The 115,343-nt window shown below is 59.8% G+C and carries 99 protein-coding genes, 1 other RNA gene and 1 riboswitch (1 of these 101 running past the window's edge); of the genes, 56 read left to right on the top strand and 44 right to left on the bottom strand.

Translation table 11 applies throughout. From position 1 onward, the window contains the following. From LG31_RS0119340 to LG31_RS0119330, 3 genes are all read right to left on the bottom strand, one after another. A protein-coding gene (locus LG31_RS0119340) for a cobalamin biosynthesis protein CobD/CbiB (RefSeq protein ID WP_033116035.1) crosses the window boundary here: on the bottom strand, positions 1-715 show its 5' portion. 248 nt of this gene lie to the left of the window's left edge; 715 of the gene's 963 nt are visible here — the first part of the coding sequence; it begins with the start codon at positions 713-715; its stop codon lies off the left edge, out of view. Further along, positions 712-1,404 (bottom strand): 5'-methylthioadenosine/S-adenosylhomocysteine nucleosidase, encoded by a 693-nt coding sequence (gene mtnN, locus LG31_RS0119335; protein WP_033116034.1) that lies wholly within the window; start codon positions 1,402-1,404, stop codon positions 712-714. The genes LG31_RS0119340 and mtnN overlap by 4 nt, the downstream gene beginning before the upstream one ends. A gap of 168 nt (positions 1,405-1,572) precedes the next feature. Next, a complete protein-coding gene (locus LG31_RS0119330) occupies positions 1,573-2,505 on the bottom strand; it encodes a ZIP family metal transporter (protein ID WP_019446013.1) in 933 nt (310 codons plus the stop codon). A gap of 387 nt (positions 2,506-2,892) precedes the next feature. On the opposite strand from LG31_RS0119330, the gene LG31_RS0119325 reads away from it, so the two are divergent. Then, the gene (locus tag LG31_RS0119325; protein ID WP_033116033.1) at positions 2,893-4,524 is read left to right on the top strand and encodes a methyl-accepting chemotaxis protein; all 1,632 of its coding nucleotides are present in this window, start codon (positions 2,893-2,895) and stop codon (positions 4,522-4,524) included. 407 nt (positions 4,525-4,931) lie between these two features. Here the strand turns inward: LG31_RS0119325 and suhB are convergent, their stop codons facing one another. Then, complete coding sequence (gene suhB, locus LG31_RS0119315; protein WP_021230872.1) at positions 4,932-5,735, bottom strand: inositol-1-monophosphatase; 804 nt, start codon at positions 5,733-5,735, stop codon at positions 4,932-4,934. Between the two features lie 199 nt (positions 5,736-5,934). Here suhB and LG31_RS0119310 point away from each other — a divergent pair, with 199 nt between their 5' ends. The 3 genes from LG31_RS0119310 (at position 5,935) to emrD (ending at position 8,658) form a co-directional block, all read left to right on the top strand. Beyond that, the gene (locus LG31_RS0119310) at positions 5,935-6,390 is read left to right on the top strand and encodes a hypothetical protein (protein ID WP_033116031.1); all 456 of its coding nucleotides are present in this window, start codon (positions 5,935-5,937) and stop codon (positions 6,388-6,390) included. Between the two features lie 148 nt (positions 6,391-6,538). Next, positions 6,539-7,201, top strand: a complete 663-nt coding sequence (locus LG31_RS0119305) for a glutathione S-transferase family protein (protein WP_033116030.1) — start codon at positions 6,539-6,541, stop codon at positions 7,199-7,201. A gap of 260 nt (positions 7,202-7,461) precedes the next feature. Then, complete coding sequence (emrD, locus tag LG31_RS0119300; RefSeq protein ID WP_005333920.1) at positions 7,462-8,658, top strand: multidrug efflux MFS transporter EmrD; 1,197 nt, start codon at positions 7,462-7,464, stop codon at positions 8,656-8,658. A gap of 84 nt (positions 8,659-8,742) precedes the next feature. Here the strand turns inward: emrD and LG31_RS0119295 are convergent, their stop codons facing one another. Then, positions 8,743-9,651, bottom strand: a complete 909-nt coding sequence (locus LG31_RS0119295; RefSeq protein WP_033116029.1) for a LysR family transcriptional regulator — start codon at positions 9,649-9,651, stop codon at positions 8,743-8,745. A gap of 161 nt (positions 9,652-9,812) precedes the next feature. Here LG31_RS0119295 and fdhD point away from each other — a divergent pair, with 161 nt between their 5' ends. Next, entirely contained in the window at positions 9,813-10,610 is a 798-nt protein-coding gene (fdhD, locus tag LG31_RS0119290) for a formate dehydrogenase accessory sulfurtransferase FdhD (RefSeq protein ID WP_033116028.1), read from the top strand. Continuing rightward, positions 10,597-12,888: an FdhF/YdeP family oxidoreductase gene (locus tag LG31_RS0119285; RefSeq protein ID WP_033116027.1), complete on the top strand. Its 2,292-nt coding sequence runs from the start codon at positions 10,597-10,599 to the stop codon at positions 12,886-12,888. Before fdhD ends, LG31_RS0119285 begins: the two co-directional genes overlap by 14 nt. A gap of 173 nt (positions 12,889-13,061) precedes the next feature. Here LG31_RS0119285 and ssrS read toward each other — a convergent pair. Both ssrS and zapA read right to left on the bottom strand, forming a co-directional pair. Further along, a non-coding RNA gene (gene ssrS, locus LG31_RS20670) (6S RNA) lies at positions 13,062-13,244 on the bottom strand. A gap of 16 nt (positions 13,245-13,260) precedes the next feature. Next, positions 13,261-13,593, bottom strand: coding sequence for a cell division protein ZapA (zapA, locus tag LG31_RS0119280; protein WP_033116026.1), 333 nt, complete (start codon positions 13,591-13,593; stop codon positions 13,261-13,263). 173 nt (positions 13,594-13,766) lie between these two features. Here zapA and LG31_RS0119275 point away from each other — a divergent pair, with 173 nt between their 5' ends. The 6 genes from LG31_RS0119275 (at position 13,767) to gcvP (ending at position 22,288) form a co-directional block, all read left to right on the top strand. After that, entirely contained in the window at positions 13,767-14,336 is a 570-nt protein-coding gene (locus LG31_RS0119275) for a UPF0149 family protein (RefSeq protein ID WP_033116025.1), read from the top strand. Positions 14,337-14,513: 177 nt separating this feature from the next. Next, a complete protein-coding gene (ubiH, locus tag LG31_RS0119270) occupies positions 14,514-15,764 on the top strand; it encodes a 2-octaprenyl-6-methoxyphenyl hydroxylase (protein WP_033116024.1) in 1,251 nt (416 codons plus the stop codon). A gap of 123 nt (positions 15,765-15,887) precedes the next feature. Continuing rightward, complete coding sequence (locus tag LG31_RS0119265; RefSeq protein WP_033116023.1) at positions 15,888-17,156, top strand: FAD-dependent 2-octaprenylphenol hydroxylase; 1,269 nt, start codon at positions 15,888-15,890, stop codon at positions 17,154-17,156. Positions 17,157-17,573: 417 nt separating this feature from the next. After that, positions 17,574-18,671, top strand: a complete 1,098-nt coding sequence (gcvT, locus tag LG31_RS0119260) for a glycine cleavage system aminomethyltransferase GcvT (protein ID WP_033116022.1) — start codon at positions 17,574-17,576, stop codon at positions 18,669-18,671. Positions 18,672-18,760: 89 nt separating this feature from the next. Beyond that, positions 18,761-19,150: a glycine cleavage system protein GcvH gene (gcvH, locus tag LG31_RS0119255; protein ID WP_033116021.1), complete on the top strand. Its 390-nt coding sequence runs from the start codon at positions 18,761-18,763 to the stop codon at positions 19,148-19,150. A gap of 261 nt (positions 19,151-19,411) precedes the next feature. Next, complete coding sequence (gcvP, locus tag LG31_RS0119250) at positions 19,412-22,288, top strand: aminomethyl-transferring glycine dehydrogenase (RefSeq protein WP_033116020.1); 2,877 nt, start codon at positions 19,412-19,414, stop codon at positions 22,286-22,288. Between the two features lie 85 nt (positions 22,289-22,373). Here gcvP and LG31_RS0119245 read toward each other — a convergent pair whose 3' ends face one another. Further along, positions 22,374-23,927: a methyl-accepting chemotaxis protein gene (locus LG31_RS0119245; protein ID WP_033116019.1), complete on the bottom strand. Its 1,554-nt coding sequence runs from the start codon at positions 23,925-23,927 to the stop codon at positions 22,374-22,376. Positions 23,928-24,301: 374 nt separating this feature from the next. Between LG31_RS0119245 and LG31_RS0119240 the strand changes: the two genes are divergently transcribed. Continuing rightward, entirely contained in the window at positions 24,302-24,841 is a 540-nt protein-coding gene (locus tag LG31_RS0119240) for an HAD family hydrolase (RefSeq protein WP_202963016.1), read from the top strand. A gap of 86 nt (positions 24,842-24,927) precedes the next feature. Here the strand turns inward: LG31_RS0119240 and LG31_RS0119235 are convergent, their stop codons facing one another. Then, positions 24,928-26,310, bottom strand: a complete 1,383-nt coding sequence (locus tag LG31_RS0119235) for an amino acid permease (RefSeq protein WP_033116018.1) — start codon at positions 26,308-26,310, stop codon at positions 24,928-24,930. A 348-nt stretch (positions 26,311-26,658) separates the two neighbouring features. Here LG31_RS0119235 and LG31_RS0119230 point away from each other — a divergent pair, with 348 nt between their 5' ends. Then, entirely contained in the window at positions 26,659-26,982 is a 324-nt protein-coding gene (locus LG31_RS0119230) for a hypothetical protein (RefSeq protein ID WP_082044047.1), read from the top strand. Positions 26,983-27,102: 120 nt separating this feature from the next. Here LG31_RS0119230 and ppsR read toward each other — a convergent pair whose 3' ends face one another. Next, a complete protein-coding gene (ppsR, locus tag LG31_RS0119225) occupies positions 27,103-27,915 on the bottom strand; it encodes a posphoenolpyruvate synthetase regulatory kinase/phosphorylase PpsR (RefSeq protein WP_033116017.1) in 813 nt (270 codons plus the stop codon). A 318-nt stretch (positions 27,916-28,233) separates the two neighbouring features. Between ppsR and ppsA the strand changes: the two genes are divergently transcribed. Next, positions 28,234-30,612 (top strand): phosphoenolpyruvate synthase, encoded by a 2,379-nt coding sequence (ppsA, locus tag LG31_RS0119220; protein ID WP_033116016.1) that lies wholly within the window; start codon positions 28,234-28,236, stop codon positions 30,610-30,612. Between the two features lie 69 nt (positions 30,613-30,681). Here ppsA and LG31_RS0119215 read toward each other — a convergent pair whose 3' ends face one another. Both LG31_RS0119215 and asp read right to left on the bottom strand, forming a co-directional pair. Continuing rightward, positions 30,682-31,140, bottom strand: a complete 459-nt coding sequence (locus LG31_RS0119215; RefSeq protein WP_033116015.1) for a serine protease chaperone — start codon at positions 31,138-31,140, stop codon at positions 30,682-30,684. An 18-nt stretch (positions 31,141-31,158) separates the two neighbouring features. After that, the gene (gene asp, locus LG31_RS0119210; protein ID WP_033116014.1) at positions 31,159-33,033 is read right to left on the bottom strand and encodes a serine protease Asp; all 1,875 of its coding nucleotides are present in this window, start codon (positions 33,031-33,033) and stop codon (positions 31,159-31,161) included. Between the two features lie 463 nt (positions 33,034-33,496). On the opposite strand from asp, the gene LG31_RS0119205 reads away from it, so the two are divergent. Further along, positions 33,497-34,324, top strand: coding sequence for a MetQ/NlpA family ABC transporter substrate-binding protein (locus tag LG31_RS0119205; RefSeq protein ID WP_033116013.1), 828 nt, complete (start codon positions 33,497-33,499; stop codon positions 34,322-34,324). 82 nt (positions 34,325-34,406) lie between these two features. On the opposite strand, the gene LG31_RS0119200 is transcribed toward LG31_RS0119205, so the two are convergent. Together LG31_RS0119200 and LG31_RS0119195 are read right to left on the bottom strand one after the other, a co-directional pair. Continuing rightward, positions 34,407-36,257 carry a DUF3413 domain-containing protein gene (locus tag LG31_RS0119200; RefSeq protein WP_033116012.1) on the bottom strand — a complete coding sequence of 617 codons (1,851 nt, stop codon included), beginning with the start codon at positions 36,255-36,257 and terminating at the stop codon, positions 34,407-34,409. Between the two features lie 47 nt (positions 36,258-36,304). Then, complete coding sequence (locus LG31_RS0119195; protein WP_005344699.1) at positions 36,305-36,532, bottom strand: YejL family protein; 228 nt, start codon at positions 36,530-36,532, stop codon at positions 36,305-36,307. A gap of 73 nt (positions 36,533-36,605) precedes the next feature. On the opposite strand from LG31_RS0119195, the gene yejK reads away from it, so the two are divergent. The 5 genes from yejK to LG31_RS0119170 all read left to right on the top strand — a co-directional run bounded on the left by yejK (position 36,606) and on the right by LG31_RS0119170 (position 43,080). Then, positions 36,606-37,667: a nucleoid-associated protein YejK gene (yejK, locus tag LG31_RS0119190; protein ID WP_033116011.1), complete on the top strand. Its 1,062-nt coding sequence runs from the start codon at positions 36,606-36,608 to the stop codon at positions 37,665-37,667. Between the two features lie 395 nt (positions 37,668-38,062). Beyond that, positions 38,063-39,244, top strand: a complete 1,182-nt coding sequence (malE, locus tag LG31_RS0119185) for a maltose/maltodextrin ABC transporter substrate-binding protein MalE (RefSeq protein WP_033116010.1) — start codon at positions 38,063-38,065, stop codon at positions 39,242-39,244. Between the two features lie 75 nt (positions 39,245-39,319). Beyond that, complete coding sequence (malF, locus tag LG31_RS0119180) at positions 39,320-40,972, top strand: maltose ABC transporter permease MalF (RefSeq protein ID WP_033116009.1); 1,653 nt, start codon at positions 39,320-39,322, stop codon at positions 40,970-40,972. Positions 40,973-40,984: 12 nt separating this feature from the next. Next, positions 40,985-41,875 carry a maltose ABC transporter permease MalG gene (gene malG / locus LG31_RS0119175; protein ID WP_005333868.1) on the top strand — a complete coding sequence of 297 codons (891 nt, stop codon included), beginning with the start codon at positions 40,985-40,987 and terminating at the stop codon, positions 41,873-41,875. A 68-nt stretch (positions 41,876-41,943) separates the two neighbouring features. Beyond that, positions 41,944-43,080, top strand: coding sequence for an ABC transporter ATP-binding protein (locus tag LG31_RS0119170; RefSeq protein WP_033116008.1), 1,137 nt, complete (start codon positions 41,944-41,946; stop codon positions 43,078-43,080). Between the two features lie 108 nt (positions 43,081-43,188). On the opposite strand, the gene ppk2 is transcribed toward LG31_RS0119170, so the two are convergent. Continuing rightward, positions 43,189-44,004: a polyphosphate kinase 2 gene (gene ppk2, locus LG31_RS0119165; RefSeq protein ID WP_033116007.1), complete on the bottom strand. Its 816-nt coding sequence runs from the start codon at positions 44,002-44,004 to the stop codon at positions 43,189-43,191. Positions 44,005-44,118: 114 nt separating this feature from the next. Between ppk2 and LG31_RS0119160 the strand changes: the two genes are divergently transcribed. Then, a complete protein-coding gene (locus LG31_RS0119160; RefSeq protein ID WP_033116006.1) occupies positions 44,119-44,925 on the top strand; it encodes an alpha/beta fold hydrolase in 807 nt (268 codons plus the stop codon). Positions 44,926-45,004: 79 nt separating this feature from the next. On the opposite strand, the gene LG31_RS0119155 is transcribed toward LG31_RS0119160, so the two are convergent. Genes LG31_RS0119155 through LG31_RS0119145 form a run of 3 tightly spaced genes read right to left on the bottom strand, consistent with a single transcriptional unit; the run spans position 45,005 to position 47,176 of the window. Continuing rightward, positions 45,005-45,811, bottom strand: a complete 807-nt coding sequence (locus LG31_RS0119155) for a MipA/OmpV family protein (protein WP_033116005.1) — start codon at positions 45,809-45,811, stop codon at positions 45,005-45,007. 35 nt (positions 45,812-45,846) lie between these two features. Continuing rightward, positions 45,847-46,917: an AI-2E family transporter gene (locus LG31_RS0119150; protein ID WP_033116004.1), complete on the bottom strand. Its 1,071-nt coding sequence runs from the start codon at positions 46,915-46,917 to the stop codon at positions 45,847-45,849. A gap of 25 nt (positions 46,918-46,942) precedes the next feature. Then, a complete protein-coding gene (locus LG31_RS0119145) occupies positions 46,943-47,176 on the bottom strand; it encodes a sulfurtransferase TusA family protein (protein ID WP_033116003.1) in 234 nt (77 codons plus the stop codon). A gap of 121 nt (positions 47,177-47,297) precedes the next feature. Here LG31_RS0119145 and bepA point away from each other — a divergent pair, with 121 nt between their 5' ends. Then, positions 47,298-48,752, top strand: coding sequence for a beta-barrel assembly-enhancing protease (gene bepA, locus LG31_RS0119140; RefSeq protein ID WP_367948931.1), 1,455 nt, complete (start codon positions 47,298-47,300; stop codon positions 48,750-48,752). Between the two features lie 92 nt (positions 48,753-48,844). Here bepA and LG31_RS0119135 read toward each other — a convergent pair whose 3' ends face one another. Continuing rightward, entirely contained in the window at positions 48,845-49,327 is a 483-nt protein-coding gene (locus LG31_RS0119135) for a TlpA family protein disulfide reductase (RefSeq protein ID WP_033116001.1), read from the bottom strand. Between the two features lie 60 nt (positions 49,328-49,387). On the opposite strand from LG31_RS0119135, the gene arsC reads away from it, so the two are divergent. Both arsC and LG31_RS0119125 read left to right on the top strand, forming a co-directional pair. After that, a complete protein-coding gene (arsC, locus tag LG31_RS0119130; RefSeq protein ID WP_033116000.1) occupies positions 49,388-49,738 on the top strand; it encodes an arsenate reductase (glutaredoxin) in 351 nt (116 codons plus the stop codon). Then, positions 49,735-50,118 (top strand): DUF2069 domain-containing protein, encoded by a 384-nt coding sequence (locus tag LG31_RS0119125; protein ID WP_033115999.1) that lies wholly within the window; start codon positions 49,735-49,737, stop codon positions 50,116-50,118. Before arsC ends, LG31_RS0119125 begins: the two co-directional genes overlap by 4 nt. A 54-nt stretch (positions 50,119-50,172) precedes the next feature. On the opposite strand, the gene LG31_RS0119120 is transcribed toward LG31_RS0119125, so the two are convergent. Beyond that, positions 50,173-50,790, bottom strand: a complete 618-nt coding sequence (locus LG31_RS0119120; RefSeq protein ID WP_033115998.1) for an acyl carrier protein phosphodiesterase — start codon at positions 50,788-50,790, stop codon at positions 50,173-50,175. Positions 50,791-50,952: 162 nt separating this feature from the next. Here LG31_RS0119120 and iadA point away from each other — a divergent pair, with 162 nt between their 5' ends. Beyond that, positions 50,953-52,083 (top strand): beta-aspartyl-peptidase, encoded by a 1,131-nt coding sequence (gene iadA, locus LG31_RS0119115; protein ID WP_033116040.1) that lies wholly within the window; start codon positions 50,953-50,955, stop codon positions 52,081-52,083. A gap of 83 nt (positions 52,084-52,166) precedes the next feature. Here the strand turns inward: iadA and LG31_RS0119110 are convergent, their stop codons facing one another. Further along, positions 52,167-53,069, bottom strand: coding sequence for a LysO family transporter (locus LG31_RS0119110; protein WP_033115997.1), 903 nt, complete (start codon positions 53,067-53,069; stop codon positions 52,167-52,169). Positions 53,070-53,601: 532 nt separating this feature from the next. Between LG31_RS0119110 and LG31_RS0119105 the strand changes: the two genes are divergently transcribed. The 10 genes from LG31_RS0119105 (at position 53,602) to maiA (ending at position 62,667) form a co-directional block, all read left to right on the top strand. Next, entirely contained in the window at positions 53,602-54,372 is a 771-nt protein-coding gene (locus LG31_RS0119105; RefSeq protein ID WP_033115996.1) for an ABC transporter ATP-binding protein, read from the top strand. 50 nt (positions 54,373-54,422) lie between these two features. Next, the gene (locus LG31_RS0119100) at positions 54,423-55,196 is read left to right on the top strand and encodes an ABC transporter substrate-binding protein (RefSeq protein WP_033115995.1); all 774 of its coding nucleotides are present in this window, start codon (positions 54,423-54,425) and stop codon (positions 55,194-55,196) included. A 215-nt stretch (positions 55,197-55,411) separates the two neighbouring features. Next, on the top strand, positions 55,412-56,152 hold the full coding sequence (locus LG31_RS0119095) for an ABC transporter permease (protein ID WP_033115994.1): 741 nt from the start codon (positions 55,412-55,414) through the stop codon (positions 56,150-56,152). A 3-nt stretch (positions 56,153-56,155) separates the two neighbouring features. Further along, entirely contained in the window at positions 56,156-56,848 is a 693-nt protein-coding gene (locus LG31_RS0119090; protein WP_033115993.1) for an ABC transporter permease, read from the top strand. Between the two features lie 162 nt (positions 56,849-57,010). Further along, positions 57,011-57,673, top strand: a complete 663-nt coding sequence (locus LG31_RS0119085; RefSeq protein ID WP_033115992.1) for a TIGR01621 family pseudouridine synthase — start codon at positions 57,011-57,013, stop codon at positions 57,671-57,673. A 7-nt stretch (positions 57,674-57,680) separates the two neighbouring features. Then, the gene (locus LG31_RS0119080; protein WP_084059665.1) at positions 57,681-58,379 is read left to right on the top strand and encodes an HAD family hydrolase; all 699 of its coding nucleotides are present in this window, start codon (positions 57,681-57,683) and stop codon (positions 58,377-58,379) included. Positions 58,380-58,603: 224 nt separating this feature from the next. Further along, positions 58,604-59,740 (top strand): 4-hydroxyphenylpyruvate dioxygenase, encoded by a 1,137-nt coding sequence (gene hppD, locus LG31_RS0119075; protein ID WP_033115991.1) that lies wholly within the window; start codon positions 58,604-58,606, stop codon positions 59,738-59,740. After that, positions 59,733-60,884: a homogentisate 1,2-dioxygenase gene (locus LG31_RS0119070; protein WP_033115990.1), complete on the top strand. Its 1,152-nt coding sequence runs from the start codon at positions 59,733-59,735 to the stop codon at positions 60,882-60,884. Before hppD ends, LG31_RS0119070 begins: the two co-directional genes overlap by 8 nt. 10 nt (positions 60,885-60,894) lie before the next feature. Beyond that, positions 60,895-61,890 carry a fumarylacetoacetate hydrolase family protein gene (locus tag LG31_RS0119065; RefSeq protein WP_033115989.1) on the top strand — a complete coding sequence of 332 codons (996 nt, stop codon included), beginning with the start codon at positions 60,895-60,897 and terminating at the stop codon, positions 61,888-61,890. 138 nt (positions 61,891-62,028) lie between these two features. Beyond that, on the top strand, positions 62,029-62,667 hold the full coding sequence (maiA, locus tag LG31_RS0119060) for a maleylacetoacetate isomerase (RefSeq protein WP_033115988.1): 639 nt from the start codon (positions 62,029-62,031) through the stop codon (positions 62,665-62,667). A gap of 237 nt (positions 62,668-62,904) precedes the next feature. Here the strand turns inward: maiA and LG31_RS0119055 are convergent, their stop codons facing one another. From LG31_RS0119055 to LG31_RS0119035, 5 genes are all read right to left on the bottom strand, one after another. Beyond that, a complete protein-coding gene (locus tag LG31_RS0119055) occupies positions 62,905-63,705 on the bottom strand; it encodes an NYN domain-containing protein (RefSeq protein WP_033115987.1) in 801 nt (266 codons plus the stop codon). Positions 63,706-63,943: 238 nt separating this feature from the next. Continuing rightward, on the bottom strand, positions 63,944-65,608 hold the full coding sequence (asnB, locus tag LG31_RS0119050) for an asparagine synthase B (RefSeq protein WP_005352808.1): 1,665 nt from the start codon (positions 65,606-65,608) through the stop codon (positions 63,944-63,946). Between the two features lie 192 nt (positions 65,609-65,800). Continuing rightward, positions 65,801-66,169 carry a cupin domain-containing protein gene (locus LG31_RS0119045; RefSeq protein ID WP_033115986.1) on the bottom strand — a complete coding sequence of 123 codons (369 nt, stop codon included), beginning with the start codon at positions 66,167-66,169 and terminating at the stop codon, positions 65,801-65,803. A gap of 143 nt (positions 66,170-66,312) precedes the next feature. Continuing rightward, a complete protein-coding gene (locus LG31_RS0119040; RefSeq protein ID WP_033115985.1) occupies positions 66,313-67,887 on the bottom strand; it encodes a cation:proton antiporter family protein in 1,575 nt (524 codons plus the stop codon). A gap of 51 nt (positions 67,888-67,938) precedes the next feature. Beyond that, positions 67,939-68,685 (bottom strand): HAD-IIA family hydrolase, encoded by a 747-nt coding sequence (locus LG31_RS0119035; protein ID WP_033115984.1) that lies wholly within the window; start codon positions 68,683-68,685, stop codon positions 67,939-67,941. Positions 68,686-68,883: 198 nt separating this feature from the next. Here LG31_RS0119035 and LG31_RS0119030 point away from each other — a divergent pair, with 198 nt between their 5' ends. Beyond that, entirely contained in the window at positions 68,884-69,918 is a 1,035-nt protein-coding gene (locus LG31_RS0119030) for an adenosine deaminase (RefSeq protein ID WP_033115983.1), read from the top strand. A 100-nt stretch (positions 69,919-70,018) separates the two neighbouring features. Here LG31_RS0119030 and LG31_RS0119025 read toward each other — a convergent pair whose 3' ends face one another. From LG31_RS0119025 to LG31_RS0119010, 4 genes are all read right to left on the bottom strand, one after another. Next, positions 70,019-71,005 (bottom strand): zinc-binding dehydrogenase, encoded by a 987-nt coding sequence (locus LG31_RS0119025; protein WP_033115982.1) that lies wholly within the window; start codon positions 71,003-71,005, stop codon positions 70,019-70,021. 158 nt (positions 71,006-71,163) lie between these two features. Then, positions 71,164-72,273 carry an alkene reductase gene (locus LG31_RS0119020; RefSeq protein WP_033115981.1) on the bottom strand — a complete coding sequence of 370 codons (1,110 nt, stop codon included), beginning with the start codon at positions 72,271-72,273 and terminating at the stop codon, positions 71,164-71,166. A 240-nt stretch (positions 72,274-72,513) separates the two neighbouring features. After that, entirely contained in the window at positions 72,514-74,049 is a 1,536-nt protein-coding gene (locus tag LG31_RS0119015) for a TerC family protein (protein WP_033115980.1), read from the bottom strand. A 287-nt stretch (positions 74,050-74,336) separates the two neighbouring features. Next, positions 74,337-75,263, bottom strand: a complete 927-nt coding sequence (locus tag LG31_RS0119010; protein ID WP_033115979.1) for a cation diffusion facilitator family transporter — start codon at positions 75,261-75,263, stop codon at positions 74,337-74,339. A 166-nt stretch (positions 75,264-75,429) separates the two neighbouring features. On the opposite strand from LG31_RS0119010, the gene ydiJ reads away from it, so the two are divergent. From ydiJ to LG31_RS0118980, 6 genes are all read left to right on the top strand, one after another. Then, positions 75,430-78,486 carry a D-2-hydroxyglutarate dehydrogenase YdiJ gene (gene ydiJ, locus LG31_RS0119005; RefSeq protein WP_033115978.1) on the top strand — a complete coding sequence of 1,019 codons (3,057 nt, stop codon included), beginning with the start codon at positions 75,430-75,432 and terminating at the stop codon, positions 78,484-78,486. Then, positions 78,486-78,974 carry a hypothetical protein gene (locus tag LG31_RS0119000; RefSeq protein ID WP_033115977.1) on the top strand — a complete coding sequence of 163 codons (489 nt, stop codon included), beginning with the start codon at positions 78,486-78,488 and terminating at the stop codon, positions 78,972-78,974. Before ydiJ ends, LG31_RS0119000 begins: the two co-directional genes overlap by 1 nt. 109 nt (positions 78,975-79,083) lie before the next feature. Then, the gene (locus tag LG31_RS0118995) at positions 79,084-79,536 is read left to right on the top strand and encodes a hotdog fold thioesterase (RefSeq protein ID WP_033115976.1); all 453 of its coding nucleotides are present in this window, start codon (positions 79,084-79,086) and stop codon (positions 79,534-79,536) included. Positions 79,537-79,725: 189 nt separating this feature from the next. Further along, positions 79,726-81,621, top strand: a complete 1,896-nt coding sequence (locus tag LG31_RS0118990) for a DEAD/DEAH box helicase (RefSeq protein ID WP_033115975.1) — start codon at positions 79,726-79,728, stop codon at positions 81,619-81,621. A 331-nt stretch (positions 81,622-81,952) separates the two neighbouring features. Beyond that, positions 81,953-82,435 carry a putative pterin-binding protein gene (locus LG31_RS0118985; protein ID WP_033115974.1) on the top strand — a complete coding sequence of 161 codons (483 nt, stop codon included), beginning with the start codon at positions 81,953-81,955 and terminating at the stop codon, positions 82,433-82,435. A gap of 1 nt (position 82,436) precedes the next feature. Next, a complete protein-coding gene (locus LG31_RS0118980) occupies positions 82,437-84,353 on the top strand; it encodes a putative bifunctional diguanylate cyclase/phosphodiesterase (RefSeq protein WP_033115973.1) in 1,917 nt (638 codons plus the stop codon). A 78-nt stretch (positions 84,354-84,431) separates the two neighbouring features. On the opposite strand, the gene LG31_RS0118975 is transcribed toward LG31_RS0118980, so the two are convergent. The 3 genes from LG31_RS0118975 to LG31_RS0118965 all read right to left on the bottom strand — a co-directional run bounded on the left by LG31_RS0118975 (position 84,432) and on the right by LG31_RS0118965 (position 87,524). Further along, entirely contained in the window at positions 84,432-85,754 is a 1,323-nt protein-coding gene (locus LG31_RS0118975; protein WP_033115972.1) for a Na+/H+ antiporter family protein, read from the bottom strand. A gap of 281 nt (positions 85,755-86,035) precedes the next feature. Beyond that, positions 86,036-86,704: a ribonuclease T gene (gene rnt, locus LG31_RS0118970; protein ID WP_033115971.1), complete on the bottom strand. Its 669-nt coding sequence runs from the start codon at positions 86,702-86,704 to the stop codon at positions 86,036-86,038. Positions 86,705-86,801: 97 nt separating this feature from the next. Then, positions 86,802-87,524, bottom strand: a complete 723-nt coding sequence (locus tag LG31_RS0118965; protein WP_033115970.1) for a phosphatase PAP2 family protein — start codon at positions 87,522-87,524, stop codon at positions 86,802-86,804. A 221-nt stretch (positions 87,525-87,745) separates the two neighbouring features. Between LG31_RS0118965 and LG31_RS0118960 the strand changes: the two genes are divergently transcribed. From LG31_RS0118960 to LG31_RS0118920, 9 genes are all read left to right on the top strand, one after another. Further along, positions 87,746-88,867 (top strand): 4-phosphoerythronate dehydrogenase, encoded by a 1,122-nt coding sequence (locus tag LG31_RS0118960; protein WP_033115969.1) that lies wholly within the window; start codon positions 87,746-87,748, stop codon positions 88,865-88,867. 169 nt (positions 88,868-89,036) lie between these two features. Then, the gene (locus tag LG31_RS0118955) at positions 89,037-90,053 is read left to right on the top strand and encodes an aspartate-semialdehyde dehydrogenase (RefSeq protein WP_033115968.1); all 1,017 of its coding nucleotides are present in this window, start codon (positions 89,037-89,039) and stop codon (positions 90,051-90,053) included. Between the two features lie 269 nt (positions 90,054-90,322). Then, positions 90,323-92,503, top strand: coding sequence for a FimV/HubP family polar landmark protein (locus LG31_RS0118950; RefSeq protein ID WP_033115967.1), 2,181 nt, complete (start codon positions 90,323-90,325; stop codon positions 92,501-92,503). A gap of 159 nt (positions 92,504-92,662) precedes the next feature. Beyond that, complete coding sequence (gene truA, locus LG31_RS0118945) at positions 92,663-93,472, top strand: tRNA pseudouridine(38-40) synthase TruA (protein ID WP_033115966.1); 810 nt, start codon at positions 92,663-92,665, stop codon at positions 93,470-93,472. Between the two features lie 119 nt (positions 93,473-93,591). Further along, the gene (gene accD, locus LG31_RS0118940) at positions 93,592-94,455 is read left to right on the top strand and encodes an acetyl-CoA carboxylase, carboxyltransferase subunit beta (protein WP_033115965.1); all 864 of its coding nucleotides are present in this window, start codon (positions 93,592-93,594) and stop codon (positions 94,453-94,455) included. A 2-nt stretch (positions 94,456-94,457) separates the two neighbouring features. After that, positions 94,458-95,717, top strand: a complete 1,260-nt coding sequence (gene folC / locus LG31_RS0118935) for a bifunctional tetrahydrofolate synthase/dihydrofolate synthase (protein WP_033115964.1) — start codon at positions 94,458-94,460, stop codon at positions 95,715-95,717. 62 nt (positions 95,718-95,779) lie between these two features. Continuing rightward, complete coding sequence (gene dedD / locus LG31_RS0118930) at positions 95,780-96,580, top strand: cell division protein DedD (protein ID WP_033115963.1); 801 nt, start codon at positions 95,780-95,782, stop codon at positions 96,578-96,580. A gap of 157 nt (positions 96,581-96,737) precedes the next feature. Further along, positions 96,738-97,055, top strand: a complete 318-nt coding sequence (locus tag LG31_RS0118925) for a heavy metal-binding domain-containing protein (RefSeq protein WP_033115962.1) — start codon at positions 96,738-96,740, stop codon at positions 97,053-97,055. 307 nt (positions 97,056-97,362) lie between these two features. Beyond that, positions 97,363-97,965, top strand: coding sequence for a hypothetical protein (locus LG31_RS0118920; RefSeq protein WP_033115961.1), 603 nt, complete (start codon positions 97,363-97,365; stop codon positions 97,963-97,965). 88 nt (positions 97,966-98,053) lie between these two features. Here the strand turns inward: LG31_RS0118920 and cysG are convergent, their stop codons facing one another. The 5 genes from cysG to LG31_RS0118895 form a co-directional block, all read right to left on the bottom strand. Further along, positions 98,054-99,445, bottom strand: a complete 1,392-nt coding sequence (cysG, locus tag LG31_RS0118915; protein ID WP_033115960.1) for a siroheme synthase CysG — start codon at positions 99,443-99,445, stop codon at positions 98,054-98,056. A gap of 197 nt (positions 99,446-99,642) precedes the next feature. Continuing rightward, entirely contained in the window at positions 99,643-100,653 is a 1,011-nt protein-coding gene (asrC, locus tag LG31_RS0118910; protein WP_033115959.1) for a sulfite reductase subunit C, read from the bottom strand. Between the two features lie 11 nt (positions 100,654-100,664). Further along, a complete protein-coding gene (asrB, locus tag LG31_RS0118905; protein WP_033115958.1) occupies positions 100,665-101,504 on the bottom strand; it encodes an anaerobic sulfite reductase subunit AsrB in 840 nt (279 codons plus the stop codon). A 1-nt stretch (position 101,505) separates the two neighbouring features. Further along, positions 101,506-102,564, bottom strand: coding sequence for an anaerobic sulfite reductase subunit AsrA (gene asrA, locus LG31_RS0118900; RefSeq protein ID WP_033115957.1), 1,059 nt, complete (start codon positions 102,562-102,564; stop codon positions 101,506-101,508). A 195-nt stretch (positions 102,565-102,759) separates the two neighbouring features. Beyond that, the gene (locus LG31_RS0118895) at positions 102,760-103,602 is read right to left on the bottom strand and encodes a patatin-like phospholipase family protein (RefSeq protein WP_033115956.1); all 843 of its coding nucleotides are present in this window, start codon (positions 103,600-103,602) and stop codon (positions 102,760-102,762) included. A 271-nt stretch (positions 103,603-103,873) separates the two neighbouring features. Here LG31_RS0118895 and LG31_RS0118890 point away from each other — a divergent pair, with 271 nt between their 5' ends. Continuing rightward, a complete protein-coding gene (locus tag LG31_RS0118890; protein ID WP_033115955.1) occupies positions 103,874-104,890 on the top strand; it encodes a S66 family peptidase in 1,017 nt (338 codons plus the stop codon). 63 nt (positions 104,891-104,953) lie between these two features. Here LG31_RS0118890 and LG31_RS0118885 read toward each other — a convergent pair whose 3' ends face one another. Beyond that, positions 104,954-107,209: an LTA synthase family protein gene (locus LG31_RS0118885; protein ID WP_033115954.1), complete on the bottom strand. Its 2,256-nt coding sequence runs from the start codon at positions 107,207-107,209 to the stop codon at positions 104,954-104,956. A 255-nt stretch (positions 107,210-107,464) separates the two neighbouring features. Between LG31_RS0118885 and LG31_RS0118880 the strand changes: the two genes are divergently transcribed. Next, the gene (locus tag LG31_RS0118880; RefSeq protein WP_033115953.1) at positions 107,465-108,550 is read left to right on the top strand and encodes a protein kinase family protein; all 1,086 of its coding nucleotides are present in this window, start codon (positions 107,465-107,467) and stop codon (positions 108,548-108,550) included. 81 nt (positions 108,551-108,631) lie between these two features. Here the strand turns inward: LG31_RS0118880 and lysC are convergent, their stop codons facing one another. Further along, positions 108,632-109,984 carry a lysine-sensitive aspartokinase 3 gene (lysC, locus tag LG31_RS0118875; protein WP_033115952.1) on the bottom strand — a complete coding sequence of 451 codons (1,353 nt, stop codon included), beginning with the start codon at positions 109,982-109,984 and terminating at the stop codon, positions 108,632-108,634. 90 nt (positions 109,985-110,074) lie between these two features. Then, positions 110,075-110,299, bottom strand: a riboswitch (Lysine riboswitch). Between the two features lie 107 nt (positions 110,300-110,406). Next, positions 110,407-111,735, bottom strand: a complete 1,329-nt coding sequence (gene argA / locus LG31_RS0118870) for an amino-acid N-acetyltransferase (protein ID WP_033115951.1) — start codon at positions 111,733-111,735, stop codon at positions 110,407-110,409. A gap of 268 nt (positions 111,736-112,003) precedes the next feature. Here argA and msrA point away from each other — a divergent pair, with 268 nt between their 5' ends. Next, on the top strand, positions 112,004-112,636 hold the full coding sequence (msrA, locus tag LG31_RS0118865; RefSeq protein WP_033115950.1) for a peptide-methionine (S)-S-oxide reductase MsrA: 633 nt from the start codon (positions 112,004-112,006) through the stop codon (positions 112,634-112,636). A gap of 245 nt (positions 112,637-112,881) precedes the next feature. Here msrA and LG31_RS0118860 read toward each other — a convergent pair whose 3' ends face one another. The 3 genes from LG31_RS0118860 to LG31_RS0118850 are packed head-to-tail and all read right to left on the bottom strand — an operon-like array spanning position 112,882 to position 114,134. Continuing rightward, positions 112,882-113,220 carry a DUF3802 family protein gene (locus LG31_RS0118860; protein ID WP_033115949.1) on the bottom strand — a complete coding sequence of 113 codons (339 nt, stop codon included), beginning with the start codon at positions 113,218-113,220 and terminating at the stop codon, positions 112,882-112,884. Positions 113,221-113,277: 57 nt separating this feature from the next. Beyond that, the gene (locus tag LG31_RS0118855; RefSeq protein WP_033115948.1) at positions 113,278-113,754 is read right to left on the bottom strand and encodes a GNAT family N-acetyltransferase; all 477 of its coding nucleotides are present in this window, start codon (positions 113,752-113,754) and stop codon (positions 113,278-113,280) included. Continuing rightward, complete coding sequence (locus LG31_RS0118850; protein WP_033115947.1) at positions 113,751-114,134, bottom strand: MmcQ/YjbR family DNA-binding protein; 384 nt, start codon at positions 114,132-114,134, stop codon at positions 113,751-113,753. The genes LG31_RS0118855 and LG31_RS0118850 overlap by 4 nt, the downstream gene beginning before the upstream one ends. Before the next feature lie 113 nt (positions 114,135-114,247). On the opposite strand from LG31_RS0118850, the gene LG31_RS0118845 reads away from it, so the two are divergent. After that, entirely contained in the window at positions 114,248-115,036 is a 789-nt protein-coding gene (locus LG31_RS0118845) for an alpha/beta fold hydrolase (protein WP_033115946.1), read from the top strand. Positions 115,037-115,343: the final 307 nt, after the last annotated feature.

Raw genomic sequence — 115,343 nt, 5'->3', positions numbered from 1 at the left:
GCAGCAACTGCGCAGCCTGCTTGAGGCGGCTTGCCAGCAGTGGCAGCCCCAGCAGCAAGATGACGGGGGTATTGAGCCCCTGATAGAGGGCGCTGGCGGCGCGACCAAAGTGGTCGAAGGCGGGATCTTTGCGACTCCAGCTCTGATTCATCAGCTGTACCAGCCGCCAGAGCAGGGCGCCCTGTACGCCAGCCAGCGCATATCCCAGCAGCGGGCCAGCCCATTGGCTGACCAGGCGCAGGACGCAGCTCTCCGTCACTGCTTTGGCGAGCCCCATGGCCGAGAGTTTGCCGGTCTCCCGCTTGAGCCAGGGAGCCACCTGCAATCTCGCCAGCGGCAGGGTCTCCTGTGTGGCGAGGGTAGTGATGGCGCTCGCCAGCTCGCGCAGCGGGCGCGACTCGAGCATCAGCAGCAGGAACAGCAGGTCGAAGATCGGCTCGCTCAGGGCCAGATTGCGCAGCGACCAGAGCCCGGCAGCGCAGGGGAGCCAGACTACCAGCATTGCCAGCAGTCCGGCCTGCATTTGTTGGCCGGGTGAACCATCGGGTCTGTGTACCTTGTGCCCCAGCCGGGTCAGCAGGGGCGTCACGGCCGAAAGACGCAGATGGGATGGCCACGGGATCACCGTTTCCAGCAGGGCAGCCCCCACCAGAGTGGCCGCCGTCGTCGAGAGGAGGGCGTCGGCCATCAAATCAAGCGAGTCGGTCTCGATCACAGCTTGCCGAGCATCTTGATGATCACTTCGGCGGAGTGCTTGCCGGCCACTTCGATGAAGGCATCGAAGGATTCAACCTGTTCCTTGCCGGCGATATCGGACATGGCGCGTACCACCAGATAGGGCACTTTGAACATGTGGCACACTTGACCGATGGCGGCACCTTCCATCTCGACCGCCAGCATCTGCGGGAAGTCGGTGCGAGCCTTGGAGATGGCGTCCGGTTTGCACATGAACTGATCGCCGGTACAGATAAGGCCGACCTTGGTCTGGTGCTTGCCCTGCTCGGCGATGCAATCCTGAGCGACCGCGATGAGTTTCTCGTCGCAGGGGAAGGCGGCGGGTTGCTGCGCCATCTGGCCCATCTCGTAACCAAAGGCGGTCACGTCGACATCGTGGAAACGCATCTCGCTGGCGATCACCACATCACCGATATGCAGATCCTGGGCAAAGCCGCCCGCAGAGCCGGTATTGATGACGCAGTCGGGGGCGAATTTTTCCAGCAGCAGGCTGGTGGCCACGCTGGCGGCGACCTTACCGATACCGGAGCGGGTTAGGATCACCTCTTTGCCTGCCAGCATCCCTTGATAGAACTCGCAGCCGCCCAGTTGCAGGGTGGTGGGGTTGCTCATCTGGCTGCGCAGCAGGGCTACTTCTTGCTCCATGGCGCCGATAATACCTACTTTCATTGCTGACCTCGTCTTGATAGCCGTGTGGCTGAATTTAAGTTGCTGTAGATCATAACAAAAGATGTCGTCGGCGCCGAGAGGCGCAAGCGAAAGGAGAGATGAAGCGCGGCGCTCCATATGGGAGCGCCGCAGGTGACAAAAAGCATTGATGAGGAGGGGCGAGGGCCTTTAGCCGAGCGCGGTGTCGAGCGTCATCATCAGGGCAAAGCCTGCCATCAGACCGAGGGTGGCATAGGTCTGGTGACCGTTGCGGTGGGTCTCCGGGATCACCTCGTGCGAGACCACAAACAGCATGGCGCCGGCGGCGAGCCCAAGTCCGATGGGGTAGGCGATGGCAAGGCCGCTGGAAAGCCCGACTCCGAGCAGGGCGCCAACCGGTTCGAGCAGGCCGCTGGCGATGGCAACCAGCACGGCGACAGAGGGGCGAAAACCGGCGGCGCACATGGCTAGCGCCACCGCCAGTCCTTCCGGAATATCCTGCAGTGCGATGGCAGTGGTAAGTGGCAGCCCCACCGACATATCCCCCTGCGAGAAGCTCACCCCGATGGCCATCCCCTCCGGCAGGTTGTGCAGGGCGATGGCAAAGACGAACAGCCAGACCCGGGAGCAGCTCTCGTGGCCGGGGCCGCAGGGGCCGGTTTTGTCATGCTCGTGCGGGGTGAACTGATCCAGCCCCAGCATCAACAGCACCCCGAGGGTCATGCCGACCACCACCACGGCGGCGGCGCTAAAGCCGTTGCCGGTAATCCCCTCGGCGGCCTCCAGCCCCGGCAGCAGCAGGGAGAAGGCACTGGCCGCCAGCATCATACCGGCGGCAAAGCCCAGCATGGTGTCCTCAACCTTTTGCGGTACCGAGCGCAGAAACAGGGCAGGCAGGGCGCCGATGGCGGTGGCGGCAAACCCGGCGGCACCACCGATGAGGCCGTAGCGCACGCCGCTGGTCACCTCGCCGGTAGCGAGCATGATGAGACTCTGCAACAGCAGCAACAAGACGGCAGCCAGCGCGATAAAGAGACCGAGGGCGGTAAGTGGCCGCGCCTGCAGTTGTTCACGCAGCTGGGCAGACCAGGTTGAAGCGGGCAGATACGAGCTGTTATCCATAAACAGGGCCTCTTGTTACAGCAAATGGTTACAACGAAGGGGGATGGCGCTCCGCCATCGGATTATGTTGGTCATTACAACGAGTTGATGGCCCCTTGTCCATGCCACTGCCTCGATTGCATTTATCGGTTAACTATTTGAAATGATTTGGTCGCTATAAATATTTTGTGATGAATGTCGGGTTGTGAAGGAAATCAGCTTGCATTCATTTGGTGAAATCTGGTGAAGGATTAGGCGATATTGTGATAGAGTGCGCGCCTCGCGAAATCGTCCTTCCCCCGCTTTCGCAACCTTCCATCTCCCGTCAGGAATGGCCGGGATCAGCTCATACGGATGTGATCGCTACTGTTTACCTGCTTGTCAGCAGTTGAGGATCAACAGCCAATCATGTTTTACAAGAATCTCTCCATCGGCAAAAAGATTGCCGTGGTTTTTGCGGTCATTGCCGCAGTCAACGTTGTCTTCGGTGTTTTTCTCTCCAGTGAATTGCGCGGCGTGCGCGATCGGGTGCTGAATTTTACCGACTCCACATTGCCGAGCGTGCTCTCGGTCGAAACCCTGCTCTACGACGTCTCTTATGTACGTCGGGCCCAGTTTGCCCTGCTGATGGTGGATGATGCTGCCGACCTGCAGGCCCGTCGTGGCCGTATTCAGGAGAATATTCGCAAGGTTGACGAGGCATTTCGTGCCTACGAGGCGACCGTAGGGGCCGACAACGAGCGCCAGGTGTTTAACCAGGCCAAACAACAGTGGCTCACTTATCAACGTTCGGTAAACGAGTTTGATATGCTGCTGGTGCAGGGTCAGCATGATCAGGCCAAAACCCAGCTGTTTGCTTCCAACCCGCTCTTCGGGGCGCTGGAGCAGGCGGTCAACTCGCTGATCCAGGTGAACCTCGGTTTCGTCAAAGAGAACCGTGGCAGTCTGCTTGGCAGCGTCAGCATGGTGACCACCTTCGCCATGGTGAGCATCGGCGCCCTGCTGGTGTTCATGGTGGTGATGACCTGGTTCCTGACTCGCCAGATCTGCCTGCCGCTGCAAGCCGTAGTGGCTCAGGCCAATGCCATTGCCGCCGGCGATCTGACCCATCAGCTGGAGCGTCAGCACATCGGCCGCGACGAGCTGGGCATGCTGGCCAAAGCCTCTCTCAAGATGCAGGACAACCTGCGTGGTCTGATTGAAGAGGTGGTGGCTGCGGTCACCCAGCTTGGCACTGCCATCGAGGAGGTGAGCGCCGTCTCCGAGCAGTCTGCCAAGGGTATTCAGAGTCAGCAGCAGGAGATCTCGCTGGTGGCGACCGCCATGACCCAGATGAAGGCCACCGTGGCCGATGTGGCTGGCAATACCGAAACCGCCTCCAGCTCCGCCAGCTCAGCCAATGCGCTGGCTCGCAGTGGCAATCAGGATGTGCAGCGCTCGCTGGTGGCCATCACCCGGGTTGCCGAGGAGATCGAGCAGGCCGGTACGCTGGTGACCGAGCTGGAGCGTGAATCTGCCCAGATCAACGTGGTGGTGGATGTGATCCGCGGCATCGCCGAGCAGACCAATCTGCTGGCCCTCAATGCGGCTATCGAAGCAGCCCGCGCCGGCGAGCAAGGTCGTGGCTTTGCCGTGGTGGCCGACGAAGTACGCACTCTGGCGGGTCGTACCCAAGCCTCGACTGGCGAGATCGTGGCCATCATCGAAACCCTGCAGGCGCGCGCCAATCAGGCCAAAGAGGTGACTGGCCAGAGCTGCGAGATGATCCGCCAGTGTGTGGATCAGAGCGAGCAGACCAGCAACGGCATCCAGCAGATTGAAGAGGCGGTCGCCCAGATTGCCGACATGGCGATCCAGATTGCCAGCGCCTGCGGCGAGCAGGATGCGGTTTCCGATGAGCTGGGCCGCAACGTCGAGCGGATCAACGAGTCCGCCAACGAGGTGGCTCTGGGCGCCGATCATACTGCCCGTGCCTGTCTGGAGCTGAGCCAGCTGGCGGTGGGTCTGAAGCAGACTATCGGTCGCTTCCGCCTCGCCTGATAAAGGGGCTGGTGTACGCCAGCCTCTTCATTCATAAAAGTCGGGGCGCTTTGCATGCCCTCACGACACCCGGCCATGTGCCGGGTGTTTTTTTATCTGGCGATGGGTACGAGGCCTGATGGTCGGGGTTCTTCGCAACAAGAGGATGAAGGTCAGGGCAAACAGGAGGCCAGGTGCTTATCCCGGCCTGTGTACGGTGATATTCAAAAAGGTTGGTTAAGGCGTATTTGCTAACGAGAGAAGGGCGCCGCACGGTTTTGGGGATGCGAACGGGGTGAGCTGTTGGGGCGTGCGCTACGGGGAAGAAGAGCATAAGCAGTTAGTTGGAATGCTCTGACGGGGCATATCGCAGCAATAAAAAAAACCGGCTTGCGCCGGTTTTTTTATCTGTCTGCTCGAAGGCTGGCTTATTTGGCCAGAGACTCCGGCAGCTCTTCGCGGATCTTACCCAGCATCTCTTTCAGGACGCGCGGGTTGGCAACCACGATGTTGCCGGAGTTTTCGTAGTTGTGGCCACCAACGAAGTCGGTGACGATGGCGCCGGCTTCTTTTGCCAGCAGCTCACCGGCAGCGGTGTCCCAGGGTTTCAGGCCGATTTCCCAGAAACCGTCGACACGACCGGCAGCCACGTAGGCCAGATCCAGTGCGGCAGAGCCGGAGCGACGGATGTCGGCACATTCGATGAACATGCTCTGGAACATCTTCAGGTAAGGCTCGATGTGATGCTTCTGTTTGAACGGGAAACCGGTCGCCAGCACGGTACCAGCCAGTTCTTTGGCCTTGCCGACACGAATGCGGTAGCCGTTCAGCTGGGCGCCGCTACCACGGGTAGCAGTAAACAGCTCGTCACGGATCGGATCGTAAACAACGGCTTGTTCAGTCTTGCCCTTGACGCGCAGGGCGATGGAGACGGCAAAGTGCGGAATGCCTTTGACCAGGTTGGTCGTGCCATCCAGTGGGTCAATGATCCATTGGTAGTCCGGATTAGTACCGGCAATCTCACCAGACTCTTCAGCGACGATGCTGTGTTCCGGGTAAGATTTTTTGATGGTGTGAATGATGGCCGCTTCAGCTTCACGGTCAACGTTGGTCACGAAGTCATTGCTGCCTTTTTGGATAGCCTCAATGTTCTCGGGCTGGGAGAAGGCTTTTACTACAACTTGACCGGCGTTGCGCGCAGCGCGCACGGCGATATTCAGCATCGGATGCATAGGTTCACCACTGGATGTTAAAGAACGGGGGATAAAAGGACGCGGTATGATACCAGTATTTTGTGCGATGGCAACTGTTATCCCCATACGACCAATTGATTGCGACTGCCAGATCTGACGGCTCCAATATAGCCCTAATCTGCGCTAGTCTTATGGCAGCAGCCGGATACTGGCTGCCATGAGCATAGGGATATGAGCCATGAATTTGTCATTAGTGAGTCAAAACGTGTCAGGCGCCAGTGAAGGTCTGCTGGCCATTTTGCGGTCATCACCCGAGTATGGTGACCATTTTGCCCACATCAGCGTGACGCCACTGACCGAGTGGCAACCGGCCAAGGCCGAAGCGGCGATCTTGCTGATCGATGGCGATACCCCTTGGCAGGATGCTGGGTTTATCCGTGGCGAAGACGATGCCATCGGATTGCCAGTACTGCCGCTGTTGATCCGCAAGGGGGACACGGATCTCTCCATCTGCGGCCCCGATGTGCGCGACCCCCGTTTCTACTTTGTCTCCAACGGCATTGTGCTGGAGGAGTCAGAGCTGGCAGACCCCTCGTGTAGCCGGGTGCTGCTGCGCAAGCTGGAATCCTACTTCCCGCTGCTCTCTCGTCTTATCCTGCTGCGTCAGCGCAAGTCGGCCGTCGTCTTGAACTGATTTCCCCGGCAAGCTATGCAAGCGGCGCGCTATCTGTCATCACTGGCAGATAGCGCGCCGTACTCTTTATGGTAAAACCATATCTGGTGAAAGAGTGGGCATCAGGATGCTCAGTTTTGAATGTGACTACATCAGCAAGGAGTGAAGGATGATCGACTTTTATACCGCCGCAACACCCAATGGCTTCAAGGTGGCCATTGCACTGGAAGAGCTGGGATTGCCCTATCGGGTCATTTCCCTCGATTTGTCGGCACTGGATCAGAAGAAGCCCGAGTTTCTCGCCATCAACCCCAACGGCCGTATTCCGGCTATTGTCGATCGGGATAACGACGATTTCGCTGTGTTCGAGTCGGGCGCCATCCTTATCTATCTGGCGGAGAAGACGGGCAAATTGTTGCCGGCGGATCTCAAACGCCGCTCTCAGGCCATTCAGTGGCTGATGTTCCAGATGGGTGGGGTAGGGCCCATGATGGGGCAGGCCAATGTCTTCTATCGCTACTTCCCCGAGAAGATCCCCGCCGCCATCGAACGCTATCAGAAGGAGGGGCGTCGCCTGTTCGAGGTGCTCGACAGCCATCTGGCTCATCACGAATATCTGGCGCACGAGTACAGCATCGCCGATATCGCCACCTGGCCCTGGGTGCGAATTTATGACTGGAGCGGCATCTCCATCGAGGGGTTACCCCATCTGCAAGCCTGGATGGATCGGATGGCCGAGAAGCCTGCCTGCCAGAAGGGGATCACCATACCGCCGCGCAAAGAGCAGCCGGATGAGCTGATCAAGCAGGCGCAGCAGATGGTAACACGTTGATTTTGAACCGCAGACGGGGCGTAAAGCCCCGTAATATTAGAAAAACTAAGGCAAGCCGATTATAAAGATTCGTTCGTTTTCTGTGAGCTGAATCACTATGATGCCCCATACCACCAAGCGTCCTGTGCGGTGGTCTGGCGGGCTCCCCGCCTACTGTTTCCAACACTGTTTTTGATTGCATCACAGCCTCTGTGATCAGATTCCTCTGGGCCATTTTGTGCCAGAGGGCGGCAGCATTTTTTCGATTTTTTGGGACTGATATGGATCGGCACAGTTTTTATCCTTTGTTTTTACTGACCATTCTGATGGTCGCTGTGGGCCAGATGACCCAGACCCTCTATGTCCCCTCCATTCCCATGATGGCGGGGGACTTCAATGTGGCCTCGGGTCAGTTGCAGGCGGTGATGGCCTGTTACCTGATCCCCTATGGCCTCTCCCAGTTTGTCTACGGGCCGCTGTCGGATCGCATCGGTCGTCGTCCGGTGCTGATCGTCGGCATGATGGTGTTTCTGGTGGGCACCCTGATCATTCAGGTCATCCCCCATTTTGCCGCCCTGCTGGTGGGCAGCTTTATTCAAGGGCTGGGTACCGGTGCCGGTGGCGCCATGAGCCGCACCGTGATGCGCGATCGCTACAACGGCGCCGAGCTCAACCGCGCCAACAGTCTGGTGAGCATGGGGGTGATCTTCTCCCCGCTGCTGGCGCCGGTGCTGGGTGGCTGGCTGACCGAGCTGTTCAACTGGCGCGCCGGTTACTGGTTCCTGTTCGGTTTTGGTGCCGTAGCAACCTTGGCGATCATGGCCTGGTTTGGTGAAACTCTGCCTGCCGCAGCTCGTCAGCCGCTGCGCGTCGGTGCTGCCTATCGCCATGTGCTGGGCAACCCCAAGTTTCAGGGCAATCTGCTCTGCCTGATGGCGACCTTTGCCGGTCTGGCTGTGTTCGAGGCTGCGGCCGGTGTGCTGCTGGGCGATGTGCTGAAACTGAGTGCCCGTACCGTGAGTGTGTTGTTCGTGCTGCCGCTGCCCGGCTATCTGTTCGGTGCCTGGCTCTCTGCCAAGCTGAGTTTTCGTTTGACTCAGGGCAAACTGATGCGTCTTGGCATCGCCTTTCTGGCGCTTGGCTCTCTCATCATTCTGGTACCGGGGCTGTTCGGGGTGGTGAGTGCCGCCTCGCTGGTTGGTGGTGCGGCCGTCTACTTCATCGGTAGCGGCATTCTCTACCCGACCGCCACTTCCTGTGCCATCGAGCCCTTCCCGGGGCAGGCCGGCACCGCGGGTGCCATTCTCGGCGGGATGCAGAATCTGGGGGCCGGTGTGGTGACCCTGCTGGCGGCCGGTTTCCCGATGACCGGTCAGGTGACTCTGGGGGCCATCATGACCCTGATGGTGCTGATCGTGGCGCTGAGTTTTGTCTGGCTGCGCCACCACGGCTCGCCGCACGAGCAGATGGCGATTTGATGCCCGCGCTTGCTCTTTGAAAGCCCGCCTTCTGGCGGGCTTTTTCTTTGCCAGAACCGGATGCGGTTTACCGCTCGGCCTGCGTCAAGGCGCGTTTGCCGGTTCACCCTCGGCCACCAGTTCAAGAAAGGCGCGCATGGCGGGGGTGATGCTCTGCTGGCGTGTCAGAAAGGCGGTATGGCCGATATTCTCCAGCGGAGCGAGCGGTAGGCAGACAAGATCCGAGAGCTTGCTGGCAGAGCGGGCGAGGCCTGCGCTGACGATGGCCCAGCCCAGCCGGTGGCGTACGGCGCTGACCAGATGGAACAGCGAGTCGGTCTCCAGTACCACGTTGAGCGAGGTCCCCACCTGCTCGGCGGCGCGATCCAGATATTGGCGAAATTGCATAGTGCGGCTGGGCAGCACCAACGGATGTTGTTGCAGTTCAGCAAGCGCAATGTCGCCGCTGTGCGTGTATTGATCCGCTTCGTCACGGTTCATCAGCACTGCCATCTGGTTGGCGCCTTGCGGGTAGACATGAAAGGCGCGCCGGCCAGCTCCGCCGGCGGGTTCATCAAATCCCAGTCCGATATCGCACTGATGCAGCTCCAGCTGTGACAGCAGCGCTTCGTTACTGAGCACCGACAGGCGGATAACGATGTCGGGATAGCGCTGCTTGCAGCGGGCGATAAACGGCATGATGTCGAGATTGGACTGGGGCACGATGCCGATGCGCAGGGTGCCGGAGAGTTCCCCCTGAAACAGCGCCAGCTCCTGCTTGAGCGCCTCCTGTTCCAGCAACATCCGTTCGGCATACTGGCGTACCAGCTCGCCAGCCTCGGTCAGGGCGACAAACTGGCTGGTGCGTACTACCAGATCGGTGCCGACACTCTTTTCCAGCGCAGTGATACTGGCCGAGAGGGTGGGTTGGGTGATGTGGCAGGCTTTGGCCGCTTTGGCAAAATGCCGGTGTTTGGCCAGCTCGTGAAAGTAGTGAAGTTGCTTGATGTTCATCTGGTTGTAGTGGAGGCAGTGGAACCGGCTATTGAAGAATTAATCAATTGAAAAAACATCTTTGATAGAACAACTCTATCAGGATATAGATTTATTTCATTGGTTTTGCGTCAGTCGCCTCTCTAAACTTGAATGCAGTTTGCATTTTTAGGCCAACCTGCATGCCTGTCCATTCTCCTGTCGCAACCCCCGCCAACTTGCCGTCACTGGATCATCTGGTGGAAGAGGTAGCCGTCGCCATCAACATCAATGGCATCAACCATGCGGTGATGATGGCGACCCCGGACGATCTCGACGATTTTGCCGTCGGTTTCCTGTTTGGCGAGGGGATCATCCGGCATAACCACGAAGTCCACGACATCCAGGTCGCGCCAGCCGAACAGGGTATTGTGCTGGATGTGACCATCGCCAACCGCTCCCTGGCTGCTTTGGCCGAGCACAAGCGCCGGCTGACCGGGGCGACCGGTTGCGGTATCTGCGGCGTGGCGGCGGTGGAGCAGGCGCTGCCCGCACTGTCGGTGTTGCCGCTGACGCCACCGCTGGATGGGGCCTTGCTGGCGGGGCTGCGTGCGCAGATCGCCCAGTGGCAGCTCAAGGGACAGCAGCACGGCGCCCTGCATGCGGCGCTGGCGCTGGATGCCGAGGGGCGGATCCTCCACTGCCGGGAAGATATCGGGCGCCACAATGCCCTCGACAAGCTGATCGGCCTGCTGCTGCGTCAGCAAAGTGCGTGCGACACCCTGGTGGTGACCAGCCGCTGCGGCAGCGAGCTGGTGCAAAAAGCCGCCCGCTTCGGCGCCCGTCATCTTATCTGTCTGGCATCGCCCAGCCAGCTGGCGGTCAGGCTGGCCCTCAAATACAACCTCAACGTCGTTCATATTCCCAAGTTTGATGCCCCGGTCAGCTATTCGAGCTATCGCCCGGCGGATCCCATCGGAGAGTGCCATGAGTCATATTGAAAAGCCCGCCAAAGCCGGCGGTTTTTCGTCCCTGCAATCCACCATGAAACAGGTGCTGCGCAGCCAGAAGACCCGTCAGAACATCAAGAACCTGCTGCGGGTCAACCAGACCGACGGTTTCGACTGCCCGGGGTGTGCCTGGGGTGACAACGACCACGGCACCTTCCAGTTTTGTGAAAACGGCGCCAAGGCGGTGGCCTGGGAGTCTACCGGAAAGACGGTGGGGGCCGAGTTTTTCGCCGCCCACTCGGTGCGCCAGCTGGCTACCCAGAGCGACTACTGGCTCGAGTATCAGGGGCGGCTGACTGAGCCGATGCGCTACAACCCGGCGACCGATCACTATGAGCCGGTGAGCTGGGACGACGCCTTCACCCTGATCGCCGACACCCTCAAGGGGCTGAATAGCCCGGACGAGGTTGAGTTCTACACCTCGGGGCGTGCCAGCAACGAAGCTTCTTATCTTTATCAGCTGTTTGGCCGCCTGTTTGGTACCAACAACTTCCCCGACTGCTCCAACATGTGCCACGAGGCGAGCGGGGTGGCGCTGATCCAGTCGGTCGGCATCGGCAAGGGGACTGTGGTGCTGGATGACTTCGACCAGGCCGATGCGGTGTTCGTCTATGGCCAGAATCCGGGTACCAACCACCCACGCATGATGAATGCCCTGCGCCAGGCGGCGCGCGGCGGCTGCAAGATCGTCAGCTTCAACAACTTGAAAGAGGTGGCCCTCGAGCGCTTCGCCAGCCCGCAGAGCCCGCTCGAGCTGTTAACCCCGGCGGCCACCACCATCAGCCACCAGTACCTGACGCCGAAACTGGGTGGCGACATGGCCGCCATCCGCGGCATGGCCAAGTACATCCTGGAAGAGGCGCCAGAGGTGGTAGATCGCGACTTTATCGCCCGCCACACCCGCCACTTTGCCGAGTACGAGGCGCAGGTGCGTGCCACCGACTGGGCGGCGATTGAGCAGCAATCCGGCCTGACTCGGGCCGACATCGTGCAGGCAGCCCGGGTCTTTGCCGCCAGCCAGCGCATCATCAGCTGCTGGGCCATGGGGGTGACCCAGCATCTGCACTCGGTCGATACCATCCGTGAAATCGTCAACCTGCACCTGATGCGCGGCCAGATTGGCAAGCCGGGAGCGGGGCTCTGTCCGGTACGGGGCCACAGCAACGTGCAGGGCAACCGCACCATGGGGATCAACGAAAAGCCGACCGCTGCCTTTATCGAGCGGCTCGAGCGTCACTTGCAGGTAAGCCTGCCGCGGGCCCGCGGTCACAACGTGTACGAAGCGCTCAAGGCGCTGGACGAGGGCAAGAGCAAGGTGCTCATCTGTTTGGGCGGCAACCTGGCGGCAGCGGCGCCCGATACCGACTTCACCTACGGGGCGATGAAAAAGGCCGAGCTCAACGTGCAGATCAGCACCAAGCTCAACCGCAGCCATCTGCAGGTGGGCAAGGCTGCGCTGCTCCTGCCCTGCCTTGGTCGCACCGAGCTCGATATCCAGCGCACGGGCAACCAGAAGATCACGGTGGAGGACACCTTCAGCATGGTGCACGCTTCGACCGGTGCAGCCGAGCCGGTATCGCCCCTCTGCCTCTCCGAGACCGACATAGTCGCGCGGATGGCTCATGCCACCCTTGGCAGCGAGCGGGTCGACTGGCTGGCTCTGCGCGATGACTATGCTCGTATTCGCGATCTTATCGAGCAGACCATCGCCGGCTTTGCCGATTTCAATACCCGCATCCAGCAGCCGTGCGGTTTTCATCTCGATAACTCCGCGGCGCTATTGACCTGGAATACCGCCAGCGGCCAGGCCGAGTTTCGTGCCAGCACCCTGCCGCAATCAGTGTTGCCGGAGTGTACCCGCCATGCCGAGCAGATGGCGGATCAGCCGGTACTGCTGCTGCAGAGCCTGCGCTCTCACGATCAGTACAACACCACCATCTACGGTATGGATGACCGCTATCGCGGCATCAAGGGCCAGCGCAACGTGGTGTTCATGAACGAGGCGGATGCTCGCCAGCTTGGCTTTGCCGAAGGGGACAAGGTCGATATGGCGGCCATCTGCAACGATGGGCGCGAGCGCAGCGTGACTGGTTTTGTGGTGGTGATCTACGAGATCCCGCGTGGCAACATCGCGGCCTACTATCCCGAGACCAACCCGCTGGTGCCCATCGACAGTATCGGCGCCGGCTCGTTTACGCCGACCTCCAAGTCCATTCCGGTGCTGGTGACAGCCTCCCGCCAGCCGGAGGACCTGTTGCTGGTCAAATAAACGGAATAACGCGGCTGGCAGCACTAACACAGCCTGCACAGTGAATGCCGTGATGCCCCGGATGAACTGTTCATCCGGGGCATTTTTCTGGTGTGCTGGGCAGGGGGGGCCGGCTGGCATGGACAAGCAGGAAAAGAAAAAGCCCGTCACATGAGTGACGGGCTTTTTGCAGTTGGAACCCCGGAGATGCCGTTGCCGGTTTGGGCCCTTGAACCGTCGGTTCAAGGCGGGGTTCGGATCTGGCCGCAGGCTTCTCGGTCGTGCCGAGCATGCGCAATAGCCAGAAGGCAGAACCCCTGTTTGGTATGAATATCGGCTCGGGGACTTGAACCGGCTGACAAACACCCCAGGGTATTTCAAAACAGTTTGCGATTAGGGCTGCTGCCCCTCTTCGCTGGAATCGCCATATTGACCGTGTTCAATCAAGGCTGCTTCGATGGTGCGCTGCAGCATTTTGATCCGCTTGTCCATGGTCTCAGAGTATTGGTGGTTCTTCTCTTTTTCAAGACAGAGCTCATGGCAGAAATTAAGCGCCGCCATGACCGCCAATTGCTCGTTACTGGAGACTTTGGAGCGTTGACGCAGGTCGATCAATTTATCGGTCAGCTGGTCGGCGGCCTGGCGCAGGGCATCCTGCTGTCCCAGGGGACAGGATACCTTGTAGGGACGTCCCAAAATGACGATTTCTACGGCCTCTGTGCTCATGCCTTCCTCAATACGGCGGAGCTGATTTCCGCCTTTATCCACGTGGACAACTGGGCGGGACTATATAGCGCAGATACATAAGTTTCAAGGCCTTGCTGGCTCTGGAAGAGGGAGAATGCTAGGATCCTGACCATTAATTCTGCAAATTTGCCTGAACTTTGAGCGGATCCTCTATGAGCAAAACAAACCCCCTTAAATATGCGGCTGTGGCCGACATCATGGAGCAGCATGAGCTGATGGCCAGTGCAGTCGAGGCCCATGGTGTGATCTGCGGTCTGGTGTGTGGTGGTGTGGCACTGGATGAGAAGAGCTGGGTCCCCCATTTCAACGATTTGGTGAACGACGGTTTCGGTCTGCCAGCCCCGGTGCGCCAGGTGATGACCGATCTTTACCACAATGTGGTCGAGAGCCTGATGGCCCAAAAAGGGGTTGAACTGCTGTTGCCAAGCGATGACGCTCCCCTCGATGAGCGGATCGATGCGCTGGTGGACTGGTCACAGGCGTTTCTGGCCGGTTTCGGTGTGGTGCAGCAGGAGCTGTCGCGTGCGTCGGAAGAGCTGCAGGAGATGATCCAGGATATCGCCAGCATCACTCAGGTCTCTGCCGAGTTCGATCAGGAAGATGATGAGAACGAAGCCTCCTTCCTGGTGCTCTACGAACACGTCAAGCTGGGGGTCATGATGGCCTTCGAAGAGTTTGGCAAGCGCCCCGATACTCCGAGCGCGCCGCCGACCCTGCACTGATAGATTGTTGCAGGCAAGCCTGCCTCCTCTTGCAAGAGCGCCAACAGGCGCTCTTTTTGTCGGCCATATTCTGGCTAACCCTGTGAGCCATAACCGCTTTTTTGCCCTCAAGCGCACATCCGCCGGTCGCCTTTGTGGTAGCATGAGGCCACGTTTTTCACTTCTCCCTCTCTGCTTATGCCCCAATCTGATGTGCGACAGGTCGATGTGACGCTGGTCGGTGGTGGAATGAGTGGTGCCGTGTTGGCCCTCTCGCTGGCGGCCCTGCGCAAGCCGGACGGCTCGCCCCTCGACATCCTGCTGCTGGAGGCCAGTGCCCCCGAGGCGCAACCATCCGCAACCCCTGCCCACCCCGGTTTTGATGCGCGCGCCATTGCGCTCTCGGCCGGTACCTGCGAAGCCCTTGAGCGGCGTGGGCTCTGGCCGCTGTTTGCGCCCCACTGCGCCCCCATTACCCAGATCCATGTCTCGGATCGTGGCCACAGCGGTCAGACTCGCCTCTCGGCGGTTGAGTATGGGCTGCCTGCGCTCGGTCAGGTGATCGAGTTGGCGGCGGCGGGTGGCGAGTTGCAGCGGGCGATGGCGGCCATCCCGCACATCAAGGTGATCTGTCCGGCCAAATTGCGCGAGGTCGTGCCGCGGGAGGAGGGGGTGACCCTTACCCTTGAGAGCGGTGAACAGATTGATACCCGCCTGCTGGTGGCGGCTGACGGGGGCAACTCCTTCGTGCGCCAACAGTTAAAGCTGCCGGTGAGCCGTCATGACTATGAGCAGAGCGCCATCATCGCCACCGTTAAAACACAGCAGGATCCGGTGGGCCGTGCATTCGAGCGCTTTACCGAGAGCGGGCCGTTGGCGCTGCTGCCGATGCAGGACGGCCTCTCTTCGCTGGTGTGGAGTGTCAGACGGGACGAGGTGGATGAGCTGATGGCGCTCGATGATGCAGCCTTCCTTACCCTTTTGCAGCAGGCCTTTGGCTGGCGGCTCGGTCGCTTCGAGCGATGTGGCGTGCGCAACGTCTATCCGCTGATCCTGACCGCCTGTGACTACCCGCTGGCCCAGCGCACCGTGCTGGTGGGCAATGCAGCTCATGCCCTGCACCCCATCGCCGGTCAGGGGTTTAATCTCGGGATGCGGGATCTCGACTTGCTCACCGGGGCGGTGGCCAAGGCGCTGGCAGAGGGCGAGAATATCGGCAGCTTCAAGGTGCTGAGCGGTTACTGGCAGCAGCGTCAGCGCGATCAGGAGCAGACCGTGTGGCTCACCTCTTCGCTGGCTCAGCTCTTCTCCAACAGCCACGATCCGCTGGTGGCCGGACGCAATCTGGCGCTCTCCCTGATGGGGCGCCTGCCTTGTCTCAAGGCACCCCTCGCTGCCCGTACTCTGGGGTTCGTTGCTGACCTTTGTAGCAACAATCTGCAGCAATAAATAAGCGCGGCAGCGAATCGCCAGAGTTCAACAAAGAGTCCAGCGAAGAGTCCAACAGTTGCAAACGGGGAGGCCACGCGTCTCCCTCTGCTGGCCGGTAGCCAGCCATGAAAGGATGAGATGATGCAGATGCAAAGTGTCGATGTGGTGATTGTCGGTGGTGGCATGGTGGGCCTCGGGCTTGCCGCTGCCCTCAAGGAGAGCGCCCTCAAGGTGGTGGTGGTCGAGGGGCAACTACCCGATCCGCAGCTGGGGGAGGTGGCCGATAACCGGGTCAGCGCCCTGAGCCTCGCCAGCCAGCAGATCCTGCGCCATGTCGGCGCCTGGGAAGGTATTGCAGCACGTCGCCTGCAGGCCTACGACAAGATGGCGGTGTGGGAGCAGGACAGTTTCGGCCATATCGATTTTGATGCGGCCAGCCTGCGCCAGCCCTCGCTTGGTCATATCGTCGAGAACCGGGTGATCCAGCTTGCGCTGCTTGATGCTATTGCCGGTGCCAGCAATATCCAGTTGCTGACCCCCGCCAGAGCCAAGAGTCTGCAGAGTGGCCCGGCGGGCGCCCTGCTGCTCCTTGAAGATGGTCAGGCCATCTCGGCCAAGCTGGTGGTGGCTGCCGATGGTGCCCACTCCTGGGTGCGCCGTCAGGCCGACATTCCCCTTACCAGTTGGGATTACGGCCACCACGCGCTGGTGGCAACGGTGCGCTGTGCCGAGCCCCACGAGGCGGTGGCACGCCAGATCTTCACCCCGGATGGCCCGCTCGCCTTTTTGCCGCTGTGGCAGGAGAACCTATGCTCCATCGTCTGGTCGCTGCCTGCGGCCCGCGCCGAGGCGCTCTGCGCCTGTGACGACGAGCAGTTCAACCGCCAGCTCACCACCGCCTTCGATGCCCGCCTCGGTCTGTGCAAGGTGGAAGGGCCGCGCAGCGCGATTCCGCTCACCGCCCGCTATGCCCGCGACTTTGCCCGCGAGCGGCTGGTGCTGGTGGGGGATGCCGCCCACACCATTCATCCGCTGGCAGGGCAGGGGGTCAACCTCGGCCTGCTCGATGCGGCTGCGCTGGCCGAGCAGATCCTGCAAAACCATGCCACGGGCGAAGATATCGGTCTGCTCGCCAACCTGCGCAGCTACGAGCGCTGGCGCAAGAGCGAAGCGGCTCGCATGCTGGCGGCGATGGAGGGGCTAAAGCGGCTGTTCAGTGGCGCCAACCCGCTCAAGAAGCTGGTGCGGGGCGTGGGATTGCGCGCGGCCAACCTGCTGACCCCGTTCAAGGAGGGGGTGATCCGTGCGGCCATGGGGCTAGAGGGTGAATTGCCGGCACTGGCCCGTCTTGACGGGATTGTGGCGGCTGTTACACCTGCACCCGCCCGGCTAAAAGGTGAAAAAAACTAATATTACTGACCGTTTTTGGCAATAAAAGTAATCCGACAAGGCTGATGCCCCATTTTGGGCATCAGCCTTTAATTTTGGTGTGTGGCGAAACGTTTTTCTGCAAATTGTGACGAAACGGTAAAAATCAAAATTTAATCTCGGGTATGAGCGCTTGAGGCTGTTTTTATCGCGCCATTTATCTTAGTGTCTTGAGTCAGTTTACGGGGAGGGGATTAGTTTTTTTTGAGCGGCACGCTCGACGGCTTGTCATATAATCCGCTCCGTTCAAGGAATCCCTCTTGCCTGGCAAGGGCAGGAGCGAGCCACACCCTGTGATCCGATAGTGTTCCCGCTGCGGCGCAGCGCTGCCGGGGTGAAGATGCGGATCGCAAGGGCTGTCGCTGAAGCGAAAAGGCTTTTTGCTAAGGAAAGAATGCGATGATCCAGACTACAGTACTGCATCCCAAACACTTGGAAGCCGGCGCCAAGATGGTGGACTTCCACGGTTGGGAGATGCCCATCAACTACGGCTCCCAGCTGGAAGAGCACCACGCGGTGCGCAGCGATGCCGGCATGTTCGATGTCTCCCACATGACCATCGTCGATTTGACCGGCGAACGGGTCAAAGCCTTTCTGCAACACCTGCTGGCCAACGACGTGGCCAAACTCACTGTCTCCGGCAAGGCCCTCTACAGCGGCATGCTCAACCCGGAAGGCGGCGTGATCGATGACCTCATCACCTATTACCTGACCGATACCTTCTACCGGCTGGTGGTCAACTCCGCCACCCGCGAGAAGGACCTGGCCTGGATCCGCCATCACGCCATCGATTTCGATGTCACCGTGACCGAGCGTCCGGAGCTTGCAATGATCGCGGTGCAGGGGCCCAACGCCAAGCTCAAGGTAGCTACCGTGCTGAGCGCCGCCCAGCGCACTGCCGTGGTGGGGATGAAGCCCTTCTTTGGCGTGCAGGCTGGCGATCTCTTTATCGCCACCACCGGCTACACCGGCGAGGATGGTTACGAGATCGTGGTGCCGCAAGAGAAAGCCTGCGAGCTGTGGCAGGCACTGCTGGATAACGGCGTCGCCCCGTGTGGCCTCGGTGCCCGCGATACCCTGCGCCTCGAAGCGGGCATGAACCTCTACGGTCAGGATATGGACGAGTCAATCTCTCCGCTGGCCGCCAACATGGCCTGGACCATCGCCTGGGAGCCGAGCGATCGCAACTTCATCGGCCGCGACGTGCTGGAAGCGCAGAAAGCGGCGGGCAACCAGCCCAAGCTGGTGGGGCTGGTGATGGAGGAGAAAGGGGTGCTGCGTGCCGGCATGCCGGTCACCTTCACCGCGGCAAACGGTGAGAAGCGGGAAGGTGTGATCACCTCCGGCTCTTTCTCCCCGACCCTCGGCTACAGCATCGCGCTGGCGCGGGTGCCCCGTGATATCGGCGAGCAGGCCGAGGTGGAGATCCGCAAAAAGCTGGTCACCGTGAAGGTCACCAAGCCTGCTTTCGTGCGCAACGGCCAGAAGCTGGCATAACCCTCTTACATTCGCAGGCGGGCAAGCGTCCGCCTGCCCGGTTTAGCAATGAGCGTTTCAACCCGACTCAAAGATCAAAGGAAACAGAGATGAGCCATATCCCGAGCGAACTGAAATATGCCACTTCCCACGAGTGGATCCGTGTCGAAGGCAACGGTGAGGCCGTGGTCGGTATCACCGAGCACGCCCAGGAGCTGCTGGGTGACATGGTGTTTGTCGAGCTGCCGGAAGTGGGCAAGCAGGTGAGCGCCGGTGACGACTGCGCCGTGGCCGAGTCGGTCAAGGCTGCCTCCGACATCTACAGCCCGGTGAGCGGCGAGATCATTGCCGTCAACGAAGAGCTGGAAGGGAGCCCCGAGCTGGTCAACTCCGACCCCTACGGCGCGGGCTGGCTCTATCGCATCAAGCTGGATGACGCAGGCGAGCTGGCCAACCTGCTGGATGCCGAAGGCTATCAGAACGTGGTGGACGAAGAGTAATGCCCTTGGGCCCTGCGAGTGCGGGGCCCATTTGTATGGCTGCAGGCCCCGGGTCTGCAGGCGGGTGAAGTGGCCCATATTCGATCCTCAGGCTCGGCTTGAGGTCTGTTTACAGGGTGACCCCCGGGATGCCCGCGAGCATCCGGTGCCGCTTTGTCCTGACAGCGGCATAGCGAACATGAGTGAAGTTGGCACGTGCCGGCTATCAGCACTGTCTATACAGGATTTATTAGCAGGACCTATTTATCAGGAATCAGGGAAATGACCCAGTCACTGTTTGAACTCGAGCAAAAAACTGATTTTGTCCGCCGCCATATCGGCTCGGGCGAGGAAGAGCTGCGCCAGCTGCTGGCGACCGTCGGGGCCGAAAGCCTGGACGATCTGATTGCCCAGACCGTGCCCGCCGCCATTCGCCTGCCGGGCCCGCTTGGGATCGGTGCCGGCATGACCGAGGTGGAGGCGCTGGCCAAGCTCAAGGGCTACGCCGCCCAGAACAAGATTGCCAAGAGCTATATCGGCATGGGCTATCACGATACCCATGTGCCCCACGTCATTTTGCGCAATGTGTTGGAAAATCCGGGCTGGTATACCGCCTACACCCCGTACCAGCCCGAGCTGGCGCAGGGCCGTCTCGAAGCCCTGCTCAACTTCCAGCAGCTGACGCTGGATCTGACCGGCATGGATCTGGCGAGCGCCTCCCTGCTGGATGAAGCGACCGCCGCCGCCGAGGCGATGGCGCTGGCCAAGCGGATGGCCAAGTCCAAGTCCAACCTCTTCTTCGTGGCCGATGACGTGCACCCGCAGGTGATCGACGTGGTCAAGGAGCGCGCGGTTCACTTCGGTTTCGACGTGGCGGTTGGCGCCGCGAGCGACGCCGTGAGCGAAGAGGTGTTCGGTGCCCTGTTCCAGTACCCCACCACCACAGGTGAGGTGAAAGATCTGCGCGCCCTGATTGCCGCCGTACAGGCCCAGAAAGGGCTGGCCTGCGTCAGCGCCGATCTGCTCTCTTTGCTTCTACTCAAATCCCCGGGCGAGCTGGGTGCCGACGTGGTGTTGGGCTCCGCTCAGCGCTTTGGCGTGCCCATGGGCTACGGTGGCCCCCACGCCGCCTTCTTCGCCACCCGCGATGCCTACAAGCGCTCCATGCCGGGCCGTATTATCGGTGTCTCCAAGGATGCCCGTGGCAAGGCGGCGCTGCGCATGGCGATGCAGACCCGCGAGCAGCATATTCGCCGCGAGAAGGCCAACTCCAACATCTGTACCGCTCAGGTGCTGCTGGCCAACATGGCGAGCTTCTACGCCGTCTACCACGGCCCGGTGGGGCTGAAAACCATCGCCTCCCGCGTGCACCGTCTCACCACCATTCTGGCGCTCGGCCTCAAGGCCAAGGGCGTGGCCCTCAAGCACGCCAGCTGGTTCGATACGATCACCGTGCAAACTGCTGACAAGGCGGCGCTGATTGCCAAGGCCGAGGGGCTGGGTATCAACCTGCGCGCCGATCTCGACGATGCGGTAGGTGTCTCCCTCTCTGAAACCACCACCCGCGCTGATGTGGCCGAGCTGTTTGATCTGTTCCTCGGTCAAGGTCACGGGCTTGATATCGAGGCTCTCGACAAGGCGGCTCAGGCCCATCACGCCATCCCGCAGGATCTGCTGCGCACCGATGCCGTGCTGACCCACGAGGTGTTCAACAAGTACCACTCCGAAACCGAGATGCTGCGTTATATCCATCGTCTCGAAGCCAAAGATCTGGCGCTCAACTACGCCATGATTTCGCTGGGCTCCTGCACCATGAAGCTCAACGCTACCGCCGAGATGATCCCGGTGACCTGGCCCGAGTTTGGCAAGTTGCACCCGTTTGCCCCGCTGGCCCAGGCCAAGGGCTACCAGTTGCTGCTGGCCGACCTCGAAAACTGGCTGGTGAAAGTGACCGGTTACGATGCGGTCTGCATGCAGCCCAACTCCGGGGCTCAGGGTGAGTACGCTGGTCTCTTGGCCATCAAGAAGTACCACGAATCCCGCGGCGAGGGGCATCGCGACATCTGTCTCATTCCGGCTTCTGCCCACGGCACCAACCCGGCCTCTGCCCAGATGGCGGGGCTCAAGGTGATCGTCACCGCCTGTGACAAGTCCGGCAACGTGGATCTCGAGGACCTGCGCGCCAAGGCTGCCGAGGCGGGGGATCAGCTCTCCTGTCTGATGGTGACCTACCCCTCCACCCACGGGGTGTATGAGGAGACCATCAAGGAGGTGTGCGACATCGTTCACCAGCACGGTGGTCAGGTCTACCTCGACGGCGCCAATATGAACGCGCAAGTCGGGTTGACGGCGCCGGGCTTTATCGGGGCGGATGTGTCGCACCTCAACCTGCACAAGACCTTCGCCATTCCTCATGGTGGTGGCGGCCCGGGCATGGGCCCCATCGGTGTGAAGATGCATCTGGCGCCGTTCGTGGCCGGTCACGCCGTGGTCAAGACCGACAAGGAGAGCCGTGACAACGGCGCCGTGTCGGCTGCACCGTTCGGCTCGGCCAGCATCCTGCCCATCAGCTGGATGTATATCGCCATGCTGGGTGATGAGGGGCTGAAGAAATCCACCCAGGTGGCCATCCTCAACGCCAACTATCTGGCCAAGAAGCTGGGTGAATCCTTCCCGGTGCTCTATTCCGGGCGCAACGGTCGGGTAGCTCACGAGTGCATTCTGGATATCCGTCCGCTCAAAGAGGCCTCAGGCATCAGCGAGATGGACGTGGCCAAGCGGCTGATGGACTACGGCTTCCACGCGCCGACCATGAGCTTCCCGGTGGCGGGCACCCTGATGGTTGAACCGACCGAGTCGGAATCCAAGCGCGAGCTGGATCGCTTCGTCGAGGCGATGACTTCCATCCGCGCCGAGATTGCCAAGGTGCAGGAGGGGCAGTGGAGCCTCGCCGACAACCCGCTGGTGCATGCGCCGCACACTCAGGATGACGTGATGGATGTAGAGTGGTCCCGTGGCTACAGCCGCGCCGAGGCGGTGTTCCCGTCCGAGGCCGTGCGTGCCAGCAAGCTGTGGCCGTCGGTCAACCGTATCGATGACGTGTTTGGTGATCGCAACCTGTTCTGCGCTTGTATCCCGACCGAGGATTACGCCAAGTAAGGGCGTGCTCGGAGTAAACCAATAAACAACAGGGCCACCCAAACGGGTGGCCTTGTTGTTTATGGGGGAGGCCGGTTACTGGCCGCTAGCCGAAAGTGCGACTCAAATCTTTGAGCTGGCTTGCCTTGTTCAGCAGGCTGGCACTGGTCTCGCTCACCTTGTCGATCTTGAGGCTGTTGTCGTGGGAGAGCGAGGAGATCAGGTTGATATTGCGGCTGATCTCTTCGACGACAGCTTGTTGCTGGGTGGCTGCCGCCGAGATCTGGCTGGAGAATTCGGAGACCTTGTCTATTTCGGCCACCACCTGATGGAGGTTGTCGGTGCTGGCCCGGGTAGTAGCAAGGCAGGCGTTGGTGCGAGTCACATTGAGGTGCATCATCTCTTTCCATCCTCCCAGCGTGTGCTGGATATGGCCGATGCTGCTCTGGATCTGCTCGGTGGCTTTGTGGGTACGGGTCGACAGGTTGCGCACCTCATCGGCGACTACGGCAAAACCGCGCCCCTGTTCACCGGCTCGTGCGGCTTCAATAGTGGCATTGAGGGCCAGCAGGTTGGTCTGATCCGCAATACCGCGAATTTCGGCCATGATGCTGCCGATCCGTTCCGATTCGCTGGCCAGCTCGACGGCAGACTGGAATGCCTGCTCCGCCTGGGTTGCCAGCGTTGCGATCTCTTCTCCTGCCTCGGAGAGCTGCTTGTTGGTGGTGGTGCAGTGGTGGCGAGCCTCTTCAATCTGCTGGTTGCTGTCCTGAATATTGCGATTGATCTCCTCTGCCGCAGAGGCCATCTGGGTCACGGCCGTGGCTATCTGCTGGATCTGTGTGTCCTGCGAGGAGATATCCTTACTGGCCAGCGAGGCTGAACCTTGCAGATCGTTGGCCATGCTGTTGAGCGAGCCCGTTGCATCGTCAACCCGGCCGAGCACGGTACGGATCCTCGCTTGCCCGAGTTTGATATGAAAATCGGCGATGCTGTGGGGCGCATCACCCGAGAAGATGAGACGGCTGATGCTGTCGTAATCCTGCTCGAGCTGCTGCAGGTATCTTGGTGTCAGAAAGAGCGGATGGCGGTTTAGCCAGAGCACGGCCAGCAGAGGAGCGATGACCAGCAAGGCCTGGATGGGGGGGAGTAGCCAGAGAGCCATGGCGGCGCAAACCAGCAGCAGCGGAATACTGAACATGGTCGGCGTCAGCAGATTCTGGCCAAAGCGGATGGCAGAGCCGCTTTCACGAGCTCTGAGCACCTTGTACATTTTATCGGCCCGAGCCTTGTGCTCCGGGGCGGGACGACAGCGTACCGACTGGTAACCCGAGATCTGGCCCCCCTCATAGATAGGGGTGACATAGGCGTCAACCCAGTAGTAGCGGCCATCCTTGCAGCGATTCTTGACCAGTCCGCGCCATGGTTTCCCTGCCTGCAGATGGGCCCAGAGATCGGAAAAGGCCGCTTTGGGCATGTCCGGGTGGCGGACCAGATTGTGGTGCTGGCCGATCATCTCTTCGAGGCGGTACCCTGCCACCTGGCAAAATGCCGGGTTGGCGTAGGTGATGTCCCCTTTGAGATCCGTGGTCGATACCAGTTGGATGTTGTCGGTCAACTCTACTTCGGTATCTATGGTGTGAAGCGCGCTGCTGGCCATGATCAGGCTCCGGTGTTGAGTAACGGAATGCTTCATCTGAGTATGACAGAGAGCCTTATTATTGTGTCTTTACACATTAAAAATTGTGCTACCGCAGCAGCACTGGCCTCTCTGTTATTGGCACCATGGTTTGGCGTGAACGCTCTGGCCAAGCAACATGGCATCACGTGATGTAACGCAGTAAAAGGGCTAAGAATGAAGTTGGACGCAACTTTGTGGGACCACCATGGAACCCTGGTCAATTCGGTGCCCAAGAATATCGACATCACCAAAAATATTCTGGCCGAGGTAGCGCCCCATCTGACCGGCGACAATCTACCCCGCTATTTGCGCAGTGAAGCCGACTATCACTATGCCAATCATGCTGCCAAAAATTGGCAGGCCCTCTATGTCGACTACTACGGCCTGTCACTGGCCGAGATGCTGCAGGCCGGTTCGCTCTGGGTAAAGCATCAGGAGATGAACAAGACTGCCGTTCACTTTTTGACGGGCTTGCCCAACTCATTGCTACCTTCTCGACCGTTCCACACGGTATCTGTTCGCAAAACTCGCAGCGCAATATTCGCTCGGTGTTGGCACAGCATTGCGTCAATGAGTGGTTCCACTCGGTTGTGGGTTACGATGATGTGCCTGCCCAGATGCACAAACCGCACCCTTGTGGCGGGCTCAAGTGTCTTGAATCTATGTTCGGTCAGGCCAGCGAGCGATCGCTCATCTATATCGGCGATCATGAAGCGGATGTGCAGTTTGCCCGCAATCTGCAGGAGGTGCTTGGCAAGGATAGCCGGGTGATCTCTGTGGCTATTGCCTACAGTCACTCAGCGCCCGAGCGGTGGGCGAGCTCTCCGGCTCATGACATCGAAGAATTGCGCGCTATTTTGGGGTTGTACGTGACCCCTGCGAGTGAGCAGTGACGTGCTCAATCGCCATGGGAGTGGCAAACCGAAGATAAAAAAACGCCGATCAGATGATCGGCGTTTTTGGTATTGAGAAGCCTGTATCAACCCAGGTTGACGGCTGCCTTGGTTTGGGCTTGTCCCTTGCGCTTGATGACGAAGCCGATGCCCAGCACGACCAGCCAGGCCGGGATCAGTTCGACCGAGATGCGGAAATCGGGGGTCATGTACATGATCACCAGAATACCGGCCATGAAAGCGAGGCAGAGGTAGTTGCCGAAGGGATACCAGAACGCCTTGAACTTGGGCTGGACACCTTCTGCGACCTTGGCCTTGCGGAACTTCAGGTGCGCGAGGCTGATCATCGCCCAGTTGATCACCAGTGCGGAGACCACCAGCGCCATCAGCAGACCGAAGGCCTTGCCCGGCATCAGGTAGTTGATCAGTACGCAGAGCAGGGTGGCGATGGCAGAGACCGAGAGGGCAACCAGCGGTACACCGCTCTTGTTGGTCTTGAGCAGCGCTTTCGGGCCGTTGCCCTGTTTGGCCAGACCGAACAGCATGCGGCTGTTGCAGTAGACGCAGCTGTTATAGACGGACAGCGCCGCTGTCAGCACCACGATGTTGAGCACGGTGGCGACCAGATCGCTATCCAGTGCGTGGAAGATCATCACGAACGGGCTGCCGCCTTCTACCACTTTACCCCAAGGGTAGAGGGACATCAGGATGGCCAGGGCGCCGATGTAGAAGATCAGGATCCGGTAGATCACCTGATTGGTTGCCTTGGGGATGCTTCTCTCGGGGTTGTCCGCTTCGGCGGCGGTAATACCGACCAGCTCCAGACCACCGAAGGAGAACATGATCACCGCCATCGCCATCACCAGACCGCTGATGCCGTTGGGGAAGAAGCCGCCCTGAGCCCACAGGTTGGTCACGCTCGCCTCGGGGCCGCCGGCACCGGAGAGCAGCAGATAGCCACCAAAGCCGATCATGCCGATGATGGCGACCACCTTGATGATGGCGAACCAGAACTCCATCTCGCCAAACGCTTTGACGTTGGAGAGGTTGATGGTGTTGATCAGCACGAAGAAGAAGGCTGCCGACATCCAGGTCGGGATCTCGGGCCACCAGTATTGGACGTAGATACCCACCGCAGTCAGCTCGGCCATGCTCACCAGCACGTAGAGCACCCAGTAGTTCCAGCCGGACGCGAAACCGGCAAACTCACCCCAGTATTTGTAGGCAAAGTGGCTGAAGGAGCCGGCTACCGGCTCTTCCACCACCATTTCACCGAGCTGGCGCATGATCAGGAAGGCGATAAAGCCGCCGATGGCATAACCCAGCAGTACGGAGGGGCCTGCCATCTTGATGGTCTGGGCAATCCCCAGAAAGAGGCCGGTACCGATGGCACCGCCCAACGCAATTAACTGAATGTGGCGGTTTTTGAGGCCGCGTTTCAGCTCTTCACCGTCTTGTTTCAAATCCATGGATCTGTCCTTTACCTATCTCTGTTGTCTCTTGCCGGTGTTGGGCTCTTCCTGAGCAGCATCGCGATGCGTAGCCAAAACCTGACGAAATCTGTATTTATTTCGTTACGATGTGTCGTTTTCAATTTTTAATCTGGACTGGCAACGGAAGCAGAATAGTGATAATTCGCCATAAATGCACCTGTTTTCCGCGCCAAGTGGTGGTATTTTGGTCTAAAACCAGCTTTTTCATTAGATTTTCAGGTGATGAGATAGGTTTTGCTTGAAATTCAACCAATCGAATTGTGTTTTGTTGACATTTGTTGAGTTGTTTTGATTTCTGGGTGTTTGACCGGGAGGAGAGGGCTGATGATGGAGAGGCAACAGGATGAGCTGCGGCATACCCGTGACGAGGTAACACTGCTGCAGCGCTGGGTTGCCAGCGGATTGCTGGTGACGATCTGGCTGCTGATTGCCGCCAGTCCGCTGCTGCTGGTCGCGATGACGGCCATGATGGGGGGCTGGTTTGTACTGGGTGATGAGGGGTTGTTGCACCACTGGCCGTTGCTTCTGCTGGCTGGAGGTGTGGTGGGGGCGTTGGCGGGTTGTTTGCTGGCCGAGCGGATCCGCAGGCGCCACGGCCTGCTGCCCTTTTATGCCCGTTTGCTGAACAATCCCGAACTCAATCGCTAGGCAATCCCGGGCGGCTTTTCATCACGGCGGCCATGGGGTAATAACCAGAAAAAGAGGGGAGAAGCCTGATGGCTTCTCCTCTCTTTGCATCTGGCGTGGCTTATCTGCTGTCAAGCTGGCTTAACAGAGCTGGCGACGCAGGCCGGTTGCCTCGAGGATTTTGGCGCTGATCTCCTCTACCGAGTGGGAGCTGGTATCGAGAAAGCGGATCGCCTCCTGACGAAACAGCCGCTCCACGCTGGCCAACTCCTGCTCGCACTGCTCCAGCGAGGCGTAGCGGCTATTGGCGCGGCGCTGGTTGCGGATCTCGTGCAGCCGCTGTGGCGCTATGGTGAGGCCAAACAGTTTGTGACGGTTGGCCTTGAGGGGCGTCGGCAGCTCCAGCCCACCCATGTCCTGCTCGATAAAGGGGTAGTTGGCGGCGCGAATGCCGAACTGCAGCGCCAGATAGAGGCTGGTGGGGGTTTTGCCGCAGCGGGAGACCCCGATCAGGATGATGTCAGCCTCGTCGTACTCTTTGGTGGTGATGCCATCGTCGTTGGCCAGCGCGAAGTTGACCGCTTCGATGCGGTCGTCATAGAGCTTGCGGTTCTCCATGCCGTGGGTGCGATGGGGGCGGGGCTCGGCCTTCACCCCCAGCTCCTGCTCCAGCGGGCTGACGAAGGTGTTGAGAAAGTCGTGACTGCTCGCTTCGGCTTTCAGTACCTCCTCGCGGACCTGGGGATCGATGATGGTGTGAAACAGGATGGGGCGCACCCCGGTCTGGCGAAACTGTTCATCGATCCGCATCCGCACCTGACGTGCCTTTTCACGGCTCTCCACGAAGGGGATGGTGATCTGCTCGAAGGCCAGTGGAAACTGGCTCAGTACCGCGTGGCCGAACACTTCGGCGGTGATGGCGGTGCCATCTGAAACATAAAATACGGTGTGCACGTTGAGCTCCTGTTACATCGACCAAGGGGCTGGCCAGGAAGTATCTGTCGAAACCATCCCCCTGTTGTCAATCGGTCTGCCATGCCCAAGTTGTGAAGTGGCTAGCAAACCTGAGTCGTTATCTTTTTGTGTCGGCATTGTAGAATGTTCGGGTCATTCGACCATCCCCTATCTTGCTCGGGGATTTTTTTGACAATAAATGGAAAACGTTTTCATGGTCGTTGGCAATAGAAGAAAGAGACAATAACGCACCTTACTCACCTATAAAAATCGGGCACAAAAAAGGTGCCATGGCACCTTGCCCACCAACCTGGAGACATGCAAGTGCAACAGTACGTACTCTGGTACGAGCAACTCGGAATGCAGGATGTAGAACGAGTTGGAGGCAAGAACGCATCCCTTGGCGAGATGATCAGCAACCTCTCTGGCGCCGGTGTATCGGTGCCGGGGGGCTTTGCCACCACCGCCTTTGCGTTTAACGAGTTTCTGGAGTCAAGCGGCCTCAACGGCAAGATCCACCATCTGCTCGACAATCTGGATGTGGATGACATTGCCGCCCTCAATCGGGCCGGTCAGCAGATCCGTGACTGGGTGATCGAAGCCCCATTCCAGAGCGCGCTGGAGCAGGCGATCCGCGAGGCTTACGCCAGACTGAGTGCAGGTTTGGATGCCTCTTTTGCGGTGCGCTCCTCTGCCACCGCCGAGGATATGCCGGACGCCTCCTTTGCCGGCCAGCAGGAGACCTTCCTCAACGTGCGCGGCATCGATGCGGTCATGGTGGCCATCAAGCATGTCTTTGCCTCTCTGTTCAACGATCGTGCTATCTCCTATCGGGTGCATCAGGGCTATGACCACAAGGGCGTCGCCCTGTCGGCCGGGGTGCAGCGGATGGTGCGCTCGGATCTTGCCGCCTCCGGTGTCATGTTCACCCTGGATACCGAGTCGGGTTTCAACGACGTGGTCTTTATCACCGGCGCTCACGGTCTTGGCGAAATGGTAGTGCAGGGTGCGGTCAACCCCGACGAGTTCTACGTGCACAAACCGACCCTCAAGGCAGGACGCCCGGCGCTGGTGCGCAAGACCCTCGGCTCCAAGCTCATCAAGATGACCTATTCCGGCGATGCCAGCCATGGCCGCCAGGTGCAGATCGTCGACACCAGCGAGGCTGAGCGCAGCCGCTTCTGCATCACGGATGCCGAGGTGATGGAGCTGGCGAAACAGGCTCTTATCATCGAGCAGCACTATGGCCGCCCGATGGACATCGAGTGGGCCAAGGATGGGCAGGATGGCCAGCTCTATATCGTGCAGGCGCGCCCGGAAACCGTGCGTAGCCGACAGGAGGCCAACACCCTCGAACGTTTTGCCCTCAAGCAAGCGGGCAAGGTGCTGATCGAGGGGCGCGCCATCGGCCACAAGATCGGGGCGGGCCCGGCGCGGGTCATCTCCTCCATCAGCCAGATGGATGAAGTGCAGCCCGGCGACGTGCTGGTGACCGACATGACCGACCCGGACTGGGAGCCCATCATGAAGCGGGCCTCCGCCATCGTGACCAACCGGGGCGGTCGCACCTGTCACGCCGCCATTATCGCCCGCGAGCTGGGCATTCCGGCGGTGGTGGGCTGCGGCAATGCCACCGATAGCATCGAGGCTGGCCAGCTTATCACCGTCTCCTGCGCGGAAGGGGATACCGGTTTTATCTATGACGGTGAACTCGACTTCGACGTGGCGGTGACCGAGGTAGGCAACATGCCGCGCCTGCCCATCAAGATCATGATGAACGTCGGCAACCCGGACAGGGCGTTCGACTTCGCCCAGCTGCCTAATGCCGGTGTCGGTCTGGCCCGCCTCGAGTTCATCATCAACCGGATGATCGGTGTGCACCCCAAGGCGCTGCTGGAGTTCGACAGTCAAAGCCCCGAGCTCAAGGCCACCATAGGCAAGATGATTGCCGGCTACGAGAGTCCGCGCGAGTTCTACGTCGCCAAGCTGACTGAAGGCATCGCCACCCTGGCCGCCGCCTTCTGGCCGGAGCGGGTGATCGTGCGGATGTCGGACTTCAAGTCCAACGAGTACGCCAACCTGGTGGGTGGCCGTGGCTACGAGCCCCATGAAGAGAACCCGATGATCGGTTTTCGTGGCGCATCGCGCTACATCGCCGACAGCTTCCGCCCCTGTTTTGCCCTCGAGTGCGAGGCGATCAAGCGGGTGCGCGATGTCATGGGGCTGACCAACGTCGAGGTGATGATCCCCTTCGTGCGCACCGTGAGCGAGGCGGAGCAGGTGATCGACATCCTGGCCGAGAACGATCTGCGCCGTGGCGAGCGGGGGCTCAAGGTGATCATGATGTGCGAGATCCCGAGCAACGCCCTCTTGGCAGACAAGTTCCTCGAGCACGTGGATGGCTTCTCCATCGGCTCCAACGACATGACCCAGCTCACCCTTGGGCTTGATAGGGACTCCGGGCTGATTGCCCACCTGTTTGACGAGCGCAACGAGGCGGTCAAGGCGCTGCTGGCGATGGCCATTGCCGCCGCCCGCAAGGCGGGGAAGTACGTGGGGATCTGTGGTCAGGGCCCGTCCGATCACCCGGACTTTGCCGCCTGGCTGGTGGCGCAGGGGATCGACTCGGTGTCGCTCAACCCGGATACCGTGGTCGATACCTGGCTCTATCTGGCGGAGCAGCATGGCCGCAAGTAAGCCACTGCCTTGGCAAGCAGAATAGAAAGGGGGCCACGATGGCCCCCTTTGTTATCCCGCTGACGAGACTTATTTTGGTTGCCGCTCGGCCCCCGACAGCTCGATCTGTGCCTTTACCCCCTCGCTCTGGAGCTTGGTGGCGATGGCATTGAGATCGGTGCCCGATTTGGCCTCCAGCAGGGCGATACCGCCGCTGCTCTGCTTGAAGTTCAAGCCGTGGCGCGTCGCCAGCGCTTTGGCGGTGGCATCGTCAGCTTCCACCAGCAGGGTACCGCTGACGGTGAGCTCGGGGCTGGCCGCCCCCTGCATCAACACGTCGCCGCGGCGCAGGCTCTGCTGCGGCACTTTGTCATTCAGACTGCGGGCTACGCGCTTCTTGCTGCCGTTGTCGGGAATGAGGTAGGTCTGGCCGTTCACCTCTATGGTGCTGTACTGCTTGCCATCCATGGTGACGGACTCCTCGGCGCAGAGCTGTCCCGAGAGGGGGGCCAGCAGGGTTGCCAGAAGCAAGGTAACAGGTTTGTTCATGGTAATACTCCTAGCGTGTTAGCTGCGATTGGCATCGTGACCCAGGACCCGCAGGGACCATGAGATCAGCTTGCCCGATTGACGGTTGTTGCGCTCGGTCAGGGTGGTGCGCTCCTTGGTCTTGCGATTGAGCAGAGAGACCTGACGGGTACCGTTGGCAACGTCGGTTACCTCCAGTCGCCACTGGCCTTCGGCCGATTCACCGTAGAACTTGTGGGAGAGCAGGCGCATGTCACGCAATCCCTTGGTTCGCACAAAGCCCAGCTGCTGCTGGTCGAGAGATTGGCCGACCAGGCTGTTGAAGGGGCTCAGCAGGATGCTGCGGGTGCCGGCGGGGGAGACCAGTTCGATCAGAAGATCAGGCAGACGCTGGTGATCAAGGCTCACCATCACCTGAACCGCTTCGACCGTCAACGGTGTGGCAATGCGGGTTGTCGAGCTGGTCGGGCTGTTGCCCACATCCGGGATGGCAGCGGCACTGCCGGTGACGTTGATCTTCTGCCATGGCAGTTGCACCAGCGGGGGGAGGGGCTGGTGATTGGCTGCCAGCTCAAGCGCCTTGTTGACGTCGATCAGACCGAAACCGTAAGTCGGGCTGAACCACATGCCGGCGGCATTGCGTTCCCACCCTTCCAGCCCTTTCACGTCGCGCACCTTGCTGGTGCTGCTGGTGTAGCTGACCATCACGGGCTGATGTTTGGCATCGACCCGGGTAGCGCTGCGCGCCAGCAGATCCCGAAAATCGCGTACTGACAGATCCGGGTAGGCGGACATCAGCAGTGCCATGGCGCCCGAGGTGCTGGGGGTGGCGGAGGATGTGCCGTTCATGACGCCGTTGTAGTCACAACTGGCATCCAGTTGCGGGTTGCCATGCAGCCGGTTGGTGCGGGGATCGTCGGTGCGGTTGTAGCCCATATCGCAGCCGGGCAGATCCGTGGTCACCATGGCGGGGGAGTCGGTACCGTACTCGCCGCCGGTGGCGCTCAGGAAGACGTTGCTGCCGACGCTGGAGTAGGAGGATCTGACGCCATCTGCGTTGAGCGCGCTCACCACCAGGTTCCAGAAGTTGCTGTTTGATGGATCGAGGTTGCTGTTTTCAAACGGTAATTTGGGGCCGTTACCGGTGCGATTGAGCACATAGCCGCCCGCCGCTATCTTGTTGAAGCCGTTGCCGGCAGCCTTGATATAGGCGGCGCTCTGCGCCTTGAGGGTTTGCTGTTCGAACAGACGGTCGAGCTGGGCCTGATCCAGATCGTTGGCCGGACGGGGATCGACCAGGCTCATGCCATAGCTCTGGTTGAACACCCGGTTATCGCGGCTGGCATCGCTGTCGCCAAGGGCATAGAGCCAGTCTTTCTGCAACTGCTGGCTGTTGTCATCCAGCAGGTTGAACCCCTGCAACTGGGCCCGCGGGGCGATCCCCTTGGTGCCGATGGCGTTGTCTACCGCCGCTATGATGCCGGAGACCGAGGTGCCGTGCGCCGTATCCGCATCCGTCGGGGTCGGGTCATTGCTGCCGGTCACCACGTTTTTTGAGCCCGGACGCACGTTGTCCGCCAGATCCGGGTGAGCAATGGCCAAGCCATCATCCACCACGGCAACATTGACTCCCTGGCCCAGTACCCCGGTACGGTGAGCCCACCAGAGGTTGAGGTCGTTGCCTGCTACGCCGCCACGGGCGCTGAAGGCATCCTGGCCACTATTGAGCAGGTACCACTGCTGATCCTGCAGCGGATTGATGCCGGGCAGACAGCGTTCGCTGCTGCTGCGACCGGTATCCAGCCCGGCTTCCTTGCCGGTCAGGGGGGCACAACTTTCATTTGCCTGAACAGATGCAACTGGCAGCGCCGACAGCAGTGCTGTGATCGCCAGTGCTAACGATGTTTGCTTCATTATTTTTAAACTCCATCTTATAGAGCACCTTCCTGGGTGCGAATGGAATCTACACATGGATAATGAAGAGCCAAAAGAACCTGTTTTCATAAGTTAGATCGGCCTCAAAGAAATCTGATCTTTTTTATGTTAGATATTCCATTGGTGCTGATCGTGTGTTTTATTGAGAGCATTTATCAGTGCTCACTATTGATCTTTTTGTTGTTAACTCAGGTAATTAGCGGTCAGTGCTGACTGGCGCGCGATGTGCGCTGCCACATTGGCGCGGTTTGTTTTCACTCCGTTCTCTTCGCTTCCCCCATCTCTTCGTCGCCCGGCTTATAAGCTTCCTCAATTTTGTCGCTTGGTATTGGTGACCGACTCTGATAGGTTGTTGTTTATTGGCCGTTTGGACGTCTGGATTTCCAATTTGAAATCGGTAGTCCGCTATCACCTTGATGAGTCTTGAGACAGGGAGTCTTGTATGTTGCGTCGCACCTTCTGGTTTTGTTCTCTATTGCTCTTGCTGAGCGGCACTCTGGCTGGCACTGCCCGGGCGGGTGAGCAGGATCGCCAAGAGATTGTGATCGGCACTACGGTGGGGGATTTTGCCGACATGGTGACCGACTCCATCAAGCCGCAGCTGGAGGCCAAAGGGTACAAGGTCAAGCTGGTGGAGTTTACCGACTATGTTTCCCCCAACATTGCGCTGGCGGATGGCTCGCTCGATGTGAACTGTTTCCAGCACAAGCCTTATCTCGAGAGCTTTAGCAAAGACCGCGGTTTGTCACTGACACCCGTTGTGCAGGTGCCCACCGGGCCTATGGGGCTCTATTCCGGCAAATTGGCCACACTCGATCAGCTGAAAGAGGGGAGTACGGTGGCTATCCCCAACGATCCCACCAATCAGGCGCGAGCTCTGCTGATGCTGCAGGATCTGGGCTGGCTCACTCTCAAGGAGGGGATTAACCCGCTCAAGGCGAGCGAGTTTGATGTGGTGAACAACCCTCACAATCTCAAGCTGGTACTGCTCGAGGCGGCGCAATTGCCCCGTTCGCGGGAGGATGTGGATTTTGCGGTGATCAACGGCAATTTTGCCGCCTCCAGTGGCATCCCGTTTAGCCAGGGGCTCTTTCTTGAGCGCAGCTACGACTTTATCAACTGGGTGGTTGTGAAGCGGGTCGACAGCGAGAAGCCATTTGTCAGGGATGTGGCGGCCGCCTACAACTCGGCGGAGTTCAAGGCTTATGCAGCCAAGCGCTTTGCCGGCTACAAATTGCCGCAGGCATGGTCTACCGGGCTGGTTCAATAATCCACACCAGCGACTGCGTGGAGCCTATCCATAAAAAACGCCCCCGAATGTGGGGGCGTTTTGTTTGAGAGAGAGATGCCTGTCAGGGGTGACGGTAGAAGCGGTTGAGCTCGTTCATTACCTGGATCATGGCGCCCATGTCGGGGGTGGCCCGCTTGATGGGTTGATAGCTGTTGCGATCCAGCAGCTCGAAGTCACCCTGCTTGTTGAAGTGGGTGATGGTTCCGCTCTGGTAGATGGCAAAGTCGTTCTGATCTCCGGCCAGCAGCCAGTTGCGCGGGCTGAAGTCGAACAGCGAGCGGCCAATGCTGTAATCACGCGGCGGGTTACGCACCCCCAGCATCCCCTGCATCAGGGTCGGCGCCAGGTCGAAATGGCTGCTCGGCTGCTCGATAACCTGGCTGCTGCGACCCGGCCAGGCCACCACCATGGGCACCTGCACCTGATAGAGGGAGTAGTTGCTGCCAGCGCCCCAGCTGTTGCTTTGGGTGTCGTTGAACTCCTGACCATGGTTGGAGGTGATGACCACCACCGTATTGCTGTCCATTTCCTGCAGCTGCAGCTTGGTCAGCATCTCTTCCAGTAACTGGTCGGTATAGAAGACCGAGTTCTTGTAGCGATTCTCCAGCTTCACCAGGTTTTCCGCCCGATAGGCGGTAGCCGGATTGAAGTTGGTCAGCTCCGGCTGGAAAGGACCCTTCATGGTCGCGGGCAGCTGGTAGTCGCCAGGGCTTGAGAGATAGACCAGCGAGAACCAGGGACGCTCCGGCGTGCGCTTTTCCAGCCACTGCTGCCAGTCGGTCAGCAGCTTGCCGTCGTTGGTCTGCTCGGAGACAAACACCTGTTTGCGCAGACCTGCGAGGATGCTCTTGCGATACTTCTGACCATCTTCTATCGCCCCGAACAGGCCGAACTGGTAATCCTGGCGCAGCAGTTCGTCAAACAGCACCGGCGGGCGTTTGTCGCTGCTGATCTCTTTGTAGTAGTGACCAGGCAGGCCATAAAACAGGCTGAACATCCCCATCAGGTCATCGTTGCCGCCGCTAAGGTGATTGCGGAAGCTGAGATGCTGATCCGCATAGCGCTGCAGATTGGGCATGTTGATGTTGTTGAGCATGTCAAAGCGCAGCGAGTCGACCACCACAATCAGCAGGTTGCTGTGGGTGAGGGGCGCATTGACGTTGAGCGGCCGCAGCGGATAGCGGATCCGGCTGTCACTGTCATCGCTCTGGCTGGCCGCCTGCTTCTCGTACTGATCCAGATCCAGCCAGCCATGTTTGGCCAGGAAGGAGCGGGCCGTCATGGGGTAGGAGAGGGGGAAGTTGGCGCGTTGCATGGTGATGGGCTGATACAGGGTCGCATCCGCCCAGCTGTTGACCACGTGGGTCAGGATAAAGCAGACCAGCAGTGCCAGCCCTACCTGATTGCCATACTGCCGGCGCTTGCGCTTGTTGATCTTGCGCCAGACATAGGCCGACAGCAGCAGTTGCAGCAGGAAGATAGTCGGCACGGCGACGAAGATGATGCTCCAGATCGAGCCCTCCTCGGTCTGGGCCTGATCCAGCAACAACTGCCACACCTGGGCATTGAGGTGGAACTTGAACAGCCGGAATACCTGGGTGTCGATCAGCAAAAGCACCAGCGCCAGCGTCGCCACGACGGCGGAGATGAAGCGCAGGGGCTTCTCTTTGGGCAACACGAAGCTCAAAGGGAAGATCGTCAGCAGGTAGGTGACGAAACTTAAGAACGAGAAGTGGCCAATCCAGCTTACAACGAGGTAGACCACGCCAAGGGTGGTCGACGGCCAGCTGATGGCACCCAAGTAACGGGTGGCAATCAGCATGGCGAGAATGATGTTGAAGAAGGAGAACCAATGCCCCCAGGTGATCAGGCGAGAGACATTATCACGATAGGGGTTACCGGTTTCGACCATAGTGATCCATCTGCGTTGAGAAACGTCAAATCAACAGAGTCGGGGACTCAGTGCGTGTCGTGGCGGTTATCGACCGATGCGGTCAGGGCCTGGACAAACTTTTCGGTGATGGCCTGACGCTGGGCCGGAGCCATACCGTTGATGATATTGGTAGTCAGGTTGCCGAGCACCATCAGACTCAGATCCACTGGCGCCTTGTGCTTCTCCAGGGCGGTGATCAGGTCGTTCATCAGGGCGTCAAACTGCTCGTTATTGTACTTTGATACGATGGGCATAATCTTCAGTTCATCTCGGTTCAAAGCGCCTTATAATACTTCACCCTTTCGGCTAACACTATGGCTTTGTGACATGAGTCTCGATATCGACAAGATCATACTTCACTCCCTGCGCCAGGGCGGCGATGGTCAACCACACGCCGATACCCGCAGCCAGACCCTGCCTCCCGACGAGGCGGTACAGGGACTGATGGCGGAACTGCATCGCATCTACAACGGCAAGGGAGGCAAGGGCTTTGGCTTCTTCGCCGACCCCGAGGCCGCCGTCGCCGAGCTGGCGGAGGGGGAAGAGGCCCCCAAGCAGCCCTCTCCCGCGTTTCGCATCGCTCTGGAACAGCTGCTCGGCGAGCAGACCGAATTTGTTCCCTTCTCGGTCAATGTGACCCAGATGCTGGTCAAACAGCTGGTTGAGCATGCCCTCGATGAGCAGGGGGTATTGCTGATTGCCAAATACAACTATGTCGGTGTCGATTATCTGATGATCGCCCTGCTGGAGGGCAAGGAGAGTGTCACCGTCAGCGAAGCGCTGGAGTTGCGTCATATCCAGTATCTCGATATTGGCAAACTCAATCTGGTGGCCCGCATCGATTTGACCGAGTGGAAAACCCAACCCGAGTCACGCCGTTATATTACCTTCAGCAAGGGACGTATTGGCCGCAAGCTGGGCGATTTCTTTATGGATCTGCTGGGGGCCTGCGAAGGAATGGATGCCAAGATCCAGAATAAAGGGCTGCTACAGGCGGTTGAAGATTATTGCGAGAGTCGCCAGCTCGAACCGGCAGAGCGCAATGACTATAAAAAGCAGGTTTTCAAATATTGCACCGAGCAGGCGAGTGCCGGTGAAGAGATCGAGATCAAGGAGTTGTCGGCGGAACTCTCCGCAAAAGATGCCGGCGAGGGTGACCTCGATTTTTACAGCTTTATCGGTCAGGAGTACGAGCTGGAAGAGCGCTTCCCGGCTGATCGCTCCACCCTGCGCGGGCTGACCAAGTTTGTTGGGTCCGGCGGCGGTCTGACTCTGAGTTTTGAACAGAAGTTGTTGAACAGCCGCGTGTTTTATGACCCGCAGACCGACACCCTGACCATCAAGGGGGTACCGCCCAACCTCAAGGATCAGCTGCTGCGCCAGTCGTAATGTGATCAAGCCGTCATTTCCGGCAAAAAGAGACTCTGCCCTGGCAGAGTCTCTTTTTTATTGGGCGAAAGGGGCAGGGCGAAACCGGGCCGGTGCTTTGTTAACAGATCAAACAAAATAAACGACCTGAAAGGGTTTTCATTCAAGTGAAAACCCTTTCAGGTGGGTAATTATATTTCAGTTTGGTAATTATATTTCGGTTGTTGTTTTGAAATAAGCCGATAAACAGGGTTATTTCCCTGCTTTAAGAAAATGTTTTCAAAACTTTCTGGAAGGAAATACGTAATTGCTTTTCAAAAATGCGAGTTGCGTCATGTGAGGCGAATGACGCTTGGGATAATATTCACGTCGCACACAATGCTCTTACAGCGCGGAACTACTACAAGGAAAGGCTCATGAAAAAGAAATTGCTGTCATCCCTGATCGGTCTGGCCACTCTTGGCGTCGCTTGCACTGCTACTGCTGCCATCGATGAAGGCCAGCTGACCATCTGGATCAACGGTGACAAGGGATACAACGGTCTGGCTGAAGTGGGTAAGAAATTTGAAGCAGAAACCGGCATCAAGGTTACTGTGGCTCACCCGGATCAGGTTGAAGTGAAATTCCAGCAAGCCGCCGCCACTGGCAACGGCCCGGACATCTTCTTCTGGGCTCACGACCGTTACGGTGAGTGGGTCAAGGCCGGTCTGCTGGTTCCGGTGACGCCGAGCGCTGCGACCAAAGCCAAATTCGAACAGCTGGCATGGGATGCCATGACTGTTGACGGTAAAACCTATGGCTACCCGGTTGCCATGGAAGCAGTCAGCCTGATCTACAACAAGGATCTGCTGCCTGAGCCGCCGAAGACCTTCGAAGAGATCGCCAAGATCGACGAGACGCTGAAGAAGAACGGCAAGCGCGCCATCATGTGGGCGTATGACACCCCCTACTTCAGCTACCCGCTGGTGGCAGCCAACGGTGGCTATGCCTTCAAGAAAACCGCTACCGGTTATGACGTGAAAGACACCGGCGTGAACAACGCTGGCGCCAAGATCGGCGTAGGCTACATCTCCGAGATGATCAAATCCGGTCACCTGGAGAAGGGGATCGACTACGGCGTAATGGATGCCAAGTTCAACAAGGGCGAAGTGGCCATGATGATCAACGGTCCCTGGGCCTGGAGCAACCTGGACAAGAGCGGCATCAAGTACGGCGTAGCGCCGCTGCCGACCCTGAAGGGCAAACCGGCTAAAGCTTTCGTTGGCGTACTGGGTGCTACCATCAACGCCGCCAGCCCGAACAAGGATCTGGCCATCGAGTTCCTGGAAAACTACCTGCTGACCGATGCCGGTCTGGCTCCGGTCAACGCCGACAAGCCGCTGGGTGCCGTTGCGCTGAAATCCTTCCAGAAGACGCTGGAATCCGATCCGCACATCAAGGCCACCATGCTGAACGCTCAGGCTGGCGAGCCGATGCCGTCCGTGCCCGAGATGAGCCGTTTCTGGTCTTCCTTCGAAACAGCCCTCAAGAACGTGACCTCTGGCCGTCAAGGTGTTGACGAAGCGCTGGATACCGCTGCCAAGCGTATCGTTCAGTAAGCACGCACTACCCGGGAGGCCGCAATGGCCTCCCTCTCTCTCAAATATCTCTTGGCGTTATAAAGGTTAATTGGCATGGAAGTAGTACCTTCTGTTGAGTCCTATGCCGGTCCGAAGGATAAGCACACCTGGCTTAAGTGGACTATCGCGGCCCTGGTCGCCATCCTCAACGGCTATGCAGCCGTGATGATGTACGCCAGTGGCGAGTGGGTATTCGCGCTGCTGGATCTGGTGGTGGTATCCGTCGGTCTGTATGTCTTCATGAACAAGAAGACCTATGCCCATCGCTACATCTTTCCGGGTGTGGCTGGCATGGTTGTATTTATCATCTTCCCTCTTGCCTACACGATTGGCATCGCCTTCACCAACTATTCAGGCACCAACTTGCTCTCCGTGGAGCAGGCTCGTGATTACCATCTGAAGAAAACCTACAAGGTGGCGGGCGGTGAATTCGATTTTACGCTGCTGGGTGGCGACAACGGCCAGTTCCAGCTGCAGCTGAACCAGGATGATCACGCCTATATCAGCCAACCCGTTACCCTGATGAACAACAAGGCCCGCGAGCTGGCCGTGAGTGAAGGGCGGGCACAGGCAACTCCTCAGCTCATCGAGCTGACTCCGGTCACTGGCGAGATCGCCAGCAAACCGGCTCCCATTCGCGCCATCGTTGATCATCGCACCCACCTGAGCGCGCTGGATCTGGTGCTGCCCGATGGTTCCACCCATCTGACCCTGAGCAGCCTGCGCAAGTTTGCCGCCCAGAAGTCCCAGTACACCCGTCTGATGGATGGCGCCGTGCTCAAGTCCGGCGTGGTGATCAAAGACAACAACCTGCTGCGCGACAACCAGAGCGGCGAGCTGATGCTGCCCAACGGCGAGACCGGTTTCTACCAGTACATCGACGATCAAGGACAGTTTGTCGGCAAGGGCATTGCTCCGGGCTTTGTGGTCAGCGTGGGTTGGAAGAACTTCGCCCGCATCGTGACTGACCCGGGTATTCAGGCGCCGTTCCTGCAGATCTTCGTCTGGACCGTGATCTTCTCCGCCTGTTCCGTGGCGTTCACTCTGGCCATCGGCATGGTGCTGGCCTGTCTGGTGCAGTGGGAATCGCTCAAGGGGCGCGGCTTCTATCGGGTCATGCTGATCCTGCCCTATGCGATTCCGGCGTTTATCTCCATTCTGGTGTTCAAGGGGTTGTTCAACCAGAACTTCGGTGAGATCAACATGTTCCTGGAAGCGGCCTTTGGCATCAAGCCGGACTGGTATACCAATCCCATGCTGGCCAAGGTGATGATCCTGATCGTCAACACCTGGCTGGGCTACCCCTACATGATGATCCTCTGCATGGGCCTGCTCAAAGCCATCCCGGAAGATCTTTATGAAGCGTCTGCCATGGACGGTGCCGGCCCGGTACAGAACTTCTTCAAGATCACCGTGCCGCTGCTGATGAAGCCGCTGACCCCGCTGTTGATTGCCTCGTTTGCCTTCAACTTCAACAACTTCGTACTTATCCAGTTGTTGACCAACGGTGCACCGGACATCATCGGCGCCAGCACCCCGGCCGGTACCACCGACTTGCTGGTGAGCTACACCTACCGGATTGCATTCCAGGGATCGGGTGGTCAAGACTACGGTCTAGCCAGTGCCATCGCCACCGCCATCTTCCTCATCGTAGGTGCGCTGGCGCTGCTCAACCTGAAATTGTCCAAAGCCGACAAGCAGCTGTAAGGAGGCTTCAACATGGCAATCGTACAACCCAAATCAGTCAAATACCGGGTGTGGGCAACCCACCTGGTCATGTGGGGCTTCCTGGCGCTGATCATCTTCCCGTTGATCATGGTTATCGCCATCTCGTTCCGTAACGGTAACTTCGCGGTAGGGGAGATCATCCCCTCCAATCCGACCCTGGATCACTGGAAGCTGGCGCTGGGTATGTCCATCACCAACGCCGACGGCAGCATCACGCCACCGCCGTTCCCGGTGCTGACCTGGTTGTGGAACTCCATCAAGATCGCTGGCATCACTGCCCTGATGATCGTGACGCTCTCCACCACCTGTGCCTACGCCTTTGCCCGTCTGCGTTTTCGTGGCAAGTCCACCATCCTGCAGGGCATGCTGATTTTCCAGATGTTCCCGGCGGTGCTGGCACTGGTGGCCATCTACGCGCTCTTTAACAAGATTGGTGACTACATCCCCTGGCTGGGTCTCAACACCCACGGTGGCCTGATCCTCGCCTACATGGGCGGTATCGCCCTGCACGTCTGGACCATCAAGGGCTACTTCGAGACCATCGACTCCTCGCTGGAGGAGGCGGCGGCCATCGACGGCGCGACTCCGTGGCAGGCATTCCGCTTGATCCTGTTGCCCCTGTCGGTGCCCATTCTGGCGGTAGTGTTCATTCTGGCCTTTATCGGTTCCATTACCGAGGTGCCCATGGCCTCCATCCTGCTGCAGGATGTGAACAATCTGACCTTGGCGGTCGGAGCCCAGCAGTACCTCTATCCGCAGAACTACCTGTGGGGTGATTTCGCGGCGGCAGCAGTGCTCTCCGGTTTCCCCATCACAGTGGTCTTCCTGCTGGCACAGCGCTGGTTAGTCGGTGGCCTCACCGCCGGCGGTGTGAAAGGTTAAGGTTTATGGCCGGGGGAGCTGACTCCCCCGCTATCACGATTTGCAAAGATTCAAGAGCGGAGCTCGTCATGGCTGAAGTAGTACTCAACAACGTTCGCAAAAATTACGACCCGGCTGTTCACAAGGACACCCTGCGCAATATCAACCTCTCCATCAAGGAGGGCGAGTTCATCGTCTTCGTCGGCCCGTCCGGCTGCGGCAAATCCACCCTGCTGCGGATGATTGCAGGTCTGGAAGACATCACCAGCGGTGAGCTGACCATCGGCGGTCGCTACATGAACGACGTGCCGCCGGTAGAGCGCAACGTGGGCATGGTGTTCCAGTCCTACGCCCTCTATCCGCACATGAACATCTACGAGAACATGGCCTTCGGCCTCAAGCTCAAGAAGATGGACAAGGAGAACATCCACAAGCGGGTGATGCGTGCCGCTGAAATTCTGGGTCTCGAGCCGCTGCTGGAGCGCAAGCCCAAGGCACTCTCCGGCGGTCAGCGCCAGCGGGTTGCCATCGGTCGCTCAATCGTGCAGCAGCCGCAGGTGTTCCTGTTTGACGAGCCGCTCTCCAACCTCGACGCCGCGTTGAGGGTCAAGATGCGGATCGAGATCGCCAAGCTGCACAAGGAGCTCAACTCCACCATCATCTACGTGACCCACGATCAGGTGGAAGCGATGACCCTGGCTGACAAGATTGTGGTGCTGAGCCCGCTCAAAGCCGAGGCTGCCAGCAACCTGGAGCAGTTCGGTTCACCGCTGGATCTCTACCACAACCCGGACAACAAGTTCGTGGCCGGCTTTATCGGTTCGCCCAAGATGAACTTCCTGGCCGCCGAACTGATGGAGATTGGCGAGCAGGAGTGCGTGGTCAAGCTCTCTACCGGCGACAGCGTAAGGGTGCGGGTCGATGCCCGTCGCGGCGCGGTGGGTGACAAGGTTGAGCTGGGTATCCGCCCCGAGCATCTGGTGCCGCTGAGCCACGCCCATGCCGATAGCAAGCTGAGCGGCGTGGTGCAGGTTGCCGAGCATCTGGGGGCCGAATCGTTCGTCTATATGGATGTGGATGGTCACGACTTTACCGTCAAGACCACCTCTGATGTGGATGTGGCGACCGGCCAGAGCTACAGCGTGGGTATTCCGGCCGAAGCCTGTTACCTGTTCGATGCCAAGGAGCAGGCGTTCCCCCGTACCGCCAAGTACATCCGTACCTGATAGCGGTTCTGTGCAAGCTTTCCGTATCTTCAATGCCTTTTTGCCGGTCTTGTGACCGGCTTTTTATTGCCTGCCGTTTGGCTAAACCGGCAGGCGCAGTGGCAGGGTTCAGCCCTCGAGTTCGGCAGTAATATCGGGGACAAAGGTCTGGCTGGTCAGGGGCGGGCGCTCGTACCCTTCGGTCTTGATGGGGGGGAGCTTGATGGGTTCGTAGTGGATCGCCTCGTAGGGCACCTTGCCCAGCAGATGGGCGATGCAGTTGAGCCGGGCACGGCGCTTGTCGTCCGCCTCCACCACGAACCAGGGGCAATCCTCGGTGTCGGTGTAGGTGAACATGTCATCCTTGGCACGGGAGTATTCGACCCAACGCGAGCGGGACTGCAGGTCCATCGGGCTGAACTTCCAGCGCTTGATGGGGGTGTTGATCCGCTCCTTGAAGCGCTTCTCCTGCTCCTCATCAGAGACCGAGAACCAGTATTTGATCAGGGTGATGCCGGAGCGGATTAGCATCCGCTCGAACTCGGGGCAGGCGCGCAGAAATTCGCGATACTCGGCGTCGCTGCAAAAGCCCATCACCCGCTCGACCCCGGCGCGGTTGTACCAGGAGCGGTCAAACAGCACCATCTCGCCAGCGGCGGGCAGGTGGGCCACATAACGCTGAAAATACCACTGGGAGCGCTCTCTGTCTGAGGGGGCGGGCAGCGCCGTCACACGGCAGACCCGGGGGTTGAGGGGCTCGGTGATCGCCTTGATGACGCCCCCTTTACCGGCGGCGTCCCGTCCCTCGAACAGCACCACCACCTTGAGCCCCTCCTGCTTGACCCACTCCTGCAGCTTGACCAGCTCCTCCTGCAGGTGGGCGAGGTGGTGTTCATAACATTTCTTGTCCAGTCGTGGCCGCTTCTTGCTCTTGTCTTTCGGCATCTTCTTCTCCTTTTTGAGTCCCTTCTTGCCATCACTTCAGCTTGCACCAGGGAGAGTCGACTGCCAAGGGGGACGTGATACACTGCCCGTCCATCGCTGGCAACAGGAGATAACATGAAGCATTTTATGGAGATAGCGGGCCGCCGGATGGCCTATCTGGATGAAGGGCAAGGGCCGGTGCTGCTGTTTGGTCACAGCTATCTGTGGGACAGCGCCATGTGGGCGCCGCAAATCGAGGCGCTCAAGGGCAGCTATCGCTGCATCGTTCCCGAGCTGTGGGGCCACGGCGATTCCGATCTGCTTCCGGAAGGCGCCTGCACGCTGGCAACCCTGGCGCGCGATCATCTGGCGCTGCTTGATGCCCTCGGGGTTGACGAGTTCGTGCTGGTGGGCCTCTCCATCGGTGGCATGTGGGGTGTGGAACTGGCGCGCATGGCACCAAATCGCCTCAAGGGGCTGGTGCTGATGGACAGCTTCGTTGGCCTCGAGCCGCAGATCACCTGCGAGCGCTACCTCGGCATGCTGGCGATGATCGAGCAGCTTGGCACCGTGCCGGCGCCCATCGTCGAACAGGTGGCGCCGCTCTTTTTTGCCAATCAGCCTGATGAGGCGCTGATGAGCGGTTTCAAGGCGCGCCTTGCCGCCTGGCCAAAGGATAAGATTGCCGCCATGGTAGCGGTGGGCCGCAGCTTTGTGACCCGTGAAGATCGCATCGAGTGGCTGGAGGAGATCAGCACTCCTGCCTTGGTGATGACCGGCTGCGAGGACAAGGCGCGCCCGGTGCTGGAGGGCTATCTGATGGCCGAGGTACTGGGTTGCCCGTTCAGGGAGATCCCGGCAGCCGGCCACATCTCGTCGCTGGAAAATCCGGCCTTCGTCAATCAGCAACTGACCGGGTTTCTGGCGGCGCTATCAGCCTGAATTGGCAGCCTGACGATGGTCGTGAAAAAGGGAGCCGAGGGCTCCCTTTTGTTTGGTCGTATCTCACGGCGCATCACCTTTACCAGATGTAGCCCAAGGCAAATCCCGCATAGAGTTCGCCGTCGTGCTGGACGATGGGGCTGTTTTTGATGTCCCGATCATACCATTCGTAGTTCATGGCAAACATGCCAATCCAGTTGGGACTGAAGCGGTAGCTGGTGATGAGCGCCGCCATGGGGGAGAGGGTTGACCCCGTATCCCAGGCTGGACGCTGGGCGGTGGCCTCGCTCTCGGAGATGCCGCCGAAGTAGTAGTTGGCCATCTTGTCGCTGCGCAGCATCACCCCCATCCCCGGCATGATGAGCAGGTTGTCGCGCTGAATGGGGAAGTCGGCCCACAGCAGCAGTTCCTGACCCTTGCTGCGGCCGGTGATATCGCTGTTGGCCCGCACGGTCAGCAGGGCGTAGGGGGTGATGATATTGCCACCAATCCCGCCTTCCAGCTGCCATTTGCGCTGTTCCATGCCGCTGAAGGCGGGAGAATCCTCGGGATCCAGATTGCCAAAACGTACCCGGCAATAGCCATACAGGGCGACGTTCTCATCCTTGTGGAAGTAGTAGCGCGCCCGATCGCCGAGAAACATGAACTGGTTGCCGAAATAGATAAAGCCCGGGATAGCGTAGGTGGCATTATCCTGCGCCTCATAGCGGGCCTGTCCTCCGATGAGCGCCGCACCGGCGACAAAGCCTTGTGGCACCGGGCTGGTGGGACTGTCGCTGGTGAGCAGATCCATGGACCCAAGATCGATATCGGCACGGGCGGGCAGGGCGGCAGCGAGGAGCAGGGCCGTCAGCCCTGCCGCTCTGATTTGACGAAAAAAGGTCATGGACACTCCGTTGTCACGATTGCATGGGAAGTGGGTTATTTCGCGGGGCTCGGCAGATCTTCGCGTTTTGGCCAGGCATTGATCACCGCCTTGACCAGGGTGGCGAGGGGAATGGCGAAGAAGACCCCCCAGAATCCCCACAGACCGCCAAAGACCAGCACGGCGATGATGATGGCCACCGGATGGAGGTTGACTGCTTCCGAGAAGAGCACCGGTACCAGCAGGTTGCCATCGAGGGCCTGAATGACCAGATAGGCCACCATCAACCAGGCGAACTCGGGGGTGAGGCCCCACTGGAACAGGGCGACCATGGCCACCGGCACCGTCACCACGGCGGCGCCTATGTAGGGGATCAGCACCGAGAAGCCGACCGCGACCGCCAGCAGCACCGAGTAGCGCAGTCCCATCAGGGCGAAGGGGACATAGGTGGCGATGCCGACGATCAGGATCTCGATCACCTTGCCGCGGATGTAGTTGATGATCTGGTTGTTCATCTCGACCCACACCCGGTTGACCAGCGTGCGGTTGCGCGGCAGGAAGCGGCGCAGGCTACCCATCAAGACCCGCTTGTCCTTGAGCATGAAAAAGACCATCAGCGGCACCAGGATCAGGTAGATCATGATGGCGACCACGTTCACCAGCGAACTGAGAGAGGCGCTCACCAGATGCTCGCCGCCACTGAGAATACGCTGGCGGATATTGTCGATGACGGTCTCCACCAGACTGACGTCGATGAGCTCGGGATAGCGGTCGGGCAGGGTGCGCACATAATCCTGAGCGTGAGTCAGCATGGCCGGCGCCTCTTTGGCCAGATTGATCCCCTGACTGACCAAGGTCGGGATAAGGCCCAGGAGGGAGGCGACCGCCACCGTAATAAAGAGGATCAGAATGACGCTAGTGGCCAGGGTGCGCGACAGCCCCGCCTTTTGCAGCCGGGCTACCGGCCACTCCAGCAGATAGGCCATCACCAGCGCCACCAGCAGGGGGGCCAGCAGATCGCCAAACAGCCAGATGATGGCAAAGCAGAAGACCAGCAACAGGAAGAGGGTAACGGCATCGGGATCGGAGAACCGGGTCTGATACCAGCGCTTCAAGACTTCTAACATGACTGCATCCTTACACGACAGGGGCTCAAGATTGCTGTGTCGCCCCGACAACCAGCTGCAAAGATAGGGTATTGTCCGGCTCCGGGGTGAGAATGACCCCGTGGCCAAGACGCTGCAGATAGGCCGGAATATCCTGCCGGGAGCCCGCATCGGCCAGCCGTATGGTGACGGTTTGACCGGTTTTGGCCTCCCGCAACCAGAGCTTGAGCCGGATCAGCGGCTCGGGACAGCGCCAGGGGGTCAGGTCGAGATATTCCATGGGGGCTCCATCACGCAGATGGCCGCTATTATGGCCGTGATAAGAGCATGAAACAACGCTTGTAGCCCTTGATGGGCAAGGGTATTCTGCCGAGGCCCTTTCTGATGGAGATAGAGATAACGTGGCACGCTTTTCCCCCCTGATGGCATCACTTCCCCTGCTGGCTTCCCTGATGGGCGCCACGTTTCATGCCGAGGCGAACAATCAGCTTCCCGACATTGGTACCGCCGGGGTATCGGCCCTGCCCATCGAGCAGGAGGTACGCTATGGCAACGCCTTCATGCGCTTTGCCCGTGCCGGTTTGCCGATCATCGATGATCCCGTGTTGAGCCAATATATCGACGATCTGGGGCAGCGCCTGCTCTCCAACGCCGATGGGGTGCGTTTCCCGTTTACCTTCTTCCTGATTAACGATCCCAGCATCAACGCGGCCGCCTTCCTTGGCGGGCGGGTCAAGGTGCACACCGGCCTGTTTCTCTACGCCGACAGCGAGAGCGAGCTCGCCTCGGTACTGGCCCACGAAATCACCCACGTGACCCAGCGCCACATCGCCCGCTATATGGAAGCGCAGGCAAGCAGCTCGGCGGTGACCCTGGCCGGTCTGGTGGGCTCCATCGCACTGGCGGTGATCAACCCGACTGCCGGTATTGCCGCGTTGCAGACCACGCTGGGTCTCTCCATGCAGTCTGCCATCAACTACACCCGCGACAACGAATACGAAGCGGACCGGATCGGTATGAAGACTCTCTACGATGCCGGTTTCGATCCCATGGGGATGGCCAACTTCTTCCAGAAACTGGCTGCCGAGTATCGCTATGCCAGCAAGCCGCCCGAAATGCTGCTGACTCACCCGCTGCCGGAGACCCGGATCAGCGAGGCCCGTGCCCGGGCGAGCAGCTATGGCCGCCGCGACTTGCCGCCCAGCCTCGACTTCTGGTTGGCTAAGGTGCGCATTCAGGTGCGCTATGGCACCGATACTCCGCAGGGAATGCTGAGTTACTTCGATAGCCGGATCCAGAAAGGGGATTACCCGCTCAAGGATGCCGCTATTTACGGCAAGGCGCTGGCGCTGATCCAGCTCAAACGCACCGACGAAGCGGACACGCTGATGAAAGAGCTGGCCACCCGTCATCCGGAAGATCTCTTTATCGTCGATGCCCAGACCGACATCGATCTGGCCAAGGGACGCAGTGCCCAGGCCATCGCGCGCCTCGAGAAGTTCCGCAGCCAGATGCCGGACAACGAGGTTGTGGTGGTCAACCTTGGCAACGCCTATCTCGAAAGCGGCAACTACAAGAAGTCCATCGCCATCCTCGACCCCTATGCCCGCGCGCATGAGGAGAACAATCTGGCCTGGAACCTGCTCTCCGACGCCTATCGCAAGGCGGGCAGAATGACCGAGCTGCACATGGCGCGGGCTGAAATCCTCTCCCTGCGTGGCGACTATCAGGCGGCCATCGACGAGCTGATCGTGGCTCGAGGCACCACCAGTGACCGGATGACTCTGGCCCGACTGGAGGCGCGCATCACCGAGCTGGAGCGGGCCAAGAAGGATCTCGACAGCCTCAAGGGGTGACGAGAGGCGATTGCCAACAACAAGGGCGCACTCTGGTGCGCCCTTGTTGTTTATGGGGAGCTAGAGAAACAGCTCTGCGCACTGTGGGGCGCTCAGTTGCCCGGATGTCTGATGGATGCCTTGAGGGTATCGATCTGCGATTGCCCCAGTTCACCGACCAGCGTCTGCTTGAGTTTGCCCTCACTATCGAGCAGGTAGCTGGTGGGTAGCCCGCTTGGGCGAGGGAAGGGGAGCCTGGTATCCTCATTGGCAATAAGGAGCGGCACCTTGATCTGGTACTGCGCGGCCAGCTTGTCCAGCTCTGCCGGGGTGATCGGGTCGTAGTTGATCGCCACTACGGCGATCTCTCCCTCGGCAGCCAGCGCGTTGAGGTGCGGCATCTCCCGCAGGCAGGGGGCGCACCAGGGGGCGAAGTAGTTGACCAGTAGCGGCTTGCCGGTAAAGTGGTCAAGAGCCACCCTTTGCCCCGCAGCATCGGTAAATTCGGGGACGGGCGTGCAGGCGCCCAGCATGCCGGCCACAATCAGCCAACAAATTCGTTTCAATTCCTTTCCACTGCCGCTTACCCTGACCATCACTTTCCCCTACAATAGCGCCGTTTCTTGTCCCATCTTGCGATTAATCAGGGAGTTACCATGAGCGAGACCCAAATCTACCACAATCCGCGCTGCTCGAAGAGCCGTGAAACCCTGGCGCTGCTGGAACAGCACGGGATCGCCCCTGATGTGGTGCTCTATCTGGAGAAGGCCCCGAGCGAAGAGGAGATCCGCAAGCTGCTGACCCTGCTTGGCTTTAGCGACCCGCGCCAGCTGATGCGCACCAAGGAAGATCTCTACAAGGAGCTGGGCCTCGGTGAAGTGAATGGCGACGACCTTATTCGTGCCATGCACCAGCATCCCAAGCTGATCGAGCGCCCCATCGTCATCAAGAATGGTCAGGCCCGTATTGGTCGTCCGCCGGAGCAGGTACTGGAGATCCTCAAGTGAGCACCCGCTTTGCCCGTCTGCTGACTCTGGTCGGCTTCTTTGGTCTGCTGGGCTGGGTCATCCTCTGGCATCTGTGGCTCTCGCCTCATCCCGACCTCAACCCCTGGCTGTTGCCGGTGATCTGGACGGTGCCGCTGCTCTTCCCCCTCAAGGGGATAGTGCAGGGCAACCCCTATACCCACGCCTGGGGCAACTTCGTGTTGATGCCCTACTTCCTGCATGCCCTGACCCTGATCACCACGGACGAGGGAGAGCGGTGGCTGGCGGTGGTGGAGCTGCTGTTCACTACCCTCGCTTTTGTCGGCACCATCTACTACGCCCGTTTGCGCGGTCGTGAACTGGGCCTCAGCATTCGCAAGAAGAAAGGCGAAGCCAAGTAATGCAAGAAGTAACGTGAAACTACGTGATGAAGAACGCCCCGCAAGGGGCGTTTTTTATAGCGGTGATACCAGACCCGAATCAGCCCGGATCAGGGCCAGCTGCTGCACGCTGTGGTTCATCAGTTGCGGGTAGAAGCGCAGAAAGCCTGCTTCGCACGCTTGCCATTGACCTTCAGTGAGAGTGAGTAGCGCATCGCCCAGCGGCATCGGGCGGCGCAGCCGGCGGCCAATACCATTGAGGGCCTGCGCCAGCCCCTCCTTGCGCTGATAGGAGGCGATCCAGTTCTGCTCGGCCATCCGCTTGAGGGGGAGCGGCAATCCCTCTGGTAAAGCACGGTGGTCAGCCAGCAGCTGGCCATAGCTCTGCGCGAGAAAACGGGGCAGGGTATCCGCGCTGAATGCAGCCCAGTGCTGACTCAGCCAGTGGTCGTAGAGCATATCCACCACTATGCCGCCAAAGCGGCGCCAGGGGGCCTCGAAACAGGCAACGGCTGCCTTGTGCTCGGGGTGGCCATCGGTGAAGGCATCAATTTTGCGGTGCAGCCAGATCCCCTCGTCAAACGGTGCGGCAAGGCCCGTGGGCAGTGGCCCTTTGATAAAATCCCCCAGCAGGTTGCCGGTGAGGGAGCTTCCGGTGTGGGCGGCCAGATGAAGGTGAGCCAGAAAGTTCATGATGAAAGCGGGCCTGCGAACGGATAGTGCCGCTGAGAGTAGCGGATCTTCCATCTCTCATGAAAGTCTTGTTCAGGAAGTGCTTTCACCGGCGCTCCAATAGTGGGTAAATAGTCCATCTGCCTGATGGCATGTCACGGGATTGAGCGAGGAGTAACCATGATGTTGACCCTGATCGAGGGGGCCGAAATTTTCAGCCCCGCCTACCTTGGCCAGCAGGATCTGCTGGTGGCGGATGGCCGTATCGCCTGGATGGGCAAGGGGATGAGTGTGCCCGGCGACTGGCCACTGATGCGTGTCGATGGACGGGGTCACTATCTGGTGCCCGGTATGGTGGATCCGCTGGCCCATATCACGGGAGGCGGTGGTGAGGGGGGCTTTGCCTTTCGCACCCCTGAACTGGTGGCGAGCGAGGCGCTCAAGGCCGGAGTGACCACGTTGGTGGCGGCACTTGGTACCGACAGCCTGACCCGCTCGCCGGCTCAGGTGCTCGGCAAGGTGCGTGAATTTCGCGCCGCCGGCGTGAGCGCCTTCATGTATACCGGCTCCTACCATCTGCCGGTCAAGAGCATCACCGGCACGGTGGAGTCCGACATCATCCTGATCCCTGAAGTGTTGGGGGTGGGGGAGGTGGCCATCAGCGACCACAGATCCAGCGCACCAACCCACGATGAGCTGACCCGTCTGGTGAGCGAGGCGCGGGTGGCCGGGTTGCTCGCGGGCAAGAGCGGGGTCAGCTTCTTTCACCTTGGTGATGGTCAGGGCGCACTGGTGCCGCTGCGGGCCCTGCGCGACAAGACCGATATTCCGCTGCGCCAGCTCTATCCCACCCACTGTAACCGTAATCCCTGGCTCTTCGCCGAGGCGATCGAGTGGGGCAAGGCGGGAGGCTGGGTCGATCTCACCACTTCCAGCTTTCCCGATCTGGTTGAGGATGGCGAACGGCTGGCGGCCGATGCGCTGGTGGAGCTGTTGGCCGCCAACGTACCGGCCGATCGCATCAGCTTCAGCTCCGATGCAAACGCCAGTTTGCCTCGCTTTGATGGCGAGGGGCGCCTTATCGAGATGCGCTGCGGTCAGATCGCCAGCCTGTGGCAGGAGTGCGTTCGTGCCTGCCAGCTCGGGGTGCCGATCGAGGTGGCGCTGGCGGTCGTGAGCGCCAACCCGGCGCAGGCGCTGGGGCTCGGCGGCAAGGGGCGGATAGGGGTCGGTCAGGATGCTGACTTGCTGCTGATCAAATCAGCGTCGCTCGCCATCACTAAGGTGATGAGCGGCGGTCAGTGGCGTAGCTAAGCTCTTGGCGTTTTATTGCGCGTATCGATTTCCAAACAAAAAGCCCGACAACCGTGTCGGGCTTTTTGCTGGGGAGAGGCAGCCTAGATAGCCAGAAAGCCGAGGATCAGGATGGGGCCGAGCAGGCTCAGGATAAAGCCGGAGACAATAGCCACCGGCACGACGGTGATGCCCCCCGACTTCTGAATGACCGGCAGGGTGAAGTCGAGGGCGGTGGCGCCGCCATAGCCGATGGCGGCCGAGGGGTGACGCCGCATCAGGATCGGAATGATCAGGATGGCGATAAGCTCGCGCCCCAGATCGTTGATAAAGGCGGCCGAGCCCAGCACAGGCCCCAGCTTGTCGGCCACCAGAATACCGGAGAGCGAGTACCAGCCGAAACTCGATCCCAGCGCCAGCCCGTGAGCCATCGGCATGTCCAGCAACTGGGCCGCCAGCAGGCTGCCGAGCCAGCTGCTGACAATGACGGTGGCGGCGATCTTCATCCCCCAGGGATTGAGCAGGATCTGGCGCAGCCGCATGCCGGAGTTGCGCATCTGCACCCCGACCAGAAAGAGCAGCAGCATCAGCGCCCACTCGCTCCACTTGTCGATGGGCAGGGCGCGCAGATCTACCAGCAGACCCAGCAGCACACCGCCCAGTACCACAAAGCAGAGCTGCAGCGACTCCCACAGGAGATGGAGCTTGCTCGGCATTTTGGCATCGCTGGCGGCATGGGTCGGCGGCGAGCGCTTGTCGAGCCACCAGAGGGCCAGCAGGTTGCAGAGGGTAATGGCGCCGAGCATGATCCCGGCCACTTTGAAGATGACGGCGAGGTTGCTGCCAAGGTTCTCCACATAGGCAAGCCCCAGCCCCATCAGAAAGAGAATGAGGTAGACCATCTTGCCCAGCCCCTGATTGACCAGCTTGATCAATCGGGCGGAGGAGAGGGGAACCAGATAGCCGATCACCAGTGGCAATAGGATCAGCAAGACATTGAGCAACATCGGGGCCTCGATCACAAAAACTGATAAAAATCCCACCTTATCATTACTTATTGGCTCTGTGTCACATTTCTCTCGCTTTCCATGGGGTTCCGGGGCCATTTATTAGGGAGTTGTTACTTTTCAGCCTGATGTGGGGTGTGCGAAGGGGACGCAGCTTCCTGACAAGGGGCCAATAAAATCAGTTTGATCCATTCGCTCCAGCCAGAATCTGCATGGGGAGTGGCTGCATAAAGCCATTTTGGAGTCGTTGCGGACTGAATGTGGTTTTTCTCTTGCCACGGCAATGATTGGGGTATAAAAAGGCGGTATTCCAAATGCCGATGAAACGGCTGTTTATGCAAACAAAGTACTGAAAAATACGTGATAGTCGAATAAAAATAGAGCGATTAACCAAGATCCCCGCGTTCCATATTGTTTTTTCACTATCCGGGTGATATTTTCGCAGAAGGTTACCATCGGTTAAATTTTTGTTAAGTTGGCGATGGTGGAGTCACGCCCCTGCGGCGTCTAGGGACAGACAAGGTTGTAATGGATGAGCGACGTTGCCGCACTGGAAGTACGTGATCTGCACAAATATTTTGGCACCCACGAAGTGCTCAAGGGCATCGACATGACTGCCCACAAGGGGGATGTCATCTCCCTTATCGGCTCCTCGGGTTCTGGGAAGTCGACTTTTCTGCGCTGTATCAATCTGCTCGAAACCCCCTCATCCGGCAGCGTCTCCCTCCATGGCGAATTGATCCGGATGAAAACCAGCCGTTCCGGCGAACGGTTGCCGGAAGATATGCGTCAGGTTGAGCGCATTCGCAGCCGGCTGGCGATGGTTTTCCAAAGCTTCAATCTCTGGTCGCACATGACCATCATGCAGAACATCATCGAAGTGCCGATCCAGGTGCTCAAGGTGCCCCGTGCCGAGGCGATCGCCAAGGCGGAGCAGTTGCTCAACCGGGTTGGGCTGTGGGAGCGGCGCGACTACTACCCGGGTCACCTCTCCGGCGGTCAGCAGCAGCGTGCCGCCATCGCCCGTGCGCTGGCGGTGGAGCCCGAGGTGATGCTCTTTGATGAACCCACCTCGGCGCTCGATCCCGAGCTGGTGGGTGAGGTACTCGGCCTGATGCGCGAGCTGGCCGAAGAGGGGCGCACCATGCTGGTGGTGACCCACGAGATGTCATTTGCCCGCGATGTATCGAACAAGGTGATGTTCCTGCATCAGGGAAGAGTGGAGGAGGAGGGCAATCCCAAAGAGATTTTTGCCCATCCCAAATCCGAGCGGTTCAAACAATTCATCTCCTCCATCTATTGATGGCCGGAGCCCGGATTTACACGATCGACTGTTTTATCAAGGAGAGATACATGAACAAGCTGATGCTGGCGACTACCGTGATTGCTGCCCTCTCTTCCGGCAGCCTGATGGCCAAGGAGTGGAAAGAGGTGCGTATCGGGGTTGAGGGTGCCTATCCCCCCTTCTCCTGGACCGAGCCCAATGGCGAGGTAAAAGGGTTTGATATCGACATCGCCAATGCCCTGTGCGAAGAGATGAAAGTGAAGTGCACCCTGGTCAAGCAGGATTGGGACGGCATCATTCCGGCGCTGCTGTCGCGCAAGTTTGACGCCATCATCGCCACCATGGATATCACAGAAGAGCGCAAGAAGAAGGTGGACTTCACCCAGAAGTATCAACATATTCCGGCTCGCTTTGCTGCCAAGAAAGGGACAGACGTCAAGCTCGACAAGGCCTTCATGGAAGGGAAAACCGTGGCGGTGCAGCGTGCTACCTCCATGGATACCTTCATTACCGACAACTTCCCGAACGCCACCATCAAGCGTTACGGCACTGCCGATGAAGCCTATCTCGATCTGAAATCTGGCCGTGTCGACTATGTGCTGGCCGACTCCGCCGCCATTACCGACGGTCTGCTGAAGAAAGAGGGGGGCGATGCCTTTGAATTCGTCGGCCCGAAACTGACCGATCCCAAGTGGTTTGGCGAAGGTGCCGGCATTGCGGTACGCAAGGCTGACAAGGATCTGAAAGAGAAATTCAACGCCGCCATTCTGGCGCTGCGTGCCAATGGCAAGTACAAGGCGATCAACGACAAGTACTTTGAGTTCGACGTATACGGCGAGTAATAGGAGGAGCCGTGTACGGTGAGTCATTCGCCACATAGATAGCGAATAACAGGCCGACCGGCTCACCTCGTCAGTCGTCATCGGGCCCGTTCTCTCCGTGTGGAGCGATGGGCCCTATTAATTGCAATGGAGCTGCATCTGACTGTGTTAAGGATGTGGGTTCTCTTGTTGTTCAGAGGCATCAGCCCACTCGAGAAGTTGCAATGGAGCTGCATATGTTTGATTTGAAAGGATACGAAGCCTCGTTGCTGGAGGGCGCCTGGGTCACGCTGGAGGTAGCGCTCGCCTCCCTGCTGCTGGCGCTGTTGCTCGGCATGCTGGGGGCGCTCGCCAAGCTCTCCCCCTACAAGTGGGCCCGCGCCATTGCCAGCAGCTATACCACCCTGATCCGCGGCATCCCCGATCTGGTGCTGATGATGCTGCTCTTCTTTGGCGGCCAGGTGTTCATCAACGCCGTCTGTTCCTGGGTCAACGAGACCTACAATAACTGGTTGCTGCAGAGCAACCCGTCTCAGGAGTGGATCTCCCTGCTGCCCGATTATGTGGATATCAGCCCGTTTGCCGCCGGTGTGGCGACCATCGGCTTTATCTTCGGCGCCTATATGACCGAGACCTTCCGCGGTGCCATTCTGGCGGTGGACAAGGGGGAGCTGGAGGCAGCCCGTGCCTTTGGCATGCGTTCGAGCCAACTCTTTGTGCGGATCCTCTTTCCCCAGATGATGCGCCACGCCCTGCCGGGCTTTGGCAACAACTGGCTGGTACTGCTCAAAACCACTGCGCTGGTCTCCATCATCGGGCTCGATGACATGGTGCGCAAAGCGTCGCTGGCGGCGGGTTCGACCCAGCAACCCTTTACCTTCTACATGGCCGTGGCGCTCATCTTCCTGATCTTCACTGCCGTCTCTACCTCGGCGCTCAAGTGGGCCGAGCGTCACTACGCCATCAAAACGAGGTAAGCCATGGATTTCTCAATCATTCTCAAAGAGTGGCCCACCTACTGGGAGGGGCTCTATACCACAGTCTGGCTGGTGGCCCTCTCCCTGCTCCTCGGTCTGATGCTGGCGGTGCCCATGGGCATACTGCGCAACAGTCGCAACTGGCTGATCAAGGGGCCGATCTGGGCCTACATCTACTTCTTTCGCGGCACTCCGCTGCTGGTGCAGCTCTTTATCATCTACTACGGCGCTGCCCAATGGGAGTGGCTGAAGAACAGTGCTGCCTGGTCGCTCTTCTCCGAGGCATGGTTCTGCGCGCTGCTGGCATTTACCCTCAACACCGGCGCCTATACCGCAGAAATCGTGCGCGGGGCGGTACACAACATGCCGCGTGGCCAGATTGAGGCGGCCAACGCCTTTGGCATGACCCGCTGGCAGACCCTGACCCGGATCATTTTGCCCAACTCGTTTCGCCGGGCGCTGCCTGCTTACAGCAACGAGGTGATCTTCATGCTGCAGGGTTCGGCGGTGGCGGGCATCATCACCATCGTCGATCTGACCGGCGCGGCGCGGATCATCAACTCCCGCTACTACAGTCCGTTCGAGGCGTTTTTGACAGCCGGTCTGCTCTATATGCTGCTCACCTTTGTCATCGTCTGGCTGTTCAAGAAGTGGGAGACACGCTGGCACGCCCATCTGCGGCCGCGCAGTGTGTGACCGGTTGACGCCAGATGAAAAGCCCTGCCACGTCGGCGGGGCTTTTTTTCGCCCGACAATGGCTATCGGCCGTTTGCCAAATGGTGGCCGAGCAGGGACAATGCCTGCCCGAGAGCAGCCGGCGTGCCGGTTGCAGGCCTTTTTCCTGTCCCCCGAGGTGTTATGTACCGGATCCTGTTTCAACACGCCGATTTTCTGGTTATCGACAAGCAGCCTGGGATTGGTATGCATGACGAGAAGGGAGAAGAGGGAGGAGAGACTGAGCCTGGGCTGGTCAATCGGGTGAAGGCCGATACGGGTCTGACCCTCTATCCGGTACACCGACTCGACAAGATGACCTCCGGTCTGGTGCTGCTGGCCCGCACCACGGAGGCGAACCGCGAACTGAGCATGGCCTTTGCGGCCCGCGAGGTGAGCAAACAGTATCTGGCGCTCTCCGATCGCAAACCCAAGAAGAAGCAAGGTTGGGTGAAGGGGGATATGCAAAAGGGGCGCGGCAGCAGCTGGCTGCTGGCGCGCACTCTCGAGAACCCCGCCATCAGCTGGTTCGATTCTGTCTCGGTGCGCGAGGGGCTGCGGCTCTATCGCATTAAGCCGCAGACCGGCAAGACCCACCAGATCCGGGTTGCCCTCAAAAGCATCGGCGCCCCCATTCTCGGGGATGAGCGCTATGGCGGCACGTCAGCCGATCGTGGCTATCTGCATGCCTGGCGGCTCAGCTTCACGCTGGCGGGCGAGCCGTTCGATTTTGTCTGCCCACCCACGCAGGGGACCGAGTTTGTCACCCCCGAACTGACCGCCGCGATTGCCGCTCTTGCGCTTTGAGGCTCCCATGATAAGCCGCTCGCCAGCTGAACCAGTGGTGCCGAAAGAGGGCGGGGGGAATCGAGAGAGCGGGAGTGCACCGCGCTGGATCCTTGCCGACTTTGACGACACCCTGGCCCCCGGCGACAGCCATGCCGGTCTGCTGCGCTATATCCTGCGCCGCCGGATCTGGCCGCTGCTGCTGTTGCCGGTAATTGCGCTGGGTGGGGTGGTCTATTTGATGCCCAGCCAGCGGCGGCGAGGTATCTCCCTTATCTGGTGGGCCATCACGTTGGGGCTCTCTCCCCTCGGTTGGCGCAAGCTGGTGCGTGCCTACTGCCACACTCGTCCGGGGCTCTTTCGCGAGGCGCATCGGCTGCTTGAAGAAGAAGGGCATCGCTGCTGGGTGCTCTCCGCCAGCCCGCGGGCGCTGGTACGGGCCCAGCTTGCTCTGCAACGGCCTGCAAACTTGCCTTATTGCACCATAGGTTCGCGGATGCATTACCGGCTCGGCGGTCTGATGCCTCGCTTCTATTGCCACGGTCAGCACAAGCTGTTGCCCGAGATCTGTGCTCTCGATACCGAGCTGGCGCTTAGCGACAGCCTGCACGATTTGCCGCTGCTGGGCTTGGGGGAGCAGGCTTGGCTGATCAATCCCACCCCGGCTCGACTGGAAAAAGCCCGGGCGCGGTTGCCTCATCTCATTCCACTGCGCTGGCAGTTGTAAGGCAAAGCTGACACCCTTGTCGTCCGCAATGAGCGTTGTGGCAAGGGTACTCACTGTTTGTCACACTTCATTTACATCTTTTGCTGCCAGCTGCGAAAAACTATCTGCGGCCCGCCTCTTCTCTTCCTGCTACGCCCTGCCTCTAATGAAACAAATTGTTAACACTTGCTGCGCCACTGCGTGCCGCAATCCGTTTTAACCGAATCAAGAGCAAGGAGCGCCCGATGAATGCCACCTCTTCCGCCACCCACACCATCAACCCTCTAGGCACAGATGGCTTCGAGTTTGTCGAGTACACGGCCCCCGATGCCAAAGGGATTGCCGCCCTCAAGAGCCTGTTTGTCTCGCTCGGGTTTGCCGAGGTCGCCAAGCACAAACACAAGCAGTGCTGGCTCTATCGGCAGGGGGATATCAACTTCGTGGTCAATGCCGAACCTCACTCTCAGGCGGAGCAGTTTGCCAGCCTGCATGGGCCAAGCGTTTGCGGCATGGCATTTCGGGTGAGCGATGCGGGCAAGGCCCAGCAGTTCGCCATCGCTAAAGGGGCCAAGCCTTTTGTTGGCAAGATTGGCCCCATGGAGCTCAACATCCCCGCCATCTACGGTATCGGCGAAAGCACCCTCTCTTTTGTCGACCGCTATGGCGACCAGGGCTCCATCTACGACGTGGATTTTGTCTTCTACCCCGACTGGCAGGCTCGGATGGCCGAGGTGGATGCCGGCCTTATCGAGATCGATCACCTGACCCACAACGTCCATCGCGGCAATATGGATGTCTGGTCCAATTTCTATGAGCGGATCGGCAACTTCCGTGAAATTCGCTACTTCGATATCGAGGGCAAGCTGACCGGGCTTCATTCCCGCGCCATGACAGCCCCCTGCGGCAAGATCCGCATCCCCATCAACGAGTCGGCGGATGACAAGTCCCAGATCGAGGAGTACCTGCGCCAGTACAAGGGGGAGGGGATCCAGCACATCGCCATGGCCTCCAGCGATATCTACCACACCATCCGCACCCTGCGCAGCCGCGGTACCGGTTTTATGCCGACGCCGGATACCTACTACGAGAAGGTGAACAGCCGGGTCGAGGGGCATCAGGAGGATCTGGCTGCCCTCAAAGAGCTGCGCATCCTCATCGACGGCTCCCCCACCAAGGATGGCATTCTGCTGCAGATCTTTACCGATACCGTGATTGGCCCGGTCTTCTTCGAGATCATCCAGCGCAAGGGCAACGAAGGATTTGGTGAGGGAAATTTCAAGGCGCTGTTTGAATCTATCGAGCTGGACCAGATCCGCCGCGGCGTGCTGGATGGCGGCGAGGATGAGAAGGGGGCCCGCAAAGAGGGAGCGAGCAATGCGTAACTGGATTAACTTTCCCCACCGGGAGGGGACTCACTCCCGTCAGGCCCATGCCGACCTGCCCGAGCAGGCCATCTATGAGCGCGAACTGGGTCGCAGCGGCTTTTTCGGCCCCGCTACCCACATGCACCACAAGCATGCCCCCACCGACTGGAGCAGTTGGGAGGGGCCGCTGCGGCCACGGCTGTTTGACCTCAATGCCCTGCAGGAGGAGGTGAGCTCGCTCTCCCCCTGGGTGGCCCCCGATATTCTCAGCAATCCCTACTGCCGCTACCGCATCTGGCGGCTATCCGAGGCGATGCCGTTTCTGGTGCGCAATGCCGACGGCGACGAGCTGCTGTTTATCCACGAGGGGGGCGGCGAGTTCTTCTGCGACTACGGCCACCTGATCCTGCGCGATGGCGACTATGTGGTGATCCCCCGTGGCACCATGTGGCGCATCGAACCTAGCTCGCCCATGTTCATCCTGATGATCGAGGCGACCAACGACAGCTATCAGCTGCCGGACAAGGGGCTGGTGGGCAATCACGCTATCTTCGACCCGGCGGCGCTCGATGTGCCCACCATCAACGAGCGATTTTTGGATCAGCAGGATGAAAACCCCTGGTCGCTGCAGGTCAAGCGCCACGATCAGGTGTCGGTCATCAACTGGCCTTTTAATCCGCTTGATGCGCAAGGTTGGCACGGGGACTTGTGCGTGGTGCGTCTCAACTGGCGAGATATCCGTCCGCTGATGAGCCACCGCTACCATCTGCCGCCATCGGCCCACTCCACCTTTGTGGCGAGCCGCTTTGTCATCTGTACCTTCGTGCCGCGCCCCATCGAGAGCGACCCCGGCGCCCTCAAGGTGCCCTTCTATCACAGTAATGATGACTACGACGAAGTGCTCTTTTATCACGCGGGGGACTTCTTCAGTCGGGACAATATCGAGCGGGGCATGGTCACCTTCCACCCCGCCGGTTTTACCCACGGCCCCCATCCCAAGGCGTTTGCGGCGGGGCAGGCCTATGCCAAGAAATTCACCGACGAGGTAGCGGTCATGCTAGACACCCGCGATGCGCTGAACGTCGGCAGCCTGTGCGAAGGGATCGAGAACACCCGGTATGTCTCCAGCTGGCAGCGTCCGGACGCTGCTGCCGGCAAATAAGGAATCGCTTATGAAATTGGCAACATTGAACAATGGCAAGCGTGATGGCGCTTTGGTGGTGGTGAGCCGGGATCTGACCCGGGCTGTGCGGGTGAGAGAGATTGCCCAGACCCTGCAGGCCGCCCTCGATGAGTGGGCTGAGATCGCCCCCAAGCTTCAGGCTGTCTATCAGCAGCTTAACGAGGGCCGCGTGGCCGAGGCGTTCCCCTTTGACGAAGCGTCTTGCCTCTCTCCGCTGCCGCGCGCCTATCAGTGGGCCGATGGCAGCGCCTACGTCAACCATGTGGAGCTGGTGCGCAAGGCGCGCGGCGCCGAGATGCCGGAGAGCTTCTGGCACGATCCCCTGATGTATCAGGGGGGCTCCGACAGCTTTCTCGCTCCCCGTGGCCCCATCGTGATGGGCTCCGAGGAGTGGGGGACCGATTTCGAGTCGGAGGTGGCCATCATCACCGACGATGTGCCGATGGGGGTGAGCCCGCAAGGGGCCGCCAGCCACGTCAAACTGCTGATGCTGGTCAACGACGTGAGCCTGCGCAACCTGATCCCGGGGGAGCTGGCCAAGGGCTTTGGTTTCTTCCAGTCCAAGCCGTCCAGCGCTTTCTCGCCGGTGGCCATCACCCCCGACGAACTGGGGGATGACTGGCACGATGGTAAGGTGCATCTGCCGCTCCTGACCCACCTCAACGGTGCGCTGTTCGGTGCGCCCGAAGCCGGGGTGGACATGACCTTCAGCTTCTTCGAACTGATTGCCCACGCCGCCAAGACCCGTCCCCTTGGCGCTGGCTGCATCATCGGCTCCGGCACCGTCTCCAATTACGATCGCAGCGCCGGTTCATCCTGCATCGCCGAGCGCCGCATGCTGGAAATTCTTGATTGTGATCAAGCTACAACCTCCTATTTGCAGTTTGGTGATAGAGTGTCGATCGCGATGGAAGATCGCTCTGGCCAAAATCTGTTTGGCACCATCTCTCAACAAGTGGTGCCTGCGAGCGGTCAGGGAGGTTGATGGCCAGCGCCGGTGGACGGCAAAGATATCCCAATTTTTCTGGATAACGGCGAGTCCTCAACCGGTGCCGGATACACAAGGAGGCAGGTGGCGAGCACCTGCCGGGCTTCGGGCCCAGATAAAAAGCAGGGACAGATTATGTTGCAGTTGTTTGGCTATTGGCGTTCATCGGCAAGTTTTCGGGTGCGGATCGTGTTGCAGCTCAAGGGGCTCGCCTACGAGCAGCATCCGATCAATTTGCGGCAGGGCGAGCAGCGCGAGAAGGCCTATCGCCGGATCAACCCGCAAGGGCTGGTGCCGTTTCTGGTGGATGGCGATGTGCAGCTGGGTCAGTCGGTTGCCATCATGGAGTACCTCGACGAGACCTATCCCGCCTACTCCCTGATGCCCTCTGCCCCCGAGGCGCGGGCCAGGGTGCGCCAGCTCGTCAACATGATCGCCTGTGATACTCATCCCCTCAACAATCTGCGGGTACTCAACTATCTGGAAGAGCACTTCAGGGCCAGCAAAGCACAGGAAGCTGACTGGTATTGCCACTGGATTGACGAGACCTTCACCGCCCTCGAACAGCTGTTGATGACTACCGCCGGTGTCTACTGTGTTGGCAATGAAGTGACCCTGGCCGACTGCATGCTGGTGCCCCAAGTCTACAACGCCCGCCGCTACGACATGACCCTGGACGATTACCCCACCATTCGCCGCATCGTCGCCAACTGCGAGCAGTTGCAGGCCTTTATCAAGGCAGCCCCCGCAAACCAGCCGGATGCACAGGGGTAACTATGATTTCTCACGCAAGCCAACGTTAGAAGGAGTTAATGATGGGGATTAAGCCTGGTCCAAAAAGGAAAAATGAAGATGGAACATCGGATAAACGACAAAGGGTCACACCTGAAAAGCAAAAAGATCATCCAGACCTTAAGCCGCATAAACACAAGCCTGGCCATTGAAATAAGGGCAGCTTTATAAGCTGCCTTCATTCTTGATATTACTTAATTAGCATCGGCATAAATTATATCACTGCTTTGCTCGAAGATATAAAACCTTTAGTGTTGAACCCGGTGCTGGTCGTTCCTCCGTAATAAATAAATCTGTTTTTGCCTTGACAAGATCGGAGAGTTTTTTGAAGCCATAAAGCCTAGAATCGAAATCAGGCTGTAATTTTGTGAGATAACTACCAAAAGTTCCCAGTTGCGCCCAACCCGCATCGTCACTTGACTGTTCTAGCGCAGCTAAAAGAAATTTCGCAGGGAAAATTGGTTTTGTTTCTGATGGTGGGTGGTGTTCTATCGGTTTATGTCCGTTTTCAACTTTCTTCTCTAATATTATCTGCTGGGTGGCAGCACCAGGGCGAAGGAATTCAGTAAACACAAACTTATGACAGGCATTGCGAAAAGCATCAGGGGTCTTCTTTTCACCAAAACCAAGAACAGTAAGCCCCTCTTCACGTAGTCGCATAGCAAGACCAGTGAAATCTGAGTCGCTTGTTATAAGACAAAAACCATCGAACTTTCGTGTGTAGAGCAGGTCCATTGCATCGATTATTAAGGTACTGTCAGTGGCATTTTTACCAGTAGTGTATGCGAACTGCTGAATAGGTTTTATGGCATATTGTTGTAATACTTTTTTCCAAGATGCACTTGTTGGAGCAGTAAAGTCGCCATATATACGCTTTACCGTAGCCTCTCCAAATCGAGCAATCTCTGCTAGCAGTCCCTCAATTACTGCAGCTTGGGCATTGTCTGCATCAATGAGTACAGCCAAGCGGAGGGTAGGCTCTTCTGCTTCAATTTTTGCAACTAGTCGTGGTGATACCAAGGTAGCTCCTATGCTCTGATATTCTAGCTTAGCACCGTCATTATACTTAATTTGCTGAGCTCAACCTAAGCCGTATGTATATGGCGGTTGATAACTTCTCAACCATATTACTTAGCTAGACGAGGATAATCCATCATATCCACGAAAGGGTTATCAAATGATTTTTTCCGAAATATATCCTAAAAGTAAAAAACCCCTCTCAGGAGGGGCTTTATGCTATTTGAGGCTGTGCCTTGGTTCAGTAGCCTTGCTGGTGCACATCCATCACGGCGCGGCCGGATGGGTCGGCCATCTCCTTGAACTTGGCATCCCACTCCAGCGCGGTGGGAGTGGAGCAGGCGACCGACTTGCCGTAGGGCACGGTGCGGGCGGCGGCTTCGAGCGGGAAGTGCTCGTCGAAGATGGCGCGATAGAAGTAGGCCTCTTTGGTGAGCGGGGTGTTGATGGGGAAGCGGAATGCGGCCGCTTCGAACATCTGATCCGTCACTTCCTGTTCCACCATGGCTTTCAGGCTGTCGATCCACGAATAACCCACGCCGTCGGAGAACTGCTCCTTCTGACGCCATGCCACTTCGTGGGGCAGCAGATCCTCGAACGCCTCGCGCAGGATGTGCTTCTCGATCTTGCCCTTGCCACACATCTTGTCGGCAGGTTGCAGTCGCATCGCCACATCCATGAACTCCTTGTCGAGGAAGGGCACACGACCCTCCACCCCCCAGGCGGCCATCGACTTGTTGGCGCGCAGGCAGTCATAGAGATGCAAAGAGGCGAGCTTGCGCACGTTCTCTTCGTGAAACTCGCGGGCATTGGGCGCTTTGTGGAAGTAGAGGTAGCCACCGAACAGCTCGTCGGAGCCTTCACCGGAGAGCACCATCTTGATCCCCATCGCCTTGATGTAGCGGGCCATCAGATACATGGGCGTGGAGGCGCGGATGGTGGTGACGTCATAGGTCTCGAGGTGATAGATGACGTCGCGCAGGGCATCCAGACCCTCTTGCACAGTGAAGTGGATCTGGTGGTGGATGGTCCCCAGATGATCGGCCACCTTGCGGGCAGCAGCGAGATCCGGTGACCCTTCCAGCCCCACGGCGAAGGAGTGCAGTTGCGGCCACCAGGCTTCGCTCTTGCCATCGTCCTCGATGCGGCGTGCCGCATAGAGCTTGGTGATGGCGGAGATAACGGACGAATCGAGCCCGCCGGAGAGCAGCACGCCATAGGGCACATCGCACATCAGCTGGCGTTTGACCGCCGCTTCCAGCGCGGCTTTCAACTCTGCCTTGTCACTGACGTTGTGTTCGACCGCGGCGTATTCCATCCAGTCGCGCTTGTACCACTGTTTGAGTTCGCCATCCTTGCTCCACAGGTAGTGTCCCGGCGGGAAGGTTTCAACGCTCTTGCAGACCGGCACCAGTGCCTTCATCTCGGAGGCGACATAGAAGTTGCCATGTTCGTCGCGACCGGTATAGAGGGGGATGATCCCCATGTGGTCGCGACCAATCAAGTAGGCATCCTGTTCGGCGTCATAAAGGATAAAGGCAAAGATGCCGTTGAGATCGTCGAGAAACGCCGGGCCCTTCTCCTTGTAGAGGGCGAGCAGCACTTCACAGTCAGATTTGGTCTGGAACTGGAAGTCGACCTTGAGGGTCTTCTCCAGCTCTTTGTGGTTGTAGATCTCGCCGTTGACCGCCAGCACATGGGTGCGCTCGGGGTTGTAGAGCGGCTGGGCGCCATTGCCCGGGTCGACGATGGCCAGACGCTCGTGCACCAGAATGGCTTTGTCTGAGCTGTAGACGCCGGACCAGTCAGGCCCGCGGTGACGCAGTCGCTTGGACATCTCCAGCGCCGATTTGCGCAGGGCTACTGCATCGGACTTGATATCCAGAATGCCGAAAATTGAACACATTGGCGGTAATCCTCTTGATTTTTATATGAGCCCCCCACGTTTGGGCTCGAAATTCCATTTACATTCCTCGTCAGACACAATGCCTAGCGGAAAAACCTTTTGCAAGCGGGAAAACCGCAGAAAATCATGCCGTAAGCGTCAAGCGGATCAACAGGATAAGGGTTGCTGCAACGGGGCAGGGTGACGTGAACGTCAAGCCGAGGCGGGTTCGAAGATCACATAGACCTTGCGACAGGGGGTAAGGGTCTCCCACTCTCCGACAAAGCCTGCCGGAATCACGAATTGATCGCCGAGTTTGAGGGCAAGCTGGCCGCCCTGACTGTCATGGATCACCACATCCCCCTCCAGCAGCTGGCAATACTCGTGCTCGGTGTAGTGGATGGCCCAGCGGCCGGGCTCGCAGCTCCAGAAGCCGATGTGAAACTGCTGGCTGGGATCGGAGTAGTGGTTCCACACCGTTTGCGCCGGGTTGCCAGCTTTAATGCGCTCGGGGGCTGGCATCAGCGGGGTAGGGGCCGCCTCGTGGCGGTCGAGCAAAATCCAGTCGTTGAGGGTCTTCATGGTGCCTCCCTGGCAGCGGCAGATAGGAAAGCGGGGCCATCCCGGCTCCGCGTTTGTTCGTTTTATTAAACGAGGTTGTGCATAACTTAAACGATGCGCATTCTCTTGCCAAGAGTCCTTGCCAAGGGCCGCAGCCCGGCGATTCAGAGCGGCTGCAAGCGGCGGATCACATGGCGGGCAAAGCCGCTGCCCGCCTCGTTGTAGACGTTGAACACCGCATCCACCCCCTGCTCCTTGAGGGAGGCGATATCATCCTCGAAGCGGACGATGGCGGCGATCTTGCCGTTGAATCCGTGACTGCGCAGCTTCTCGATGGCGTAGAGATTCCCCGAGTGGTGGGGCATCGCCAGCAGCACCAGATTGACCTGATTGGAGAGCAGCACCTTGTCCCAGAAGTCGGTATCGGTGGCATCCCCCTCGATGACGTTCATCCCCTGGGCGCGCAGGGTGGGTAGTTTCTCACTGTCGTTCTCCACCCCGAGGATGACGTTGCCGTACTTGTTCTCCAGCTCGAAGTAGGCTCCCTGACCGATCCGCCCCATGCCGAGGATGATCACCTCCGCATCGCCAAGCTCGATAGGCCTGTCTTCCGGATGGAGGTTGCTCGCCTGCAGTCCCTTGAGCCAGTGACCGATGCGATGGTAGATCCGCTCGCTCTGGGCATTGAGCTGGGCCGAGATCATAAAGCTCGCCGCCAGTGCCAGCGAGACCGCCACCAGCCACTCATGGGAGAGCCAGCCCGCCTTGGCGGCGATGGCGGCGACGATCAGGCCAAACTCCGAGAAGTTGGTGAGCGCCAGGGTAGAGAGCAGGGCGGTACGCACCCTAAGGTGGGCGCCGCTGTAGACCAGATAGTAGAGGGCGCTTTTGAGCGGCAGGGCCAGCACCAGCGCAAGCGCCAGCAACATGGTGTCGTGGGTCGGCAGACCGTTGAGACCGATGGTGAGGAAGAAGCAGATAAGAAACAGGTCTTTGAGGTTGAAGAGCGCCTTGGCCAGCCCCGCTGCAGCAGGATGGGAGGCGAGCATCATGCCGATGATGAGGGCCCCCAGATCAGGCTTGAGGCCGACTACTTCAAAGCCGGCTGCACCCACTACCAGCGCCAGAAAGACCCCGAACAGTACCTGCAGCTCGCCGTGACCGGCCCGCTCCAGCAGCTTGAACAGCAGCGGGCGCAGCAGCGGCAGTCCCAGCACCCAGAGCGCCCAGATGCTGGGCCACTTGCCGCTGGAGAAGGCCAGAAACGCCACGGCGAACACGTCCTGCATGACCAGCACGCCGATGGCGATGCGGGCGTAGAGGGCATTCATGTCGCTGCGATCTTCCAGCACCTTGACTGCAAAGACGGTGCTGGAGAAGGAGAGGGCAAAGCCGAGCAGCAGTGCCAGCTTCCAGTCCAGCGACAGGGCCAGCACCAGCCCGAGCCCCTTGCAGACCAGCAGCACCACGGTAAAGAGCAGGGTGGAGAGCAGCAAGTGCAGGCTGGTGGTGCCCCACACATCGCGCCGCATCAGAGTCTTGATATTGAGCTTGAGACCGATGGTGAACAGCAGCAGGGTGACGCCGAGATCGGCGATCTCGTTGAGGGCCGGGGTGTTGTGATACCCCATGCCATTGAGGATAAAACCGGCGGCCAGAAAGCCGAGCAGAGGGGGCAGGCCAATCAGATTGACTACCATGCCGCAGCCAAAGGCCACGGCGATGAGAATGGGTTCCATAACAGGTCCAGCTGGGGCAGGGGAGACCTGCCCTGTTTAAATCCTTGGGTATCAGACGATATCGATGTCGACCACGGAGTCGAAGATGTGGTTTGGCCGAAACGGCATGCGGTCGATATCGGCGACCTTGCTCACACCGGAGAGCACCAGCACCGTCTCGAGACCGGCCTGAAAGCCCGCCAGAATGTCGGTGCGCAGGTTGTCGCCGATGATGATGGTGTCGTCGGAGTGGGCCTCCATCCGGTTGAGTGCCGCACGGATGATCCAGGCGCTCGGCTTGCCGACATAAAACGGCTTCTTGCCGGTCATCCGCTCGATGGGGGCGCACAGGGCACCGCAGGCCGGGTGCATCATGGGGCCGTGGGTATCGGGGTTGGTGGCGATAAAACGGGCCCCCTGATCGACGAACTTGGCCCCCTGCTGGATCATGGTCCAGTTGTAGTTGCGGGTCTCGCCCACCACCACGAAGTCGGGGTCGATGTCGGTGATGGTAAAGCCGGCCTTGTAGAGCTCGTGGGTCAGCGCCCCTTCACCGATCACATAGGCCTTTTTGCCATCCTGACGCTTGAGAAAGTCGGCGGTGCCCATGGCGGAGGTGTAGAAGCACTCCTCCGGCACCTCGATCCCGGCGGAGCGGAAGCGGTTTTGCAGATCTTTCTGGGTCTGGGCCGGGTAGTTGGTCAGAAACAGCAGCTTGCTGCCCTGCTCCAGCAGGCGATGGACGAAGCGGTCGGCGCCGGGAATGAGATCGTTGTTGTGCAGGATGACACCGTCGATGTCACAGATGACGTTCTTCATGAAAACTCCTTGTCAGGGCGCAGACGAGCTGCCAATCGGTAAGACGTTCAATCATTTATGATTTTTGTGACGCCATTATAAATCTGTTTAATGACAAGTCTCCCCTGTCTTGCAACTTGAGCGCACAATAAGCATGAAGTCGGGGCAATCGTGTGGAGGGGTTGCCCCCGGGATCTGGTCGCTGATGGAGCCGTCGCCATGGATAACCCTATTGCCGAACACTTTATAGCCGAATTGCCCAAGCTGGAGCTGCACCTTCACATTGAGGGTACCCTCGAACCCGAGCTGATGTTCGAGCTTGGCAAACGCAACAATGTGCCGCTGCCCTGGCCCGACGTGGCCAGCGTGCGCGCCGCCTATGACTTTGACTGCCTGCAATCCTTTCTCGATCTCTACTATCGCGGTGCCAGTGTGCTGGTGACCGAGCAGGACTTCTTCGACCTCACCTGGGCCTATCTTGAGCGGTGCGCCGCCGACAAGGTGGTACATGTTGAGATCTTCTTCGACCCGCAGACCCACACTGCCCGCGGTATCCCCTTTGCTACCGTGCTCGGCGGCATCGAGCGGGCGCTGCAGCGCGGGGAGCAGGAGTTTGGTATCAGCTGGCGGCTCATCATGAGCTTTTTGCGCCACCTGAGCGAGGATGAAGCGTTCGCTACTCTGGCGCAGGCTGAGCCCTTCCTGTCGCGCATTCACGGCATCGGCCTCGACTCGGGGGAGAGGGGCAATCCGCCCACTAAATTTGCCCGGGTCTTTGCCAAATGCCGCGAGCTGGGGCTGCCGGTGGTGGCTCACGCGGGTGAAGAGGGGCCTGCCGACTACATCTGGCAGGCGATCAACGAGCTGCAGGTGTGCCGCATCGATCACGGGGTGCGCTCGGCCGACGATCCCGAGCTGCTGCGCTATCTGGCGGATACCCGTTTGCCGCTCACCGTCTGCCCTCTCTCCAACACCCGGCTCAAGGTGTTTGACCAGATGGCCCACCACAATGTGCTGCGGCTGCTGGAGCAGGGGATCTGCGTCACCATCAACTCCGACGATCCCGCTTACTTCGGTGGTTACATGGGGGCCAACTTTGCGGCGCTGGCGGACGATCTCGGCGCCACTGCGGAGCAGCTCTGCCGCTTCTCTTTGAACGCCGTTGAGGCGAGCTGGCTGAGCCTGGCCGACAAGGCGCGGCTGACCCGTGACATTCGCACTCATGCCGCCCGCCACGGGGTGCAGCTGCACTGAGTCAGGCGCAGGTTAATCCCGGATGCAAAGAGGCCCGCTATCACGGGCCTCTCTTATGTTCAGTTGCGAGCGTTTCTGCTGCTGGTGGATGACGCCAGCGCTATGCCACCCGCACCAGAAACTTCTCGCCCTGTCCTTCGCGCTTGAAGCGCTCGAGCAGGGTGGGCAGTTCCTCAAAGTCGCCGACCACCAGCGGCGGCAGGGTCAGCTCGCCGCTCGCCATCTGTTCCATCATGGTGACACCGGCGGCCACCAGCCGACTCCACTGTTTGTCCGAGCCAAAGGCGTGCTGGGCGCCCAGCGCAATCTCGTGCAACGAGTGGCAATGGCTAAAGGCGGGCAGCGGATTGTGCGGTATGCGCCCCAGCACAGTCACCATATGGCCGTAGTAGCCAAGGGCAGGCAGCAGGCTCTCTGCCTGTTGGCTCGAGACCAGATCGATGATCCCCTCGAACGGCTCGTTGCCGTTGGCGGCCTGTAAGGTGGCCAGCCAGGCGGGATCCCGATAATCGGCCACCCCCTGCACCCCGATCTGTTTGAGCCACTGATGGTGGCGTGGACTGGCGCTGGCAAATACCCGCGCTCCTTGCTGGAGGGCGAGCTGCACCGCAAAGCGGCCGACGCTGCTGCCAGCACCGGTGATGAGCAGCGCTTCCCCGTGCAGGCGCGGCAGCTTGGCCAGTGCCTGCCAGGCGGTGAGACCGGGACAGGGCAGGGCGGCTGCCGCTTCGTCGCTCAGGCCATCGGGCACCGGCAGCAGGGCGCGCGCCGGTACCCGAGTGTGACGGGCAAAGCTGCCGTGGTGGCGCAGATCGGTGTGGTAGGCGACCCGGGCGCCGAGACGCAGATGGCTGACGTCGGCGCCGAGCGCCACGATCGTGCCCATGCCATCGACGCCGGGCACCTGACCATCCTGCCAGTGGGAGTGGCCATATTCGATCAGCTTCCAGTCCACCGGATTGAAAGCGATAACCCGGTTGGCTACCAGTACTTCATCGGGGCCAAGGGGGGAGAGCGGGAGGTCGGCGAGGGTGAGCTGCTCCGGTTCACCCGGGGCATGCCAGCACCAGGCTTGGGTGTGATTCATGATGACTCCTTGCGAAACAGTGGGGAGAGCTTGATGAGATTATTGCAACAGCAAGACAGTAAAACGTCCACTGTTGCAATTGCGCAACAATACGACAGGCCCCAACCTGTGGGGCCTGCTTTAAGTGGCCGGTTGGCCATGGGTAATCAACGGCCGGTTTATGCGCCATCGGCCTGATAAACGGGGTAGTCGGTCAGCCCCTTCTCGCCGCCGCCAAACAGGGTGGCCGGATCGTGGGGGGCCAGCGGATAGCCGTGGCGCAGCCGCTCCGGCAGATCCGGGTTGGCGACGAAGGGGCGGCCAAAGCCAATCATGTCGGCCCAGCCCGCCTTGAGGGCGGCGCGCGCCCGCTCACCGTCATATTTGCCGGCATAGATCAGGGTGTTGGGGAAGGCATCGCGCAGAGCCTGTTTGAAGTTCTCAGGCATCAGAGGCGCATCGTCCCAGTCCGCTTCGGCGATGTGCAGGTAGACCACGTTGAGCTGGCCCAGCAGGCGGGCGGCGGCCAGATAGGTCTCCTGCGGATTGGCATCCACGGTGCCGTTGAGGGTGGTGAGCGGCGCAAGGCGCACCCCGACCCGGTCAGCCCCGATCTCGCTGCAGACCGCTTCGGTCACCTCCTTGAGGAAACGCAGCCGGTTTTCCAGCGAGCCGCCGTAGCTGTCGGTGCGGGCGTTGGACTCGGAGTCGAGGAACTGGTTGATGAGGTAGCCGTTGGCGGCGTGCAGCTCGATGCCGTCAAAACCGGCGCTGATGGCGTTGCGAGCCGCCTGACGGAACTGGCCCACTACCGCATCGATATCGTCCTGGGTCATGGCGCGCGGGGTGACGGTCTCGACAAAACCGGGGGCATCACTGCCATTATCGACAAACACCTTGACGCCGACCGCGGGCAGGGCCGAGGCCGAGATGGGCTGGGCGCCGCCGATGTTGTCAGGGTGAGTAACCCGACCCACGTGCCAGAGCTGGGCGAAGATGGTGCCATGTTTGGCATGAACGGCGTCAGTCACCCCTTTCCAGCCGGCTATCTGGTCGGCGCTGTAGATGCCCGGCGTCCAGGCGTAGCCCTTGCCCATGGGGTCGATCTGGGTGCCTTCGCTGATGATCAGGCCCGCTTCGGCGCGCTGGGCGTAGTAGCTGGCCATCATGGCGTTGGCCACATCACCCGGCTGACTGGCGCGGGAGCGGGTCATGGGGGGCATGACGATGCGGTTGGCAAGGTGCAGCTGACCCAGTCGCTGCGGGCAAAACAGGTGATCGTGGCTCATCGTGAGTTCCTCATGGTGGGATTGAGGCTGACTCTAGCCGCCAATAGCGTTGCAACAAAGAGGAGTAATTGCACCATTGAATTGCGCTGAATGCAGCAATCGCGGCTGGCAGGGGATAAATGTCGCGCCGGATGGCTGGCGGGGCCGAGCGGGCGCTGCAATCGGTGCATCACATGCAAATAAATGGCGAATAAAAAAGAGGGCTCGCTGGCCCTCTTCTCATGGTGGTTTTACGCAGGATTAGCCAGCGACCGGCATCACCCGCACCCGCTCGATGCGCCGCTCGCTCACCTCGATCACTTCGAAGTTGAGCTGCTGCAGTTGCAACTGCTGGCCCGGGGTGGGCAGGGTGCCGAAGTGGGAGAGCAGCATGCCCGCCAGGGTTACGTACTCGTCGCTCTCGCTCACCAGCCCCTCGTGCTCCAGCACCTGCTCCACATGGTGGATGTTGGTGCTGCCGTTGATCAGCCACCCTGCGCCATCGCGGATCATGTCGGGGGTTTCGTCCTCGTCCGGCAGCTCGCCGACGATCGCTTCCAGCAGATCGTGGGTGGTGACCAGCCCCTGGATCACGCCGAACTCGTCAGCCACCAGAATGAGGCTCCCCTTCGCCTTGCGCAGCTCCGCCAGCAGCTTAATCACGTTGATGGTCTGCGGCACGATAATGGGGTCGTTCTGCTTGGCCAGCGCGCTGAGCGACTGCCCTTCGTTGAGGGCAAACAGCAGGTCGCGCGCCTTGACCACCCCGATCACCTCGTCCAGATCCCCGTCACAGACCGGGAACAGGCTGTGGGGTTCGCGCTGCAGCAGGATGCGGATATCCTCGCTGGAGTCGTTGATATCGATCCAGGCCATCTCGGAGCGCGGCGTCATGATGGTGCGGATGGAGCGCTCGGCCAGCGACAGCACGCCGGTCACCATATAGCGCTCCTCCTCGCCAAAGCTCACCGGCGCGGCGGCCGGGGCATCCAGATCGTCATCCGGCCGGTCCTGATACGCCTTGCTCCCCATCAGCTTGAAGATGGCTGCGGTGGTGCGCTCGCGCAGCGGCTGCTTGGCTTCGTGGCGCATGGCGCTGTGCTGGGCCAGCTGGTTGAAAAACTCGATCAGCACCGAGAAGCCGATGGCTGCGTAGAGGTAACCCTTCGGAATATGGAAGCCGAAGCCCTCCGCCACCAGGCTAAAACCGATCATCAGCAGGAAGCTCAGGCAGAGCACCACCACGGTCGGGTGAGCATTGACGAAGCGGGTCAGCGGCTTGGAGGCGAGTACCATCACCACCATGGCGATGGTCACGGCGGCCATCATCACGCCCAAGTGTTCCACCATGCCGACGGCGGTGATGATGGAGTCCAACGAGAAGACGGCATCCAGCACCAGGATCTGGGCGATCACCACGCCGAAGCTGGCGTAGGCGCCGACCGGGCCATCATCGTGAGGTTTGGCCTCCAGCCGCTCGTGCAGCTCGGAGGTGGCCTTGAACAGCAGGAAGATACCGCCACCCATCAGGATCAGATCGCGACCGGAGAAGGGGTGATCCCAGATATGCAAAATGGGGGTGGTGAGGGTGACCAGCCACGACATCACGCTCAAGAGCACTAGCCGCATCAGCAGAGCGAGGCCAAGGCCGAGTACGCGCGCCTTGTCCCGCTGGGCAGGGGGCAGCTTTTTCACCAGAATGGCGATGAAGACCAGGTTGTCGATCCCGAGCACGATCTCGAGAATGATCAGGGTAAAAAGACCGATCCAGATGTGGGGATCCAGCAGCAATTCCATTATATGACCTCAAAAAAACAGACAGAGCGAACAGTGAACAGGGCTAGCGAAAGCCGCAGCGACAGCAAGGCAATGGCGTTATTCAGAGGCGCTGGTTAAGCAGAAACAGATAGCTTTTGACGGGAAGAAACGAAGGGCAACTTCGGGGATTGTCCATGATGGGCAATAAAACCTCGGGTTAAAAATGAGCCCTGATGATAGCGGCTGGCGCCAATTTGGCAAGTGGGCGGTGTCGGGATGTGACGCAGCCGGTGGAGGCTGGCAGCCAGCCTCCACCGGTTATCGGGTTACAGCCAGCGCTTTTCGCGGGTGAAACAGACCGAGAGCCAGGCATCGCCCAGGGTATCGCCGAGGCGGGACCAGAGCTCCTGACGCAAGGCATCCTGACGCTCGACGGGCCACTCCTGACCCGGGGCGACCAGAATGTTGAGTTCGAGATCGAAGCGGCGACCGCTTTTCGCCAGATGGCTGTAGCACTCGACGCCGTGACGCTTGCGCAGCGCCTCGACTTCGTTCTCGACCAGCTGGGAAACATCCCCTCTGGGGGCGATTTTCAGCACTTCCCGCAGGTTGCGACCGAGCACCTTGATGGGAATGAGGGTGGCGCAGAGGGCCAGCAGCGAAACCAGCACCGGGTCGATATAGCGGTTGTATTGGCCGTAGCCGATGGCATCGAGGCCGATGGCGACCACAAAACCGATAAGCAGGGTGGCACTGAGCAGGGTATCAACCAGCCACTCCTTGGAGTCTACCCGCACCAGTTCGGAGTCAACCTGCTCGGCGACCTGGGCTTCAATCCGGTAGAGGATGGCGCAGAAGAAGGTGGAGACAACGGCATAGATGAGGGCATGACCGAGATCGATCTCCCGTCCCCCTTCAAACAGGGTGGTGAGGCCGTTGTAGAGTGCCGCCAGACAGAGCAGCAGAATAATGGAGCCGTTGATGACGTTGGCGATGGGCTCGAAGTGCGCATAGCCATATTGGAAGCGGTCATCGGAGGGGCGGGTGACGAGGTAGGCGGTGACCAGACCAAGACCTGTCATGCCCATGCTGAACAGGGTAAAGATACCATCGAGCATGATGGCGTTGGAGCCAACGAACAGACCGTAGCCGATGCCGAAGATGGCGAAAGTGATGCAGCCAAACAGCGACAGGGTGAGCGCCTGCTTCTCTGTGGTGACCAGCGTACTGATAACATGGCTGTGGTGAGCCATAAAAGTCCTCCTTTCAAATGGTTAATATTGCTACGCGCAAGCGGTTTTCGAGCTGATATACTGCCCGCTCACATGTGAGCGGACTGGCCTGATTGCCATTGACGGGCGATGGGTCAGTCGTAGTCGCCGGGGTGCCGGCATCAAGCAAATAAGGGAACAAGGATTCATGATCCCGAGACTCGATTACCAGGACAGTTTGTCACCCACAACCCTGTCGTTCCTAGAGTTGCTAGGGCGCAGCGCCTTTCGTGGTGATATCGAAAAGTCTTATGCAAGCCGGTTGGCGATGGCGACGGACAACAGCGTCTATCAGGTAGTACCTCAGGCGGTTCTCTATCCGCGCAGTGCGGACGACATAGCAGTGATGCTCAAGCTGGCGGCGGAGCCGGCGTACCACACTCTGAGTTTTTTCCCTCGCGGTGGCGGTACCGGCACCAACGGTCAGTCATTGGGCGGCGGCATTATCGTCGATCTCTCCCGTCATATGAACCAGATCATGGAAATTAATCTGGAAGAGGGGTGGGTGCGGGCCCAGGCCGGGGTAGTGAAAGACCAGCTCAATGCCTATCTCAAGCCCCACGGCTACTTCTTCTCGCCGGATCTCTCCACCTCCAACCGCGCCACTCTGGGCGGCATGATCAACACCGACGCCTCGGGGCAGGGGTCCCTCGTTTACGGCAAAACTTCGGATCACGTGCTGGGCCTCAAAGCGGTGTTGGAGAACGGCGATCTGATGGCCACCAAGCCACTGACCGGTGAACGGCTTGCTGACAAGTTGGCGCTGGAGAATCGGGAAGGGGAGATCTATCGCACCCTCTATCGCATCGGCAAGGAGCGCCGCGCCGATATCGAGGCGACTTTCCCCAAGCTCAACCGCTTTCTGACCGGTTACGATCTCAAGCACCTCTATCAACCTGATACCGACACGCTGGATGTGAGTCGAGTGCTGTGCGGCTCGGAAGGATCCCTTGGCTTTATCACCGAAGCCAGACTCAACATCACACCCATCCCGCGTTATCGCACGCTCGTTAACGTCAAGTACGACAGCTTCCCCTCCGCCCTGCGCAACGCCCCCTTTATGGTGCAGGCCGAGGCGCTGTCGGTGGAGACGGTGGACTCCCGGGTACTGGGACTGGCCCGCGCCGACATCATCTGGCATTCGGTCAAAGAGCTTATTCAGGATGTGCCCGGTAAGGATCTGCAGGGGCTCAATATCGTCGAGTTTGCCGACACCGACGAGGCTGCGCACAAGGTCAAGGTGGCAGAGCTCTGCCGCCGTATCGACGCGCTGCTTGCCAGAGGCGAGGCGGGGATTATCGGCTATCAGGTGTGTGACCACCTGCCGAGCATCGAGACCATCTACGCCATGCGCAAGAAGTCGGTGGGGCTGCTGGGCAACGCCGAAGGGCGCAAGAAGCCAGTGGCCTTCACCGAAGATACCGCCGTGCCGCCAGAGTCGCTGGCGGACTTCATCATGGAGTTTCGCGCCCTGCTGGATGCCCACGGCCTCGACTACGGCATGTTTGGCCACGTCGATGCCGGTGTGCTGCACGTGCGCCCGGCGCTCGATTTGTGCGATCCCGAGCAGGAGGTGCTGCTGCGCCGCATCTCCGATCAGGTGGTGGCGCTTACCGCCAAATATGGTGGCCTGATGTGGGGCGAGCACGGCAAGGGTTTTCGCTCCGAATACAGCCCCGCCTTCTTTGGTGAGTTGTGGGAAGAGCTGCAGCGGGTCAAAGGGGCGTTCGATCCGGCCAACCGCATCAACCCGGGCAAGATCTGTATCCCCTATGGCAGCGATGCCGAGCTGGTCTCGGTCGATGGCCCCAAGCGCGGCAAGTTTGACCGCCAGATCCCGGTGGCGGTGCGCGAGAGTTATACCCGGGCCCTCGATTGCAACGGCAACGGCCTCTGTTTCACCTTCGAGACCGACTCGCCCATGTGTCCCTCGGTCAAGATCAGCCGCGACCGCCGCCACTCACCCAAGGGGCGGGCTGGCCTGATGCGCGAATGGTTGCGTCAGCTGGCGGAGCAGGGCTTCGACCCGTTGGCGGAAGAGGTGGCGCTGCAATCCGGTGGCGTGCGCTTCAAACAGCTGGTGGACAAGGTGCGCAACAGCTGGGCCAAACAGCGTGGCGAGTATGACTTCTCCCACGAGGTGATGGAGGCGATGGCCGGCTGTCTGGCCTGCAAGGCGTGCACCAGTCAGTGCCCGATCAAGGTGGATGTGCCCGATTTTCGCGCCCGCTTTATGCAGCTCTATCACGGCCGCTACCTGCGCGCCCCCAAGGATTACTTCGTCGGCACGGTGGAGAGCTATGCGCCGCTGCTTGCCAAAGCGCCGAAGCTGGTCAACTTCTTCCTCGAAAAAGAGTGGGCCCAGAAGGCAACCGAGAAGAGCATCGGCATGGTCGATGTGCCGCTTCTGAGCGTGCCGACTCTGGCCGAGGAGTTGCGCGATAACCGCGCCCGTTATTTCGACCTGCCGGGTCTGGAGGCCATGACTCCCGAGCAGCGCCAGAAGGTGGTGCTGATCGTGCAGGATCCCTTCACCAGTTATTACGACGCCCCTGTGGTGCGGGATCTGGTGAAACTCGCCAGCAAGCTCGGGTTCCAGCCCTACCTGTTGCCGTTCAAGCCCAATGGCAAACCCCAGCATATCAAGGGGTTCCTGCGCGCCTTTGCCCGCACCGCGGCGAGCAGCGCCCAGTTCCTCAACCAGATTGCGGCGCTCGGCATCCCCATGGTGGGGGTGGATCCGGCCATGGTGCTCTGCTATCGCGACGAGTATGCCAAGGCGTTGGGGCCAGCTCGTGGTACTTTTCAGGTGATGTTGCCGCAGGAGTGGCTGCTCTCGCTTCCGGCTGACGTGCTGCCGAAACGTGAAAATCAGACAGCAGAGCCCTGGTATCTCTTTGCCCACTGCACCGAGAAGACTGCCAAGCCCTCGACTCACGGCGACTGGGGCACCCTGTTTGGCCGCTTTGGCGCCAAACTGCAGCCGGTCCCGGTTGGTTGCTGCGGCATGGCGGGCACCTATGGCCACGATGTCAAACAGGTGGAGAACTCCAAGGGAATTTATGGGTTGAGCTGGGCCGAGCCGCTGGCCCGTTTGCCACAGGATCGCTGTCTGGCTACCGGTTATTCCTGCCGCAGTCAGGTCAAACGGATGGAGGGAGAGAAGCTCAAACATCCGCTGCAAGCCCTGCTGGAGCTGCTCTGATGCTGCGATTTCCCAAGCGGTTTCGGGTGCCGAAAGCCTATCGCCACCCGCGTTTCTTGTTGTTGCCCGCCACCCCCGCTCAGGCGGTGGTGGAGTTTGTCGCCATCCTGCGCGAGCGCGAGCAACTCCATCAGCTGTTTCGGCCAAACGATATCTGGCCCTCCGCCAATTTCAGCCTGAGTCAGCACGAAGGGGATCTGGAGTGGCAGCAGTCGGAGTTTCTGGCCAAGCGCTCGTTCGCCTATGGCCTCTGGAGTCCGGATCGGGAGCCGCAATTCTGGGGCGGGGTTTATCTCTACCCCTCCGTACTGCCGGAGGTGGAGGCGGAGCTCTTTTTCTGGAAGGTGGCCGAGGCCCCCATCACGGATGAGGAGCTGGAGACGCAGCTGCGCGACTGGCTCGCCAGGGTGTGGCAGTGGTCTGCGCCCCGCTTGCCGGGTCGGGAGATGCCCTGGGCCGAGTGGCCTGGCGTCACCTATCCCTGGTAAGGGGGCCGGTTTCAGGTTTTTTCCTGCCCCGGGTGCTGGCCGGAGCAGGCTTGTTGTGCAATGCAGTGATGCTCCATTTTCCCCATGCAATTGAAGGAGTTCTCTTTTCATGAGTCAGGAATCATCCCCCATCTGGCGCAGGCCCATGAGCCTTGAAGGGCTCAACGCCAGCTCCCGCAATACCCTGATGGCCCATCTCGATATCGTCTACACCGACTTTGGCCCCGACTGGCTGGAGGCCACCATGCCGGTGGATCACCGCACTCACCAGCCCCTTGGCATGTTGCACGGTGGTGCCTCTGTGGTGCTGGCGGAGACGCTGGGATCGCTCGCGGCCAACATGGCGGTCGGGCCTGACAGTTATTGTGTGGGACTGGAGGTGAACGCCAACCATCTGCGAGCCAAGCGGGAAGGGGTGGTAACGGGGCGCTGCTCGCCACTGCATCTCGGGGCGACGACTCAGGTGTGGCAGATAGAAATTCGCGATGAGCGTGGTCGTTTATTGTGCACCAGCCGGTTGACCATGGCGGTGCTCAAGCACAAGCGGGGCAAGGACTCCTGAGAGGAGCGATCTGCAATAACGCATCATGAGTGAAAAATAAGCAAGCTTAACTCGCAAGATCCCTCTATAATTGCCAACGTCTTGAGAGGCTTATCACATTTTTCAAGACAGCAGAACAAAGTGGCGCTATAATCGCCGCCTTTTTGCTATTCCGCGGTGTTAGCCGCCTGCCTTAATCTGGAAGAATCTATGTCTGATACCGAACAACTGCCCCTTTTTAGTGAGCTTGGACTGGCCGCGCCTGTATTGAAAGCGCTGCAGGACGTGGGCTATGAGCGCCCGTCCCCCATCCAGGCCGCAGCAATTCCCCACCTGATGGCGGGCCACGATCTGCTGGGGCAGGCGCAAACCGGTACAGGGAAGACCGCTGCTTTTGCCTTGCCTCTGTTGTCTCGTCTGGAAGCTGGTAACCGCAACACCCAGATCCTGGTGCTGGCGCCGACTCGCGAACTGGCTCTGCAGGTGGCTGAAGCGTGCCAACGCTATGCCCACCACATGCCTGATTTCCACGTGCTGCCGATCTACGGTGGTGCCTCCTACGAAACCCAGACCCGCGCTCTGCGTCGTGGTGCTCAGGTTGTTGTAGGTACTCCGGGTCGTGTGATGGATCTGATCCGTCGCAAGAACCTGGATCTCTCCGGTCTGAAAGCGCTGGTGCTGGACGAAGCGGACGAAATGCTGCGCATGGGCTTCATCGACGACGTGGACTGGATCATGGAACAGTGCCCGGCCGGTCGTCAGGTTGCGCTCTTCTCCGCCACCATGCCGGAGCAGATCCGCCGCGTGGCCCAGAAGCACCTGAAGCAGCCCAAAGAGATCAAGATCGCCTCCAAGACTGCTACCGCCACCACCATCCGCCAGCGTTACTGGCAGGTGACCGGTCTGCACAAGCTGGACGCCATGACCCGTCTGCTGGAAGTGGAACCCTACGAAGCCCTGCTGGTGTTCGTCCGTACCAAGAACGCCGCTGAAGAGCTGGCTGGCAAGCTGGCCGCTCGTGGTCACGCCTGTGAAGCGCTGCACGGCGACATCCCGCAGAAGCTGCGTGAGCGTACTGTTGACAAGCTGCGTCAGGGCCAGCTGGACATCCTGATTGCCACCGACGTGGTTGCCCGCGGTCTGGACGTTGAACGCATCACCCACGTAGTGAACTACGACATTCCGTACGATACCGAATCCTACGTTCACCGTATCGGCCGTACCGGTCGTGCCGGTCGCAAGGGCGAGGCCATCCTGTTCGTGGCTCCGCGTGAGCGCCGCATGCTGCGCGCCATCGAGCACGCAACCCGTCAGGCCATCGAGCCGATGAAGATGCCGAGCACCGAGGACATAAACCAGCACCGTCTGGCCAAGTTCAAGGAGCGCATCCGCGAAACCATGATGGGTGAAGAGCTCGAGATCTACCACAACCTGGTGAACGAGCTGATCGAAGAAGACTCTGCCGATCCGCTGGAGCTGGCTGCCGCACTGGCCAAGCTGGTACAGGGCGACCAACCGCTGCTGCTGGATGACTCCATCCCGGATCCGCTGCTGAACGCTGGCAACGACCGTGGTGGCTTCGAGCGCCGTGACTTCAACGACCGCGGCGGTCGTGATTTCGGTGACCGTGGCGATCGTCCGGCCCGTCGCATGCCGTCCCTGGAGCCGCGTCCGCTCAAAGACAACCCGGACGTGGAGATGGAGCGCTACCGCGTAGACGTGGGTGCCCATCACGGCGTCAAGCCTGGCCAGATCGTGGGCGCTATCGCCAACGAAGCGAACATCGAGAGCCGCTTCATCGGCAACATCGACATCGCTGACGACTTCTCTACCGTCGACCTGCCCAAGGGCATGAGCGCTGATGTACTGGAAGTGATCAAGAAAGCCCGTGTTTGCCAGCGTCCGCTGCAGATCACTCGCTACACCGAAGTGCCGGCCGGTGGCAACACCAGCAGCCGTCCGCCGCGTGGTGATCGTCCGTTCCGTGGCGACCGTCCTTTCAACAAGGATCGCCGTCCGCAGGGTGACCGTCCCTTCAACAAGGATCGCCGGGAAGGCGGTTTCGACAAGGGTCGCAAGTTCGGTGGCAAGCGCCGCGAGAGCTAATCCTTGATTGGTAATGCCAGAAGGCCGCTCATTGAGCGGCCTTTTTTTATGTTTTTCCTGATGGCGCTTCGCCATAGCGAATCGGGGGAGGATAACTCACTTAGGTGATAAGTATGAGAGCCAAAAGGGCATTATTTTTTTGTTAAACGGTTGTGAGTGATGGGGGAGAAGTGTCATCCTGTCTCAGGACATTGAGGTCGTAGTCAATAAAGGATGTGCCTCTGCTTGTGTTGTGTGGCTGCGACTTTAGTCGGTATCCCCTCTCTTTCGTTTGCATATGGCAGAAGAGAGTACGATTAATAAACTGAACACAATGACATGGAGGTTCATCATGACCGGATGGTTTGGCAGAGTACTGTTGTTGTCTGGGTGGCTCGTATCGAGCGTGGTGCTGGCAGACGATGCGTTTCTGACGATTAAGGGTGATGGGTGTTGCAATGGCAAGGGGCAGATTAGTCTGACCCGGGCCGAGTTTGAGGCACTGCCGCAAAGCGAAGTGACCACCAAAACGCCCTGGACCGAAGGTAGTCACACCTATCGCGGGGTGTTGCTACGGGAGCTGGTGAAGAAATACGGCCTAAAGAGCAGTGAAGTCAAGGCGATGGCCATCAATGATTACTGGGCTGCCGTGCCTGTCGAGGATGGTGACAAGTATCCAGTGCTGGTTGCCGAGAAGCAGGATGGCAAGCCGCTGACCCTGCGCAACAAAGGACCTCTCTGGATTATCTACCCGCTCTCCGATTACCCCGACCTGAACAAGGAGCTCTATCACAGCCGCATGGTGTGGCAGCTGATTGGGCTAGAGAGCAAGTAGCATGCTGCGCGGCAAGTTTGTCAGCCTGATCCTGATGGTGACCGCCTTTTTGGGGGTTGCCATCTGGTCGGTCTGGAACTATGACCGCGCATTCAATGCAGTGACCCGCTATACCCAGTTGTCAGCCTGGGCGTTGGCACAGCTGGAGCTGGAGGTTCACGGTTTTGGCGAATCGCTCCAGCTTTATCGCGCCGGCTCGGTGAGCCAGGAGGAGATGAACAAGCGGTTTGACATCGCCTGGAACCGACTTGATGTTTTCCTGCACGGTGAAGAGGCAAAGCCGGTCAGGTCTCGCTTTGGTGCTGCCCAAGCCGCAGGGCAGCTGATGTCGCTGTTTGAGGAGTACGAACAGGATGTGGTGAGCGGAGCGCGCGATTCGACCCGGTTAGCTCAATTCTCGATAGAACTTAATCGCGATCTGGCGGCTATTCGTGATGTCATGGTGAAGAACTTTACCGGCCCCTCTGCCATTGCTCAACGCGAGCTGCTCAATGAGTCGCGGACCCAGAATTTTGCCATTCTCGCCTTTCTGATGTCGGCAACTATGGTGATGCTGGTGATGCTGTTTCGCGAAGTGCGTCACCAGCAGTTTCTTGCGTGGAACGATCCCCTGACCCGTCTCCCCAATCGGGCGGCGCTTATCAAGCACCTGAAGTTGCGGGCAGCCTATCGTGGCGGCGGCGGCAGCATCACTGTCTGCCTTGTGGATCTGGGCCACTTTCGTGAAGTGAACGACAGCCTGGGATACGAGATAGGGGATGAACTGCTTAAACAGCTGGCCGAACGGATCCATGGCGTGGTGGCGCCGGGTATTTTTGTGGCCCGCACCGGCAGCGACGAGTTTGCCATCATTATCTCCGGCGCCATGCCGACCTATCTGCGTTTCCCCTTTCTGGAGCAGTTGCGTACCGAGTTGGCCGATCTGGCCTTTGCAGCAGATCCGGCGCACCGGGTCAGGGTCTTTATGGGGGTAAGCCAGTACGCTCGTCCGGTACATACTCCAGAGGAGATGCTGCTGTTTGCCGATATAGCTCTCGACAGTGCCAAGCGCCAGCGGCTTCATCGCTCAGTGGTCTTCTCCCGTGCCATGCATCAACACTATCTGCGCAACCGCCGCCTCTCGACCGAGCTGCGTGAATTGATTCAGAGCCCCGAGTGCCAGCAGCTCTGCCTCTACTATCAGCCGATAGTGCGTGGTCAGAGCGCAGTTCGGCTGGGGGCCGAGGTGTTGATCCGCTGGAATCACCCTGAATATGGCTTTATTCCGCCGCTCGATATAATAGCGCTGGCAGAGGAAAACGGTCTGGGGGAGGCTCTGGGGCTCTGGATTTTCCACCGTTTGCAGCGTGATCTTTCTATCTTCCCGAGCGATCTGGTGGAGTTGCTGGAGATCTCGGTAAACCTCTCTAGCTCCATGTTCAATATGGGGCTGGCCGCCAATGTCGAGGAGAGGATGAGTGTCGGCCCGCTCGGGTTACAGCAGTTGATCGTGGAACTGACTGAGACCATAGCGCTGGATGATATCGAGCTGAGCAAGCAGATCATCGCCTCATTGCGACACATCGGAGTGCGGGTGGCGCTCGATGATTTTGGAACCGGCTGGTCCTCATTCTCATATCTGCGCGAGCTCTATTTCGACAAGCTGAAGATTGACCGCTCCTTTATCACCGCCATCGACAACGATACCCGGCAGGCACTCTTTGTTGAGGCAATCACCTCGCTCTCTCATCAGCTGGGGGTGCGCGTCGTGGCCGAAGGGGTGGAAAACAACGACGAACTCAAGGCGGTGCTGAGCATAGGGGTAGACGAGATCCAGGGTTACTTCTACTCAAGGCCCCTGACCTTGCAGGATTTTCTCCAGTTCTGCCACCGCTACTTTGTCAATCGCGCCATCATGCAGGAAGTGGCGCTCGGGTAGAGCAGAAAACGACTTGCCATCAGCAACAAAAAGGCGGCCAACAGGCCACCTTTGCTATCTAAACAGCGCAATTGACAATCAGAGCACCATGGCTGCAATCCAGCCGAAGATAACCAGCGGGATATTGTAGTGGATGAAGGTGGGCACCACGCTGTCCCAGATATGGTCGTGCTGGCCATCGGCGTTGAGACCCGATGTTGGGCCGAGGGTGGAGTCTGAAGCGGGCGAGCCCGCATCCCCCAGCGCACCGGCGGTACCGACCAGCGCGATGATCGCCATGGGAGAGAAACCCAGCTGCAGGCAGAGCGGCACATAGATGGTGGCGATAATGGGCACGGTGGAGAAGGAGGAGCCAATTCCCATGGTGATGAGCAGGCCCACCAGCAGCATCAGGAAGGCGGCAATGCCTTTGTGCTGACCGATAGAGCTGGAAACGACCTGAACCAGGCTCTCGACGCCGTGAGTTGCCTTCATGACGGCGGCGAAGCCGGCGGCGGAGATCATGATAAAGCCGATCAGCGACATCATGCGTACCCCCTGGGTGAACGCATCCTGGCTCTCGCGAAACTTGATGACGCCACCGCAGGTGAAGATGACGAAACCGGCCAGCGCGCCGAGCACTATGCTGTTGGTCGTCAACTGGAGGCCAAGTGCCACACCGATGGCCAGCAGGGCGACCCAGATATGGTTGAGATTGAGCTCGACGGTTTCCGGTTCAGCTTCCAGGATCTTGGCCAGGTCGTACTGGCGGGGTTTGCGGTAGCTGAAGAAGACCGCAATCAGCAGACCCAGCACCATGCCACAGCCCGGGATGGCCATGGCCAACGGGATCTGGCTGGAAGTGATCGGCACACCGTTATCGATAAGGTTCTTGGCCAGAATATTGTTCAGGAAGATGCCGCCAAAGCCGACCGGCAGCACCATGTAGGTGGCGGTCAGGCCGAAGGTGATGACACAGGCTACCTGACGACGGTCGATCTGCATCTGCGCCATCACGTGGAGGAGTGGCGGGATCAGGATCGGAATAAAGGCGATATGCACCGGGATGATGTTTTGCGAGGAGATGGATACTGCCAGAACGGATGAGAGCAGCAGGGTCTTGACCCACAAAATGCGGCTGCTGCTGGCATCCTTGCCCAGCTGGCTGATTACCTTGCTGGCCAGCAGGTCGGTGATACCGGAGCGGGAGATGGCGACGGCAAAGGCCCCCAGCATGGCGTAGGAGAGGGCAATCTCGGCGCCGCCACCAAGACCGCCGCTGAAGGTAGTCAGGGTATCGGTCAGGGAGAGCCCGCCGACCAGGCCGCCGGCAATGGCGCCCAGCGCAAGTGAGACCACCACATTGATCCGCAGCAGACTGAGCACCAGCATCAGCCCGACCGCGATAACAACTGGATTCATTTGATTTCCTTATGTTTGTTATTGCTGTCTGTCATGTGAAGGGGAGTTAGTTTGCGAAAAATGTGACAAATGTCGAGAAAAAAATCGGTCAAAACGGGCATCTGACCAAGGTCATCTGAAACAAAGTTGATCGGGGATGGTATTTGCTCTTCATGCGTCGCACCTCCCATTTGGCAATTGTGCTGAATAGCCAAGGGGAGAAAGCGGGCGGTGGAGGGGCAATAGAGGCAAAAGAGAGTCAAGGCACATAAAGAAAGGCTGCCAGCGGCAGCCTTTGCAACTTATTCCAGTTCCTCATCACCAGAGGCTGAGTCGCTACCCGGCCCGACTGGCGGCCAGCCGCCCATGCTCTTCCAGCGGTTGACGATATGGCAGAAGAGGTCGGTAGTCCGCTCAGTGTCATAGAGGGCAGAGTGAGCCTCTTTGTTGTCAAACGGAATGCGGGCGCTCTGGCACGCCTTGGCCAGTACGGTTTGGCCCAGCGCCAGCCCGGAGAGGGCTGCGGTATCGAAGGTGGCGAACGGATGGAACGGATTGCGCTTGAGGCCAGCCCGCTCGGCTGCCGCCATCACGAAGCCGTGATCGAAGGTGGCGTTATGGGCCACGATAATGGCGCGGCTGCAGTCGCTCTCCTTCATCCCCTTGCGGATCCCCTTGAAGATCTCGGTCAGCGCCTCTTTTTCAGAGACAGCTCCGCGCAGCGGGTTGAAGGGGTCGATACCGGTGAACTCCAGAGCGGCACGCTCCAGATTGGCGCCTTCGAAAGGCTCCACATGATAATGGAAAATCTGATCGGGCAGGAGCCATCCTTGCTCATCCATTTTCAGGGTATAAGCCGCGATTTCGAGCAAGGCATCGGTTTTGGCGTTGAAGCCGGCTGTTTCAACATCGATGACGACGGGGTAAAAACCACGAAAACGGCCCTTGAGGGTATGAACTGCGTCGGTCATGGGATCTCGGTCAGCATAAAATGAGGCGGCATTATGGCAAAAAAGCGCAGGCTTGTCCCCATCCCGCAAGATGGAGCCTTGCGGGACAAGCGATGGCTCAATATCTGTGCAGCCACCAGCGAGCGGCCAGCAGCGCCGTGATGCTGCCGAGAATGGCGCTTGCCAGCACATCGGTTGGCCAGTGCATGCCGATCACCATGCGTGACAGCCCTATTCCGAGTGCCAAGATCGGCAGCAGCCAGACCCCTGCCGGTGCGCGGGCCAGCCAGATGAGGCCAAAGAACTGGGCAAGGCTCATGGCGGCGATGCTGTGGCCGGAGGGGAAGGCGTAGTTCACCTCCTTCTGCCAGTGGTTGCCAAGCCACTGGGGCAGCGCCAGCAGCTGGCTGGCAGCGTGTACCTGTTCGCTGCGCACTTCGGTGCTGGCGGCGTAGAAGCTCTTGATTGCGGGGATCAGGGATTGGCTCTCCAGCCAGAGCAAATAGGGTCTGGGCTCCTCGGTCAGATGCTTGATGACGCTTTTGATGAGCCAGTCTCCGGCAAGCAGTACCAGCAACGCGCCGGCCAGAGCAAGCAGGGACGAGCGATCGAGCTGCAGTTTCTGCCTGGTCAGCAGCAATAGCAGTGCGGCGCTGATCCCAATTCCGGGAATATCGACCATGCGGGTGAGGGCATAAGGCCACCAGAGCCAGCCCGATTGCAGCGAGCCGGTCAGAAAGGGTTGCCAAGGGAGGATGGCAAGCAGCAGCAGGGGCAGGATCAAAAGGGTGGTAAACGCGAGCACCTGACTGCGGGAGAGGGAAGGGCTATGGGGCGGCATGATCTCTATCGGCAAGGGTCTGGAAAAAGAGCGCCATTGTGCCACTGCATGATTTGACGGCAAAGCAGACCTGCCCTTCTGTTTACCTCTGCTTACACATTTGGCTGTTCGTTCATCAATTACCCTTGGTCTGCGGTAACCAAGTGCATGTCAGGCTGAAATATTGGCGGGCTTTGGGCTAGAATGGCGCGTCCATGGCGGTTGCCTGCAAAGAGAGCCCGATGAAAATAGTCGTAGATGAGAATATGCCCCACGCCGTGGAGCTGTTTGCCGAGTTTGGTGAAGTGGTTGCCCTGCCCGGGCGGCAGATGCAGGCCAACGATCTGCATGATGCCGATGTGCTGCTGGTACGCTCGGTGACCAGGGTGAACGCCGACTTGCTGGCGACCAGCCCCAAACTGGCTTTTGTCGGTACCGCGACCATCGGCACCGATCACATCGACAAGGCTTTGCTGGCTAGCCGCAATATCCCTTTTTATAGCGCCCCCGGCTGTAATAAATATTCGGTGGGGGACTATGTACTTTCCGCCCTGCTGGTGCTGGCCGAGCGCTACGAGCTTGATCTCTCGGCCATGACGCTGGCGGTGATCGGGGCCGGCAATACCGGCGAGTGCGTGGCCGGCAAGGCCGAAGCGCTCGGTATGCGGGTGCTGCGCTGCGATCCCCCCAAGGCGCGTAATAATCCTGAAGCGGATTTTGTCGACTATCAGACCGCCCTTGGCGCCGATATCGTCAGCTTCCATGTGCCCATTACTCGTGAAGGGCCGGATGCGACCTACCATCTGCTAGATGCCGAGCAGATAGCTGCGCGCCCCGCCGGGCAGATCCTCATCAACGCATCCCGTGGCGAGGTGTGGGATAACCGGGCCCTGCTGGCGCGTCAGTTGAGCGACAAGCCCTTGCGTCTGGTAATGGATGTCTGGGAGAACGAGCCGGAGCCACTGGCAGAGCTGGTGCCCCATACCGAGATTGCCACCCCTCACATTGCCGGCTACAGCCTGGAGGGGAAGGCGCGCGGTACCTGGATGCTCTATGAGGCGCTCTGCCGCCAGCTGGGGCGCGAGCCCCGCCAGGATCTGCGTACGCTGCTGCCGGTTGCCGATGTGCAGGCGGTGGTGCCCGGACGGGCGCCGGATCAGGCATTGATCAAACAGCTGGTTCACCTTATCTACGATGTGCGCCGCGACGATGCCCGTTTTCGCGTCCGGCTGGGTATCCCGGGTAGCTTCGATGAGCAGCGCAAACATTACCCGGAGCGCCGCGAGCTCTCCTCCCTGCAGATCAAGGGTGAGTTTGCCTGCGACATGTTGGGGGCAGCCGGATTTGATATTTCACTCTCATAAGGTGGGTGGGCCGCTACGTCCGCACTACTTATGACCCCGTTTTTACCGGTCCGAGGCAGGCTTGCTCCGCGTCGGATTGACCATATCAGGCGAGGATGCCCCGCATATCGGAGCCCCGCCGACCATGGCGCCAGCAGGCGCCATAGCCGTTTTATTAGAGGAGAACAGAATGAGCCAGCAGTTTAATGTCGCGGTATTGGGCGCAAGTGGCGCCGTGGGCCAGGCCATGATCGAGATCCTGGAAGAGCGCGAGTTTCCGGTCGCTACGCTCTATCCGCTGGCTTCCAGCCGCAGCGCCGGTGAAACCGTGCGCTTTGATGGCAAGAATCTCGAGATCCTCGATGTCGAGGAGTTTGACTGGAGCCAGGTGCAGATTGCCCTGTTCTCGGCCGGGGCCGAGGTCTCTGCCAAGTGGGCACCGATTGCTGCCGAGCATGGCTGCATCGTCATCGACAACACCTCCTGCTTCCGTTACGACGAAGATATTCCGCTGGTGATCCCGGAAGTAAACCCGGATGCGCTGGCCGATTTTCGCAATCGCAACATCATTGCCAACCCTAACTGCTCCACCATCCAGATGCTGGTTGCCCTGAAGCCGCTGCACGATGAGGTGGGCATCGCCCGCATCAACGTCGCCACCTATCAGTCGGTTTCCGGCTCCGGCAAAGAGGGGGTGAGTGAACTGGCTGGCCAGACCGCCCAGCTGCTCAACGGCCGCCCGGTCGAGCCGACTCTCTACCCCCAGCAGATCGCGTTCAACCTGATCCCCCAGATCGACAGTTTCACCGACAACGGTTACACCCGGGAAGAGATGAAGATGGTGTGGGAGACCCAGAAGATCCTGGGCGATGCCAGCATTGCCGTGAACCCGACTTGCGTGCGGGTGCCGGTCTTCTACGGCCACTCTGAAGCAGTCCATGTCGAGCTGCACCAGCCGCTCGATGCCGAGCAGGTAAAGGATCTGCTGCGCGCTGCACCGGGCGTGACCCTGTTCGAAGAGGAAGGGGACTATCCGACCCCGGTGCGCGATGCAACCGGCAAGGATGAAGTGCTGGTTGGCCGCATTCGTCAGGATATTTCTCACCCCAATGGTGTAAATATGTGGATCGTGGCCGATAACGTTCGTAAGGGCGCTGCCACCAACAGCGTCCAGATTGCTGAACTGCTGGTTCGCGACTACCTGTAAGGCAGTATGGCCAAGAGGGAGCGCCGCAGGACGGCGGCGCTCCCTCTGAGCAAATAGCGTGGTGTGTGACCGGTACCGCACTGCGGTGTTGCAAGATTCTTTTGCGATATCAACTGATTAAGTTTTTTTCTACACTCAGAGGCAAGTTGGGTGCTAAATGTGTCGGACTGCTGGCTTGCAAGGCGAGCCTGATTTATATTGAACCGACTCTTTTGGGGTAACTATCCAGATTTTTCAATGTGATAGGGCCGTCATACGAAGGAACGAATATGGGACATTCCCGCATAACATTGGCAACGCTACTCGCATTGGGTCTGCTGGGCACCGTTCAGGCTGCAGATCCCTCACGGGAGCCGTTTTTTGTCGAACTGAAAGGCCCTGACGAGCCCGCTCCACCCGCTGTCAGCAGCCAGCCGCTGGCCCAGCCCGTTGCGCAGCCGGTTCGGGCAACCGCCCAGCCCATCGTCCGTCAGGTGGCAACCGCCAATCCCGCCAGCTATGGCCCGATTCGTCCTACCGATACCCTCTGGAGTCTGGCGAGCAAGTACCGTCCCTCCAGCCGCGTCAGCGTCTACCAGACCATGGTCGCGATCTACGAGAAAAACCCCCGCAGTTTTGCCGATGGCAACATCAACCATATTCTGGTGGGCTCGCGTATCCTGCTGCCCACTGCCGCCGAGGCTAGCGTCATCACCGATGCCGAGGCCCGCGCCAAATTCCGCAGCGACAATGCCAGCTGGAAAGGGCTGAGCCCCAAATATCTGGCCAACAAACAGGCTCATACGGCTAAACCGGTCGCAGCAAAAGCAGCGCCGGCAAAGCCTGAAGTGGCCAAGGCAGAACCTGCGAAGGCGGCGCCTATTCCTGCACCTGTGACCGAGCCGAAACCGGCTGTCGAGACCAAGGTTGCCGATGCCAAGGAAGTGGCCAAGGTCAACGAGGCTCCGGCGAAAGAGGCCGTTGCCCCGGCACCGAGTGCGGCAAGCGGTACCGCGCCTGCCCCGCTGCCCTCCGATCTGGATAAACCGGTCGGCAAACCGGCCACCGAGATGACCCTGGCGCTGGAAGATGCCAATGCCCAGCTCGCCCAGGTAACCGAGATGAACCACAGGCTCAAGCTGCGCCTGCAATCCCTGACCGAAGAGGTGGAGACCCTCAAGGCTCAGCTGCAGGATCAGACTGCGCTGGAGAAAGAGATTGCCGAGCTCAAGGCCAAGCCGGTGCCGCCGGTTGTGGCCGAGCCCGAGCACAAGCAGAACTGGCTGATGGACTTGCTCTCCTCACCGCTCAATCTGGCGATGATCATTTTGCTGCCGGTGTTGCTGGTGCTGGCGCTGGTGACCCTCTGGCTGCGTGCCCGGGCCCGTCGTGAGCTGGAAGAGCAAGAGAAGAGCCTCTCTGAATCCACCGCAATGATGATGGATCAGGATCACAGTGAGTTTGATGATCTGCTCAGCGTCGATATCACCGACAACGAGCCGGAGCGCCCGCTGCCCGATCTCAACACCCCGGATGGCTTCATGCCGGTTGAGCCGGCGCCGAAGCCTGATGTCGAGCTGGTGTTCAGCGATGAGGGCGAGATGGATCTGCAGGGCTTCGAACCCGAGCGGATGCCTGCTGCTACCAGCCGGGATCCGGATCTGGTGCCGGACCTTGATCTTGCCCATGACGAGCCGATAGCGCTTGCCAGTGAGCCAGCCATGGATCTGGCCAGCGAGTTCAATCCCAAGCCCAAAGGTGCCAACGAGATCATGAGCGAAGAGGAGCTGCAGGCTGCGCTCTTCGCCGAGCTGGACGCTGACCTCTCTGCCGACATCGAACCGGAATTGAGTGCACCGGCGCATGCCGAACCTGCCGACGATGATCTCGCCAGTTTCGATCTCAGCGATTTCGAAGGTGCCTTTGAGGAGCCTGCTGTCGAGATTGAGGATGAGCATGCCATCGACCTGAGTCTGGATGGGGATGCCAGTGCCGACGAGATGCTGGCCGAGCTGGGTCTGGAGCCAGAACCGGTCAAGGCTAAAAAAGAGGCTGAAGCGGATCTGGAGTGGGATCCCAACGAAATGGCGCTCTCCGATTTCGAAGATGCCTTTACCGAGGTCGAATCACACCCGGCAGATCTGCAACCCCGCGAGCAGGCGCAGGAGAGCGGTTACGTCGAGATCGACAAGCTGCTGGCCGAAGCGGATGCCACCACATCAGAGCCGGAACCCTATCAGGGCTTCTCGCTGGATGTGGGGCTGGACGGTTTCCCCGAAGTGCTGCCGGAGTCCACCGGATTTGATGTGGATGCCGATGATGGCGGCGTCGGTGCCAAGCTGGATCTGGCCCGTGCCTACCTTGAAATCGATGATAAGGACAGTGCCCGCGAGCTGCTGCAAGAGGCAGCAGAGCAGGGGAGTGACCATCAGCGCGCCGAAGCGGAAAAACTGCTCAAGCGACTGGGATAATCCCATCATCCCGATGAGCTTGAACGACAAGGGCAGCCAGCGGCTGCCCTTTTTACTTGCGGCTGTGCCTGAGCTTGCGCGGATTTTGGGATTTTTGCCGCGAGATGCGTATAATCCGCCCCGTTTCTTTCACTGCTTTACCAAAAGACACCCTTATCCATGCGAATTGCCCTAGGTATTGAATATGACGGCAGCCGGTATTTCGGCTGGCAGCGTCAGCGAGAAGTGATCAGCGTGCAGGAGGAGCTGGAGAAAGCCCTCAGCCGGATCGCCAATCATCCGGTCTCCATCCAGTGCGCAGGACGCACCGATGCCGGTGTCCATGCCACCGGTCAGGTGATCCACTTCGATACCGATGCCAAGCGTGCCGAAGGGGCCTGGACTCTGGGTCTCAACTCCAACCTGCCGCCCGACATCGCCGTGCGCTGGGTCAAGGAGGTGGACGAGGAGTTCCACGCCCGTTTCAGTGCTACCGCCCGTCGCTACCGCTATGTCATCTACAACCACAACTACCGGCCAGCCATTCTCGGCAGCGGCGTCAGCCATTATCACGAGGCGATTGATGCCGAGTTGATGCATCAGGCCGGGCAGTGCCTGCTGGGCGAGCAGGATTTCAGCTCGTTCCGGGCCGTCGGTTGCCAGTCCAAGACGCCGTGGCGCAATGTGACGCACCTTTGTGTCAGCCGTCAGGGCCCCTATATCGTGCTCGATATCCGGGCCAACGCCTTTTTGCACCACATGGTGCGCAACATCACCGGCTCGCTGCTGCTGGTGGGGCAGGGGCTTAAACCGGTGGAGTGGGTAGCCGAGGTGCTGGCCGCCCGTGATCGCAATCTGGCCGGGCCAACTGCCAAAGCGGGTGGCCTCTATCTGGTCGATGTGGATTACCCGGCTGAACTGGCTCTGCCCCGGGTACCGCTTGGCCCGTTGTGGCTGCCGGACTCGGCACCGGGTACGACCAGTTTTTAGTAACTGCGCCCGAAAAATTGTGGTTTAATGACCCGTCATTTGTTGCCATCGAGCTATTAAGTCATTGAACAGACAAGGCTCGATGCGTTTTGTCAGGCACAAAAGCATTAAGGAATTCCATGAGCTGGCTTGAGAAGATTCTTCCCAAGAGCAAGATCACTGCCCCTCGTCGTCACAACATTCCGGAAGGGGTGTGGACCAAGTGCAGTGCTTGTGAACAGGTGCTCTACCGGGCAGAGTTGGAGCGCAATCTCGAAGTGTGCCCCAAGTGTGATCATCATATGCGCATCAGCGCTCGCGCCCGTCTCGAGAGTTTTCTCGACGAGCAGGGCCGCACCGAGATCGGTGCCGAGCTGGAGCCCCATGATGTCTTGAAATTCAAGGATTCCAAGCGCTACAAGGATCGTTTGTCTGCCGCTCAGAAAGAGACGGGTGAAAAAGATGCGCTGGTGGTGATGAAAGGGACCCTCAAAGGGGTGCCGGTTGTCGCCTGTTCGTTCGAGTTCTCCTTTATCGGTGGCTCCATGTCCTCCGTGGTCGGTGCCCGCTTCGTGCGCGCTGTCGAGGAGTGCATCAAGGAAGGCCGTGGTCTGGTCTGCTTCTCCGCCTCCGGCGGTGCCCGCATGCAGGAAGCGCTGTTCTCCCTGATGCAGATGGCCAAGACCAGTGCTGCGCTGGACAGACTCACCAAGGCGGGCCTGCCCTACATCTCCGTGCTGACTGACCCCACCATGGGGGGCGTCTCTGCCAGCTTGGCCATGCTGGGCGACATCAACGTAGGCGAGCCCAAGGCGCTGATCGGCTTTGCCGGCCCGCGCGTTATCGAGCAGACCGTTCGCGAGAAGTTGCCGGAAGGGTTCCAGCGCTCCGAATTTCTGCTGGAGAAGGGCGCCATCGACCTCATCATCGATCGCCGCGAAATGCGCAACCGTCTGGCCAGCCTGCTTGCCAAACTGATGAATACTCACGTCATCGCAGAGTAAAGATGAGTTCAAACATGCATCAATCCCAAAGCCGGTCGCTTGTCGACTGGCTTTCTTATTTGGAGCAGATCCATCCGGTCTCTATCGACATGGGGCTGGAGCGGGTCGGCACGGTTGCCCGTCGCATGGGGCTCACCCGATTGCCGTTCAAGGTGATCACGGTGGCGGGCACCAACGGCAAGGGCTCCAGCTGTGCCATGGCGGCCAGCATTCTGATGGCTGCCGGCTACCAGGTCGGCGTCTACTCCTCGCCCCATCTGCTGCGCTTTACCGAGCGGGTGCGGGTCAATGGTCAGGAGCTGGCCGACAGCGATCACTGCGCCGCCTTTGCCGAAGTGGAAGCGGCGCGCGGCGAGATAGCGCTCACCTTCTTCGAGTTTGCGACGCTGGCCGGTTTGTGGCTTTTCTGCCGCGCCGCACCCGATGTACTGCTGCTGGAAGTCGGCTTGGGTGGGCGGCTCGATGCGACCAATGTGGTGGAGTCCGATGTGGCCATGATCACCTCCATTGCCCTCGATCACTGCGACTGGCTGGGTGATACCCGCGAGGCGGTGGCGGTGGAGAAAGCCGGGGTGTATCGCGCCGGCAAACCCGCCATCAGCGGCGAGCCTAATCCCCCAGCGACCATCGCGAGCGAGGCGGCACGCATTGGCGCCAAGCTGCGTCAGGTCGGTATCGATTTTCGTGGCGATGAGCACGAGACCTGCTGGGATTACCACGGTCTTCACCAGTGGCGCGACCTGCCCAAACCGGCGCTGCCGCTGATGAACGCGGTCACCGTGCTGGCAGCATTGGAATCCCTCGGTTTGCCGTTGCCGGAGTCTGCCATCCGCGACGGGCTGGCCAATGCCCGGCTGGCTGGCCGGATGCAGCAGCTGCAAAGCGCTCCGCTGGTTATCGTCGATGTGGCCCACAATCCCCATTCGGCCGCCTATCTGGCCGCCCAGCTGCGCAAGATGCCCTGTTCGGGTGTGCGCCGCGCCGTGGTCGGCATGCTCAAGGACAAGGATATGGCGGGGTCGCTTGCCGAGCTCGACGGTCTGATCGGCGAGTGGTATCTGGCCAGCCTGACCGGCCCGCGGGCGGCAAGTGCGGCCCAGTTGGCACAGGCGCTTGGCTCCGGAGAGGGGCCGGCGACGACCTTTGACAGCGTCGAGGCTGCCTATCAGGCGGCCTTGGCCGTATCGAGTCCTGACGATATGGTCATTGTGTTTGGTTCGTTTTACACTGTCGCCGATGTGCTGGCGGGGTTCGCCAGCTAGCCAGCCCCTCTTTGTCGGGGGCATGCCATGAATTGGATCAAGTAAAGGAAGTAGGAGTCAACTTGGCCTCGAAGTTTCAAAACCGTCTGGTGGGGACCGTTATTCTGGTGGCCCTGGTCGTTATTTTCCTGCCGGACCTGCTGGATGGTCACAAGCTGGCGCAAAAGGAGGAGGCGTTTGCCAAAATTCCGCTGCGTCCTGAGCTTGAGCCAGCCAAGCCGGCGTTGCAGGTATCGGCGGCAACTACGCTGCCGGCCGAGCATCTGGCCAGCCAGCAGCAAGCCTCGGCCGCCCAGCAGTGGCAGGTGGAAGAGGTCGCCGACCCCATGACCCTCGGCAATCAGGGGAGTGCAGCCCAGCAGGCCGGTGCGCAGGTTGCGCAGCAGCCGGTACAGCAAGCCGCTCCTGCCAAGCCGCAACCCAAGCCGGAAGTGGTCGCCAAAGCGCCGGTTGAACAACCCAAGCCGGCACCAAAACCGGCCCCGACCAAGCCGGTCGAGGTGGCCAAGGCTCCGACGCCGGCTCCCGCCAAACAGCAGGCAGGCCAGATCAAGTCCCTCGATGACCTTATCGAGAGCAAGATGAGCCAGCCGACCACGCCAGCGCCCGCCGCGGCACCGGCGCAGGGGAGCTGGATCCTCCAGCTCGGCGCGTTCAAGAACGTCGACAGCGTCAACGCACTGGTGAGCAAGCTGCGGGCTGCGGGCTACTCGGCCCACACCTCGCCGCGCACGCCGGTGCAGGGGCAGATCAACCGGGTCTTTATCGGGCCGGATGTCTCCAAGGCCAAGCTGCAGGGGATCCAGGGGAAGATTTCCCAGATGACGGGGTTGAGCGGCTCGGTCGTTGCCTACAATCCCTGAGTGTCATTGCTCTCGCATCACAACACCGCGCCCGTCGCGGTGTTGTTTTATCTGGTCGCCGCTATTTTTAAGTGCCGCGTCGCAAAGGCAACCACTTGGTTGGGATTTGCGGGGAGTTGGGTTAGTCTGAGCCCTCTGTCACCCATAGGAGCTCAAGATGATCCTCTCGACAACCCCCACCCTGGAAGGCAAGAGCATTCGTGAATACCGCGGCATCGTGGTGGGCGAAGCCATCCTTGGCGCCAACCTGTTCAAGGATATCTTTGCCGGGATCCGCGACATTATCGGTGGCCGCTCCGGCGCCTACGAAAAAGAGCTGGCCCGTGCCCGTGAGATTGCCTTTGATGAGCTCAAGGAGCGCGCCTCTGCGCTGGGGGCCAATGCGGTGGTCGGCATCGATATCGACTACGAGGTGGTGGGGCAAAACGGCAGCATGCTGATGGTCAGCATCAGCGGCACCGCCGTGGTGGTTTGAGATAGCAAGCTTTCCCCCGTGCGTTGAACCTGCGTGTTGAAATGGCAAGCCGATAACCGGGTTATCGGCTTTTTTGTGCGCGACGTTTGAGAACAGAGATGCCAGATAGGGGGATGATGAAGATAGTTTTGAAATTAACGTATTGATTTTGTTTATTTATATTTTTTCATAACCGGCTGGCGCGGGTTTTATTTTTTTTAACTGGGTTGCCCTCATCGGCTGGACTAGAGTTGTTGCCATCAGGATGACCTCCCATCATGGATGAACCCACTTTTCTTGAACCACCATTTCTTGAAGGCGTATCAGGATGCACAAAAAATCTGCTCTGTTGACTGTTATCACTCTGGCCATCGCTGCTTATGCCGGCAGCGCGGCGGCTGCGGTACCAAACTTTACCGCTGACTGCCCGATGGACATCAAGGTCAAGTCGCAGGATGGCAATGTCTATATCAACGGCAAAAAGGCCTCGCTGAAGACCAATGCGCCCAATGCCTACTCTGCCCAGAGCGGCAAGATCATGATCGGTATCAGCGCAGATTCCGCCACCAGCGAGCCGAGCATTGATTACGCCATCAAGCACGATAACCGTGCCAACGGCATCTGCACCGTGCAATCCTGGTCGGCAGGCAAGGCCACCTCTCTGCCGATGGCCAAGGGGGATTCTCCCTATCAGGGCAAGTGGATTGCCAAAAACAGCGGGACTGGCCAGACAGTGGCCGTCATCCGGGTTGATGGCAAGGAGCAGGTGTGGGTCAACGACGTCAAGGTCAAGGCCAAGCGTGCCGATGGGGCGCTGCAGATCCGTCAGGGGATGATCCTCTATACCCTGCAGGGCGATCCGCGGGTGCGCGGTGAAAGCGAGTGGCAGGATAGTGACGCAGGCTCGACTGGCCCAATCTCCTTCGAATAAATCTGTTTCCCAATTCCGATAAAAGCGACGCAGGCCATGGCCTGCGTCGCTTTTTTACTGGTCTACTGAAGGGGCTCGCTATGAGCGGTTACACCCCGGCCAGGGTATTGCCTTCGCCGTACCAGTCCAGTTTGTCAGCCAGGGTCACGACCGAACCGATGATGATCAGGCTCGGGCTCTCTACCTGAGTGGCCAGCAGCGCCAGCTGTTGCAGCTCGCCGCGCACCACCCGCTGGCTGAGCCGGGTGCCTTGCTCCACCAGCGCTACCGGGGTGTGGCCGGGCATGCCGTGAGTCTGCAGCTCGTCCTGAATGCGGCCGGCATGGGCCAACCCCATGTAGAAGACCAGGGTCTGGCGGGGCGCAGCCAGCGCCGACCACTCCTGGGCGATATTGCCCTCCTTGTCGTGGCCGGTGATGAACTGCACCCGCTGGGCGTGATCACGGTGGGTGAGGGGAATGCCGCTGTAGGCGGCGCAGCCTGAGGCCGCAGTGATGCCCGGTACCACCGAGAAGGGGATCCCCGCCTCGGCCAAGGTCTCCAGCTCCTCGCCGCCACGGCCAAAGATAAAGGGGTCGCCCCCCTTGAGCCGCACCACCTGTTTGCCGAGGCGTGCCTGCTCCAGCAACAGCTGGTTAATCGCCTGCTGGGGTACACAGTGGCGGCCCGCCTCCTTGCCGACGAAAATCCGCTCGGCATCCCGGCGAACAAGCGCCAGCACCTCCTGCGAGACCAGCCGGTCATAGACCACCACATCCGCCTGCTGCAGCTGCTGCAAGCCGTTCAGGGTGAGCAAGCCTGCATCGCCGGGGCCGGCGCCCACCAGGGTCACGCTTCCCTTGCTCTGCACCGGCTCATTGATCAGCTCGACGACGCTCTGCTCGGCGGCCTGCTGCTGGCCACGGGCCAGTTGGCGGGCGAGGCGATCATGGCGGAACAGCCGCTCCCAGAAGTGGCGGCGGGCCAGCTTGTCCGGAATGAGTTTGACCCGCTCGCGCAGCTTGCCCGCCAGCGCCGCGAGCTGGCCGAGGTGTTGCGGCAGCATGGCTTCGATTTTCTCCCGCAACTGGCGGCTCAGTACCGGCGCCGAGCCTGCGCTGGAGATCGCCACCATCAGCGGCGAGCGGTCAATGATGGCAGGCATGATGGCGCTGCAGTGGGCCGGGGAGTCCACCACGTTGCAGAAGATCTGGCGCAGGCTCGCCTCGCTGAAGACCTGATGATTGACCTCGGTCTGGTTGGTGGCGGCGATCACCAGCCACTTGCCATCGAGCAGCTCGGGGTGAAAGTCGGCAGCGCAGACGGTAAGCAGTCCCTGCTCGGCCCAGCTCATCAGCTGGGGTTCCAGGTGCGGGGCATTGATGGTGATCTTCGCCTTGGCATCGAACAGCAGGCGCGCCTTGCGCACCGCTACCTCACCACCGCCGACGATAAGCACCGGCTTGTTTTGCAGCTGACAGAAGAGAGGGAGAAAGTCCATAACAGGCTCCGGATGCTGGCCCGCTCGCAATGCCGCGCCGGGCCAGATGACGGGGCGCGCCGTGACGCACCCCGGATGGTTGGGGGAAAGGCCCCCAACGGGAATAAAAAGGGGGAAGCGTGATCCACGCCCGGGCCAACGACAGATCCCCACCGGTTGTCGGCCACTATGATCAGCTTCCCCAAACGAGGTTTTTCCTATTGCACCGCTTTGACATGCATGTTGGCGACGTACTGATCTTCGGCCCAGAAGATACGGTCAGCGACCATGGCTTCCGGGTTGAGGGTGACGCCGCGCAGCACCCGCTCCTTGAACTTGTGATAACCGGCCCGGTCGATAAGGTGACCCATGTGCAGGTAGATGGGCTTGCCATCCAGCATCTCGGCCTCGAACTCGAACAGGTTCTTGATCACCGCATGCAGCACCTCTTCGGTGACCCAGTTGAGAAACAGCTTGCCGGTACGGGGAGTCTTCTTGCTGGTGCGTCCCCCCAGCTTGACCATGTAGAGCTGCTTGGGATCCCGCTGCCAGGCCATGGTCGGGCAGGCCAGCACGCACTCGCCACAACCGATGCACTTGCTCTCCTCCTTGACCGCCTTGCCATGTTTGATGGCGAGGCAATCCACCGCGTGGTGGCTGCACGCCTTGACGCAGGCGCCGCAGCCGATGCAGCGCTCGGCATTGAAGTGGATTTTGGCGATGCCGAGGATGCCGAAGTCGGCCATGTTGGCCTTGGCGCAGTCGTTGGGACAGCCGGCGATCACCATCTTGAGGTGATAGGGGTTGGGGTAGAGGTGCTTCTCCATCCGCTGGGCCAGCCCGGTACAGTCGATATTGCCCTTCTGGCAGATGGTGTTGCCCTGACAGGCGACGATGTTGCGCCCGCCGATAGTCTGGTAACCGGCTTGGGTGTCCGCTACCTCGATGCCGCAGGTCTCCACCTCGATCTCCCTGATAAAGGGTTCGAGGGCAGCGTTGACCTTGTCCATGTCCTGATACTTGATGCCGGGCATCGCCAGCTTCTGGCGAGTGGTGAGGTGGATCAAGCCGTTGCCGTACTGTTCGGCGATCTGCTGGGCCACCGCCAGCAGGTGGGCGGGCATGATCCCGCCGGGAATGCGTACGCTGATCATCGCTTCGCCGCGCACCTTGGAGAGGCGGTATTCGTTCTTGGCGCGGGCCTTGATGATGTCGATATCGAGACTCATGGTGTTCTCCCTCAGTCGATCAGATGCTGGGCCTGGTCAAAACGAAAGACCGGGCCATCCACGCAGATATAGGTGTCGCCCATCCGGCAGTGGCCACACTTGCCGACGGCGCAGGCCATGCGGCGTTCGTAGTCGACCCAGATGCGATCCTTGGGGATGCCGCGCTCAAGCAGGGCGAGCACCACGAAACGGATCATGACGGGAGGGCCGACCACGATGGCCTGGATATCCTCGCTATCCGAGAGATCCAGCTGGTCGATGTAATCGGTGACCCGGCCGATGCGAAACTGCTCGCTCTCCTCACCCTCATCCAGCGTGACGATGAGATTCTGGCGCTCGGCCCAGAGCGGCATCTCGTGGCGATAGAGCACCGCCTGCTCGTTCTTGAAGCCGAGGATCATGTCGAGGGACTTCACCTGTTCCGGGTGTTTGCTAAAGCGACGCAGCAGCCCCTTGACCGGCGCGACGCCAGTGCCGCCCGCCACCACGATGAGGTGCTGGTTGCGATAGGCTTCCAGCGGATAGCCGTTGCCGTGGACGCCGCGCATCCACACCTTGTCGCCCACATCGAGGGCAAACAGCGCATCGGTCACCTTGCCGACTTTGCGGATCAACAGATCCACATAGCCATCGCCATAGTCGGAGACCGAGATGGGCGCTTCGCCGACGGTGGGCAGGGAGATCTCCACAAACTGGCCGTAGTGGACATCAAAGTCGCGGGAGACCCGAAAGTTCCACTCCAGTTCGGTGTGACGCTCGATGGCCAGAATGGTGTAGGCCTTGGGCAGCAGGCGGTTTTCGACCGCTTCCTGCTGCTGTTCTGCTGTTGCGGTTTGTTGGCACTGGCACATATCAGTTCGCCCCCTGCGCGTGGTCGGCTGCGATGGTCTGTTCGACCACATCGGTCATTTTGTTGATGATGTTGCTAAAGGAGATGTAGTGAGGGCAGCGATCGTCGCAGCGGCCACAGCCGACGCACATGTGCTCCTCCCCCTGACGGGCCTTGTAGTCGTTGACCTTGTGCAGGGCGCGATAACGGAGGCGCTCGCCATGTTTGGCGCGAAAACCGTGGCCACCGGCCATGTCGCTGAAGCCATCCACCATGCAGCTGGCCCACTGGCGACGACGTTCACCCTGCTTGGGGTTCTCCGCATAGGTGAGGTCGTGCACGCTGTAGCAGCTGCAGGTCGGGCAGGAGGTGGTGCAGCGGCCGCAGCCGATGCAGCGGCTGTCGTACTCGGCCCAGACCGGATGATCGGTGAGGATCTGGCGGATCAGCTGGGGGTCGTCACAGACGCTGTCCGGGGTGCGCACCTTGACCGGGTTGCTCTGGACAAACTCCGGGGCGAAGTCATCGGATTCACCCAGCTCGGCAAAGTAGCCGAACAGCTCGGGATCCTTGACTTCGATGCGGGCGCCCTCATCGCTCAGACGAATGGCGGCGGCGTAGTCCCGGGTCTCATTGCTGCCCATGGAGACGCAGAAGCAGTTCTCGAAGCTCTCGCGGCACTCCAGCAGTACCAGCTTGAGCTTGCTGCGCAGCCGGGCGTAGTAGACGTCCCTGTTCTGGCCGTTTTTCAGGTAGACCTGATCCAGTCGGCGCAGGGCGTGGATATCGCAGCTGCGCAAGAACAGCAGGGTGGGCTTGGCTTCCACCTTCGATTCGCGCAGCTCCAGATTGTCGAAGTGGAACAGGGTCTGGGTGATGGGGAGCACCACCTCTTTCGGGGAGAAGTGGGACTTCTCCTGCCACACCAGATCGGCCGGATGGCGGATGCTGTGGTAGGTGACGTTGTCGGTGTCGGAGAAGCGACCGCCCCGATATTCGGCCGCAGGGGCCATGATCCGGTAATCGGGCAGCAGCCGTTCGAACAGCTGCACCAGCGCGGGCTGGGTGAGAAGAAACGACATAAATAAACACCTTGTCTGAGGGTGACATGCCTTGGCATTGAAAGGGGCGTGTCTGTCCCGGTATTGACTAGCCGGGAGAGCTACGCCGCTCTCGCCGCGGTCCGGTTTATGACTCATCTTGTTCAACTGACCCGATTGTTCTTGTGTGGCGGCGTGTGCGTCGCGGCAGGTCGGGTCATGCCTGTAAAACCCTTGTCAATTGAGCAGGGCCGCCTGATAGCCAGCGCACTTGCCCATCACGTATCCCATCTCCAGCTTGTTGATATCGCGGGTAAAACGGGAAACAGGGAAGTAGTCGGCCGGGGCGATCACCTCGATCTGGCAATCAGCGGGCGGATTGGCGATGAAATCGAGCGCCTCGTTGTAACTGCGATCCCGCTGCTCCAGCGCCTGTGCCAGCGCGGGGTGAGTCTTGAGCAGGGTGCGGATCATCCAGGGGAAGGGCATCGGCTTGAGCCGGTAGCCCAGCGGCTCGGAGAGGATCACCGTCATCTGGCGGGCGCCGCGGCGGTAGGCCTCGATCACCGGGATGGAGTCGGCCACCCCGCCATCGGTCATCGGCACCCCGTGCACCTGCGGATATTCGCGGGAGGCGAGGGGAATGGCGCAGCTGGCGGGCAGCACCTCATCCATGTTCTCCGGCTTGACCCGGATGTACTCCGCCTTGCCGGTCAGGGCATTGGTCACCACCGCATAGAAGGGGATGCCGCTCTCTCGATAGCGATGGATATCGAGGGGGTATTTGCGGCAGCTGGTGTGCCAGAGCCAGTGGATATCCACCAGATTGCCCCCCTTGGCAAAACGCAGCGGGTCGAGAAACTCCGGGGTGCAGGCCAGCTCGGTCAGGATGTCGTGGCTGCGGCCATGCTGGCTGGCGAGATAGGCCAAGAGGTTGGTCGCGCCGGCCGAGACGCCGATGGCAAAGTCAAAGGGACGGTAGTCACGTTCGATAAACGCATCCAGCACGCCGCTGGCAAATATGCCGCGCATGGCGCCACCTTCAACAACCAGTGCCGTGGGGGATGCGGTTCTATTCATGACGGGGTCCTCATTGAAATCGGCGTCGCAAGAGAGTGGGTCGGCGGCAAGCTTCAGGCTTGCCCGGGCGACCATTCTGGCTGCCAGCGGGGGCTGGCTATCGCAATGAGGTCATTCTAGGAGCGTGGTTTTGTTTAGAATATCTGTTAATAATGAATCAAGCGTTTTGTATTTCTAAACGATGGCGAGCCAGCCGTTGTGTCAACAGGGGCGATAAGGGATAGTCAGGGCTCTGTTTTCACGGTTTGATGAGCCCCGGGGGATGTGACTGATGACGAGACTCCTTGCCCCGCCACTCCAGCGCGGCGACACCATCGCTTTTTTCTCCCCCTCCAGCGCGGCAACCGCCTGGGCACCCAACCGTTTTGCCCGTGCAAAAGCCTTTCTCGAAGTGCAGGGCTTCCGGCTCAAGGCGGGCAGCCTCACCGGCCACCAGGATCACTGGCGCTCCGGCGCCATCGCCGCGCGGGCCGAGGAGCTCAACGCCCTTATTCGCGACCCGCAAGTGCGTTGCATCATGTCGGTGATTGGCGGCAGCAACTCCAACTCCCTGCTGCCCTACCTCGATGTTGAGGCGCTAAAACGGGATCCCAAGATCATCGTGGGCTACTCCGATGTGACGGCCCTGCTGCTCGGCATCTATGCCCAGACTGGTTTGGTTACCTTTTATGGCCCGGCGCTGGTGGCCTCATTCGGCGAGTTGCCGCCGCTGGTGGATGAGACGCTGGCCAGTTTTTTACAGATTGTGCTGGCCGACGAGGCTGGCGTCCCCTGCACGCTGCCCACCCCGGCAAAGTGGAGCGATGAGCGGCTGGACTGGGAAAATCAGACCCGGGCCAAGCTCTGCCAGCCCAACCGGCTGATCTCGGTGGGCTCAGGTCGGGTGCAGGGGCGGCTGATGGGCGGCAACCTCAACACCATGGCGGGGATCTGGGGTTCCCCCTATATGCCGGCCATCGAGCGCGGCGATATTCTGTTGCTGGAGGACAGCCTGAAATCTGCCGAGACGGTGGAGCGCTCCTTCGCCCATCTCAAGCTGTGCGGGGTGTTTGATCGGATCGGCGCCCTTATCCTCGGCAAACATGAGCAGTTCCACGATCAAGGTAGCGGCAAACGCCCGCTCGACATCCTGCTGGAGGTGGTGGGGGAGCCGACCTTCCCCATTCTGGCGGAGTTTGACTGCGCCCATACCCACCCCATGCTGACGTTGCCGCTGGGCATCGAGGCTGAGCTGGATCTCGACCGCCAGCAGCTCACCTTGCTGGAGCCCTGGTGGCAGAGTGCCTGACAGAGCGCAGTAAACAGACAAGGCCGCCGATGCGGCCTTGTCTGTTGTTGGGGGATAGCATTGTCAGGGCAGGGCATCGGCCCGGAAGCTGGCACGGATCTGCGGCACCAGCGGCGAGACGTCGAATCCCTTCTCCTCGCCCAGCACCGGATGGAGCAGGGGCTTGTCCTCGATGGGGGTGATATCCCCCGCCAGCAGCTGACGAGTGGCCTGCCCCATCTGGTAGAGCTGGCGCACCGGCGCAAACTGGGTCGCCAGATTGAGGGGATCATCGGCGCGGGTGAAGGCCATCATGGGGATCTGATAGGTGGCATCGCGCGCCGGTTTGTTGCCGTGAATGCCTTTGCCGGCCGACATCAGGAAGGGTTGGTGATCGCCAAAGGCGACAACCAGATAGCGCTTGCCAGACTGATCGAGACTCTTGAGCAGCCGCTCCAGCGAGGCCATGGCATCCACCACCCCGGTGTAGTAGGTGTTGAGCAGCTGCCTGTCACTCTCGCTCTCGTTCGGGCAGGCGCCGCTGCGCTCCTGCGCCTGATAGCGAGGGCCATCGAAGGGGCCGTGGCCCTGCATGGTGACCGCGTAGGCAAAGAGCGGTTTGTCATCCTGTTCGCTGCGTTTGAGCAGGTGATCAACGAGGGCATCGTCCGAGATATAGAGCCCCTTGTGCTCGAGAGTGGTAAAGCGGCTGTCGAACCAGCGCTCCTGATAGCCGAGCGCCGGGATCGCCTTGGCGCGGCCCCAGAATTTCTCCACATAGGGGTGGACGAAGAGGGTCTGGTAGCCACTCTGGTTGGCACTGCGGGCAAGCCCCGGCACCTGGTCCGAGAGGTAGTAGTAGGGCACCACCCCTTGCTTGAGCAGCCCCACCGGCAGGCCGGTGTTCATCTCGAACTCCGCCAGCACCGTCATGCCGCCAGTGGTGGGGGAGTGGATGGTCTTGTGCCACTGCTGGATGGTGGCGGGCAGGTTCAGGGTGGGAGCGGGGGTGCAGAGCCGCCCCTGCCAGTCGAGCATCAGCGACTCATATTGCAGCACGATCACCAGATCCCAGCGCGGCGCCGCCCCCTGCGGCGGTTGGCTCAGCTGGGGGGTGAATTCGTTGATCTGCAGCGGGTAGCGAAACACGCTGCCCTGCTCCAGCATTTCGTCCACCAGATTGAAGAGATAGAGGCCGGGGCCGGAGCGGATGATGTCCCTGTGGTAGTTGACCGCCCGATCCACGTAGCGCACGTTGGCCCCCAGCAGCTTGTTGCTGGTCTGGGTGGCAAACACGCAAAGGGCAAAGAAGGCAACGGTGGCTGCGGCCGTGCGCAGGATCCAGCGGGAGAGGGCAAAGCGCCAGCAGAGGAAGAGCGCGATAACGCCGCCAAGCAGCGGCACGACGGGGTGCTGATCCTGCAGGATCCGCAGCAGCGCCATCAGGTTGCCGAGATCATCGCCGCCGAGCGGCACACCATAGATGGCGATCTTCATAAAGTTGGCCAGCAGCCCTATGCCGGAGAGGGCGGTAAAGACCAGCCCCATGTAGAGGTTGAACCCGGCCAGTGCACAGAGGCTCCAGCCCAGCACCATGCTGCCCCAGGCGAGATAGTAGTGCTCCGGCCGAAAGCCCGACCAGAGCAGAAATTCCCCCAGTTTGAACACCACGAAGCCGTGCAGCAGCACGAAGGTGAGGTTGCCGAGCAGCAGGCTGCCGATGATGCGCCAGCGCAGACTGCGGCGCAGCCTTGGCAGCACCGCCTTCAGCACGGCGGCGCTCAGGGCCAGCACCAGGGTCAGGCTCACCATCAGGTAGGTGAGGTTGAAGCCCTGCTCCGGCAGGGTCTGCAGGATCTGGCTGAAGTCACCGCTCTCGGGGCGGTCTGCCAGCAGCAGGCCGATCCGCAGCTGGTAACGGCTGGCCAGCGCATCGTCCGGGGCGCGCAGGGTGCTGTTGAGATCCAGAGTGCAGCGGTGTTGGCGACACACCTGACGCTTCTCCACCGGCTGGCTCAGCTTATCGATCCGCACCCCCTTGTCGTTGAGCAGCTCCACCCGCACCTTGTCCCCCGCTTGCAACGGCCCTCGCAGTTGCCACTGACTGCGCACTACCAGATAGAGGCCGCGGCTATCGCTCTTGTAGAGCAGGGCGTGGCGGGTGAGGGTGGCCAACGGGTTGTCGGCTGGCCCCAGCACCAGCGGCTGGGCACGGCCAAGCCCGCTGCCGGGATTGATGAGCGGCAGCAGCAGGGTCACGATGAGCAGGCCACCGAGCAGGATCAGCAGCAGGCGGGAGAGACTCAGGGCGCGGCGACGGCCTGAGAAGGGGCGATTCATATCAGCTCATCCTTTGAGCAAGTGAGAGAGATGCAGATCATCTGCATACTATTTGACCCGATGGTGCGTGGCCGGTTCATGGATGTCAATTTAATGACCGCTTAATGAATTTTTGGTTGCACTCTGGCCCTGCATATTGTGATCCCGATCGAGAGGTTGTCCGGAATATGTGATGAAAGCGTCATCATGAACGTTTGCTGCTGGTCTGCGGGAGAGCTGCTGTTTAGTCTCTCAGTAGCGACAGGAGGTACATGTATGAATCCCAAGGTGATGGCACGGCAAGCCAGATTGCTGCGTATGCTCGAGAGCAAGGAGGAGATCCGGGTCGGGCGCGAACGTGATTGTCCGCTTCCCGTGGCGCAGCTGGTCAAACTCAAGGATTCCCATCCGTCGGTGATCAAGGTCTATCGTCACGGTCTTACCGCCGAGGTGTTTCATCTCAAGATCGATGGCCATCACTGGTGCCTCAAGCGGCGCCGCAACGATTCGCTGGTCGCCAACCTCGATGGCAAGACCGCTTTCCTCACCGAACTGGAGCGGCGCCGCGAAATTGAAGCGCTGCGCGAGTTGCATCCCACCGTACTCTCCCACGTGGTCTGTACCAGCTTTGGTTCTGCCCGTGCCGGCATTCTGGTCTCGCCCTGGCTGCGGGGCGTGCCTGTGCATCAGCTCAACGAGCGCAATCTGGCGCAGATGCTGGAGGTGCAGGGGGAGCTGGCCCGCTGGGGTTGGTTTGACTGGGATCCGAGCCCGGGCAATCTGCTCGATGACGGCGAGCAGATCAGCGTGTTCGATTTTGGTTACATGTGGCCCTTTGATCCCCGCTTCGAATACAACTCCAACGGGCTGGTCGACCCGCAATTTCATGTGCCGGAGCGGCTTGAGACCCGCACTCTGTCAGGGCTCTGGCTAGATGAGGCCGATCCCTTGCCGCAGTTCCGCTACTGGCGCGAACTCTGCCTCAAGTGGGTGAAACGGGAGATCCATCACCTGATCCGCGAAGGAGCCAGTGCCCCGGTGCTGGCTCGTCTGCACGCCCTGCAGGGGGAGTGGAGCGCCGCGCTGGCGAGCGACGAGGCGCTGGTCGCCAACTGGTGGCGAGATATGTATCGCAGCCACCGGCTCGATGTGGCTGACGATCTCAGTGGCCGCAGCTGCAGCCCACTCACTTTGCGTCGTCTCGACTGGCTGGAGCTGGCGGTGACCGACCACTACGAGCAGCTGGTCGACAATCTCTCCAGCGAAGAGCTGGGGCTGGGCCAGAGCGAGCTGCTGGCCAGATTGCAGCGCCAGCGCCGAGAGGTGATGGCGTGCCAGTTGCCAGTGACTACCTGCGCCTGAGCCAACGCCTCAGCGAAACAGAAATGAAAAGGGCACCTCGCGAGTGCCCTTTTGCATGGTCGGATTTGTCAACCGTGAGGGTCAGTCCAGCAGCTCCTGATGGAGGCGGTTGACGATCTGGCCCGCTTCGCCCTCTTTGACCAGGAAGCCGAGGTTGTGGGCGCTGGCGCCGTAGCAGATCATCCGGATGTTGTGGTCGCGCAGGGCATCGAATACCCGGCTGCCCACCCCGTTGACCTCGCTCATCCGGTTGCCGATCAGCGCCACCAGAGCCAGCTCGTTCTCCACCTCGACTTTGCAGAGCTGGCTGAGCTCGGCCAGCACCTTGTCGCTCAGTACCGGTTCGCCATTGCTCTGGCTGCCGGTGTGATCCAGGGTGAGCGACACGCTCACCTCCGAGGTGGTGATGAGGTCAACCGAGATGCGGTGACGGGCCAGAATGCCGAACACCTCGGCCAGAAAGCCATAGGCGTGGAACATGTTGAGGCTGTGCAGGGTGACCAGTACCTGCTGGCGACGCAGGGCCACGGCGCGAAACAGCGGGCTTGTGTCCGTGGTGGAGCGGATCCAGGTTCCCCCCGCCTGCGGCTCCCTGCTTGAGCCGACAAAGACCGGAATGTTCTGGCGCACCGCCGGTTGCAAGGTGGCCGGGTGGAGCACTTTGGCGCCGAAGGTGGCCATCTCTGCCGCCTCGACAAAGCTGATTTCGGGAATGGGGCGGGCCCGGGTGACGAGGCGCGGATCCGTGGTGTAGATGCCGGGTACATCAGTCCAGATCTCGATACTGGTGGCATCGAGCGCTTCGGCGAGCAGGGCCGCGCTGTAGTCGGAGCCGCCACGGCCAAGCGTGGTGGTGCGACCATCGCCATCGGCACCGATAAAGCCCTGGGTGATGACGAGGGTGTCGCCGAGCACCGGGCCCAGCGTCTGCTGGCAGAGATCGCGAGTCGCGTTCAGGTCGACGGTGGCCTTGCCAAAGCGGCTGTCGGTGCGCATCAGCTGGCGTACATCCTGCCAGTGGGCATTGACGCCGCGCTGGCGCAGCAACTCGGTAAAAAGGCGGGTCGACATCAGTTCGCCGTAGGCGATGAGGCGATCAGCCAGTTCGGCATCGGTCTGCTGGCTGGCCTGCTGCGCCATGGTGCGGATCTCGCCGAGCTGATCGTGGATCGAGGCCGTCACTTCGGCGGGGTGACCAAGGTCGGCCAGAATGGTCTGCTGAATGTCGGACAGCTTGGCCAGCTGGGCTTCGCGGCCCGCGTCGTCCAGCTCGCCCTGCGCCAGTGCCACCAACAGATTGGTGACGCCGGCGCTGGCACTCAGCACCACGATGCGGGTGGCGGGATTGGCCAGCACGATATCGGCGCAGTTGTTCATGGCCGCGGCGTTGGCGACACTGGTTCCGCCAAACTTGGCGACATTGATCGGGCTCATTGCTTACTCCTGTCTTAATTTAAAAATCCGGATCCATCGGGCAAAAAAGAGAGGAGGAGGCTGAAAATGGCAGGAATGTGCGAAGCGATCCCGGCCAGAAGCACTCCACCCGCAGAGCCCATCCCGTACCCGCCCCTGACAGGGCGCGGTGGGGGATGACCACTACCGATGACAACCCGGGGGATTCAGCCCCCGCAGCCGACACTGAGGTTTCCAGTCTCCTCAGATGTCTCGGCGCTGCTCCCCCTGACCCAAGTTCACCGGACTCTGGCGTCCTCCCTCGGGCTGCCTGGGCAGCGCTCCTCTTCTGGCTCCACCATGGCGGTGGAGTGCATTTAGAAATACCTTGCGTTGGATTGGACTGTCAATCGAGTTTGTAAAAAAGTTCAAAATGTCAGCTAACTCAACGCAGAATCAATGAGTTACACAATGGTTTTTGACAAAACCTTGGAACGACGCTGCCAGTTGTAGAGGCGTTGGCGCTCAACCGGCAGATCCTCCACCTCCAGCGGTTCGAACCCCCGCTCCCGGAACCAGTGGATGGAGCGGGTGGTGAGCACGAACAGGCGGCGGATGCCGAGCCGTTTGGCCCGCTCGGCCACCTTGGCCACCAGCTGATCCCCCCGGTTGGAGTTGCGATAGTCGGGATGGATGGCGACGCAGGCCATCTCCGCCATCGCCTCTTCCATAAAGCAGTAGAGGGCCGCGCAGCCGATGATGAGGCCATCGCGCTCGATGATGGTGAACTTGTCGATCTCCATCTCCAGCTGCTCGCGGGAGCGGCGCACCAGGATCCCTTCCTCCTCCAGCGGGCGAATGAGATCGAGAATGCCACCGATGTCCTCGATGGTGGCGGCACGGGCCTGCTCGGCGCTCTCCCGCACGATCTGGGTGCCGAGGCCGTCGCGGCTGAACAGCTCCTGCAGCATGGCGCCATCATCCTGATAGCTCACCAGATGGGAGCGGGGCACTCCGCCGCGGCAGGAGGCTATCGCCGCGCGCAGATAGCGGGCGGTGCCGGACATCTCTTCTCCCGCCTGCTCCAGCTCCACCAGCAGCTCTTCGGCCTGTTCGGGGAAAAGCTCGGAGATGGCTTCGCCGTGTCTGTCCATCACCCCCTGGGTGCTGCTGAAGCAGATAAGCTTGTCCGCCTTGAGGTCGACCGCCACCCGGCGGGCCACCTCTTCGGAGCTCAGGTTGAAGCTCTCGCCGGTGACCGAGCAGCCGATGGGGGAGATGAGCACCAGACTCTTCTGATCGAGCTGGCGGGTGATCCCCTCCACGTCGATGCGGCGCACCCGGCCGCTGTGGCAAAAGTCGATGCCGTCATCCACCCCGAGTGGCTGGGCGGTGACGAAGTTGCCGCTCACCACGCTGATCCGCGCACCCTGCATCGGAGTGTTGGCGAGCCCCATGGAGAGCTGGGCTGTGATGTCGTACTGCAGGCCGCCACACACCTGTTTGATGATGGCGAAACTCTCGTCATCGGTGACCCGGATCCGCTTGTGGTACTGGGCCTCGATACCGGCGCGGGCCAGCGCTTCATCGTTTTGCGGACGTGAACCAAACACCAGCACCAGCCGTATGCCCAGAGTCTGCAGCAGGGCGATATCGCTGACGATATTGGCAAAGTTGGGGTGGCAGACGGCTTCGCCCCCCATCATCAGTACAAAGGTGGCGCCCCGATGGACATTGACATAGGGAGTAGATTGCCGAAAGGCATTGACCAGACTGGGCTCACGTTCACGCACTTGATATTTCTTCCATAAAAAAACAGCGATTGGCTCAATATATGAAAATAAATTCACAAATCAAGACTAAATATTGATTTTGTTGGGTTTGTTGGCCAACAGGATGCCTTGCCCGGGCGTAACTGGCCAAAGTGGCAGGAGAGGCGCAGGGGTGTGAAGAGGAGGAAAGGGGTGGGAGGCGCCGGTTGATCCGGTGCCACAAACTGTTATCTTCGATGCTCCTTTTCGTCATCGTGCATTGGCACCGGTTTTTACAAGGAGTGGCTTGATGGAACATATTATTTCGCCGGCAGAGGCGTTGCCGGGGCGCAGTGAGGCCATGGTGATTGGCCAGCAGCATGCAGTAAATGGCCATCCGACTCAGGGGCCCTGGCCCGAGAACATGGCGATCGCCTGGTTTGGCATGGGCTGTTTCTGGGGTGTGGAGCGCCTGTTCTGGCAGCAGCCCGGGGTCTACTCCACCGCCGCCGGTTATCAGGGCGGCGTCACCCCCAATCCCACCTACAAGGAGGTCTGCAGCGGGCTGACCGGTCATGCCGAGACGGTGCAGGTGGTGTTTGACCCGGCGGTCATCAGCTATGGCGATCTGCTCAAGCTGTTCTGGGAGCAGCACGATCCGGCGCAGGGCATGCGTCAGGGTGGGGACATTGGTACCCAGTACCGCTCGGTCATCTTCTATGGCGACGAGAGCCAGCAGGTCATCGCCCAGCAGAGCCTGGCGGCTTACCAGCAGGCCATGGCGGCGAGTGGTGACAGCCGGGCCATTACCACCCGCATCCTGCCGCTGGCGCCTTTCTACTACGCCGAGGATTATCACCAGCAATATCTGGAGAAGAACCCGGATGGCTACTGCGGATTGGGTGGCATTGGAGTCTGTTTGCCGCCAAGCCTGAACCGCTGAACAGGTTTGTAGTCGATTCCGTAAAAAAAGTGAAAATAAATGGTCGGAGGAGGGAACTTATTGCGACCAGTCGGGACTAACTAGGTAGCGTCCAGGGATCGGATGCGAAGTCCAGACACATTTCTTGCCTTGAGAACCGCCTGATGAGTGAACGCACTGGCGGGTTGAAAATGATAGCAAGCAGGGCTGCCCATCAAGGCGGCCCTTTTCATATCTGCTTGTTTTAGCTCGGGAGGGGCGATCGGTCAGGCGATCGCGCTGTCGAAGAGATTCTTGATAAGATCGATGAACTCGATGAGGAAGGCCTTCTGCTCCGGGGTCGGCTCGCGCAGCCAGACGGCGGAGAGCACCTCTTCCAGATCGGCGACCACGGCGTCCGCCTCCTGCATGATGGTAAAGCGCACCTTGGGTGCCAGCTGGGGGTTCTGCTCGCAGATAGCCATCAGGTTGCTGGCCACCCGGCTACTGACGAGATCCTCGATGGTCTGCTCGCCACCCGCGTTCTGCTGCTGGGCTTCAAACAGTCCCAAACTCTCCACCAGATACTCGATCAGCGAGATATAGCCTTCACTCTCTACCACCATGGTTGCTGCCTCAATACAGTAACAATACGAAAATTAAGCGTATTTTAGTGGCTTGATCTAGCTTGGCAAGCAGCAGTGCAGGCGGTGGCGGGTAAAACTGACTCCGCCGCGCTCCACGCTTTCCACGCCGGTCAAGGTAAAGCCATGCCGTAAAAATAGCTCATAACTGAAGGCGCTGGCCTCGGTTGTGATGGCGCTGATGCCAAGTGCGCGGGCACCTGCCAGCGCCGTGGTGAGCAGCAGATTGCCCAGCCCCTGCCGCTGGTGGGCCGCACTGACGTAGAGCAGGCTGAGGTGGCCATCGGCGCTCAGGGTGACAAAACCGGCAGGCGCTTCACCCAGCATGGCAACCCAGCCGTGATGCTCGCGCAGCTGGCTGACAAAGCCGGGATGATGGGCTCCGAGCGCCCACTGCTCCACCTGCTCCGGGCTGTAGTGCTGGGGGCCGGTGTGGCGGATTGCCTGCTCGAACAGGGTGATCAGGGCTGGAATATGTTGCTCGCCAAGGGGGGCGATAAAGAGGAGAGGCGTCATGCCGAGGCACCCTGATCCGCTGCATTGCGGGCGGGCGCCATGGGCCGCTTGGATTTCGGCAAGCCGGCGATCACCCGCTCATAGGAGTGGTGCACCCAGCCTTGCCAGAGATCATCCGGCAAGGTGCTGTTCAGGGTCACTGTGTTCCAGTGTTGCTTGTTCATATGCCAGCCCGGTTTCACCTCGGGGTGAAGCTCGCGCAGCAACAGCGCCAGCTCGGGTTCGCACTTGAGGTTGATGGTGAGCGGGTCAGCTTGCCAATCCACCAGCGCAAACATCTTGCCCGCGATGCGGTAGACCAGGATCTCCGGGCCAAACGGGGTATCTTCCTGACAGCCCGGCAACGAGAGCAGAAAGTGGCGTAAAGGGGTTAGCTCCATGGTCTGGTCTCGCTGTGGGTGATCCGAGCAGTGCGGTTGCATATCAATCAGGGGAAAGCATCTGTTACTATGCGCTGCCGAGTATACCCCTCATCACCAAGGGAGCCTATTGGATGTTGTATCACAAGACCTTTGAGCTGGGTCCCGAGCGGGATTGGGTGGTGTTTGTCCACGGTGCCGGTGGCAGCTCCTCCATCTGGTTCAAGCAGCTGCGCGCCTATCGCGAGCACTTCAATGTGCTACTGCTGGACTTGCGCGGCCACGGCCAGTCCCACCAGCTGCAACAGGTGGTCAAGGGCCACTACAGCTTTCGGGCCGTGACCGAGGATATCGTTCGACTGCTCGATCATCTCGACATCCGCCGCGCCCACTTTGTCGGCATCTCCCTTGGCACCATCCTTATTCGCCATCTGGCCGAGCTCTGCCCGGAGCGGGTCAAGAGCATGGTGCTGGGCGGCGCCATCCTGCGGCTCGATATCCGCTCGCGGGTGCTGGTGCAACTGGGCCGACTCGGCCAGCACTTCCTGCCCTATATGTGGCTCTACCGGCTGTTTGCCTTCATCATCATGCCGCGCCAGCACCATCAGGAGTCGCGCAACCTCTTTGTGCGCGAGGCCCGCAAGCTCTGCCAGAAAGAGTTCAAGCGCTGGTTCCGCCTCGCCACCGAGGTTAACCCGCTGATGCGCTACTTCCGCGAACGCTCCCTGCCCATTCCCACCCTCTATGTGATGGGGGAGGAGGATCATATGTTTCTGGCACCGGTGCGCGAGCAGGTGGCCCGCGATCCCTACAGCCAGCTCGAGATCATCGAAAACTGCGGTCACGTCTGCAATGTGGAGCAGCCGGAGCACTTTAATCGACAGTCGTTGGCGTTTATATCCAACCAGACGGCTGCGATATAAGCCATTTAATAGATAAGGTTGGTTGGGTTGAGCGGAGCGAAACCCAACACGGGAATATTACTTTCAACCAGTTGAACACAGGTTTTGATTATTTCGAGTAGGTTCGATTAGCGAAGCGTAATCGAACGCACGGAAAGGAAATATCTCTCTTTGGTTGCGTTATTTAATCTTATCCAAGGATGATTTTTAATATATTGATACACCCCCCCTGATTTTACTGGAAAGGGGCGTTTCGCTAATCGAACCTACGGCTTTAATTAATTCTATACGCCTAAACTTCCACTTACATGCCATTTGCTTATGTTAG

Origin of the sequence: Aeromonas lacus, assembly GCF_000764665.1 — a bacterium.
In the GTDB taxonomy this organism is placed as follows: Bacteria; Pseudomonadota; Gammaproteobacteria; order Enterobacterales; family Aeromonadaceae; genus Aeromonas; species Aeromonas lacus.
The sequence above is the reverse complement of the archived record's forward strand: the minus strand, read 5'-3'. Positions and strand labels throughout refer to the sequence as shown.

Bases quoted from the DNA above. Each gene is read 5' to 3' on its own strand.
- mtnN (WP_033116034.1), bottom strand. From the start codon at position 1,404: ATGAAAGTAGGTATTATCGGCGCCATGGAGCAAGAAGTAGCCCTGCTG.
- LG31_RS0119330 (WP_019446013.1), bottom strand. From the start codon at position 2,505: ATGGATAACAGCTCGTATCTGCCCGCTTCAACCTGGTCTGCCCAGCTG.
- LG31_RS0119325 (WP_033116033.1), top strand. From the start codon at position 2,893: ATGTTTTACAAGAATCTCTCCATCGGCAAAAAGATTGCCGTGGTTTTT.
- suhB (WP_021230872.1), bottom strand. From the start codon at position 5,735: ATGCATCCGATGCTGAATATCGCCGTGCGCGCTGCGCGCAACGCCGGT.
- LG31_RS0119310 (WP_033116031.1), top strand. From the start codon at position 5,935: ATGAATTTGTCATTAGTGAGTCAAAACGTGTCAGGCGCCAGTGAAGGT.
- LG31_RS0119305 (WP_033116030.1), top strand. From the start codon at position 6,539: ATGATCGACTTTTATACCGCCGCAACACCCAATGGCTTCAAGGTGGCC.
- emrD (WP_005333920.1), top strand. From the start codon at position 7,462: ATGGATCGGCACAGTTTTTATCCTTTGTTTTTACTGACCATTCTGATG.
- LG31_RS0119295 (WP_033116029.1), bottom strand. From the start codon at position 9,651: ATGAACATCAAGCAACTTCACTACTTTCACGAGCTGGCCAAACACCGG.
- fdhD (WP_033116028.1), top strand. From the start codon at position 9,813: ATGCCTGTCCATTCTCCTGTCGCAACCCCCGCCAACTTGCCGTCACTG.
- LG31_RS0119285 (WP_033116027.1), top strand. From the start codon at position 10,597: ATGAGTCATATTGAAAAGCCCGCCAAAGCCGGCGGTTTTTCGTCCCTG.
- zapA (WP_033116026.1), bottom strand. From the start codon at position 13,593: ATGAGCACAGAGGCCGTAGAAATCGTCATTTTGGGACGTCCCTACAAG.
- LG31_RS0119275 (WP_033116025.1), top strand. From the start codon at position 13,767: ATGAGCAAAACAAACCCCCTTAAATATGCGGCTGTGGCCGACATCATG.
- ubiH (WP_033116024.1), top strand. From the start codon at position 14,514: ATGCCCCAATCTGATGTGCGACAGGTCGATGTGACGCTGGTCGGTGGT.
- LG31_RS0119265 (WP_033116023.1), top strand. From the start codon at position 15,888: ATGCAGATGCAAAGTGTCGATGTGGTGATTGTCGGTGGTGGCATGGTG.
- gcvT (WP_033116022.1), top strand. From the start codon at position 17,574: ATGATCCAGACTACAGTACTGCATCCCAAACACTTGGAAGCCGGCGCC.
- gcvH (WP_033116021.1), top strand. From the start codon at position 18,761: ATGAGCCATATCCCGAGCGAACTGAAATATGCCACTTCCCACGAGTGG.
- gcvP (WP_033116020.1), top strand. From the start codon at position 19,412: ATGACCCAGTCACTGTTTGAACTCGAGCAAAAAACTGATTTTGTCCGC.
- LG31_RS0119245 (WP_033116019.1), bottom strand. From the start codon at position 23,927: ATGGCCAGCAGCGCGCTTCACACCATAGATACCGAAGTAGAGTTGACC.
- LG31_RS0119235 (WP_033116018.1), bottom strand. From the start codon at position 26,310: ATGGATTTGAAACAAGACGGTGAAGAGCTGAAACGCGGCCTCAAAAAC.
- LG31_RS0119230 (WP_082044047.1), top strand. From the start codon at position 26,659: ATGATGGAGAGGCAACAGGATGAGCTGCGGCATACCCGTGACGAGGTA.
- ppsA (WP_033116016.1), top strand. From the start codon at position 28,234: ATGCAAGTGCAACAGTACGTACTCTGGTACGAGCAACTCGGAATGCAG.
- LG31_RS0119215 (WP_033116015.1), bottom strand. From the start codon at position 31,140: ATGAACAAACCTGTTACCTTGCTTCTGGCAACCCTGCTGGCCCCCCTC.
- asp (WP_033116014.1), bottom strand. From the start codon at position 33,033: ATGAAGCAAACATCGTTAGCACTGGCGATCACAGCACTGCTGTCGGCG.
- LG31_RS0119205 (WP_033116013.1), top strand. From the start codon at position 33,497: ATGTTGCGTCGCACCTTCTGGTTTTGTTCTCTATTGCTCTTGCTGAGC.
- LG31_RS0119200 (WP_033116012.1), bottom strand. From the start codon at position 36,257: ATGGTCGAAACCGGTAACCCCTATCGTGATAATGTCTCTCGCCTGATC.
- LG31_RS0119195 (WP_005344699.1), bottom strand. From the start codon at position 36,532: ATGCCCATCGTATCAAAGTACAATAACGAGCAGTTTGACGCCCTGATG.
- yejK (WP_033116011.1), top strand. From the start codon at position 36,606: ATGAGTCTCGATATCGACAAGATCATACTTCACTCCCTGCGCCAGGGC.
- malE (WP_033116010.1), top strand. From the start codon at position 38,063: ATGAAAAAGAAATTGCTGTCATCCCTGATCGGTCTGGCCACTCTTGGC.
- malF (WP_033116009.1), top strand. From the start codon at position 39,320: ATGGAAGTAGTACCTTCTGTTGAGTCCTATGCCGGTCCGAAGGATAAG.
- malG (WP_005333868.1), top strand. From the start codon at position 40,985: ATGGCAATCGTACAACCCAAATCAGTCAAATACCGGGTGTGGGCAACC.
- LG31_RS0119170 (WP_033116008.1), top strand. From the start codon at position 41,944: ATGGCTGAAGTAGTACTCAACAACGTTCGCAAAAATTACGACCCGGCT.
- ppk2 (WP_033116007.1), bottom strand. From the start codon at position 44,004: ATGCCGAAAGACAAGAGCAAGAAGCGGCCACGACTGGACAAGAAATGT.
- LG31_RS0119160 (WP_033116006.1), top strand. From the start codon at position 44,119: ATGAAGCATTTTATGGAGATAGCGGGCCGCCGGATGGCCTATCTGGAT.
- LG31_RS0119155 (WP_033116005.1), bottom strand. From the start codon at position 45,811: ATGACCTTTTTTCGTCAAATCAGAGCGGCAGGGCTGACGGCCCTGCTC.
- LG31_RS0119150 (WP_033116004.1), bottom strand. From the start codon at position 46,917: ATGTTAGAAGTCTTGAAGCGCTGGTATCAGACCCGGTTCTCCGATCCC.
- LG31_RS0119145 (WP_033116003.1), bottom strand. From the start codon at position 47,176: ATGGAATATCTCGACCTGACCCCCTGGCGCTGTCCCGAGCCGCTGATC.
- LG31_RS0119135 (WP_033116001.1), bottom strand. From the start codon at position 49,327: ATGGTCAGGGTAAGCGGCAGTGGAAAGGAATTGAAACGAATTTGTTGG.
- arsC (WP_033116000.1), top strand. From the start codon at position 49,388: ATGAGCGAGACCCAAATCTACCACAATCCGCGCTGCTCGAAGAGCCGT.
- LG31_RS0119120 (WP_033115998.1), bottom strand. From the start codon at position 50,790: ATGAACTTTCTGGCTCACCTTCATCTGGCCGCCCACACCGGAAGCTCC.
- iadA (WP_033116040.1), top strand. From the start codon at position 50,953: ATGTTGACCCTGATCGAGGGGGCCGAAATTTTCAGCCCCGCCTACCTT.
- LG31_RS0119110 (WP_033115997.1), bottom strand. From the start codon at position 53,069: ATGTTGCTCAATGTCTTGCTGATCCTATTGCCACTGGTGATCGGCTAT.
- LG31_RS0119105 (WP_033115996.1), top strand. From the start codon at position 53,602: ATGAGCGACGTTGCCGCACTGGAAGTACGTGATCTGCACAAATATTTT.
- LG31_RS0119100 (WP_033115995.1), top strand. From the start codon at position 54,423: ATGAACAAGCTGATGCTGGCGACTACCGTGATTGCTGCCCTCTCTTCC.
- LG31_RS0119095 (WP_033115994.1), top strand. From the start codon at position 55,412: ATGTTTGATTTGAAAGGATACGAAGCCTCGTTGCTGGAGGGCGCCTGG.
- LG31_RS0119090 (WP_033115993.1), top strand. From the start codon at position 56,156: ATGGATTTCTCAATCATTCTCAAAGAGTGGCCCACCTACTGGGAGGGG.
- LG31_RS0119085 (WP_033115992.1), top strand. From the start codon at position 57,011: ATGTACCGGATCCTGTTTCAACACGCCGATTTTCTGGTTATCGACAAG.
- LG31_RS0119080 (WP_084059665.1), top strand. From the start codon at position 57,681: ATGATAAGCCGCTCGCCAGCTGAACCAGTGGTGCCGAAAGAGGGCGGG.
- hppD (WP_033115991.1), top strand. From the start codon at position 58,604: ATGAATGCCACCTCTTCCGCCACCCACACCATCAACCCTCTAGGCACA.
- LG31_RS0119070 (WP_033115990.1), top strand. From the start codon at position 59,733: ATGCGTAACTGGATTAACTTTCCCCACCGGGAGGGGACTCACTCCCGT.
- LG31_RS0119065 (WP_033115989.1), top strand. From the start codon at position 60,895: ATGAAATTGGCAACATTGAACAATGGCAAGCGTGATGGCGCTTTGGTG.
- maiA (WP_033115988.1), top strand. From the start codon at position 62,029: ATGTTGCAGTTGTTTGGCTATTGGCGTTCATCGGCAAGTTTTCGGGTG.
- asnB (WP_005352808.1), bottom strand. From the start codon at position 65,608: ATGTGTTCAATTTTCGGCATTCTGGATATCAAGTCCGATGCAGTAGCC.
- LG31_RS0119045 (WP_033115986.1), bottom strand. From the start codon at position 66,169: ATGAAGACCCTCAACGACTGGATTTTGCTCGACCGCCACGAGGCGGCC.
- LG31_RS0119040 (WP_033115985.1), bottom strand. From the start codon at position 67,887: ATGGAACCCATTCTCATCGCCGTGGCCTTTGGCTGCGGCATGGTAGTC.
- LG31_RS0119035 (WP_033115984.1), bottom strand. From the start codon at position 68,685: ATGAAGAACGTCATCTGTGACATCGACGGTGTCATCCTGCACAACAAC.
- LG31_RS0119030 (WP_033115983.1), top strand. From the start codon at position 68,884: ATGGATAACCCTATTGCCGAACACTTTATAGCCGAATTGCCCAAGCTG.
- LG31_RS0119025 (WP_033115982.1), bottom strand. From the start codon at position 71,005: ATGAATCACACCCAAGCCTGGTGCTGGCATGCCCCGGGTGAACCGGAG.
- LG31_RS0119020 (WP_033115981.1), bottom strand. From the start codon at position 72,273: ATGAGCCACGATCACCTGTTTTGCCCGCAGCGACTGGGTCAGCTGCAC.
- LG31_RS0119015 (WP_033115980.1), bottom strand. From the start codon at position 74,049: ATGGAATTGCTGCTGGATCCCCACATCTGGATCGGTCTTTTTACCCTG.
- LG31_RS0119010 (WP_033115979.1), bottom strand. From the start codon at position 75,263: ATGGCTCACCACAGCCATGTTATCAGTACGCTGGTCACCACAGAGAAG.
- ydiJ (WP_033115978.1), top strand. From the start codon at position 75,430: ATGATCCCGAGACTCGATTACCAGGACAGTTTGTCACCCACAACCCTG.
- LG31_RS0119000 (WP_033115977.1), top strand. From the start codon at position 78,486: ATGCTGCGATTTCCCAAGCGGTTTCGGGTGCCGAAAGCCTATCGCCAC.
- LG31_RS0118995 (WP_033115976.1), top strand. From the start codon at position 79,084: ATGAGTCAGGAATCATCCCCCATCTGGCGCAGGCCCATGAGCCTTGAA.
- LG31_RS0118990 (WP_033115975.1), top strand. From the start codon at position 79,726: ATGTCTGATACCGAACAACTGCCCCTTTTTAGTGAGCTTGGACTGGCC.
- LG31_RS0118985 (WP_033115974.1), top strand. From the start codon at position 81,953: ATGACCGGATGGTTTGGCAGAGTACTGTTGTTGTCTGGGTGGCTCGTA.
- LG31_RS0118980 (WP_033115973.1), top strand. From the start codon at position 82,437: ATGCTGCGCGGCAAGTTTGTCAGCCTGATCCTGATGGTGACCGCCTTT.
- LG31_RS0118975 (WP_033115972.1), bottom strand. From the start codon at position 85,754: ATGAATCCAGTTGTTATCGCGGTCGGGCTGATGCTGGTGCTCAGTCTG.
- rnt (WP_033115971.1), bottom strand. From the start codon at position 86,704: ATGACCGACGCAGTTCATACCCTCAAGGGCCGTTTTCGTGGTTTTTAC.
- LG31_RS0118965 (WP_033115970.1), bottom strand. From the start codon at position 87,524: ATGCCGCCCCATAGCCCTTCCCTCTCCCGCAGTCAGGTGCTCGCGTTT.
- LG31_RS0118960 (WP_033115969.1), top strand. From the start codon at position 87,746: ATGAAAATAGTCGTAGATGAGAATATGCCCCACGCCGTGGAGCTGTTT.
- LG31_RS0118955 (WP_033115968.1), top strand. From the start codon at position 89,037: ATGAGCCAGCAGTTTAATGTCGCGGTATTGGGCGCAAGTGGCGCCGTG.
- LG31_RS0118950 (WP_033115967.1), top strand. From the start codon at position 90,323: ATGGGACATTCCCGCATAACATTGGCAACGCTACTCGCATTGGGTCTG.
- truA (WP_033115966.1), top strand. From the start codon at position 92,663: ATGCGAATTGCCCTAGGTATTGAATATGACGGCAGCCGGTATTTCGGC.
- accD (WP_033115965.1), top strand. From the start codon at position 93,592: ATGAGCTGGCTTGAGAAGATTCTTCCCAAGAGCAAGATCACTGCCCCT.
- folC (WP_033115964.1), top strand. From the start codon at position 94,458: ATGAGTTCAAACATGCATCAATCCCAAAGCCGGTCGCTTGTCGACTGG.
- LG31_RS0118925 (WP_033115962.1), top strand. From the start codon at position 96,738: ATGATCCTCTCGACAACCCCCACCCTGGAAGGCAAGAGCATTCGTGAA.
- LG31_RS0118920 (WP_033115961.1), top strand. From the start codon at position 97,363: ATGCACAAAAAATCTGCTCTGTTGACTGTTATCACTCTGGCCATCGCT.
- cysG (WP_033115960.1), bottom strand. From the start codon at position 99,445: ATGGACTTTCTCCCTCTCTTCTGTCAGCTGCAAAACAAGCCGGTGCTT.
- asrC (WP_033115959.1), bottom strand. From the start codon at position 100,653: ATGAGTCTCGATATCGACATCATCAAGGCCCGCGCCAAGAACGAATAC.
- asrB (WP_033115958.1), bottom strand. From the start codon at position 101,504: ATGTGCCAGTGCCAACAAACCGCAACAGCAGAACAGCAGCAGGAAGCG.
- asrA (WP_033115957.1), bottom strand. From the start codon at position 102,564: ATGTCGTTTCTTCTCACCCAGCCCGCGCTGGTGCAGCTGTTCGAACGG.
- LG31_RS0118895 (WP_033115956.1), bottom strand. From the start codon at position 103,602: ATGAATAGAACCGCATCCCCCACGGCACTGGTTGTTGAAGGTGGCGCC.
- LG31_RS0118890 (WP_033115955.1), top strand. From the start codon at position 103,874: ATGACGAGACTCCTTGCCCCGCCACTCCAGCGCGGCGACACCATCGCT.
- LG31_RS0118885 (WP_033115954.1), bottom strand. From the start codon at position 107,209: ATGAATCGCCCCTTCTCAGGCCGTCGCCGCGCCCTGAGTCTCTCCCGC.
- LG31_RS0118880 (WP_033115953.1), top strand. From the start codon at position 107,465: ATGAATCCCAAGGTGATGGCACGGCAAGCCAGATTGCTGCGTATGCTC.
- lysC (WP_033115952.1), bottom strand. From the start codon at position 109,984: ATGAGCCCGATCAATGTCGCCAAGTTTGGCGGAACCAGTGTCGCCAAC.
- msrA (WP_033115950.1), top strand. From the start codon at position 112,004: ATGGAACATATTATTTCGCCGGCAGAGGCGTTGCCGGGGCGCAGTGAG.
- LG31_RS0118860 (WP_033115949.1), bottom strand. From the start codon at position 113,220: ATGGTGGTAGAGAGTGAAGGCTATATCTCGCTGATCGAGTATCTGGTG.
- LG31_RS0118855 (WP_033115948.1), bottom strand. From the start codon at position 113,754: ATGACGCCTCTCCTCTTTATCGCCCCCCTTGGCGAGCAACATATTCCA.
- LG31_RS0118850 (WP_033115947.1), bottom strand. From the start codon at position 114,134: ATGGAGCTAACCCCTTTACGCCACTTTCTGCTCTCGTTGCCGGGCTGT.
- LG31_RS0118845 (WP_033115946.1), top strand. From the start codon at position 114,248: ATGTTGTATCACAAGACCTTTGAGCTGGGTCCCGAGCGGGATTGGGTG.